Here is a 114,827-nt window from a genome sequence, read left to right as displayed (position 1 = left end):
GCGAAGAAACTCGGCGTCCCCGCGGAGCGGACCAATCTGCAGGTGTCCATGGAGTACGGCCACTTCGGGGCGGCCGACCACCTTTTCAACCTGGACCGGCTGCACCGCAGCGGCGGGATCCGCCCCGGGGAACTGGTCGCGTTGGCGGGCATGGGGCGTGGCATGCACTGGGCGTGCAGCATCATCGAGTGGTAGCGGCGCCATGGCCTCGTGAGCCCGGCCCGGCGCCCATGCGCCGGGCCGGGCTCACGCACGGCCTACCCGGCCCGCTTGGCGAAAACGCTGATGAACCGCGTCTGCGCCGGGAAGGTGGGATTCCGCTCCCAGTCCGCCCAGCGGTCCTGGAGCACCAGCCCGGCCTGTGCGGCCATCGCGTCGAGCTCCGACGCCGAGTAGTGGCGGTACCGCAGCGGGAACATCTGCACGCCTTCGGACGTCAGCAGCACGCTCTGCACGTTCACGATCTGACGTTCCGGCTCGTGCACCGCCGCGGAGAGCGCCACATACCCCACGTCCATCATGGTGACCTCGACGTACTGGTTCCGCACGAAGCGGCTCTGGTCGAGCGTCAGGCTCTCGACGACGAGCCGCCCGCCGTCCGCGAGCTGCGCGGACAGGTTCTTCAGGCACTGCACCTGCTGAGCGGCGGTCAGCAGACTGTGCAGCCCGCCCTGGGCGATGTAGACCAGGCTGAACGGAGTCCCGAACCGGTGCTCGGTCATGTCGCCGACCACCAGCCGCACCCGCTCGCCGCCCGGCTTCTCCCGCAGCCGTTCCGCCATCTTCTCGCTGATCTCGATGCCGTGGACGGTCAGTCCTTTCCCGGCCAGGGGGATGCCGATGCGCCCCGTTCCGATCCCCGCTTCGAGTACCGGGCCCTCGCCCGCGTAGTCCACCAGCAGGGCGACCGCGTTCTTGATCTCCTGTTCGTCACCGTTGACGGCGTCGAACAGATGGGCAAAGGCGTTCCCGTAACTGTCCATGGCGTAGTTGTCCATGAATCCCTTTCTCGGGCCTGCGGCGCCGCTCAGTGCTCTGCGGGCGTGCCGCTGCGCAGCCTGCGGTTCAGGCGCGGGATGGATGCCGGTGCCTCGCCGGTGGCGGCGGGCAGATGCTCGGCGAGCCCGGCGACGGTGGGGTACTGGAAGACGAGATGGAGCGGAACCTGGGCGCCGATCTTCTGAGTGAGCCGGGTGGTGAGCCGGGTGGCGAGCAGCGAGTGCCCGCCGTGGACGAAGAAGTCGTCGTCGATGCCGGGTCGGGGCGTGTCGAGCACCTCGCTCCAGACGGCGGCGACGAGTTGCTGGGCGGCGGTGACGGGCGGGCGGTAGGGGAGGGGCTCCGGGGCGCCGGCCCCGGTGGAGTCGTCGGCTGCGGCCGCGAGTTGTGCGGCGCGCCGCGCTTCTTCGTCGCTCAGCACCAGCAGTTCGCCGAGCGGCCGGTCCGGGTGGGCGACGGCGGTGGTCAGCAGGGTCAGGAAGTGGTCGGCGATCCGGGCCGCGGTGGCCTCGTCGAAGAGGTCGGTGTTGTAGATCAGATCGCCGGTCAGACCCTCGTCGGTACGGTCCAGGCTGAGGGTGAGGTCGAACTGGCTGGTGCGCCGTGGCGGCCGCAGCGGGGCGACGTCCAGGCCCGGCAGTGCGTAGGCGGCCGGCTCCGCGTTGAGGATCAGCATCGTCTGGAACAGCGGGCTGCGGCTGAGGTCGCGCTGGGGCTGGAGTTCCGAAACGAGCCTTTCGAACGGCACGTCCTGGTGGGCGTAGGCGTCCAGGCAGGTGCGCCAGACCCGTTCCAGCGCCGCACGGAACGTCGGCTCACCGCTCAGGTCCGTGCGCAGCACCAGCGTGTTGACGAAGAAGCCGATGAGGTTCTCCAGCTCCGGGTGCTGCCGCCCTGCGACCGGTGAACCGATGGCGATGTCGGTCCGGCCCGACAGCCGCAGAAGAAGCGCCTCGAAGGCGGTGAGCAGGGCCATGAAGGGGGTGGCGCCGTGCGCGGCGGCGAGTTGTTCGAGCGCGGCGGTGAGGTTGCGGTCGAGGTGGACGGGGTGGGTGGCGCCGTGGAAGGTCTGGCGCGGTGGGTGCGGCCGGTCGGTGGGGAGGGGCAGCGGCCGGAGGCCGGCGAGGTGGGTGCGCCAGTAGGCGAGGTCGTCGTCGAGGTCGCCGGTGGTGAGGCGGTGCTGCTGCCAGGCGGCGTGGTCGGCGTATTGGACGGACAGGGGCGGGAGGGCGGCATCCGCCCGGTCGCGGTGCGCGGTGTAGTGGGTGGTGAGTTCGTCGAGGAGGAGGGTGAGGGACCAGCCGTCGGAGACGGTGTGGTGCATGGCGAGGAGCAGGGCGTGGTCGTCGGTGCCGAGGGTGGCGAGGGTGGCCCGGAACAGCGGCCCCTCGGCCAGGTCGAAGGGCAACTCGGCCTGATGGGCGAGGAGTTGACGCAGTGCGGCGTCCGGGTCCGGCGCCCCGCTCAGATCGGTTCGCGTCAGGGACATGGGCTCCGGCGGGCCGATGAGCTGGTCGATGCCCGCACCGTTGTGGCGCAGCGCGGTGCGCAGCGTCTCGTGCCGTCGGGTGACGGCGGTGAGCGCGTGCCGCAGCGCGTCGATGTCGAGCGGGCCGCGTATGCGGGCGCCACCGGTCAGGTGGTAGGCGAGATGCGCCCGCGGGTCCAGCTCGGAGAGGAACCACAGGCGTTCCTGGCCGAAGGAGGCCGGCAGCGCGCACCGCCCGTCGGGCCCGGGGACGCGCTCCAGCGGCGGGATGGCGGCCGGTTCCGTGCTTTCGGAGGCACTGAGGTGCTCGGCGAGCGCGGCGATGGTGGGGCGCTCCATGAACAGCCGGAGCGGAATGGCGGTGCCGGTCTTTCCGCGCAGCCGGTTGACGATCCGGCCGGCCAGGATGGAGTGCCCGCCGTGCGCGAAGAAGTCGTCGTCGATGCCCGGGTGGGGGGTGTCGAGCACCTCGCTCCAGACGCCGGCCACGAGCTGCTGGGTGGCGGTGACGGGCGGGCGGTAGGGCAGCGGCTCTCGGGAGGCGGGCTCGGTGGTGCGTGCGGCTTCGGCCGCGAGGTGTGCGGCGCGGCGGGCTTCTTCGTCGCTCAGCACCAGCAGACCGCTGAGCCGTCGGTCCGGATCGGTCACGGCCGCGGTCAGCACATCGAGGAACTGCCGTGTCATCCGGGCCGCGGTGTCCTCGTCGAAGAGGTCGGTGTTGTAGACCAGTTCGCCGGTCAGACCGTCGTCGGTACGGTCGAGGCTGAGGGTCAGGTCGAACTGGCTGGTACGCCGGGGAACGGCCAGCCGGGCGCAGTCCAGGCCGGGGATGCCCAGGTCGGGCGGCGGCGCGTCGTGCAGCGCGAACATCGTCTGGAAGAGCGGGCTACGGCTGGGGTCGCGCCGGGGCTGGAGTTCCGCCACCAGCCTTTCGAACGGCACGTCCTGGTGGGCGTAGGCGTCCAGGCAGCTGCGCCGGACCCGCTCCAGCGCCTCGCGGAACGTCGGATCGCCGCCGAGATCCGTATGCAGGGCGAGGGAGTTGACGAAGAACCCGATCACGTTCTCGGTGTCCGGGTGCCCGCGGCCCGAGGTGGGCGTTCCCACGGTGATACGGCTCTGGCCGGATATCCGTGCCAGCAGCCCCTGGTAGACGGTGAGCAGGGCCATGAAGGGGGTGGCGTCGTGGGCGGCGGCGAGTTGTTCCAGGGCGGTGGTGAGCGTGCGGTCGATGTGCAGGGGGCGGGTGGCGCCGTGGAAGGTCTGCTGGGGCGGCCGGGGGTGGTCGGTGGGGAGGGGGAGGGGCGGGACGCCGGCGAGGTGGGTGCGCCAGTAGGCGAGGTCGCCGGTGGCGAGGCGGTGCTGCTGCCAGGCGGCGTGGTCGGCGTACTGGACGGGCAGCGGGGGGAGTTCGGGCGGGGTGTGGGTGTGCTGGGCGGTGTAGTGGGCGGTGAGTTCGTCGAGGAGGAGGGTGAGGGACCAGCCGTCGGAGACGGTGTGGTGCAGGGTGACGAGCAGGGCGTGGTCGTCGGTGCCGAGGGTGGCGAGGGTGGCCCGGAACAGCGGCCCCTCGGCCAGGTCGAACGGCGTCTCGCTCTCCGCTTCGGTCAGTGCCCGCAGTGCGTCCTCCGGCCGAGTGCTGCCGGTGAGGTCGACGTGTCGTAGCGCGGTCCGCGTCCGCCGGCCGACCACCTGGTGGACGCCCTCGTCGCTGCGGCGCAGTGCGGTCCTGAGGGCCTCGTGCCGCTGGACGACGGCGTCGAGCGCGGCGCCGAGGGCGGTGGCGTCGAGCGGCCCGCGGATCCGGACACCACCCGGCATGTGGTACGCCAGATGCGCCTGTGGGTCCAGTTCGCAGAGGAACAGCAGGCGTTCCTGGCCGAAGGACGCCGGCAGTTCCACGCTGCCGTCCGCCGTCGTACGGCCGGCCCGGTCCAGACGGGGGATCCCGGCCGCCTCCCCTTCCTCCAACGCGTCGATGGCTTCGGCGAGTTCGGCGATCGTCGGGTGCCGGAAGAGGAGGTGGAGGGGTACCGGGGTGCCCGTCTCCCGGGCGAGGCGGGCGATGAGCCGGGTGGCGAGGAGCGAATGCCCGCCGTGGGTGAAGAAGCTGTCGTGGAGGCCCGGGTCCGGGGTGTCGAGTACGTCCTTCCAGTGGGCGGCGATGAGCTTCTGGGTGGGGGTGGTCGGGGGCTGGTGGGAGGCGGTGGGGGCGAGTTCCCGCGGTGGCGGCAGCGCCTTGTAGTCGATCTTGTGGTTCGGGGTGGTGGGGAGCTGGGTGTGGAAGGTGAAGTGATGCGGGGTGAGGTGGTGCGGGAGCTTGGTCTGCAGGTACTTCTTGAGGAGGTGCGGGCTGCCGTCGAGCCCGGGGGCGACCACATGGGCGTGCAGCCGGTTGTCGTGGGTGGTGAGGGCCGCCTGCTGGACCGCGGGGTGGGTCAGCAGAGCGGTTTCTATTTCGGCGGGCTCGATGCGATAGCCGTGGATCTTGATCTGGGTGTCGCTGCGGCCGTGGTACAGCAGATGGCCGTCGGGATGCCGGCTGACCAGGTCCCCGGTGCGGTAGAGGCGGTCGCCGCCGTGGGTGGTGAGGGGGTTCGGCAGATAGCGTTCGGCGGTCTGCCGGGGGTGCCGGTGGTAGCCGCGGGTGGTGCCGTCGCCGGTGAGGTACAGCTCGCCGACGGTGCCGAGGGGAAGGGGCTGGAGCTGGTCGTCGAGGACATGGGCCCGGGTGTTGGGCAGGGGCCGGCCGATGGGGGTCTGCGGGGAGCCCGGGACGGTGTGGTGGTGGGTGGAGTAGGTGGTGTCCTCGGTCGGGCCGTAGAGGTTGTGGACCTCCTCGATATGGGGCTGCCGGTACAGGTCGTCGACCAGCGCGGGCGGCAGGGGCTCGCCCGCGAGGTTGATGGTGGTGGCGGAGGGCGGCAGGGCGTTCTGGAGGAGGAGTTCCTGCGCGATGGAGGGGACCGTGTTGAGGAGCGTGGGCCGGTGCGGGCCGGGCGCGGTGATCAGGTCCAGCGCGGTGCCGTGGGTCAGGGTGAGAGCGGCGCCGAGGGAGAGCGGAGCGAAGATCTCGTAGACCGAGAGGTCGAAGCAGACCGACGTGCTGGCCAGGGTGTTGCGCAGCTGGTCGGGGGTGTAGGCGGTGTGGGCCCAGGCCAGGAGGGCGGCGGTCTGGCGGTGCTCGATGACGACGCCCTTGGGATGGCCGGTGGAGCCCGAGGTGTAGATGGTGTAGGCGGCGTTGAGCGGTGTGGCACGGGCGTCCGGGCGGTGCGCGGGCCGTGCCGCGATCGCTTCCCGCTCCCGGTCGAGGACGGTCAGCGACCACGGGCCGTCGGGCAGGCCCGAGGCGTGGTCCCCGGTGGTGACCAGAAGGGTGGCGCTGGCGTCCCGAAGGATGTGGTGGATGCGGTCGGCGGGGTAGTTGGGGTCCAGCGGCACATAGGCGCCGCCGGCCTTGAGGACGGCCAGCAGGGCGGTGACGAGGTCCCCGGTGCGGTCCAGGCAGACGCCGACGAGCGTCTCGGGCCCGACGCCGTGCGCCCGCAGATGGTGGGCGAGCCGGTTGGCCCGGCGCTCCAGGTCGCGATAGCCGAGGGTGCCGTCGACGGCATGGACGGCGGGGGCGTCCGGGACACGGTCGGCCTGCTCCTCGAAGAGCTCGTGTACGCACCGCTCGGGCACCTCGACGGCCTCGCCGGCGGCCAGCCGGGTCACCAGCCGGTGCTCCTCCTCGCCGAGGACCGGCAGCCGGCCGAGGGGCCGGTCCGGGTCGGCGACGGCGGCGCCCAGCAGCGTCAGAAAACGGTCGACCAGCCGCTCCGCGCTGTCCGCGCGGAACACATCGGTGTCGTAGCCGAGGAATCCGTGGAACTCCTCGCCGCCCGACCAGAGGTACAGCTCCGCCTCGTGCTGCACGGCACTCGGCTCCAACAGCACGGGTGTGACGCGCAGTTCACCCAGCCACAGTTCGGCCGGCTCGTCCTGAAGGACCAGCATGGTCTGGAAGAGCGGCCCGCGGCCCAGGTCACGGTCGGAGCCCAGTTCCTCGACGAGCCGCTCGAACGGCACGTCCTGGTGCGCGAAGGCGTCCAGGCAGGTGCGCCGCACCCGCCGCAGCGCCGCACGGAAGGTCGGCTCGGCACCGAGATCCGTGCGCAGTACCAGCATGTTGACCAGCGGGCCGATCACATCGGGCGCCTGGGCCCGCTGCCGCATGGCCGTCGGCGAGCCTACGGAGATGTCGTACTGGCCCGACATCCGGCTCAGCACCGCCTGAAAGGCCGTCAGCAGAACCATGAACGGCGTCGTCCCGGTTTCCGCCGCCAGCTGCCGCACCGCACTGCCGAGCTCCCGCGGTAGGCGTACCGGCACGGTGGCCGAGCGGAAGCGACGGGCGGCCGGCCGTGGGCCGTCGGCCGGCAGCTGGAGCGCTTCCTGGCCGCGCAGGACCTCCCGCCAGTGCGCGAGGGCCCGGGGATCGGCAGGCTGCCGCCGGCCGGCGACCGAGGCGTACTGCGGGGGGTGGGGCGGCGTGTCCGCGCCGGTGTAGGCGGCGGCCAGTTCGTCGAAGAAGACCCCCAGCGACCAGCCGTCGGCGATCAGATGATGGGCCGTCACCAGCAGCAACGACCGGTTTCCGGACAGCAGGAAGACCGCCACCCTGAGCAGCGGGCCCTCCCGCAGGTCCCATGGGGCGGCGGCCAGCAGACGCGCCTGGCGCAGCGCTTCCGGCTCCCGGTCCGGCCCGGGGAGCCCGGTCAGGTCGACGACCCGCGGCTCGATCGCCGCCTCGGGACGTACGACCTGCCGGGGCGGCGCGCCGTGCGGTGCGCCCGCCGGGTCCCCGACGAAGCCCGTCCGCAGAATGTCGTGACGTTCCATCACCTTCCGCAGGGCCACGGTCAGGGCCGGGATGTCCAGCTCGCCGTCGACGGCCCCGCAGTAGGACAGATGGTTGACCGAGGTGCCGGGGAAGAGCTGCTCGAACAGCCACAGGCCCTCCTGGGCGGAGCTCAGCGGCACCGGCCCGTCGTCGGTCCGCCGACCCGGGGGATGCGCCGCGTGCTCGGTGTGCCGCTCGTGTCGTCGGTGCTCGGCCAGCCGGCGGCCGATTCCCGCGAAGTCGTACGAGGTGCCGCTCACTGCACGCTCCCTGCGTCGTTCGTTCCCGCCGTCACCGCTTCGCCGGCCGGCAGTGCCGTGAGCCGGCTCACCACCTCCGCCGCGCCGACGCCCTGCCCCGCCCAGGTGTCCAGCAGATGGGCGGCGAGCTGTCCGGGGGACTCCCGGTCTAGTACCTCGGCCACACCGACCGGCAGCCCGAGGGCGCCCTCGGTGATCGCGGCGATCTCGGCCGCGCGGATCGAATCCCCGCCGATCTCCGCGAGCCGCTGGTCCGCCCGGCACTCGGGCACGGCGCAGACCCCGGCGAAGACCCCCGCCAGGAAGGCGCCCAACGGCTCCTGGGCCAGGGACCGCGCGGCGCCGTCCGCCTCGGCGTCGCCCGCGGTCACGGGACCGCCCACGATCACCGCACCGTTCAGCTCACCCGCCAGGAAGCGGTCCCTGGTCAGCCGGCGCTGCACCTTGCCGCTGGTGGTCTTGGGGATCGCGCGGGGCGGGCAGAGCACGACCGTGTCGAGCCGGACACCGGTCCGCTCCAGCACCCTGGTGCGCAGCCCCTGCGCGGTCTGTTCGTCGTCGCCGGCCCTGGCCGGGGACCGCTCCACCGCCAGGGCGATGGCCGGATCCGCGTCGCCCACCATGAACGCGGCGGCGGTGGGGCGTACGTCGGGGTTGTCGGTGAGCGCCGCGGCCTCGATGTCATGGGCGTGATGGTTCACGCCGCGGTGCACCAGGACGTCCTTGCTCCGGCCGGTGACGAAGAGCTCGCCGTCGTGGAGACGGCCGAGGTCGCCGGTGCGCAGATACCGCACGCCGGCGAGGTGCCCGAAGAGTTCGTCGTCGCGGTCGGCGGGCCGCCCCCAGTAGCCACTCGTGAGGCCGGGGCCGCGCAGCCAGATCTCGCCCTCGGCCCCTTCGGGCAGCGCGGTGTGCTCAACTCCGCCGTCCTCGCCCTCGCGCTCGCCCACGACGGCGAGTTGGGTGCCGGAGACGACCGGACCACAGCTGACGCGGCCCTCCGCGGCGGTACCGGCCTCCGCCGAACGGGCCGAGGGATCCCAGTGCCGGCCCGACACGATCAGGGTGGCCTCCGCCAGCCCGTAGCAGGGCAGGAACGCCGAAGGGCGGAAGCCGTGCGGGGCGAAGCGGCGCGAGAACGCCTCCAGGGTGCCCTGCCGCACCGGCTCCGCACCGTTGAACGCGACCCGCCAGGAGCTCAGGTCCAGCCCCTCCAGCGCGTCGTTCCCGGCCCGCCGTACGCACAGGTCGTAGGCGAAGTTGGGGCCGCCGGTCGCGGTGACGCCGAGCTCGCTGATCTGGCGCAGCCACACGAGGGGGCTCTTGAGGAAGTCGAGCGGGGACATCAGCCGCATCGGAAAGCCCCGGTACAGAGGGGTGAGGATGCAGCCGATCAGCCCCATGTCGTGGTAGGGCGGCAGCCAGGACACCGAGCGGGTCCCGGTGTCGAGGCCGAAGACGTCCGAGATCGCCCGGACGTTGTGCATCAGGTTGGCGTGCCGCAGCACCACGCCCTTGGGGTCGTTGGTGCTTCCCGAGGTGTACTGGATCAGCGCCGGGCTGTCGGGGGACGGCAGGGCCGGTGTCCGGTGCGGCCCGGCCGTGGCGTCCGAGCCGTCGAGTGCCGGGGACAGCAGGGGCGGTAGCGGCCCGGTGCCCTCGATCCCGGGCAGGATGTCGCGGATCAGCGGATCGACGAGGACGCCGGCCGGCCGGACGTCTCCCAGGATGTGCCGGAAACGGTCGGTGGTGCGGTTGCCGGGCTGGGGGAGGGGCGGATAGGCGGGGACCGCGGGGGCGCCGGCCAGCATGCAGCCCCACAGCGCCGTGACGAAACCGAGTCCGGGCGGGTAGAGCAGCATGACCGGGCCGCTCCGGTCGTCGAGATCCGCCAGCCGTGCGGCCGTGGCCGCGGCACGCTCGTACAACGCGCCGTAGGTGACGGCGTCGAGCGAGCCGTCGCTGTGCAGGAACTCGTACGCGGTGTCCTCGGCCCGGGTCTGCGCCCGGTCGAGAAGGACCCGGACGAGGGACTGCGCCGCCCCCGCGCTTTGGCCCGGGGGCCGTCGGTCCGGTCCTGATTTCGCCAGTGCCACGGTGCCTCCCTTGCCCCCTGATCCGGAACCGGCGGGTAAGTCGCCCACCGGGTTCGGATATTGGCGGCTCGAATCCAGACGGTCTGAGTTCAAAGCTCTCGCATGGACGTATCGTCCGACATTAGAAAGCGGTTCTCTCGACCTGCTCTCAGCTGCTTTCCGCACCTCTCTCAAGGGTGCATCGAGTGATGTTTCCACCTTGACTGGTCATGGCTGCGGCGGGTTAGGGTTCTGGAAGTCGCAAGGCAGTACCCGCAATTGCCGTTCCATTCCGTCGGCGCTTCCGCCGTGCTGGCCGCCGATTTGCTCTCCTGTTTTGACGGCATCGAACCGGGAGGTTTCCGTGGCGATTTCCAGGGTCTCGTCGCGTTGGTTCGCATCGTTCGGTGAGCAGCCGCCGGCGGGTCCGAGCGTGGTGTGTCTGCCCTACGCCGGCGGCAGCGCCTCCGTCTTCAGGCCATGGGCCCGCTACACCGACTCGCTCCACGTCCTGGCCGTCCAACTGCCCGGCCGGGAGCAGCGGATGGCCGAGCCCGCCGCCTCCTCCCTCGACGAACTCCTGGCGGGGCTGCTGCCCCAGCTGCGGCGGCTGGCCGGCGGGGAATACGCGCTCTACGGGCACAGCATGGGGGCGCTGATCGCCTTCGAAGCCGCCCGCCGGGTGCGCGCCCTGGACCTGCCCGCGCCGAGCAGGCTCTACGTCGCCGGCTGCCCGGCGCCGCACATCCCGCAGACGGAGTCGGTCTACGACCTGCCCCGGGATGAATTACTCGCCTGGCTGGCCGACGGAAACGGTCTCGACCCGGCTGCCCTTGAATATCCGGAGCTGATCGACCTCATGCTGCACACCGTTCGCGCCGACCTCGCCGTGGTCGACACTTATCGCTATCGCGCCGGACCGCCCCTCGATATTCCCATCCGAGTCTTCCACGGCGCCGCCGACAAACAACTCCCGACGGCCGACGCATACCGCTGGCAGGAAATGACCACGGGTGAATTCGACGTGCAGATCTTCCACGGCGGCCACTTCTTCGTCCAGGACCACGGACCGGACATCGTCTCGGCCATCGAGCGCGACCTGCTGTGCCGTCAGGAGGCCGAGAACTCATGAGCAGTTCGTCTTACGTCGGTGCCCTCGGCGCCGGCCAGGGCCACGACTTCAGCGGTCACTACGTCTTCCCCGCCGCCTCGGCACAGCAGCGGCTGTGGTTCCTGTGCGAGCTGGAGCCGGCCGGCAACGCCGCCTACAACGTGGTCAGCGCGGTGCGGATGACGGGGGAACTGAACCGGCGGTGGCTGCAGCAGGCGATCGACGCCGTCGTCGAACGTCACGAGAGCCTGCGTACGGGAGTGGCGCTGGTGGACGGCGCACCCCAGCAGGTCGTGCTGCCCACCGCGCTCGTCACCGCACCGCTGATCGACTGCCGCGGCCTCGACGCCACCGCCCGGCAGACCAGGCTCACGGACACCGTGCGCGAGGAGACGGCCCGTCCGTTCCCGCTCCATCAGCCGCCCCTGATGCGCATGGTGCTGCTGCGGACGGCCGACGACGAACACGTCCTGGTCGTCACCGTCCACCACATCGTCTGCGACGGCTGGTCCATGGAGGTCTTCTTCCGTGACCTGGCCGCGGACTACGCCGCCCGCGCGGCCGGCGAGCCGCCCCGCCGGACCCAGCCGCCCATCCAGTACGCGGACTACGTCGCCTGGCAGAACGAGCAGCTGGACGGCGACCGGCTGGCCGAACTGCTGGCGCACTGGCGGGAGAAGCTGGCCGGCGTCCAGCCCCTGGACCTGCCCGCCGACCGGCCGCGACCCGCCGTACGGACCGTACGCGGAGCGCAGCTCACCACGCGGATACCCGCGGACCTGGTGGACCGGCTCGGCACGCTCGGCACAGCGCACGGCGCGACCCTGTTCATGGTGCTGCTCACCGCTTTCAAGGGGCTGCTCGCCGCGTACAGCGGTCAGCGCGACATCGCGGTGGGCACCCCGGTCGCCGGGCGCGGGCACCCCCAGGCCGAGGAGCTCATCGGCTTCTTCGCCAACACCTTGGTGCTGCGCAGCGAACTCGACACGGCCGCCGCCTTCACCGAGGCCCTGGAGACGGTCCGCGCCACCTGCGTGGACGCCTTCTCCCACCAGGACATGCCGTTCGACCGGCTCGTCGAGGAACTGCGCCCGCCCCGCGACCTCAGCCGTACCCCGCTGTTCCAGGTGATGTTCGCGCTGCAGAACACCCCCGGAGTGGCGCTGGAACTCCCGGGTCTGAGCCTCGCCCAGGTCGACACCGAGTCCGCGTCGGCCAAGTTCGACCTCTGGCTGAGCGGAGTGCCGGACAACGGCGAGGTGCGGCTGCGGCTGGAGTACAACCGCGACCTGTTCGACCCGGCGACCGCCGAGCGCCTGCTCGGCCACTACCTCACCCTGCTCGACGGCATCGCCGCGGACCCTCGGCGGGCGTTCGCCCGTCTCCTCGACACCGACGATCCGCGAGAGCGCGCACGGGTACGCGGCTGGGCCCGCGCCGCCGCCCCGACGCCTGCCGCGCCGGATGCCCCTGCCGAAGCCGTCGCCGAGGCCGCCGCACCCTTGGTGACCGAGTCGCTGGCACACCGGCTCGAACGGACACCCCATGAATCTTCCGCCGTCGCGATCAGCGCCCCGGACGGCACACTCACCCATCGCGAGCTGCACCAGCGCGCCGACCTGCTCGCCCACCGCTTACGGGAGGCCGGGGCCGGACCCGGGACCCTCGTGGGAATCCATCTGCCCCCGTCCCGGGAACTCGCGATCGCGGTGCTGGCAGCCCTGAAGACCGGAGCCGCACAGGTGCACCTCGCGCCGGGCGCCGGCCCACGGACCGCGTGGGTGCTGGCCGATGCCGCTCCCGACCTGCTGATCGGTGGCGACGCGGCGGCCGAGTCGCCGGCCGGGTGGACGGGGCCGACGGTGCCGGTGACACCGGGGGACCGGACCGACCGCCGGCGGCGGCCCGCGCGCCCCGCGGCGACCGGCGGCCCGGCGCCCGACGACCCGGCCTGCGTGGTGTACCCGTTCGGCTCCGCGGTCCGCCCGCCGGGCGTCACGGTGTCCCATCGGGTGCTGGCCGACGCAGTCGACGCGCTGGGACGGGCGGCCGGCATCACCGCCGAGGACGCGGTGGCCGTGCTCGGCGACGCGGCCGGTGAACTCACCGCACCGGGACTGCTGCTCCCCCTGGTCCTCGGCGGCCGGGCGGTGATCCTGCCCGCACCGGATGCCGAAGAAGCCGACGGCGGGCCCGATGCGGCGGGACCGTCCGCCGCGGCCGGGCTCGCCGGCTCCGGCGTCACCACCGGCCTGGCCACCCCGGACACCTGGCGGCGACTGCTCGACCAGGACTGGACGCCGCCCACCGGACTGCGCGTCGTGAGCGTGGGCGAGGCACCCACCGGCGGCCTCACCCGGCGGCTGGCGGCGGCCGGTGCGTGGGTGTGCGCCGTCCACAGCCCTGCCGGGGCACCGGTCTCGGGCATCGCGGAAGCCGCCGCCCCGGAAGCCGGAGCGGCAGCCGACCGCGCCCGCCCGTGGCTCGGCCGACCCGGCCCCGGACGCGTCCGGCAGCTGCTGGACGCACAGCTGCTGCCGGTGCCCCTCGGCACGGTCGGCGAACTGTACGTGGGCGGCGGCCTGGCGTACGGATACCGCAACCGTCCGGCGCTGACGGCCGAACGGTTCGTGCCGGACCCCTTCTCGGACGACCCGGGCGCCCGGCTGTACCGCACCGGTGATCTGTGCCGCTACACACCCGACGGCGAGCTGGAGTTCGTCGGCCGGGCCGGCGGCAGCGTCCGGCTGCGGGACCGCTGGGTCGACCCGGCCGAGGCCGAGTCGGTCCTCGCCGACCACCCGCTCATCGACCGGGCCGCCGTGGTCACCAGCGAGTTCGGCGACGACGTACGGCTCGTCGGCTGGCTGGTGCCGGACCGCTCGGGCACCGGCGACGACCGGCCCGCGACCGACGGCGAACTGGTGCGACTGCTGCGCCGGGACATCGCCGCCACCCTCCCCGACGACCTGCTGCCGCAGGTGTTCGGCGTACTCCCGGAGCTCCCGCTGCGGCCCGACGGCCGGGTGGACCGCAGAAAGCTCCAGGCCAAGAAGGCGGAGGCGGTCTTCGGCTCGACCGACGCGACACCGCCGCGCGACAGCACCGAACGCCGTCTGGTGCTGGTCTTCCAGGACATGCTCGGCATCCAGGCACCCGGGGTGCACGCCAACTTCTTCGCCCTGGGAGGCCACTCCCTGCTGGCCGCCAAACTCATCGACCGGGTGCGCAAGGACTTCGGCGTCCTGGTGCCGGTACGGGACTTCTTCAAGCGCCCCACGGCGGCCGGCCTGGCCGACGCGCTGCGGGCGGCGAAGGACGGCCGCCCGCAGCGGCCGGGCCGCGGCACCCGTCCCCAGGCCCCCGACCCCGGGGCGACCCCAACTGCCGCATCCGACAACCCGTCTGACGAGGAGTCGGACAGTCGGTCGGCGCGGCGGTCCGGCACACCCTCGCCGGATGCCCTCGCCGGCATCTCCGACGACGAGGTCACCCGACTGCTCAACCAGCACCTGAAGTAGGGCACATCCGCTCATCCGCAGAGGAGAACCCCATGGGAATCGACAGCCCGGACACGGTCTTCCAGGTGGTCGTCAACGACGAGGGCCAGTACTCGGTCTGGTTCGCCGACCGCGAGCTGCCCGCCGGCTGGAAGGCCGAGGGACCCAGCGGCACCAAGCGCGCCTGCCTGGACCACATCGAGAAGGTCTGGACGGACATGCGTCCCCGCTCCGTACGGGAACAGCAGGCCGGCGTCTGACCACCACCCCTTGCCGTCACCCGCCCCGGCACGCCCGCTCCAACAGCGCATCCGAACACCACGGACAACCGGTTGCACAGGAAGGTCTGGGAATGAGTCAGCAGCCACGTGATCTGAATTCCATGTCTCCGGAGGAGAAGCGCGAACTGCTCGCTCAGCTCCTGGAGGACTCCCCGAAGGACGGCGCGCCCACCATCCTCCTGGAGCAGCGGCGCCTGTGGATGCTGCTCCAGCTCGCCGAGACACAGCCCTGGCAGGTGCTCGCCGCGCTTCACATACGCGGCAGGCTCGACCTCGCCGCCCTTCAGCTGGCGCTCACCGAGCTGGTCCAGCGGCACGAGGTCCTGCGGATGTCCTTCCTGGACGTGGGCGGGCAGCCGGTCGGCAGCACCGCGCCCTCCCTCACGCTCAGCATGCCTGTCGTCGACGTCGGCGGCGCCGACCCGGACGCCGAGATCGCCCGGCTGGTCAAGCGGGAGGCGCGCACCCCCTTCGACATAGCCAAGGGCCCGCTGGTGCGCACCTCCGTCGCCCGGCGCGGCGAGGACGACCACGTCCTGCTCATCACGATGCACCAGCTGGTGGCCGACCGTCGCTCGCTGGGCCTGTTCGTGGACGACCTGAGCGCCGTCTACAGCGCCCTGGTGGAGGACCGGGAGGCCGAACTGCCGCCGGTGGCAGCCGAGTTCGCCGAGCTGGTGGCCGCCCAGCGGCAGTGGCTGGCCGGTGACGAGGCGGCCAAGGACGCCGCCTACTGGCGTGAGCGGATGGCCGACCTCGCCCCGCTCGAACTGCTCACCGACCGGCCCCGGCCCCCGTTGAAGACCATCGCCGGAGCGAGCGTCGGCATCGACCTCGGCCCCGCCGCCGTCGCCGGCCTGACCGGGTACGCCGACCGCACCGGCCAGGAGCTGTCCTCCGTGCTGCTCGCCGGCTACGCGGCCGTGCTCGGCCGGTACGCGCAGACCGCCGACCTGGCCGTGGGCGTGCCCGTGCCCGCACTGCCGTACCCGCAGGCGGAACGGCTGATCGGCCCCCTGCAGAACACGCTGCCGCTGCGTTTCGACCTGTCCGAGGACCCGACCCTGGACGAGCTCGTCACACAGACCGCCGCCGCCCGCGCCCAGGCGCTCGCCCACGGCCGGCTGCCCTTCGACCGTGTGGTGGAGGAGGTCCAGCCGCAGCGGGACCTCAGGCACTCGCCGCTCTTCCAGACCTTCTTCTCCTTCGAGGAGGAGCCCGAGTCCCGCGAACTGCCGGGCGCCCGGCTCGGCGCGCTGCGGCTGGACACCGGCTGGACCCCGCACGACATCGACCTGTTCGCCATCCGCAGCGGCGCCGGACTGCGCCTCCAGGCGCACTACAACACCGACCTGTTCGACGCGGACACCGTGCACGGGCTGCTGGGCCACCTCGCGCTGCTGCTCTCGCTCGCCACCGCCGAGCCGTCGCGCCCGCTGTCCGCGTTACCGGTGCTCACCGACGCCGAGCGGCACCAGGTGGTGACCGAGTGGAACGCCACCGCGCAGCCCTACCCGCGGGAGCGCTGCCTGCACGAGCTGGTGGAGGCGCGCGCGGCGGACGTGCCGGACGGCACCGCCGTCGTCGCCGGCGACCAGAAGTTGACGTACCGTCAGCTTAACGACCGCGCCAACGCCGTCGCCGCCGAGCTGATCGCCCGCGGCACGGCTCCCGAGACCCGGGTGGGCGTCGCCGTACCCCGCACCGCGGACTCTGTCGTCGGCCTGCTCGGGGTGCTGAAGTCCGGTGGCGCCTATGTCCCGATCGACCCGGCCTACCCCGCCGACCGGCTGAACCACATCCTGGCCGACGCCGGTATCGACGTCCTGGTGGGATCCCGTGCCGCCCTCGACTCGCTGCCCGCGCTGGACCGGACCGTCGCGACGGTGGCGACCCCGGACACCGATCCCGCCGTCCCGGCCGCCAACCCCGCCACCGGGGTCGGCCCGCGCCATCTCGCCTACCAGATCTACACGTCCGGCTCCACAGGGCGCCCCAAGGGCGTCGCCGTCGAGCACCGGCAGATCGTGGCCTCCACCAGCGCACGGACCGTCATGGAGGCGGCCGGACAGCCCGAGCGCTACCTCGTCCTGGCGCCGCTGACCTTCGACGCCTCGGCCGGCGGCCTGTACTGGACCCTGACCCGCGGCGGCACCGTCGTCTTCCCCGACGACAGCGAGCTCTACGACCCCCGCCTGCTGGGCAAGCTGATCCGCACCCACGAGATCACCCATGTCGACGGTGTGCCCTCGCAGTACAGCATCCTGCTGGAAACCGACCTGTCCCCGCACGACTCCGTACGGGCCTGTGTCCTGGCCGGTGAGGCGCTGCCACCGTCACTGGTCGCCGAGCACTACCGGCGCTCCCCGGACGCGGCGCTGTTCAACGAGTACGGGCCGACCGAGGCGACCGTCTGGGCCACCGCCCACACCTGCCGGCCCGAACACGCGGACCTGCCCCGGGTGCCCATCGGCCGGCCGGTGCCCAACGCCCGCGTCCACCTGCTCGACGAGCACCTCAACCCGGTGCCGCCCGGCCTGACCGGCGAGCTCTACATCGCGGGCGACGGCGTCACCCGCGGCTACCCGGCCCTTCCCGGCGACACCGCCGAACGCTTCCTGCCCGACCCGTTCTCCGCCCGGCCCGGCGACCGCATCTACCGCACCGGCGACCGCGCCCGCCACCTGCGCGACGGATCGATCGAGTTCCTCGGCCGCGCCGACGACCAGGTCAAGATCCGCGGCTTCCGGGTGGAGCTCGCCGAGATCGAGAACGTCCTGCTGCGCCACCCGCTGGTCACCGAGGCCGTGGTGCGGCTGCGGGAGGACCAGCCCGGCCTGCAGCGGCTGATCGCCTATGTCGTGCCGGTCGGCGGCCGGGTGCTGACCCAGGAGGCGCTCAGCGCCCACGCCGTCGCCGAACTGCCCGACTACATGGTCCCGTCCCAGTTCATCAGCCTGGACCGGATGCCGCTCACCCGGCACGGCAAGATCGACACGGCCGCGCTGCCGTCCCCGGAGGAGAACGTCGTCGGCGGCTACATCGAGCCCCGCACCCAGCTGGAGGCCGACATCGCCGAGACCCTCGGCGACGTACTCGGTCTCCAACGGGTCAGCGCCACCGCCAGCTTCTTCGCCCTCGGCGGCAACTCGCTGCTGGTGGCCCGCCTCACCGCCCGGCTCTCGCGGGAGCACGACGTCGATCTGCCCATCGACGAGATCTTCCGGGTGCCCACGGTCGAGGGCATCGCCCGCACCATCGAGACCCACCAGCGCAAGCAGGGCCAGGTCGACAGCGAGGTGCTCTACGCCCAGCAGGTCGCCGAACTGCTCGCGGACGTCAAACTCGACCCCGGCATCCGCCCGGACGGCCTGCCGCACGCCGACTACCTCGAACCCCGGAACGTGCTGGTCACCGGCGCCACCGGATACCTCGGCGCGTTCCTCGTCGTCGAGCTGATGCACCGGACCGACGCCACCGTCCACTGTCTGATCCGCGCGGAGAGCACCGAGGCCGCCCAGGAGCGCCTGGAGCAGGTGCTGCGCACCTACCGGGCATGGGACGACTCCTACCGGGACCGGCTGCGCGCGGTGGTGGGCGATCTGGGCAAACCGTCCCTCGACCTCTCCCGGGAGACCTTCGACGAACTGGCCGGCACCATCGACTCGATCTACCACAGCGCGGCCATCGTCAACTTCACCTTCCCCTACGAGGCGATGAAGCCGGCCAACGTGCACGGCACGGAGGAGCTGCTGAGGCTGGCGACCCGCACCCGGGTCAAGGCCTTCCACTTCGTCTCCAGCGTCGATGTGTTCATGGGCACCGGCGCCGAGCGGCCCTTCACCGAGGTGGACCTGCCGGAGAAGCCCCAGCGCATCCCCACCGGCTACCCCCGCACCAAGTGGGTCGCCGAGAAGCTCGTCGCCCTGGCCAGGGACCGCGGACTTCCGGTGACCATCCAGCGCCCGTGGATGATCACCGGCCACACCAGGACCGGCGCGTCCCACCACACCGACTACCTCTACGTCTACCTCAAGGGCTTCCTCGACCTGGGCGTGCTGCCGCTCTTCAACGACGTCATCAACGCCGTGCCGGTCGACTACACCGCCGAGGCGATCGTCTACACCTCACTGCGCAAGGAGAACTTCGGCAAGAACTTCAACATCACCAACCCCGAACCGACCACCATGTCGCAGTGCTACGAGTGGCTGCGCAGTTACGGCTACACCCTCAACGTCATCGACGAGGAAGAGGCACGACAGCGCGCCCTGGACGTCGAACAGGACCACATCCTCTACCCGATGACACCGATGCTGCGGGTCGCCTCCATGCGGCACGCCGCGCTCGACCCCGAACTCCAGAAGAGGGTCAATCCCGCGGACGAGTGCTGTGTGCTGACCGAAGCCCTGGAGGGCTCGGGCATCGAGTGCCCGCCGGTGGACGAGGCGTGGGCGCACTCCTGCTTCCGCTATCTGATCGAGACCGGGTTCCTCCCGGCCCCCGACGCCGAACCGGCCGCCGCCGACGGCTGATCGACAGCCGGCCGCCCCGGGCCCGCCACCTCTGTCACCGGCGGGCCCGGGGCTCCGGGCCCGGCCCCGACACGTACCCGACCCCTCCGTGAGAGACAGAGGTACCCGCCATGAGCACAGCACGCGAGGCGCCGACGGGCACGGACGGCACCGCCGTGCCGACCGTCGTGCACCTCGACATCGAGGAGACCGACGCCCGGTTCCTCACCGGGCTCCTCCGGGAACTGGCCGACACCTACCCCTCGGCCGAGGACGAGACCTTCCTGCGGGACGCGCCCCGACTCGCCTGGCGGCTGCCGCGGCGGATCGTGGACGCCCTCCAGGACTTCCGGCGCCACGAGAGCTCCGCCGCCCTCGTCCTGCACGGACTGCGCGTCGACGACGCCGCCATCGGTCCCACCCCGCTGAGCTGGGAGTGCCAGCCCGACCCCGCCTCCACCCTGCACGCCGAGCTCTACCAGATGCTCGTCGCCGGGATGCTGGGCGAGGTGTTCGGCTGGTCCACCCTGCAGGAGGGTCGGCTCATCCACAACGTCGTACCGATGCCGTCCGAGCAGAACGAGCAGAGCGGCCACGGCACCGTACGGCTGGAGTGGCACACCGAGGACGGCTTCCACCCCTACCGCTGCGACTATCTGCTGCTGACCGGTCTGCGCAACCATGACGCGGTACCCACCGGCATCGCCGGCATCGACTCCCTCACCCTCGGCGACGAGGTCATACGGGTGCTCCGCGAGCCTCGCTTCCTGATCCGGCCCGACACCGAACACCTCAGGCGGGCCGCCGGCCTGGTCCGGGGCAGCGGACGCCGCCACCCCATCCAGGTGATGCAGGACGAGCCGGAGCCCTGCGCCGTGCTCTTCGGCGGCACCGAACGCCCCTATCTGCGGGTCGACCCCGCGTTCATGACGGCCGTGCCCGGCGACACGGAAGCCACCGAGGCGCTGTCCGCGCTGGTCGAGCAGCTGGAGGCGCACCTGGTGGATGTCGCCCTGGGACCCGGGGACCTGCTCGTCGTGGACAACTACCGGGCGGTGCACGGACGGAGCGCGTTCCGGGCGCGGTTCGACGGCACGGACCGCTGGCTGAAGAAGACGGTCGTCACCCGGGACCTGCGCAAGTCCCGCGCCCAGCGTGCGGAGCCCGCCGCCCGCGTCCTCCTGTGACGGCCATCCGCACCGTCCCGTGACCGCTGCCCGGACCCCTCGCCCGGCGCGCCACCGAACCGCAGAGAGTGGAGGTACTTCACGTGTCGTCCGTGCAGCCCGCTGCCACCCCGCCGGCCCGCTGGGCGTGGCGCATCACCGGCGATCGCTCCGCGTCCGGGCTGCCGCCGACCCTCGGCCGGCTGGCAGCGGCCGCCGGTCAGGCCCCTCACGCCGGTCCTGGCGCATCCGGGCCCGTCCGGACCCCGGAGGTCGGCCGCATCGACCTGAGCCACACCGCCGACCGGTCCCGGGAGTTGGGCGCCGTCGCGCTGCGCGAGGCACAGACCCTGGACGAGCGGGGCGACGCCCTGCGGATCTGCCTTGTGCGGCTGGCGGAGGCCGAGCACGCCCTGCTGGTCACCGCCCACCGGCCGATGGGCCAGGGAGAGCTGCTCCCGTTCGTCGAGGGGCTGTTGGAGCTGACCGCCCGTCAGGCCGACGGGCCGGGCGCGGGCCCCGGTGACGACCGGCTGCACCGGCTGCTCGCCACGCTGCCGGACGGCTGGGCCACGGCGGGAAACGCAGCGCGGGAGCGGCGCGGCCCCGTACCGCCGCTGAACCTGCTGGCCGACACGCCGCGCCGGCCCGAGCGCAACCACCGCGCCGCGTCGGTGACCCGCCGCATATCCGTCGCCGCGGACTTCGCCGCCTGGTGCACGGCCCGCGGCTTCGAGCCGTACGAAGGGCTGCTGGCCGCCCTCACCGCCCTGCTCGCGCGCTACCGCGACACCCCCGAACTGACGGTGGCGGTCGACGCACCGGCCAGTGCCGGACCGCAGGCCCCGACGGCACCCCGGGGGGTACGGGTGCGCTGGACCGACAGCGGGACCACCGACGACCTGACCGCCGGCCTGGCGCGCGCACTGCGCGCCGAGGACACCGGCGACACCGATCGCCCGGACCCCGCCGAATGCCCCGTGCTGTTCACCTACGCGCACCACCACGGCCGCGAACTGGCGGCGCCGGGACTGCACGCCGTCGAGTTCGCCGTGGACAGCGGCTGGACCGACCGCGACCTCGGCCTCTCGCTCCAGGTGCACCCCGACGGCTGGCACCTGCGGCTCGACCACGACCCCGACGCCATCGACGCGCACGACGCCCGGCGGCTGCTCGACCGGCTCATCTCGCTGTGCGCCCGCTGGCCGCGCGAGCGGAGCCTCGCCGAGCTCACCGCCCTGACCGACAACGAACGACGCCAGGTCCTCGCCGACTGGCAGGGGCCCGAGCAGGACTGCCCCGACGCCTGCGTCCACGAACTCATCGCGGCCCACGCGCGGCGAACCCCCGAACGCCTCGCGGTCGTCTGCGGGGGCCGGCAACTCACCTACGGCGAACTCGACGCGCGCGCCAACCGCGCCGCCCGGCGCCTGCGCGAGCTGGGGGCAGGTCCTGAAGCGGTGGTGGCGGTGTACGCCGACCGCTCCGTCGAGGCGCTCACCGCCCTGCTGGCGGTGCTCAAGGCGGGAGCCGGCTATGTGCCCCTGGACCCCTCCTATCCCGAGGAGCGGATCCGCTATGTCGTACGGGACTCGGGTGCCCGACTTCTCCTGGGCGCCGGCCGTGCGCTCGCCGGACTGGCCGACCTGGCCGACGTGACCACGGTCGCCCTGGACGGCGAGGACGTCCTGCGGCACAGCGCGGCGGACCCGCGGCCGCTCGCGCGCCCGTCGAACCTCGCATATGTCATCTACACCTCGGGTTCCACCGGCGACCCCAAGGGCGTCGCCGTCTCCCACCGCTCACTGGTGCTGTCCAACGCCGCCCGCGCGGTCGGCGGACCGCCGCCCACGGTCGACCTCCTCACCATGCCGCTGTGCTTCGACGGCGCGGCCAGCGGCCTCTACTGGACCCTCGTCGGCGGCGGCACACTGCTCATGCCGACCGACGCCGAGGTGCGCGACCCGCGCGCGGTCGCCGCGCTCGCCGCCGCCTGGCCGGTCAGCCACATCCACTCGATCCCCTCGTACTACACCCTGCTGGAGGAGTCCTGCGGGGACGACGGGCTGCCGGAGCTGCGGTTCGTCTCGGTCGGCGGCGAACCCCTGCCGCCCCGGCTCGTCGCACAGCATCTGTTTCGCCACCCCGACGCGACCCTGCTCAACGACTACGGACCGACGGAGGCCACCGTCTGGGCCGCGGCGCATCCCTGCACCTCCGCCGATGCGACCGCGCCGCTCGTGCCGATCGGACGCCCGCTGCCCAACTACCGGCTGTACGTCCTGGACCAGGGCATGCGGCCGGTGCCCCCGGGGCTCCCCGGCGAGCTCTGCATCTCCGGTACCGGGGTCGCCCGCGGCTACCTCGGCCGGCCCGCGCTCACCGCGAACGCGTTCCTTCCCGACCCCTACGGGCCGCCCGGCAGCCGGGTCTACCGCACCGGCGACCGGGCCCGGCAGCGGCCGGACGGCCGGCTGGAGGTCCTGGGCCGGGCGGACGACCAGGTCAAGGTGCGCGGCTTCCGGGTCGAACTCGGCGAGATCGAGAGCGCCTTGCTGCACCACCCCGCGGTCGCCGAGACCGCCGTCCGGCTCCGCGGCGGCACTGGTGCCGAGCGCCTGGTCGCCTTCGTGGTGGCCGCCGACGGCAGGCCGCTCACCGCGGCGCGGCTGCGCTCCTGGCTCGACGCCCGGCTGCCGCCCTACATGCGGCCGGACAGCTATGAATTCCTGCCGTCACTGCCCAGGAACCACAACGGCAAGATCGACACCCGGGCGCTGCCCGGAGCCGACGCCGCCCCGGCGACCGGAGCCGCCGGAGAGCCGCCGGCCGAGCAGCGCGGCGGGCCCGCGGTGCACGACCTGACGGCAGAGCAGGTCGACGTTCTGCTGCGGGGACTCGTCGAGGACCCGGGACGTGCGGTCAGGGCGCCGCGGCACTGAACGCCCCGGCGGGCGCGGCCGGCCCTGGCAGTGCCGGCCGGCAGGGGCCCGGCAGGGCGAGGGACAGCGGCCGGTTCGGCTGGGGCCCGGCGACGCGGGTGAACAGCGCCGAACGCTGCGGCTCCGGGAGCTCGCTCTCGAAGAGCTCACGGGCGCACAGCGCGATGAGTTCGAGGAACCGGTAGCGCACCGCCCCCAGATGGTCCACCGCCACGATGTCCAGCAGACCGCGGTCGACCATCTCGTCCAGCAGCCGCTCCGCCAGCGGCCGCGGCACCCCCTGGACAGCGGCCGCCACCGAGGCGGGGAAGTCGGGTGTCGGCAGCAGACTCAGCACGAACCACAGGGTGCGGGCATCGCTCGGCAGCGCCCGGATGCTCGGCGTCAGCCGCTCGCGCAGGTCGAGACCGCCCTGGGTGAGCTGATCGAGCCGCAGCTCAGGGTCCTGCAACTGCTCCGCGAACCGGGCCAGGGAGAGATGCGGCCGGGCGGCGAGCCGCGCCCCGGCCGCCCGCAGCGCCAGCGGCAGCCGCCCGGTCAGGGCGACGATCCGGTGGACGGCGCCGGGCGCCTCCTGCGCGCGTGCGCTGCCCACGATGGTGGTGAACAGGGCCACCGCATCGTCCTCGGGCAGCACATCCGTCTCGATGGGGCTGCATCCGGGCAGGTCGGTGAGGCCGGCGCGACCGGTGAGGACGACCGCGGCGTGCGGCCCGCCGGGCAGCAGGTGATGGATCTGTTCGCTGCTCGCCGCGTCGTCGAGGAGGACCAGCACCCGGCGCCGGGCCAGCACACTGCGGTAGAGAGCGGCCCGCTGTGAGGTGCCGTCCGGGATCTGTGCGTCGGGGACGCCGAGGGCGTGCAGAAAGCCGCGCAGCACCTCGGCGGTGTCGGCGGGCTCCGCCCGGGAGCCGGCGAGGTCGGCGTAGAGCTGCCCGTCGGGATACCGGTCCCGCACCTGGTGGGCGACCCGTAAGGCGAGTGCGGTCTTGCCGGCCCCGCACTTGCCGGTGAACTGGCAGCTGCGGACGGCTCCCTGGGGCGCCCCCGGCGGGTGCTGCTCCGGGCCGTCGCCGTCCGCCGTGAGGACGCACACCGCGCGGGCGATCAGCGCCTCCCGGCCGACGAAGTCCGCGGGCTGCGCGGGGAGTTGGGCGGGAACGGTGGCCAGGTTCACCGGTGCCGTGGCGGCCGTGGGGATCAGGAGCGTCCCGGTCAGGATCTTGTGATGCAGTTGCTGGAGGCGGGGCCCCGGTTCGAGGCCCAGTTGGTGAACCAGGGCCTGACGGGTGGTCCGGTACGCCGCCAGCGCCTCGGCGCGCCGGTCGTCGCCGTACAGAGCGGTCATCAACTGCCCGCAGAACCTCTCCCGCAGTGGCTGTTCCTCGACCAGCGCGGTCAGCTCCGCGACCAGCTCGCCGTGCACACCGACCTTGAGTTCCCCTTCGATGCAGTCCTCCAGAACGGTGAGCCGGCGCTCCTCCCATTGGGCGGCGGCGGCCTGCACCGCCGGGCTGTTGATCTCGGGGAGGACCGGGCCGCGGAAGATCCGCAGGGCCTGCCGGTAGAGGGAGACGGCCAGTGCGGCGTCGTGACCGGCGGTGGCGCGTGCCTGCCGTACGAGCCGGTCGAAGACCATGGTGTCGATCTGCTCGCCGTCGAGATGCAGGGTGTAGCCGGAGGGCTTTGTCTCGATCAGGCCGCTGTGGGCGCCGGCGGCGACCAGCGTCTTGCGGAGTGACCAGACACAGGTCTGGATCTGGGCGGCCGCCGTCCTGGGAGGATGGCCGTGCCACACCGCCTCGACCAGCCGTTCTATGGAGGTGGCCTTGTTGGCGTTGACCAGGAGCAGGGCGAGGATGGTGAGTTGACGGTTCCGCCGTAACGGGAGCGGCTCGTCGTCGACACATGCTTCGAGTGATCCCAGGATACGAAAGAACAAGGCGTCTCCAGTGGGGTGAGCCGAAGGGACGGTTGGGGGGTGTGGACCATGTCCGGAACCCACCCATACCGGCGGCACCCGCCGGGGATCCGTATGGAGTGGGGCGGCGCATTCCCGTCGCGGGCCCCGGCCGAACGGCTCGACGGTCGAGGTGTGCTCGCCGGTCGCGGAACGCCGTCGACGACGCGTCGGTAGCTGGGGGGGATCAGGGCGTCCGGGGACGGGGTGCGTGGGTCGTTTGTTGTGCTCGGCTGTAGCAAAGTCCGCCTGGGGCCGAGGAGTTGCCGCACTGCCACCTGGGACCGTGCGGCGGCCTCAAGCCCTCGCCATACATGGGTAAGGGGTCATGGGGAGAATTCTCGCAATCCCACTCCAAAGTAGCGGGCGATCATCCATCCGAGGATACGCTGAGGCGGTCAAGCCATGTCAACCCTGGCGGATGGCGACCCCCGCTCCGGGGTACTATCCGGCCGTATCAGCTGACAGAGGAGCCGAGTTGACCTCTCCGAGTGAGCGAGGAGGGCACGGTGGAAAAGAACAGACCGTCTTCGTCCCCGGCGAATAAGCCCCCGGTCAGAAGGATCGACCAACGGCTGACCGAGCTCATCACCGCGCTCTATCCCGATGAGCGCAAGCGCCCTGGCTACGCCAAGCTGGCCAGGGAGATCGGCGAAACGACCGGCGGAGCGATCTCCGGCACCTATCTCTGGGAGCTGGCCACCGGACGAAAGCGCAATGTGACCCTGGAACAGCTCGATGTGCTGGCCCAGTTCTTCGACGTCCCCTCGGAGTACTTCCTCAACGACGATGTCGCGGAACGGGTGAACTCGCAGCTCAAGCTGCTGGGCGCGCTGCGCGACACCAGGGTGCGCAATCTCGCCCTGCGCGCCGAGGGGCTCTCGCCGCAGACTCTCGACGTCCTGCTGACCATGGTCGACGAAGCCCGGCGGCTCCACCACCTGCCCGCTCCAGCGGATGTCGACGACGGTGACACCAACAGGAGTGAAGAAAACCAGGGTTAGGGCTTCCCCGCCCTGACCGAGCGAACAGGGCGCCCCGTGCCCAGGGGCCGGAAATCTGTCGTGTTTCCGGCCCCGAAAGGTGTCCCGGATGCCGCGCCCACACGGTATTGCTGAGTCCATCGGCGCCGGTCACCATGATTGCGTGCGTCCGTGGCCGCCAACCGCCCACTTCACTCAGGGGATCGCGCATGCCGTTCAGGTACAGGCAGTTACGCCGTCGCTGTGAGGCGGTGCTGGAGGAGATCCGGATACCCCGGTCCTTATCGGCCGAAGGCTTCTGCGCGTATCTGGCCGAATTACGCGGACGGCCGCTGTACCTTCATCCCCTCCCGGACGGCCTGGCCGGCCCCCATGCGTACGGCCTGTGGCTGGGAACCGGCACCGACGACCATATCTTCGTCGCTTCCGGGACCAGCCGCCCGCACTGGGAACACATCCTGATGCACGAGATCGCGCACATGCTCTTCAACCACCATTCCCTGGACGGCACGGACGGCGACGCACTGCCCGCCGGACTGTTCGCCGACATCGGCCCGAGAACGGTCCAGCGATATCTGTCCCGGGCCGTCTACAACACCCGCCAGGAACAGGAGGCCGAACTCCTGGCCAGCCTGCTGCGCACGGCCGGTCATCGGGGCGCCGAGGAGCCGCCCGCCACCCCCCTCGGCGGGCTGGAGGTCGCCTTCGGATTCGAACCCTCCTGTGGGCGCTGACCCCGCTCTCTCATCCCGCTCTTATCCCGCTCTCAAGAGCCTCTTGACCACTTCGGCGGTCTGATACGCTTTTCGATCCATTGCTGGGGAATTCGATAAGCCTTGATCTGCCGGGAGTTCGGTGTGGCCGACGAAAGAATCGGAAACTTAGAAAAGAAATCCCCTGCCGGGGTGTGGAGAAACCACAACTTCCTGCTGCTGTGGACCGGGCAGTCCCTCTCCAGGATCGGGACGCAGATCACCCAGCTGGCACTCCCGCTGACCGCCGCGATCCTGCTGCACGGAAGCCCTCTGCAGGTCAGTGCGATGACGGCGATCGAATTCCTGCCGGCGATGCTGTTCGGCCCCATCGCCGGAGTGTGGGTGGACCGGCTGGACCGGCGGCAGATTCTGATCTGGACCGACATCGGCCGCTTCGTGTCGCTCGGATCCATTCCGGCGTGCTATCTGCTCGGCATACTGAACTTCCCTATTCTCTACACCGCGACATTCTTCACCGGGCTGCTGTCGATTATCTATGACTCGGCCTATCAGGTGCTGCTCCCGGATCTGGTGGACGGCAGGCAACTTCTCGACGCGAACAGCAAGTTGCAGATGTCGCAGTCGATCGCCCGCGGTTCGGGGCCGGCCATGGGCGGCACGATGGTGCAGTGGCTGTCGGCGCCGGTCGCGGTGGCCGTCGACGCGGTCTCCTACCTCGTCTCCGCCGTGTGCGCGGTGCTCATCAAGGTGCCGCGCAAGCGTCCCGAACCGGTACGCCGGGCCTTCCTGGGCGAGATCGTCGAGGGCGTCCGGGCCATCGTGAAACACCCCGTGCGCTGGCGGCTGTCGGCGGCCGAAGCCACCGACAACTTCTTCGGCTCCGGCGTCATCGCGCTGTACGCCGTCTACGCCACCCAGGACCTCGGCCTGTCGGCCTTCCTCACCGGTCTGGTGTTCGCCGTCGGGCCGCTCGGGGCGATCGCCGCGTCGATGGTGCTGGGCCGGGTGGGCGGGCAGGACCGCCCCAAGGAGACCGTGATCATCGGAGTGCTGATCCGCGCCGTCGGCTTCGTTCTGGCGCCGATCGCCACCGGCAGCACGGCACTTGTCGTCACGCTGCTGTGCGTCGGACAGATCCTGGCGCAGGCCGGTCTGACGACACTGGCGCCCGCGTCGGTGACCTGGCGCCAGGTGATCACACCGAACCACCTCCTCGGCCGGGTGCTCGCCTCCGGGATGACGATTCAGTACGGCACGATTCCCGTCGGCGCCCTCTTCGCCGGCTGGCTGGGCGAAGTCTTCGGTATCCGCACGGCCTTGGCCGTGTCGGCGCTCGGCGTGTTCTGCACCCTGCTGTGGCTGGTGGGCACCCACAACCCCGCCCCGGAGACCGACCCGGACACCGGGACCACCTCCGGCACACCCGCGACCCCCACGACGACAACCGATGAACACCGCATGCCGTAGGAGCCGCAGACTCACTGCAACCGCGCCCAAAAGAATCGCCAAGTCCCGGAAAACGTAGGGCAGTTGGGGAAGTGAATCAAGATCTGGACCTATCGCCCCGCGTCGCGTATCTCTTACCGGGCAGCGTTCCCCACTGCGGTGAAGCGGCCGACGTACGCCGCCACGGCAAACCTGTACCGACCGAGGATCTGATGATGCGCAGTCCGGACGCACGACATCCGTGCCCGTCCTTACGCCCCGCCCCCACAGCACCCGACCCCGGGGTGCGGTGATGGCACGTGGCAGACGGGGCGGTTCCGGAGGCGAGGAATTCCGGCCGGCCTTCCATCCGGCAGGCTTCGACCACGAACTCCGTGCCGTCGTGGAGGACTTACGGGTCGGCCGCTGGATGACCACCCGCGATCTGCTGGCCCGCACCGGCGCCCACTGGGCGCTGCGCACCTCCCGCTCCCAGGTGCTGTCCGCGGTGGCCGCCGGGTCCCACACCGTGGAGGCCTGGCTCACGGAGGAGCCGCACAGCGCCGACGCCCGGATGATGCGAGCCCGGGTCGCGGTGGCACGAGCGACCCAGGCGCACGGCCAACAACACCCCAGAACCGGCGAGTTGACCACCGAGGCCCGGCAGGCCGGCCGGCTCGCGGCCCACGCGGCGCCGGACGACCCGGTGCCATGGATCTGCCTCCTCGGCCTCGCCCGGCTCGACGTACGACGGGAACTCCCCGAGCACCGGGAGCGCCCCTGGGAACTGATGCTGCCGGCCGGACCCTGGGGCCTGCTGTACGAGGTGTATGTACGCGACCGCTTCAACCGCGAGGCGTACCACCGCATGCTCCAGTACTTCCACTCCCTCTCCGGCGTCTCGCCCGCCGCCGCCATCGACTTCGCCCGCTGGGTCGTCTCCTGGGCCCCGGAACAGTCGCCGCTGCGCGTCCTCCCGCTCTACGCCTGCGCCGAGCACTACCACCGCCGTCGCCGGCAGGGCTCCGACGATCCGCTGCTGTACCGCCAATGGGCCCGCGATCCGATCGTCCAGGACATCGACCGGGCGCTGAGCTGGTTCCACCACACCCCACCCGGCAGCCGCTCGGTACTGGACCTCAACCACCTCGCCCACGCCCTGTGGGCGGGCCGGCGGTACGCCCAGTCGGCCCCGGTGTTCGCCGCCCTCGGCCCGTACGCCACCCGGTTCCCCTGGGCGTACATGGCCGACGACCCCAGCGCCCCGGACGCGGCCGAGACCGTCTTCCTGAAGGCCAGAAGAACTGCCCAAGTCCCCTGAGAGCCAAAGGACTTGACCCCGCCTCGCCCTCCCTCCTCCCACCTCCTCCCATCCCCCACCTGCCTACGGAGGTTTCCCGGTGTCCCGAGCGACACGATCCGGCCGCGCGGCCCAACAGGCCAACGGCCCCACATCCGACGATGAGTTCCTGCGCGAACTCGGCTACAAACCGGTGCTCACCCGCCGCATGGGCCCGTTCGGCAACTTCGCCATCAGCTTCAGCGTCATCTCCGTGCTGTCCGGCTGTATGACCCTCTACGGTTTCGGCCTGACCACCGGCGGCCCCGCCGTCATGATGTGGGGCTGGGTCGCGGTCGGCTTCATGGTGATGTTCGTCGGCGCCGGACTCGCCGAGGTGACCAGCGCCTATCCGACCTCGGGCGCCCTCTACTACATGGCCGACCAGCTCGGCGGCCGCCGCTGGGGCTGGTACACCGGCTGGCTCAACCTGCTGGGCCTGCTCGGCGCCATCGCCGGAATCGACTACGGCGCGGCGCTGTGCACCGGGGCCTTCCTCTACCTCCAGTGGGACTCCTTCTACCCCACACCAGGCACGATCATGATCATCTATTTGTGCATCCTGTGCGTGCACGGGGCGCTGAACCTCTTCGGCGTCCGCCTGGTGAGCATCCTGAACTCCATCAGCGTGTGGTGGCACCTCGGCGGGGTGGTCGTCATCACCGGAGTGCTGTGGCTCGTCCCCGCCCGCCACCAGTCCGCGTCCTTCGTCTTCGGCGAGTTCGTCAACGACACCGGGTGGTCCAACTCCCTCTACGTGGTGCTGATCGGGCTGCTGCTCGCGCAGTACACGTTCTCCGGCTACGACGCCTCCGCGCACCTCTCCGAGGAGACCACCCGGGCCCAGACCAGCGCCGCGCGCGCCATCGTGCGCGCCATCGGCTGGTCCTGGGTAGCCGGCTTCGTCCTGCTCTGCGGCCTCACCTTCGCCATCCAGAACTACGCCGGCACCCAGGATTCCTGGACCGGGGTGGCACCCGCGCAGATCTTCCTCGACGCGCTGGGCGTCGGCGGTGCCAAGGCCCTGCTGCTGATCGTCATCGTCGCCCAGCTGTTCTGCGGCAACGCCGAGGTCGCCGCCGCCTCGCGGATGGTGTTCGCGTTCAGCCGGGACGGCGCGCTGCCCGGCTCGCGGCTGTGGCGCCGGGTCTCCGGCCGCACCGGCACACCCACCCGTGCCGTCCTCCTCTCGGTGGCGGTGGCCGCCCTGCTCGCCGTCCCCGCCCTCTACTCCTCGACCGCGTACGCCGCCGTCACCTCCATCAACGTCATCGGCATCACCCCCGCCTACGCCATCCCCATCTACCTGCGGCTGCGCCGCGGCCGCGGCTTCAAGCCGGGCCCCTGGAACCTCGGCCGCTGGGGCGTCCCGGTCGGCTGGATCGCGGTCGTCTGGGTCACCTTCGTCACCCTGCTGTTCTGCCTGCCGCAGACCTATCCGATCTCCCTGAAGACCTTCAACTACGCGCCCGTCGCGCTTCTCGTGGTCCTCGCACTGGCCGCCATCTGGTGGGTGGTCGCCGGGCGACGCGCCTACGAGATCCCCGCGCACGGCGGCAGCGACCGCGAGATGGCCAGGCTCGACCAGGAGATCGTCTGATGACGGCGGCACCCGGCCTGCTGAGCCTCGACGAACTGCGGGCCGAGATCGCGGCCGGCCGCATCGACACCGTGCGCGCCGCGGTCACCGACGCCCAGGGCCGCCTCAAGGGCAAGCTCTACGACGCCGGTCACTTCCTCGACCAGATCGCCGGCAGCGGCGCCGAGATGTGCGCCTACGTCCTGGCGACCGACGTCGAGATGCGCCCGCTGGACGGCTTCGCGCTCAGCTCCTGGTCGACCGGCTACCAGGATCTGCGCGTCCGCCCGGACCTGGGCACCCTGCGACGGCTGCCCTGGCTGCCGGGCACCGCACTCGTACACGCCGACGCGGTGGACCACGAGGACCGCCCGGTCACGGTCGCGCCCCGGCAGCTGCTGCGCCGCACCCTGGACCGGCTGGCCGGGCTCGGGCTGGCCGTCAAGGCGGGCCTGGAGACCGAGTTCGTGGTCTACCACGGCAGTTACGAGGAGGCCGCCGCGGCCGGACACCAGGGGCTGCGCCCGCTCACCCGGGACAACCTCGACTACGCGCTGGACCACCACCCGGCCCAGGACGCCTACCTGCGGGACCTGGCCAGGGCGCTGGCCGGTGCGGGCCTGCCGGTGGAGGCCGTCAAGACCGAATCCGCGCCCGGCCAGGTGGAGGTCACCTTCCCGTACGGGGACGCACTGGCGGCCTGCGACGCACACCTCCTCTTCAAGCACGCGGCGCGCACCGTCGGCGCCCGCGCCGGGCTGGCCCCGACGTTCATGGCCGCCCCCGAGACCGGTCTGGCCAACGGTCTGCATCTGCATATCTCGCTGTGGCGCGACGGCCGGCCGGTCCTCGCGCAGCCCCGGAGCGGGCTCCGAGGCAGTGAGCAACGCCCGTCCGAACTCGCCCGCCACGCGATCGCCGGACTGCTGTCGGGCCTGCCGTCGCTCGCTCCGCTCTACGCGCCGACCCCCAACTCCTACAAGCGGTTCCTGCCCGACTCCTTCGCACCGACCGGCCTCGCCTGGGGCATCGACAACCGCACCTGCGCGGTACGGGTCGTCGGCCACGGCGACGGGCTGCACCTGGAGGTCCGGGTGCCGGGCGCCGACGCCAACCCGTATCTGGCCCTGGCCGCCGCGCTGGCCGCCGTCACCGACGGCATCGAGGCAAAGCGGGAGCCACCCGCCCCGCACACCGGCAACGCCTACCAGGCCCGAGATGTGCCCCGGCTCCCCGCCACCCTCGGCGAGGCGCTCGCCGAGTTCGGCCGCAGCGCGCTGGCGCAGGAGGCCTTCGGGCCCGAGGTGGTGGAGCACTACACCCACCTCGGCCGGATCGAGCGGGACGTACAGCGGCGCACGGTCACCGACGCCGAGCGGCAGCGGTGGTTCTCGCGGGCCTGACGAGACCCGGGCGGTCCGCCCTGCCCGCGGGACGGACCGCCGCCGCCCAAACCCATACCCGTCCGAAGGGTCGCTTCCGCCGCCCCCGGAGGAGCATCATCGGCGCGTGACCGATCAGCGCCCGATCCTCTTCCTCGACGTCGACGGACCTCTCAACCCATGGCGGGCCGCACCGCATCGACGGCCCGACGGCTACACCACGCTGCGCGCCCGCCCGACCGGCTGGGAGCGTCCGCGCCGGGCCCTACGGGTGTGGCTGAACCCCGACCACGGCCCGCTGCTGCTGGACCTGGGCTTCCGGCTGGTCTGGGCGACGACGTGGAAGGCGGAGGCGAACACCTGGATAGCCCCGGTGCTCGGCCTGCCCGAACTTCCCGCCGTGGACTGGCCGCAGATGCACCACCTGGACCCGGAGGGCGTCCACTGGAAGACCCGCCATCTCGTCGCCACCGCGGCGGGCCGCCCCTTCGCCTGGGTGGACGACGAGATCGGCCCCACGGACCGCGACTGGACAGCCCGCCACCACAAGGGCCACGCGCTCCTGCACCGCGTCGACCCGGCCAAGGGACTCCTCCCCGACGACTTCACCCTCCTACGGAACTGGGCATCGACCCAGGCGGAAAGCTAGCGCCGGCCAGTGGCTCACGGCCGGGCCCCTCACCCCACCAATTCCAGCACCGGCCGCAGACCGTCCGGACGCCGGTCCACCGGCAGATGGTCCACCGGCAGATAGGCGCAGCCCAGTGCCGTCGCGCCGCCGTCCGCCGTACGGTCGTCGCCGACCATCAGGACGTGGGACGGGTGCAGCCCCAACTCCCGGCAGGCGAGGGCGAAAAGCTTCGGGTCCGGCTTCTGGATGCCGTGTTCGTAGGACAGCACGCAGCTGTCCACGTAGCGGTCCAGGCCGTGGGCGCGCAGCACCGGCCGCAGATCCCAGCCGATGTTGCTCAGGACGCCGATCCGGATACCGCGCCGGTGCAGCTCCGCCAGTACGCCGGCGGTGTCCGGGTACGGGTGCCAGGCATCCGGCGTCATATGGCGTTCGTAGAGCGCGTCGTACAACTCCGGCCGGGGGAGCGGGACTTGGCGCGCCAGGCCGGTGTACACCTCGCGGTGGCGGGCGGCTTCGCGGTCCCGGATCTCCCACAGGTCCGCCAGCTCGGCGGGGATCTCGGCGGGTGACGAGCCGCCGGGCAGCGCGCCGGCCCGTTCCAGTTCGCCCGCCAGCCGGACGATCTCGGCCTCGGCCATGGTCGTGCCGGACGCGGTGAGGACCGCGCGCAGCCAGGTCTCGGTCGGCTCGATGCGCAGCAGGGTCCCGGAGAAGTCGAAGAGCACACCCTTGATCGTGGTCATGCCCGCCATCCTGTCCCGTACGGGGCGTCGCTGTCTCGTGCGTGCCGGGCTCTGACCCAGTGGGCAGGCCTGCGGCCGATCCGGTCAGCGCCGCCCGGCCGGGTGCCGCCGCCCGAAGCCGCCGCCCCGCCGCCCGTACGCCGCGTACGCTCCCGCCGCCCCGGCCACCACCGCGCCGCCCAGCAGCCAGCCGCCGACGACATCCGACGGCCAGTGCACGCCCAGGTACACCCGCGTGAAGCCGACTCCGGCCGCCGAGACCGCGACCACCGCGCGGGCCGTCCACCGCCACACCCGGCCCGCCCCGTGCAGCCGCAGCAGCCACAGCAGCAGAGCGCCCGCGACCAGCACCGACATCGCGTGCCCCGACGGGAAGGCCGCGTACTGCGCGGTGGCCACCGGGTCCGGCCACACCGGGCGGTCCCTGCCGGCCGCCGCCTTCAACGCCTGTTGCAGCGCCGTACCCGCGAGCGCGGTGGCCGCCACCCATAAGCCGAGCAGCCGCTGCCCGCGCCGGATGAGCCGGCACACCACCGCCGCGAGCAGCACACGCATCGTCCACGGGTCCCATACCCAGTCGCTGAGCACCCGGTTGAGCCACGTCCAGCCGGGCGCCGCGACGGCGGTCCGGTGCAGCCCGTTGCTGATCGCCGTGTCCAGGGAGATCAGCGGGCCCCAGCGGGTGACGACGAGGGTGAGCAGGACCGAGGCGAGGGCCACGGCCAGGGCGGCGTTACGGCCATGACCGGGGCGCGCCGGGGCCATGGCCGTCGTCCTACGCGAGCGCGCTGAGGCCCGGCACGAACGTCACCAGGAGTGGCACCGCAGGGAGCAGCGTCGCGTAGGCCGTCATCCGCAGCCGGCGGCCCGTGGTGAAGCGGGGCGCGGGTGCCAGCAGGCGGTCCACCCGGTGGGGGACTTCGGCGAGTTGGGTGGGGCAGGGCCCGAACACCCCGCGGTCCTCGTTGAGTTCGACGAGGGCCAGAGCGATCGTCAGTCGCCCGAACCGGCGTGAGGCCACGTCATCGGCGGCCAGCTCGACCAGCCGGTGCACCTGGTCGCGGAACGCGGCGAAGACCGGGATCTGCGGGAAGCCGACGGCCAGCGCCGACGCGCAGTACAGCAGGAGGTCGTGCCGGGCGCGGGCATGGCCCTGCTCATGGGCGATCAGCGCATCGAGCTGACGGCCTTTCAGGCGCCGCAACGCCGCGGTGGTGATGACCAGTTGGGGCGAAGCGCTGTGCAGCCACCAGGTCTCGGGACGGTCGTCCTCCAGCAGCACCAGCCGCTCCGCGGAGGGCTCCTCGCCGGGCAGTTGCGGGGAACGCAGCAGGAGATCGGCGCGCCGCTGCCGCCGCCGGGCGCGGGCGGCCCGCACCTCACGGGTCAGTACGACGGCGGTCCACGCGCCGCCGCCGGCCAGCAGCAGCGCCAGCGCACCGGCCCACGGCCCATACGCCTGGAGCGCATACGCGTCGACGACGACCGGCGGAGCGAACCCGAACACCGGGCCGCGGATGGTCTCCCAGGCGGCGGCCGCACTCAACGACATCGCGAGCCCACAGCACAACAGCACACCGGCGACCACGCACTGCCACACCCACAGCGCGAGCACCGGCTCGCGATCGGGCCAGTCGGAACGGGCCATCAGCCGCGGCGCCGTCGCCGCGGCCAACACGCCGAGAATCATCAGCGCGACGGGGACCATCATGCCGTCAGCCTATGAGCGCCCGACTACCGGTGGGTACGGCCGGACGCGTGAAGTGACGTACGACACCCTCGTCACAGGTGTGAACCGCCGGCCGGGGTGCGGGCGTCGGGAGAGTCATTGCCGCAGCTCAGAGAGCCAGCAGCATCGCGAACATCCCGATGCCCATCGCCAGTCGGCACGCGCCCAGCACTTCCGGCCGCGGCACTGCGGCGATCCCGCCCGTCGCCACGGCCGTCGGCGTGCAGGCCGCGCCCGCCGGTCCGGCCGCTCCCGCCGGCGCCAGCCGGATGCCCGCGGTGATCACGAACAGGCTGTAGTAGCCGAGCAACAGACCGGTCAGCAGCGGCACGCCACCGGGCGCCGAATGCCCGGTGTGCGCGACGTGTCCGGCGAGTCCCGCGGGAGTCTCCGGAGCGGCCGTCATCGCCAGTGCCATATAGACCATCGCGCCCGAACTCACCACGTGGTGCGGATGACGGAGCGCCAGCGCCCGCAGGCCGGCAGCCCCGAAGACGCCGGCGAACAGCCACGGCGACCACGAGGGCGGCGCCACCGCGGACGCGGGCAGCGCCATCACCGCCATGCCCAGCCCCATCAGCGCCTCACCGCGCGCCTCCACCCGCTGTGCGGCGGTGCCGGTACCCGCCCGCGACAGGCAGTACCCGCCCGCCGCCGCCCCCAACAGCACCAGCAGCCAGCCGACCCACGGCGGTCCGTGCACGGAGCACCTCCCCACGCGCTCGCCGCACGGCCGCGGGCACGCCACAGCCGTACGGGACCCCGATCCCGTACGACGGCACGCTGCCCGGCTGCGGCCGGGCACACGGGAGCGCATCGGCGCAACGGGGGAGCGCACGCCGGGAACGGGTGTACGGGCCGGCCTCCTGCCGGGCCACGTCCCGACGAGCCACGTCCCGCCGGGCCGCCGTCAGGGCCGGAAGCGCAGCGGATGGTCGGCGGGAACCTCGGTCACCGCGATCCGGTGGCCGTCCGGGTCGGCGATCCACATCTCGATCAGCCCCCACGGCTCCCGCACCGGCGGCCGCAGCACCTCCACGCCCCGGGCCACCAGCTCCTCGTGCGCCGCCGCCGCGTCCGCCACCTGGAGCCACAGCTGGAGCGTGCGGCCCGACGGCTCCGTGGAGCGCCCGGAGACCTCCAGGAACCCGCCGCCGAGGAAGTAGACGGTGCCGCGCTCGGGCCCCGTACCGAACTCCCGGTAGATCTCCAGCCCCAGCGCCTCGCCGTAGAAGGTGCGCGACCGGTCGGGATCGGCCGGCCGCACCAGGACCCTGCTGCTCAGTACCTGCACCATGCTGCGGACCCTACGCCGACGTGCCGCCCGGACCCGGCGAGCCGCGCGCCGTGTCCTGCGCGCCGTGTCAGAGAGGAGAAGACCGGTGGCCGGACAGCCCGACATCGGGGGCAGGCGTCTTGTTAGCCTCCACTCCAGGCATATTCCCGCCATTACGCCCAGGGGTCGCAGGGCCCTGCCCGCGTCCGGCCGCCCCGAGAGGACCCCGCGCACCATGCCCACCAGCGAGCTGACCTTCCGCAATGCCACCGACGCCGACATCCCCGGGCTGGTGGAGCTCATCGAGTCGGCGTACCGCGGGGACAGCAGCCGGGCCGGCTGGACGACGGAGGCGGACCTGCTGGAGGGCCAGCGCACCGACCCGGACGGCGTTGCCGCCGTGCTGGGCAAGGAGACCGGCCTGCTGCTGATCGCCGAGCGCGACGGCGAGCTGATCGCCTGCTGCCAGCTCGAACACCGCGGTGACCACGCCTACTTCGGGATGTTCGCGGTCCGCCCGACGCTCCAGGGCGGCGGCCTGGGCAAGATGATCATCGCCGAGGCGGAGCGGACCGCGCTGGCCACCTGGGGAGTCCGCGAGATGCGGATGACCGTCATCCAGCAGCGCGAGGAACTGATCGCCTGGTACGAGCGCCGCGGCTACCGGCGCACCGGCGAGCTCAGCCCGTTCCCGTACGGGGACGAGCGGTTCGGCATCCCGCAGCGCGCCGACCTGGCCTTCGAGCTGCTGGTCAAACCGCTCGGCTGAGCCGCACCCCGCTGCGCCCGTGCCGCCCGCGTCACGCCGTGAAGCGCACCGCCCGCCGGATCTCGGGCAGGTCGGTCACCGCGCCGTCCAGGCCCAGCCCGCGTACCAGCCGCAGATGATCGTGGGTGTTGACTGTCCAGCCCAGCACCTTCAGATGCGCCGCGTGCGCGCGCTCTACCAGTTCGAGGGTGAGCCTGCGGATGTTCAGGGAGAGCATGGAGGCGCCCACGGCCTGCGCCCGGTCGACGACGTCGGAGCCGTAGCGGCTGCCGACCAGGGCGGTGCGCACTCCGGGCAGCAGGGTGCGGATCGCGGCCAGCGCCTCGTCGTGGAAGGAGATCACCTCGACCCGGCCGGTCAGATCGCGCGCCCGCATCACCTCCGCCAGCGCCTGCGCGGCCGCCACATCCTTGATCTCCGCCTGCAGCGGCGCCCGGACCGCCTCGACGACCTCTTCGAAGACGGGAATCCGCTCGCCCCGCCCGGCGTCCAGCTCACGCAGCTCGGCGAGGGTGCGCTCGGCGATCGGTCCGGTGCCGTCGGTCGTCCGGTCCACGTCCGCGTCATGCATCACCACGAGCGCGCCGTCCTTGCTCAGATGCAGATCCAGTTCGATCACATCGAGGCCCTCGCGTTCGGCGCGTACGAAGGAGCGCAGGGTGTTCTCCGGCTCCACGCCCATGACCCCGCGGTGTCCGATGGTGAGAAAGGACAAGGCTGCCTCGCTTCTGTCGGCTCGGGTGAAACTGTCGACTGGCGTCTTTACGTCACATGGCTGCACGAAACGGCGCACAGCCTAACGGCCCGGATCCCGGCGAACCGGTCATCGGACGCGACCGCGGTGTGTCCAGTACGGGTACCCGCCACCTTCCCCGATCAGGCCGGCTCACCCGTGCGTGGGCGCGTCCTCCCCGCGCTGACGGCGCCGGCGTGCGGCCGGCTGTAAACCACCATTTGGGTGATGGGGGAATATTTCCGGCCCGGTGGGGAGTGGCGGGTGTCGCGGGACGGCGTCGCGGGCTCGCGTCTGCCCCCGGATCCCGGCCGACTCGCCTCCCGCAAGTGCGATCCGCATATGCCAGGCAAATGCGATTTGCCGGCCCCGTGACCGAGGGTCACCGCCCCGGAAGTTTTCCGGCTTCCACACGCTGTCCCAAGTTCTGGAAGAAGCGCGGGAACCCTTGGCAGCACTGGCAGTTCCTGTCGCGTCTGCGCTCAGCGACAGGAAAAAGGGGCGTGATCAGGGGGTATACGCAGAATTATTTTCACCGGGCCCCCTTGAGCGGGCGATCCTCGGGTGGTTACCGTGTCCTGACAACACGATCTACCGCCGGAGGGCAGTCATGACGGAAATTCTTTCGCCTGTGGGTGTCCAGGGAGGCACCACGACCGCAGAGCGTGTCGTAGAACATCCGGCGTGGCCCGTGCTCAAGGACGCCGTCGAGGCCATCCGTCCCTGGCAGTCCAATGACGGATCGATCGACCTGGCGGCCGAGGGTGCGCCGACGGCCGACGCCGTCCGCCGCGTGGTCGAGCGCGTGATAGCGGCCGTCGAGGAGCTCTCCCCGCTCCTGCCGCACGACGCCGCCTACCACCAGGCCCTCGCCGCCGACCTCCGCCGCTGGGCCGACGACGGCTTCGGCGTACCGGACTTCCTGGACTCGCTGCTCGCCTTCCAGCCCGCCCGGCAGCGCGCCGACGGCCTCCAGCACCTCGTCCTCTTCCCGATGTACACCCAGAACGGCAACCCGGACCGCAACTTCGAGGCCGTCGTCCTGCGCATGGTCTGGCCCGACTGGCTCGCCGAACTGGAGCGCACCCGCTACGACAACCCGCTCTTCTGCGGCATCACCTTCGAGGACTTCACGGCCGGTTACGACACCAACTCGGCGGTGCTCTTCCCGGAGACCATCGCCGTCCGCGAGGCCCCCGAGCGGTTCAGCTGGGGCGGCATCTTCTGCGACCGCGAGGCCGCCCGCTTCCGCCGGGTCAGCGAGGCCGCCATCGAGACGCTCGGCGTCCAACTCCCCGACGACATCCGCGAGATGCTCGCCGACCAGGACCGCTGCCAGCAGGCGTTCGTGCTGTGGGACATGGTGCACGACCGCACCCACAGCCATGGCGACCTGCCGTTCGACCCGTTCATGATCAAGCAGCGCCAGCCGTTCTGGATGTACGGCCTGGAGGAGCTGCGCTGCGACCTCACCGCCTTCAAGGAGGCGGTCAAGCTGGAGGCCGAGGGCTACCCCCAGGGACGTGACGTGCAGTTCGCGGTGATCTTCGACCGGATGTTCCGGTTCCCCGTCACCGGCGACCGGGTGCGCAATTATGACGGCCTCGGCGGACAACTGCTCTTCGCGTACCTGCACAAGCACGACGTCGTACGCTGGACGGACAACACACTGCACATCGACTGGGAGCGGGCGCCCAAGGTCACCAACCAGCTGTGCGGCGAGATCGAAAAGCTCTACCGCGACGGCATCGACCGGCCCAAGCTGGTCCACTGGTTCGCCGCGTACGACCTCGTCTCGACCTACCTCGCTCCGCACCCGGGTTCGGTCTGGGCCAAGGGTCCCGACGCCCTCGACCTGGACCAGCCGCCGCGCAAGCTCGTCGACGACGTGCTTCCGGACGAGTTCCCCCTGAGCATGTTCTACGAGGCGCTCCGCAAGAAGCTGCGTACGGTGATCGCCTCCACCAAGGGCATCACGGCCGACAGCGACACCTTGGCGGCGGCGTGAAGACCCGCCGGAACAGCCGGCACATGGCCGTCCAGAAGCAGGATGAGGAGGCGACGAAGATGGTTACTTCGACGGGCGGCCAGGGGCCGCTGGAGGGCGCCGTCATCGCGGTGGCCGGAGCGGCGGGCCCGGCCGGCCGCGCCACGCTGCTGCGCCTCGCCGAGGCCGGCGCCGTCGTGGTCGGCTCCGACTCCAACCCCGAACGGCTCGCGGAGGCGGTGGACGCGGCCCGCTACGCCCATGGCGGTGCCACGGTGATAGGGGAGACGGTCGACCTCCTCGACCTGGACCAGGCCCGCGAGTGGGCGGCCCGTACGGAGAAGGAATTCGGCCGGGTCGACGGCCTGGTGCACCTCGTGGGCGGCTGGCGCGGCTCGGCGACCTTCGGGGAGACCGACCTCTCCGACTGGGACGTGCTGCACAAACTGCTGATCCGCACCGCCCAGCACACCTCCCTCGCCTTCCACGAACCCCTCCAGCGCAGCGGCAACGGCCGCTATCTGCTGATCAGCGCGGCCGGCGCGAGCAAGCCCACCGCGGGCAACGCCGCCTACGCCGCCTCCAAGGCCGCCGCCGAGGCATGGACGCTGGCGCTGGCGGACGCGTTCCGCAAGGAGGGGGGCGAGCAGGGCCCGAACGCCGCGGCTGCCATCCTGATCGTGAAGGCGCTCGTCAACGACCAGATGCGCGCCGAGCGACCGAACGCCAAGTTCGCGGGCTTCACGGACGTCACGGAGCTGGCCGAGGCCATCGCCGGCGTCTGGAGCAGGTCCGCCCAGGAAGTGAATGGAAAGCGTCTGTGGCTGACCCCCGAGCCGTGATCGGAGAGAAAACCGACGCCCGGCAGCACCACGACACCCAGGTACGCGGTTTCGCCAGCGACAACTACGCGGGCGCCCACCCGGAGATCCTCGCCGCGATGGCCCTCGCCAACGGCGGCCACCAGGTCGCCTACGGCGAGGACGACTACACCGCGCACCTCCAGCGTGTCATCCGCAGCCACTTCGGCCAGAGCGCCGAGGCGTTCCCGGTTTTCAACGGCACCGGCGCCAACGTCGTCGCGCTCCAAGCGGTCACCGACCGCTGGGGCGCGGTGATCGCCGCCGACACCGCGCACATCCATGTCGACGAGTGCGGCGCACCCGAGCGGGTCGGCGGGCTCAAGCTGCTCACCGTGCCCACGGAGGACGGCAAGCTCACCCCCGAGCTGATCGACCGCCAGGCGTACGGCTGGGACGACGAGCACCGCGCCATGCCGCAGGTCGTCTCGATCGCCCAGAGCACCGAGCTCGGCACCGTCTACACGCCCGACGAAGTCCGCGCCATCTGCGAACACGCCCATGAGCGCGGCATGCTGGTGCATCTCGACGGCGCCCGGATAGCCAACGCCGCGGCCTCGCTCGACGTCCCGATGCGCGCCTTCACCAACGCCGTCGGCGTCGACATCCTCTCCTACGGCGGCACCAAGAACGGTGCGGTCTTCGGCGAGGCCGTGGTCGTCATCAACCCCGACGCGGTCCGTGCGATGAAGCACCTGCGCAAGCTGTCCATGCAGCTCGCGTCCAAGATGCGCTTCGTCTCCGTCCAGCTGGAAGCCCTGCTGGCCAAGGACCTGTGGCTGCGCAACGCCCGGCACGCCAACACCATGGCCCAGCGCCTGGCAGCCGGCGTGGCCAACATCGACGGCGTCGAGATCCTCTACCCCGTCCAGTCGAACGCGGTCTTCGCCCGCCTCCCGCACGACGTCAGCGAACGCCTCCAGAAGCGCTACCGCTTCTACTTCTGGGACGAGCAGGCCGGCGACGTCCGCTGGATGTGCTCGTTCGACACGGCGGAGGAGGACGTGGACGGGTTCCTCGAGGCGCTGCGGGAGGAGATGGGCCGCTAGAGCCTGTCGGAGGTGGGAGCCTCCCCTCACGAACTGCATAGCTATGCGCTCGACCGAAAAGTCATTGACCTTCGGTCGGGCGCATGGCTACGCTCCATGGTCATGGACCTGATCCAGAACTCCCCGGAAATATCCGCCTACTTGGCGGCGAGCGAAGTCATCGACCACGGCCATCCGCTCGTCCAGGCCACCGCCGCGACACTGCGCGCCGACGCCCCCGATGCATACGCATACGCCAAGGCCGCCTTCGAGTTCGTCCGCGACACCATCCCGCACAGTGCCGACAGTGGCGACATGAGGGTGACCTGGCGCGCCTCCGACGTCCTGGAGAAGCGCACCGGCATCTGCTACGCCAAAGCGCATGCCCTGGTCGCCCTGCTGCGGACGGAGGGCATCCCCGCCGCGCTCTGCTACCAGAAGCTCGACACGGTCCACGGCCTGATCGCCGTCAAGCTCCCGGGCGAGGACCGCTGGGCCCGGCAGGATCCGCGGGGCAACAAGCCCGGTGTCGACGCGCAGTTCCGGTTGGATCGCGAGCAGCTCGCCTTCCTCGCCCAACCCGAGTCCAATGAACTGGACTACCCGGTACTATTTGCTGAACCGCACCCCGTCGTGCTCCAATCCCTCCAGCAGGCCGTCGACCGGCCTCACCTCTGGCAGACGCTCCCCACCGAACTCTGAGGAACGGCACCCATGACCCGCCCCCTGCATGTCTCCGACGAGGTACGCGCCCTCGCCCCCGGCTTCGGTCATCTCGCCGTCGAGGCGCACGGACTCACCAACGGGCCCAGCGACGACGCGAGTTCGGCGCTGCTGGACGAGGCCGCCCGACGCCTGGCCGAGCGGCTCGGCGGGCGGGCTCCGCAGGACGACCCGCACATCGCCGCCTGGCGGGCCGCGTACACCGCCTTCGGCAGCAAGCCCTCGCGCACCCGCAACTCCGCCGAGGCGCTGGCCAGGCGCGCCCTCGCGGACGGCGGACTGCCGCGGATCAACCGGCTCGTCGACGTCTACAACGCCATCAGCGTCGCCCACCTCATCCCCGTCGGCGGCGAGGACCTGGACCGTATCCAGGGCGGTATGCGGCTCGTACGGGCCACCGGCGCGGAGCCGTTCGTGACCGCGGCGGCCGGTGCGGAGACCATCGAGCACCCGGACGCCGGCGAGGTCGTGTGGTGCGACGACGAGGGCGTCACCTGCCGCCGCTGGAACTGGCGCCAGGGCGTCCGCACCCGCCTCACCGAGGACTCCGTGAGCGCGCTCTTCCTGCTGGAGCGGATGGCGCCGATGCCCCTCGACGAGCTGACGGCGGCGGGCGCCGAGCTCGCCGAGGCGCTGCACAAAGCCTGCCCTGAGGCCCGAATCGAGATCGGTGAGGTGTGGGGAGACCGGTAGGCCCTACGCCGGCGCTCCGGGAGCCGCGGGGGCCGTGCCGCCGAGGTGCGCCGGCATCCACCAGGTGTCGTCGGGACCCTTGGGGCGTACCGGGTACGCGCGCTGGGCCGCCTCCAGGAGGTCCTGCACCCGGGCCCGCAGCCGGTCGGTGATCTTCTCGGCCTGCTCGGCCGGGTCGGCCTCCAGCGGCTCGCCCACCCGGATCGTGATCGGGAAGTGGTTGCGGCCCAGATCCCGCTTGTGGCCCTTGGTCCACAGTCGCTGGGTGCCCCACAGCGCCACCGGCAGCAGCGGCACCCCGGCCTCCTGCGCCAGCCGCGCCGCACCCGACTTGAAGTTCTTCAGGGTGAAGGACTCGGAGATCGTCGCCTCGGGGAACACCCCGATGATCTCGCCCGAACGCAGCGCGGACAGTGCGTGCTTGTAGGCGTGCATCCCCTGCGCCCGGTCCACCGGAATGTGCTTCATCGCGCGCATCAGCGGCCCCGACACCTTGTGCCGGAACACCGATTCCTTCGCCATGAATCGCACCAGCCGCTTGGCCGGGCGTGCCGCCAGACCGGCGAAGACGAAGTCCAGATAGCCGATGTGATTGCTCACCAGAACCGCACCGCCACGGCGCGGAATGTGGTCCGTCCCTGCTATGTCGAACTTCAGGTCAAGCGCCTTGAAAACGGTGCGGGCGGCACCGATCACCGGCGGATAGACGAGCTCTGCCATGTTCGGGGGACCCCTTCTCTTTGCCTGGGGAGGGTTCTCCCGGCGGAAACCTACGCAGCCGTAAGTGTGCGGCTCCGGGAGATCGTGCCCGATCACGGCCCCGGCGGCTACCGCGTAGGCCGCCCGGACCGGGAGATTCTCGTCACGTGGGGCTCACCCGAGGCTTACCCGGTGCTCACCTCGTCCGGCGCCTCATCCGGTCGCCCTCCGCAGCAGAAGGTACACCTCGCACCCGAGGCAGTAGCCGAACGCGGCATTGAGGAAGGTCGCCGCGAGCGCGCAGCCGGTGGCCGCGAGCCCCAGCCATTCCGGCCCGGCGAAATAGCCGACCAGCCCGATCGCCACGAAGACCAGCCCGACACCCTGCGCGAAACGCGGCGGCGCGGCGTCCTCGAATTCGCGCGGCGCCGCCAGCCGCGGACGCACCGCCACCTTGAACAGCCAGGCGTACGGCGACCGCTGGACGCCGGCTGCCACCCCGATGGCGAAGACCAGCGCCTGGAACGCCAGCACCCACCCGCTGCCACTGATCAGCGCGGCGGCCAGCACCACGCTCGTCAGCGCCGCCGCGAACCTCGGACCCCGGACATCGACCCTGTTGTCACTCATGCCCCCACCCTCCCGTATAACGGACCCGATCCGGCCCGGGGAATGTTTGCGATCCCGTGAACGCTGTACCCGGAGATGACTGGACTCATGGTGTGTATCGGGGTGCTGTTGGCGGCGACTGCCTTCGGCCTGCTGTACAAACGCCGCAATGGGAGGGTGACGGTGCGAGGGCGGGACGGCGGACAGCGGCTGGGTGCCGCCGAGATCGGCGCGGAGCTGGGGGAGCGGGCCACCCTGCTGCAGTTCTCCAGCGCCTTCTGCCAGCCCTGCCGGGCCACCCGGCGCACCCTCGCCGACGTCGCGGAGATGGTGGAGGGGGTGGCGCATGTCGAGATTGACGCCGAGGCCCATCTGGAGCTCGTACGGAGCCTCAACATCCTCCGTACGCCCACCGTGCTGGTGCTCGACGCGGACGGCGCGATCGTCCGCCGCGCCTCCGGCCAGCCGCGCAAGGCGGACATCATCGCCGCCCTGGGCACCGCTGTCCCCGATTGATCCGCTGGCCGTGGACCTTCCAGCCGTGATTGATCTCCCAGATGACCGACGCCACTTGACGCTGTGGGTCACGCATCGTCACGCTGACGTGATGCGGCCTGGAACCCTTCTGTACGGACGCGCGCACGTCGACCTTCTGCGGACCGCCAGCGCACGCTGTCCAAGCGTGTGAGCAGCGACGACATTTGTGCCGCCGACAGTCGCACGGCCGTCGGCGGCCCCGCTCGGTCTCGTACACCACACCAGAAGGACAACTCCATGACGGCCTCGCCCGGCCTCGGCACGCCCCGCACCGCCAACCCCGACCTGCTGCGCTCCGTCTTCCGCCAGCACGCCGCCGGCGTCGCGGTGATCACCGCGCACGGCTCGCGGCCCGTCGGCTTCACCGCCACCTCGCTCACCTCCGTCGCCGCCGAGCCGCCGCTGCTCTCGTTCGGTATCGGCACCGGCTCCTCCAGCTGGCCGGCCGTCGCCGAGGCCGAGCACATAGGCGTCCACATACTCGGCGAGCACCAGCGGGAGCTGGCCGCCACCTTCGCGCGCAGCGGCGCGGACCGCTTCGGCCAGGGCACCTCCTGGCGTACCGGCCCCGAGGGCGTGCCCCTCCTGGACGGCGTACTGGCCTGGCTGGTGTGCAGGGTCGTGGCGCGGGTGCCGGCCGGCGACCATCGGATCGTGCTCGCCCAGCCCGTCGTCGGCGACCCCGCGGGACCGGGCCGGCCGCTGCTCTATCACCAAGGACGCTTCAACGCGCTGCGGGACTGACGGGTTCCCGTACGGCTGCGCCGTTGCGCCGTCGGGGCCGTTGGCAAGGTCACATTTCGACAGCCTTGCTTCGGGGCACCAGACTGGATGTACTGGTGGGTAACATGAGCGTCGGCGCGGGGACCCGCAACCGACCGGAAGCCGCCCCAACAGGCGCCTATGCTGCCAGCACAAGGCAGTTCTGAAGAGACGAAGCAGGTAGGAGAGCCGGCGTGAGCTTGAGGATCGTTGTCTGTGTGAAGTACGTGCCCGACGCCACCGGCGACCGGCACTTCGCCGAGGACCTGACCGTCGACCGCGATGACGTGGACGGCCTCCTCTCGGAGCTCGACGAGTACGCCGTCGAGCAGGCCCTGCAGATCAAGGAAGCGGCCGACGACGCGGAGATCACGGTCCTCACCGTTGGCCCCGAGGACGCCAGCGACGCGCTCCGCAAGGCGCTGTCGATGGGCGCCGACAAGGCTGTCCACGTCGACGACGACGACCTGCACGGCACCGACGCGCTGGGCACCTCGCTCGTGCTCGCCAAGGCCATCGAGCACACCGGCTACGACCTGGTCGTCTGCGGTATGGCCTCCACCGACGGCACCATGGGCGTGCTGCCCGCGCTGCTCGCCGAGCGCCTGGGCGTACCGCAGGTGACCCAGCTCTCCGAGGTCTCCGTCGAGGGCGGCACCGTCAAGGGCCGTCGTGACGGCGACACCGCGACCGAGCAGCTGGAGGCCTCGCTGCCGGCCGTCGTGTCCGTCACCGACCAGTCCGGCGAGGCGCGTTACCCCTCCTTCAAGGGCATCATGGCCGCGAAGAAGAAGCCGGTGGAGGAGCTGGACCTGGACGACCTGGAGATCGACGCGGACGAGGTCGGTCTCGAGGGTGCCTGGACCAAGGTCGACGAAGCGGCCGAGCGCCCGGCTCGCACCGCGGGCACGATCGTCAAGGACGAGGGCGAGGGCGGCAAGCAGCTCGCCGAGTTCCTCGCGGGCCAGAAGTTCATCTGATCCGGCGTCACGTCCGCTCAACCGCCCTCATTCTTCCCGCAGGAGAGTCACCCCATGGCTGAAATCCTTGTCTACGTCGACCACGTGGACGGCGCCGTACGCAAGCCCACCCTCGAACTGCTCACCCTCGCCCGCCGCATCGGCGAGCCGGTGGCCGTGCACCTCGGTGCCGGCGCCGACACCGCCGCCCCGGTGCTCGCCGAGCACGGCGCGGTCAAGGTCCTGACCGCCGACGCGCCCGAGTTCGCCGAGTACCTCGTCGCCCCCAAGGTCGACGCGCTCCAGGCGGCCTACGACGCGGTCTCCCCGGCCGCCGTCCTGGTGCCGTCCTCCGCGGAGGGCAAGGAGATCGCGGCCCGCCTCGCGGTCCGCATCGGCTCCGGCATCATCACCGACGCCGTCGACCTGGAGGCCGGCGACGAGGGCCCGGTGGCGACGCAGTCCGTCTTCGCGGCGTCCTTCACCACCAAGTCCCGTGTCTCCAAGGGCACCCCGGTCATCACCGTCAAGCCCAACTCCGCCGCTCCGGAGGCCGCGCCGGCCGCCGGCACGGTCGAGCAGCTCGCGGTGACCGTCGCCGACTCCTCCAAGGGCACCAAGATCGTCTCGCGCACCCCGCGCGAGTCGACGGGCCGCCCGGAGCTGACCGAGGCCGCGATCGTGGTCTCCGGTGGCCGCGGCGTCAACGGCGCCGAGAACTTCCCGGTCATCGAGGCGCTCGCCGACTCGCTCGGCGCGGCCGTCGGCGCCTCGCGTGCCGCGGTGGACGCCGGCTGGTACCCGCACACCAACCAGGTCGGCCAGACCGGTAAGTCGGTCTCGCCGCAGCTGTACATCGCGGCGGGCATCTCCGGCGCGATCCAGCACCGCGCCGGTATGCAGACCTCGAAGACCATCGTCGCCATCAACAAGGACTCCGAGGCGCCGATCTTCGACCTGGTCGACTACGGCGTGGTCGGCGACCTGTTCGACGTCGTCCCGGCGCTCACCGAAGAGGTCAAGGCCCGCAAGGGCTGAGGCGGACGGGTCGGCGGGCGCCTGAGCCCATAGGCCCGCAACGGCTTGAGGCCCCGTACGCATCCGGTGCGTACGGGGCCTCGTGCTGTGTGCTGACGGGCGCGCCGTCAGTCGCCCGTCGCGCCGTCGATCCGCTCGCGCAGCAGATCGGCGTGGCCGTTGTGGCGCGCGTACTCCTCGATCATGTGGACGTAGATCCAGCGCAGGTTGAGCGTCTTCCCGCTGCGCTCGTGGTGGAAGGTCTCGTCCAGCCCGCGGCCCTTGGCCGCCGCGTCGGCCGCCTCGACCTCGGAGCGGAACGTCGCGAAGTCGTCCGGTGCCCCGGCCGCCTCGGCGTCGTCGAAGTCGGCGTCGATGTTCCGCTCGAGGTCGTAGAGGTCCTCGAGCGTTTCCCCGGCGAAGCGCTCGCGGAACCAGCTGCGCTCGACCAGCGCGATATGGCGTACCAGCCCGAGCAGGGTGAGGGTGGAGGGCGGGGCGCTCGCCTCCAGGAGCTGCTCGGCGGTGAGCCCGGCGCACTTGGCGAGGAGGGTCTCGCGGTGCCAGTCGAGCCAGCCCTGGAGCATCTCGCGCTCACCGGCGGCGACCGGGAGTTCCCGGCGGGCTATCTGGGGTGCTGTCCATGTCATGTCGGAGAGTCTGGCGGGGGCGGCGGCGACGCGCCACGGAGTTATCGGCCCGCGGGCGGGGCGCCGTGATCTGCGCCGCCTCGGGGGAGAGGGTGTTGACCTCGGTACCCGCCACGGATAACTTCGCTATACGGATTGTTGATTCCGTTAGACGGAATTACGCCGGTCAATGCAGGGGAAAAGCGCCCGATCGCCGGGCGTCAGCACCGGGAGGGTGTCGAATGGGGCAGCAGGAGACCGTGGCGACGAGCCTGGCGCACACCGTACGCGAGGGCATCGGAGCCGCTCTCGCCGAGGTGGACGCCGATCTGGCACGGCGCTACCCCGGCGACCCCGGCACCCGCCAGCCGGTCCACACGGTCTACGTCCCCGGCGACGTCTTCGCCGCCGACACCATCCGCTCCTGGGGCGACCAGGCCCTCGCCGCCCTCGACGAACACGCCCCCGACGCCGGCGCGCTCGCCACCGTCCTCGGCATCCCCGACGAGCTCGCCGGACCGGTCCACGACCGGGTCCGCGCCAAGCTGGAGCGCGAGCCGATCGAAGACCTGCGCATCGACTTCGAGGACGGCTACGGCCCCCGCGCGGACGCCGAGGAGGACGAGGCCGCCGCCCGCGCCGCCGCACTGGTCGCCGCCGCCTACCGTGGGGGCACCTCCCGGCCGGAGGCTGGGGGAGGCACCGCGGCCCCCTATATGGGCATCCGTATGAAGTGCATGGAGGCCGCCGTCCGCGACCGCGGCATCCGCACCCTCGACATCTTCCTCACCGGCCTCATGGAAGCCGGCGGCCTGCCCGACGGGCTCGTCCTGACCCTCCCCAAGGTCACCTACGCCGAGCAGGTCACCGCGATGGTCCGGCTGCTGGAGGCGTTCGAGAAGGCCCGCGGCCTGGAGAGCGGCCGGATCGGCTTCGAGATCCAGATCGAGACCACCCAGTCGATCCTGGGCGCCGACGGCCGGGCCACCGTCGCCCGCATGATCGAGGCCGCCGAGGGCCGCGCCACGTCCCTGCACTACGGCACCTTCGACTACAGCGCCTCCTGCGGCGTCAGCGCCGCCCACCAGTCCCTCGACCACCCCGTGGCCGACCACGCCAAGGCCGTGATGCAGGTGGCCGCCGCGGGCACCGGAGTCCGCCTCTCCGACGGCTCGACCAACGTCCTCCCCGTAGGGGCCACGACCCAGGTCCACGACGCCTGGCGGCTGCACCACGGTCTCGTCCGCCGCTCGCTGGCCCGCGCCTACTACCAGGGCTGGGACATGCACCCCGGCCACCTCCCGACCCGCTACGCCGCCGTCTACGCCTTCTACCGCGAGGGCCTGGAGCAGGCCGCGGCCCGGCTCGCCGCCTACGTCGCCAAGGCCGGCGGCGCCGTCATGGACGAGCCCGCCACCGCCAAGGCCCTCAGCGGCTACCTGCTGCGCGGCCTGGACTGCGGCGCCGTCGACACCGCCGAGGTCGCCCGTCTCACCGGCCTGACCCGCGCCGACCTCGACGCACTGGCCGGCCGCCCGGCGAAGACGGCCTGACGCGGAACCGCCCGCCGGGGGCCTCGCGGACACCGGTTTCCGCCCCGTGTGCGGCGTGCCCTCGGCGCGCCGTGCGCGGGGCGCAGGCGACCTCCCCCGGCCCCCGATCACCCCTCGTACGGCGGGATTTCGCCCGAGCCGCGGGCGATCAGACGGGTGGGGAGCTCCACCCGGCGCGGCGGGTCGGCTATGCCGTCGAGGCGGCGGAAGAGAAGGCCCGCGGCGGTGCGCCCGAGGCGCGCCGCGTCCTGGGCGACGACGGTGATCGCGGGCCGGACGAGATCGGCCAGCTCGAAGTCGTCGAACCCCACCAGGGCGACCGGCTGCGGGCGTTCGCCCAGGACGCGGACGACCGTGACGGTGACGCGGTTGTTGCCGGCGAACAGCGCGGTGACCGGCTCGGGGCCGTCCAGCATGGCCGTGGCGGCGGAGCGTACGCGCTCGGGGTCGGTGGCGCCCAGCGACACCCAGGACTCGTCGACGGGCAGGCCGGCGGCGGCCATCGCGGCGCGGTAGCCGCGCAGTCGCTCCATCGCGGTGTGGATCCGGGGCTGGTCGCCGACGAAGCCGATCCGGCGGTGGCCGTGCGCGATGAGATGGGCCACCGCGTCCTGGGCGCCGCCGAAGTTGTCGGAGAGCACGACATCGGCGTCCACCTGGCCGGCCGGGCGGTCCACGAAAACGGTGGCGACGCCGGCCGCGATCTCCGGCTCCAGATAGCGGTGGTCGTCGCCGGCCGGGATGACGACCAGCCCGTCCACCCGCCGGGCGCACAGCGCCAGCACCAGCTCCTGCTCGCGGGCCGGGTCCTCGGCGCTGGAGCCGTTGATCAGCAGCGCGCCGTGGCTGCGCGCGACCTCCTCGACGGCGCGGCACAGCGGGCCGTAGAACGGGTCGGCGAGATCTTCCAGCACCAGTCCGATGCTCGCGGTACGGCCCTTGCGCAGGATCCGGGCGGAGTCGTTACGGCGGAAGCCCAGGGCCGTGATGGCCTCCTGGACGCGGCGTTCGGTGTCCGGTGTGACGCCCGGTTCGCCGTTGACCACCCGCGAGACCGTCTTGAGGCCGACCCCGGCGCGCGACGCCACATCCTTCATCGTGGGCCGGCTGCCGTAGCGACGGGCGGTGCCCCGGGCGGTGTCGGTCACGGTGTGCGGTCCTGTTTCTGTCGGGGGCGGGAGCCGGCCGCCGTGCCGGTGCCTGGCGGTTGCGGCCGGTGTGCGCGGATCTGGTGCGTCGTCTGTTGTCAGTTGCTGTCGGTGTACGGCGATTTGGGTCCGTGATCTGCTGTCGGTCGCGCGTGTGGCGTCGAGCATAGCCTCTAGACAACGTTGTCAATCGAGGGAAGACTGGCGTTCTCACGCCGGGCCGGCACCCCCGGCCCCCGGGCCCACCAGGAGATTCCACACCGATGCAGACGGACCTCAGCGCAGCTCTGGACATTGGCGGCACCAAGATCGCCGGCGCTCTGGTGGACCAGAACGGCAGACTGCTCGTACGGGCCGCCCGGCCCACACCCGCCGACCAGGACGGGGCGACGGTGATGCGCGCGGTGGCCGAGGTCGTCGGCGAGCTCGCCGCGGGCCCCGACTGGGCGCGGGTGGCGGCCGTCGGCATCGGCAGCGCGGGCCCGGTGGACGCCTCGGCCGGCACCGTCAGCCCGGTCAACATCCCCGGCTGGCGGGACTTCCCGCTGGTGGCGGGGGTGCGGGCGCTCGTCGGCGAGCGCCCGGTGGCGCTGGTCGGCGACGGTGTCGCGATGACCGCGGCAGAGCACTGGCAGGGCGCCGCGCGCGGCCATGCCAACGCGCTGTGCATGGTGGCCTCCACGGGGGTGGGCGGGGGGCTCGTCCTCAACGGGCGGCTGCACCCGGGTCCCACGGGTAACGCCGGGCACATCGGCCACATCAGCGTCGACCTCGACGGCGACCCGTGCCCGTGCGGCGCCCGCGGCTGCGTGGAGCGGATCGCCAGCGGCCCCAACATCGCCCGCCGGGCGCTGGCGAACGGCTGGCGGCCGGGGCCAGACGGGGACACCAGCGCCGCCGCCGTCGCCGCCTCCGCGCACGCCGGTGACCTGGTCGCGCTGCGTTCCTTCGAGCGGGCCGCCCAGGCGCTGGCCGCCGGGATCGCCGCCACCGCGGCACTGGTCGAAATCGATATCGCGGTCGTCGGCGGGGGAGTGGCGGGCGCCGGGGAGGTCCTCTTCGCCCCGCTGCGCTCGGCCCTGCGCGACTACGCGACGCTGTCGTTCCTCGCCGACCTGACGGTGGTACCCGCCCAAATGGGGACGGACGCCGGGGTGGTGGGCGCCGCCGCGGCCGCCGCACAACAGTCCCGTCTCGATGCCTTCGTGACCTCGCCCTGAAGCCACCCTTCGCCCCCGCGCGCCCCTTAGGCTGTGTGCCGACCACGCCATACGGGCAGCGGCACGGGCATCGAGGGGATCGGCGACGGTGACACCGGGGGAGCGCGAGCAGCGCGGTGCGGGTGAGGCGCGTGGGGCGAACGGAGCGAACGGTCCCGGGGAGGCGAGCGGTTCGCCTCAGGGCGGTCCGGCACAGAACGGCGCGGCAGTGAACGGCGCGGCACAGAACGGTGCCTCTCAGGGCAGTGGTGCGCAGGGTGCGCCTCAGAGCGGCGGTGCCAACGGTGCCGGTGGCGCAGGCGAGGCCGGAGGCGCGCCCGGTGCGCCCGCTGCGGCCGCCGCGAGCGGCCCCAAGCGCGGCACCGACGCCGATCTGACGGGGCGCCTGCTCGGCGGCCGTTACCGTGTGACCGGCCGGATCGGCCGCGGCGGAATGGGCGTGGTCTGCCGCGCCGTCGACGAGGTCCTCGGCCGCGAGGTCGCGTTGAAGGTCCTGCGCGCCTACACCGACGCCTCCGCCCCCGAGCTTGCCGACCTGCGCACCCGTATGCAGCGCGAGGCGCGGGCCGCGGCCCGTATCCGGCACTCCGGCGTGATCACCGTCCATGACGTCATCGACGAGGACGGCCGGCCCGTCATCGTCATGGAGCTGGTGGACGGTCCCTCGCTGGACGACGCCATCGGGCAGCGCGGCACCCTCGAACCCCGGGAGATCGCCCGGATCGGCGCCCACGTCATGGACGCGCTGGCCGCCGCCCACCAGGTCGGCGTGCTGCACCGCGATGTGAAGCCGGGCAATGTGCTGCTGGACAGCACAGGGCGGGTGGTGCTCACCGACTTCGGCATCGCCAGCATCGAGGCCCCGGGCGACGGCGCCACCACGAACATCACCCGCAGCGGCGAACTCGTCGGCTCGCTCGACTATCTGCCGCCCGAGCGCGCCCAGGGCCAGGACCCGACGCCCGCCTCGGACATCTGGTCGCTGGGGATGACGCTGTACGCGGCCGTCGAGGGCGGTGGCGCCCCGTTCCGCCGTACGTCGGTGTGGTCGACGCTCACCGCGATCGTCACCGAGCCGCTGCCCGAGCCACGGCGCGCCGGGCCGCTGACGCCGGTGCTGCACGCCCTGATGGCCAAGAACCCGGCCGACCGGCCGTCCGCCGCCGAGGCGCGGAGCCTGCTGGAGGCGGTGGCCGAGGGCCGGGAGCCGGCGGTGGCGCCGCCGTCCGGCACGCCGTATCTGCCCACCGCCACGGATATCCGGCCGCTCGATCCGCCGGCTCCGCCGCAGCCGGTGGGGCAGCGGACGGCAGGTTCTCCGGCGGCCGACGCGCCTGCCGCGGGACCGGCCGACGCGGGGGCGCCGCCGGCGAGTTGGCTGTCCGGACCGGGTTCCCAGGGCGGCGCACCGTCAGCCCAGCCCGCGCCCGCGCCCACGTCCGCCCAGCACAACGCCGCGCCGGTCACCGGCGCGGGCGCCCCGGCGGCCGCCCCCGGCTCCCCCGAAGCACCCACCGCCGCCTCCGCCATCGGACCCGGCTTCGACCCGCCCGGTGTGGTGAGCGGCCCGCCCGTGGGCAGCACGGGCACCCACCCGCAGCTGGGCGATCCGTCCGAGCGGGACACCGCACGGTTGCCCGCCCGCCGCCGGCGCCGGGTGGCGCTCGCCGTGGCGGCGGCGCTCGCCGTGCTCGCCACCGGTGGCGGTGTGACGTACGCGCTGGTCGGCGGGGGCCCCGACAAGACCGTCGCGGAGGGCGGGCGGCAGTCGGCGGCGCCGGCCGGGGAACCGACCGAGGCCGGCGAACCCAGCGCCTCAGCCGGCAAGGACGACGGCAAGGGCACGGCGAGTCCGTCGGCCGCCGCGTCCGGGAAGCCGTCCGGCGGTGCGACCTCGAAGGCCCCCAAGCCCGGGGCGGCGGGCGGGAGTTCGGGCGATCAGGACGGCGGCACGGACGCGGGCGGTACCACGGGCGGTTCGGACGGCGGCGGCTCCTCCGGAGGGTCGGACGGCGGCTCCGGTACGTCCGGAGGCGGCAGCGGGGGCACCACCACCGGTGGCAGCGGCGGCGGTGACCCCACCGAGGGGCCGTCGTGTGTGGACATCGGCGGCGGCAAGGCCAACTGCGACGTGTGGCGCACCTCCGACTCGTACACCGAGTCCTTCCAGAAGGTCGGCACGCTCAACATGGGCACCAACTACTTCTACTGCCAGGCGAAGCTGGGCCGCCGCGAGACGTACGGGGAGTGGACGAACGTCTGGTGGGCCAAGACCGATGACGACAGCGGCAATGCCGGTGTCTACATCAGCGTCGTCTACATCAAGGGCGGCGCGAACGACCAGCCGGTTCCGGGGCTGCGCACCTGCTGAACGCGGGCGGCCCGGTGCGGGTCGGCGGCGGCGCGGTAGACGGTGGTGCCGTGCGGCGGGACGGTCGCGGAGATGTCGCCCGTGGTGTGGTGGTCGCGGTGCTGCCACAGATCGCGCAGACGGTAGCGGTCGGCCCGGGGGAGGCCGATGTCCTCGGCGGTGGTGGTGATCCGCTGCGGCTGGTCGGTCTCGTTGAAGAGCGCGACCGCGCGGTCACCGTTCGCCAGTTCCTTGACGATCGTCCAGCGGCCGGAGTCGGCGGCGAGCACGGTGGCCTGTTTCCCCAGCGCGTCCTGGTCCAGGGCGATGACGTCGCTATTCGCCAGGATCTCGAATGTCGCGGGCGTGGCTTTGCGGAGGTCCGAGCCGATCAGCAGCGGCGCGGACATCATTGCCCACAGGGAGAAATGGCTGCGGTATTCGGTATCCGTCATACCGCCGTTGCCGACCTCCAGCATGTCCGGATCGTTCCAGTGCCCCGGACCCGCGTGCGGCGCCAGCGGCAGATTCTGCTTCAGCAGCGAGAGCATGCTCGACCATGTGTCGCTGATGTCGCCGGTCGTGCGCCACAGATGACCTACGTCCGACGCCCATTCCCAGGGCTTGTTCTCGCCCCATTCGCAGATGCTGTAGACGATGGGCCGCCCGGTGGCCTTGAGCGCGTCGCGCATGGTGCGGTACCGCTCCTTCGCGTCCACACCCTGGTTGTTGCAGTTGTCGTACTTGAGGTAGTCCACGCCCCAATCGGCGAACTGCTGGGCGTCGGACATCTCGTGGCCGAGCCCGCCGGGGAATCCGTTCTCGTTGCAGGTCTTGGTGCCGGCACTGGTGTAGATGCCGAACTTCAGGCCCTTGGAGTGGACATAGTCGGCGACGGACTTGATGCCGTGCGGGAAGCGCTTCGGATCGGGTACCAGCTTGCCGTTCTCGTCCCGTTCCGGCAGCGCCCAGCAGTCGTCGAGATTGACGAACTCATATCCCGCGTCTTTGAGGCCCTTGTCGAGGAAGAGATCGGCGATGCCCTTGACCATCTCCTCGTTGAACTCCGCCCGGCATTGCGTGGAGTTCCAGTTGTTGAATCCCATCGGGGGTGTCTTGGCGAGCTCATCGGGAAGCCGTGCCGCCTCGGCGGTGCTGGTGGTGCGGGTGGTGTCCGAGGGCGCCGGTGCCTCGGGCGTACGGGCCGCGGCGGGCAGGGCGGTCGCCCCTGCCGTACCGAGCAGCACGGCGGACAGTGCTCCGACGATTCTCCGGTGACCTCGCCGGTGGGTGGTGCGGAAGTGAACGCGCATGATTCGCGTCCTCCGTCCTCGTGAGAGGTATGGGGGGTCGTGTACCTGTCACTGGCGAGTGCTTACGGTAGGGCTTGTTGGAGTCTGTTGGAAGAGGCGCGACGTAGGCTCTGGTTCTGTTTGTTTCCGAGCGGCGCGTTCCCCGGGGGGCGTCCAGCGAGACGTCCGACGTGGCGGGGATGGTCGCCCTCCCGTCCGTGCTTGCCGCGCGCGGCCTTCACGGCACACGAGCCGACGTCGAAGAGCCCCGAAGAGTCGCGAAGAGCCCCATGTGTCCCCGAAGACCCCGAAAGGCCCCCGACGAGACCCGGAAGATGACGGTGAAGAGACCCGAAGAAGGAGACGGTGAGGGCAAGACCAATACCGTCAATCACGGGAACTCCCGGGAAAACGCCGACCACTGTTTTCCAGGCCCCCGGACGACGTCGCAATTCGGTCCACCGGAAATCCCCGCAAAGGGATATCAGCGACCGCCACTTCGACCGCCACGTCGGCAGAGCCGGAATCCGGGACCGGGACCGGACCCGCGCGGCCGCCACAATCCCGCCGTTCCACTCCACTCCACTCCGCCCCGCGCGGGCCGCCCGCCCACCCTCCAATTCACCTGGAAGGGCAACTCCCTCCTCCGAAGCCCTGACTTCCTCTCCGACAGCGGAAACTCCCGGTCACCGCGGCCCTGAACAATTCGCACGGCCGGTTCTTCATCGACCATCACAGCCGGTGGGGACTGGGCACGAGCAAGGGGTGGCCGCCCGTCCCTTGACCGCCCGACGCGCCGCCGTCATATGCGTTCTCCGCGCCCCGGCAGCCCGGCAGGGCCGTATCGGAAGGGTCCGTATGCGGGTGGGGGTTTCGGTACTGGAGGGGCTGGGGAGCGCTTGTTTGCCGGGGTTTCGCGGCGGGGGATGAGACGACCGGCATCCTCCCCGTGGTGTATTCCGCGATCGGCGCGTGCACGGGGGCAGTGAGGTCACCCCGGCCGGGCCGGTAGCCGAATGTGCGCCGTTCCCGGTCGCGCGCGAGGCCCGTGGTCCCGAGCGTTTCCGTGGCAGGGTGTAGCGGGCAACTCACCTGGGTCTAGGGAAGAGGGGAAACCGTGATCGTCTGGCTGAACGGCACGTTCGGTGCGGGCAAGACCACTGCGGCTCATGAACTGCTAGACCTGCTTCCCGGAAGCACGCTGTACGACCCCGAACTCCTCGGCCACGGGCTGCGGTTGATGCTGCCCGCCAAGCGCCTCGAGGAGATCGACGACTACCAGGATCTGCCGGCCTGGCGGCGTATGGTCGTCGACACCGCCGCGGCGCTGCTCACCGAGGTGCCGGGCCCCCTGATCACACCGATGACCCTGCTGCGCCAGGAGTACCGCGACGAGATCTTCGGCTCCCTCGCGGCCCGCCGCATTCCCGTACGGCATGTCCTGCTCCATGCGGAGGAAACGATCCTGCGTACGCGGATAGCGGGACGCGAGGAGATACCGGGAAACACCGAGGCCAATGAGTCGGTACGCCAGTGGTCCCTGGACCACCTCGGGTCGTACGCCGGTGCGCTCGACTGGATCAGGGCCGACGCGCATGTCGTGGACACCAGCGGCCTGACGCCCCGGCAGACCGCCGAACAGGTCGCCGAGGCCGTCCGGACCGGCGCCGGCTCCTGCGACATCGTGCAGACGCCCGAACCGACCGCCGAGACGCTCGCGGCCGGCGTCCTGCTCTTCGACGACCAGGACCGGGTACTGCTCGTCGACCCGACGTACAAGGCCGGCTGGGAATTCCCCGGCGGCATCGTCGAACCCGGCGAGGCACCCGCCCGCGCCGGCGTACGCGAGGTCGCCGAGGAACTGGGCATCCAGCTGCCGCGCGCCCCCCGGCTGCTGGTCCTCGACTGGGAAGCGCCCAAACCGCCCGGCTTCGGCGGCCTGCGGCTGCTCTTCGACGGCGGCAGGCTGACCGACGACCGGATCCGGGACCTGCTGCTGCCCGGCGCGGAACTCCGCGACTGGCGCTTCGTCACCGAGGCCGAGGCCGAGCAGATGCTGCCCCCGGTCCGCTGGAACCGGCTCCGCTGGGCGCTGCGGGCCCGCGAACGGGGGTGCCCGCTCCACTTGGAGGCGGGGGTTCCCGTGGGGTAGCCGGCCCCACCCGCCCCTACCACCCACGGGAGGTGACAGCCCGCAGGACGGAGTCCAGCGGGCTGTCACCTCACCCGACAAGCAACCGCCGCCGCAGGAGCAACGGCGAGCCACCACAACGGCGGTACAGCCGAAACGGCGAGCAACCAACTCGGCTAGGCCGAGCGCCGCGAATACCGCTGCAGGAACAACGCCTCCGCCAGCGACAGCCGCTCCAGTTCCTCCGGCGAGACGCTCTCGTTGACCGCGTGGATCTGCGCCTCGGGCTCGCTCAGCCCGATCAGCAGGATCTCCGTGTCCGGGTAGAGCGCGGCCAGCGTGTTGCACAGCGGGATCGAGCCGCCCATGCCCGCCGTCTGCATCTCGACGCCGTCGTACGCCTCACGCATCGCGGACGCCATCGACGCGTACGCCGGGCTGCTGGTGTCCGCACGGAACGGCTGCCCCTGGCCGACCTGCTCCACGGAGACCCGCGCGCCCCAGGGAGCGGCGCTCTCCAGATGGGCCGCCAGCAGCTTTGTCGCCTCGACCGCGTCGGTGCCCGGCGGCACCCGCAGGCTCACCAGCGCCCGCGCGCCCGCGTGCACGGACGGGGTGGCGCCGACCACCGGCGGGCAGTCGATACCGAGCACGGTGACCGCCGGGCGCGCCCAGATACGGTCCGCGACAGAACCGCTGCCGATCAGTTCCACGCCGTCCAGGACCTTGGCGTCCTTGCGGAAGTCCTCTTCCGAGTACTGCAGGCCGTCCCAGGTGGCGTCCGAGGCCAGCCCGTTGACGGTCGTCGAACCGTCCTCGGCGCGCAGCGAGTCCAGGATCCGGATCAGCGCCGCCAGCGCGTCGGGTGCCGCGCCGCCGAACTGGCCGGAGTGCAGATTGCCCGCCAGCGCGTCCACCTGCACCCGCACCAGCGTCATCCCGCGCAGCGTCGCGGTCACCGTCGGCAGACCGACCCGGAAGTTCCCGGCGTCGCCGATGACGATGCTGTCCGCGGCCAGCAATTCGGGGTGCGCCTCGGCGTACCGCTCCAGGCCGCCGGTGCCCTGCTCCTCCGAACCCTCCACGATCACCTTGACGTTGACCGGCACACCGCCGTGCTCCTTCAGCGCGCGCAGCGCCGTCAGATGCATGATCAGACCGCCCTTGCAGTCGGCGGCACCGCGCCCGTACCAACGGCCGTCGCGCTCGGTCAGCTCGAACGGCGGCGAGATCCAGGCGGCCTCGTCCAGCGGCGGCTGCACGTCGTAGTGCGCGTACAGCAGCACCGTCGGCGCGCCCTCGGGGCCGGGCAGGAACCCGTACACGGACTGGGTGCCGTCCGGGGTGTCCAGCAGCGCGACATCCTCGAAGCCCTCTGCACGCAGCGCGTCGGCGATCCAGTTCGCCGCCGCCTCGCACTCGCTCCTGGGGAACTGCGCCGGGTCCGCGACCGACTTGAAGGCCACCAGCTCGGCCAGCTCGGTCCTGGCACGGGGCTGCAGCGCGGCGACGGTCTGCGCGAGCGGGCTGTCAGACATGGAACGCTCCTTGTGGGCGCGGCGTTGAGTACGTGAGGCCGTCCGTCCTCGTGAGCCGGACGGGCCGGACGTACGGGATGAGTGCCCCCGATCTTCCCACAGGCGTTTCGCCCTTCAGCGGCGCCCGTAGGATGCGGGCGGTACGCGCAGCCAGCCATCGAACGGGAGCAGACGCACAGGTGAGCAGCGAGCGGGCAGCCGAGGACAACGAGCGGGCAGCCGAGGACCACCGGCAGGTGTGGGACGTCGTGGTGGTGGGCGCGGGGCCCGCCGGCGCCTCCGCCGCACACGCCGCGGCGTGCACGGGACGCCGGGTGCTGCTCCTGGAGAAAGCGGAACTGCCGCGGTACAAAACCTGCGGCGGCGGCATCATCGGCCCCTCGCGGGACGCCCTGCCGCCCGGCTTCGAACTGCCGCTCCGCGACCGCGTACACGCCGTGACGTTCTCGCTGAACGGACGGCTGTCCCGTACCCGCCGCTCCAAGAACATGCTCTTCGGGCTGATCAACCGGCCCGAGTTCGACGCCGGGCTGGTCGAGTCGGCGAAGGACGCCGGCGCCACGGTCCGTACCGGCGTCACGGTCGCCCGGGTCGAGCAGCACGGCGCCGAGGTCCCGGACCGGCGGACCGTGGCGGTGGTGCTGGGCGACGGCGAAGTGCTGCTGGCGCGCGCCGTGGTGGGCGCGGACGGCAGCGCGGGCCGGATAAGTGCGCATGTCGGGGTCAAGGTCGACCAGGTCGACCTCGGCCTGGAGGCGGAGATCCCGGTGCCCGCCACGGTCGCCGAGGACTGGGCGGGCCGGGTCCTCCTCGACTGGGGCCCGATGCCCGGCAGCTACGGCTGGGTGTTCCCCAAGGGCGACACCCTCACCGTCGGCGTCATCTCCGCGCGCGGCGAAGGCGCGGCGACCAAGCGCTATCTGGAGGACTTCATCGGGCGGCTCGGGCTCGCGGGCTTCGAACCGAGCATCTCGTCCGGGCATCTGACCCGCTGCCGCGCCGATGATTCGCCCCTGTCGCGCGGTCGGGTGCTGGTGTGCGGTGACGCGGCGGGGCTGCTGGAGCCGTGGACGCGGGAGGGCATCTCGTTCGCGTTGCGGTCGGGGCGGCTCGCGGGCGAGTGGGCGGTCCGCGTCTCCGAGGCGCACGACGCGGTGGACGCGCGCCGCCAGGCCCTCAACTACGCCTTCGCCATCAAGGCGGGCCTCGGCGTGGAGATGGGGGTGGGGCGGCGGATGCTCAATGTCTTCTCGCGGCGTCCCGGTCTGATGCACGCCGCGGTCACGGGCTTCCGGCCGGCCTGGCACGCCTTCGCGAAGATCACCCGGGGGACGACGACGCTGGCCGAGCTCGTGCGTACGCATGCGGTGGCGCGGCGGGCGCTGGAGACGTTCGACCGGGGGTGAGGCCTCCGGCCGGTAGCGCCTTCGGCGGGGTGGGGCGGCCGGGGCCGGTTGGGGGCTGCGGGAGGGCCCTCGTTGTCGTCGTCCGGCTCAGGTCTCGGTGATGCGGAAGACGGGGTGGCGGGGGGCCGCGGCGAGGAGTTCCTCGTCGCTGGAGTCGGCGGTGATCTCGCCGAAGTACGCCTTGACCTCCCAGCCCCAGCGTTTGAGATAGGCGCGCAGCAGGGCAGGGGCCTCGGCCGGTGGGACCTCCACGGCGGTGAACGGGCGGGTGCGGCGGCCGACGCGGAGTTCGCCGCCGCCCGCGGCACGCATATTGCGTACCCACTCCGAGTTGCCGCGCGCGGAGACGAGATAGCGGCCGTCCCCGTACGCCATCGGGTTCACCGGCACCCGCCGCCACTCGCCGCTCTTACGACCGCGGACTGCCAGGTCGGCCGAGCCGGCGAGGCTGATACCGCGGCGGGCGAGCCAGCCGATGGTGCGGTTGAGGCGGGTGGCCAGGGAGTTGGGCTTCAGATAGTGGGAGTGCGGCTGGGACTGGGGCTGATGCTGCGGTTGCTGTGACTGCGACATGGGTTCCTCGGTATCTGCTCGGGTGCCGCTCGGGTTCCGCTCGGGTTCCGCTTGGCTTCTGCTCGGGTCGTGGTGGAACGGCGCTCACCTCAGCGAGCGTTGATGTGCGATGTGATCGCCGTTCCACTTCGAGAGCAGTGCTCTCTCTTGCGAACAGTGTGCGCGAAACGGCCCCGCGAAAGCAAGAGCACTGCTCTCGTTTTTGTGCGGTGCTCCGAAAGCTGGCACACTGCTCTCCATGACGGCGATCCGAGGAGCCAGGGAACGAGCCCGCAGTGAAATCACCGCGGCCATCAAGGACGAGGCGCGCCGGCAGCTCGCCGCCGAGGGTGCCGCCAAGCTCTCGCTGCGCGCCGTCGCCCGCGAGCTCGGCATGGCTTCCTCCGCGCTCTACCGCTACTTCCCCAGCCGTGACGACCTGCTCACCGCGCTGATCGTCGACGCCTACAACGCGGTCGGCGAGGCGGCGGAAGCCGCCGGCGACACCGCCCGCGACACGGCCCGCGGCCCGTCCGCCGGCCGCCCCCTCGCCCGGTGGAGCGCCATCTGCGCGGCCGTCCGCGACTGGGCCCTTGCGCACCCGCACGAGTACGCGCTGATCTACGGCTCACCCGTGCCCGGCTACCACGCTCCCCGCAGCACCACGGAGCCCGCCGCCCGGGTCGGCCTCGCCCTGATCGGCGTGGTCCGCGACGCGCACGCCGCCGGCGCGCTGAAGGAGCCCGCCGAGCCGCTGCCCGACCCGGTGGTGGGCGATGCGCTGGCGCTCGCCGCCGAGCTGGGCGTGGAGCTGCCGGGCGCGGTGATGGCGCGGCTCATCGGGGCCTGGGCGCAGCTTTTCGGCCTGCTGAGCTTTGAACTCTTCGGCCAGTTCAACGGGGTGGTCGAGGCCCGTACCGAATTCTTCGAGCAGTCCGTCCGCCAGCTGGCCCGCGGCGTCGGCCTCACCACCCCGCGCTAGCGCGCCCTCGACCGTCCCCACGGCTGTCACCATCCCCACGGCTGTCACCGGCTTCCGGCGGCTACTCCCGTGGGAGTACCGCTGATCACTGCGCCGGGCTGACGCCGCCCGGCCCCGCCGCGGTCTAGCGTTACGGGCATGGAGAACGCACGGCCGTCGCGGGCGCGGCGCTGCCTCGGCCCGGTGGGGGCGCGGAGGTTGCCGCCGGCCGGTGAGGAACCGAAGAGCTGGGCGGGCACCCGGCTGCCCTGGCTCTCGACGCTCGCCGTGACGATCTTCGTCATGGCCGGCAGCCACTTCGCGGCGCGGGGCCAGCTGGACCGCGTCCCGCTCGACCTGTTCGCGCGCGCCCTGCTGTTCACCGGCGCGGCAATGCTGCTCTTCCGGCACCGTTACCCGCGAACCGTCGCCATCGGCACCGCCACCTCCGGCGCCGTCTACTTCGCGGCCGGTTATCCGTACGGGCCGATCTTCCTCACCATCGCGCTCGGCGCCTTCGCGGCGATCGTCGCCGGGCACCGGGCGGTCGCCTGGTGCGCGATCGGCGGGCTGTGGGCCAGTCATATCCTCGTCGCCCACTGGCTCTACCGGTGGCTGCCGCCGCACAAGAGTGCCCCCTGGGGGCAGGAGCTGTTCATCACCGCCCTGGTGGTGGCCGTGGTGGCGGTCTCGGAGCTGGCACGGGTGCGCCGCGAACAGTTCGCCAAGGTCCGCGCGGAACGGGCGGCCGCGGAACGTCGACGTGCCGACGAGGAACGGCTGCGGATCGCCCGCGAACTGCACGACGTCCTCGCGCACAGCATCTCCGTCATCAACGTCCAGGCGGGTGTGGGCCTGGCGCTACTGGACAACGATCCCGAGCAGGCGCGGTCCGCGCTCACCACCATCAAGGCCGCGAGCAAGGAAGCGCTGGGCGAGGTCCGACAGGTCCTCGACACGCTCCGCACCCGCGGCGACGCCCCGCGCTCCCCGGCCCCCGGCCTCGACCGGCTGCCCGAACTCACCGAACAGGCCAAGGGCGCCGGCCTCGCCGTGGACGTCATCGCCGAGGGCACCCGCACCGCGCTGCCGCCCGCCGCCGACCTCGCCGCCTTCCGGATCGTCCAGGAAGCGCTCACCAACATCGTCCGGCACTCGGGTTCCCGCACCGCGCGCGTCGTGCTCGGCCACACCCCCGGGGCGCTGGAGATCCGGGTCGACGACGACGGCCCCGCGACCTCCGGCGCGGGGGAACTCACCGGCGGCGGCAACGGCCTGGTCGGAATGCGGGAGCGAGCCGCGGCGCTCGGCGGCACCGTCGAGGCTGGCCCGCGCGAGGACGGCGGCTTCCGGGTCTCGGCACGCATCCCACTGGCCGGGGCGGACAGCCGTTCCGGGACGGGAGGCCGCGCCGGTGCCGACGACCCTGCCGAGGCCGGACGCCATGCCGGAGCGACGGGCCGGGGCGGGGTGGAAGACGATGCCGTGGCAGAGGGCGATGCCGTGGCAGAAGATGATGCCGCGGCGGAGGATCGGGCTCGGGCGGCAGACCACCCCCGGGCAGTAGACCACCCCCGAGCAGCAGATCAGCCCCGCCCGACAGACCAACCCCGTCCGACGGATCAGGCCCGACCGCCAGGCCCCGACCGGGCCCCGGGCGCCGCCGGTACGGTGACCCCGGCCCCCACCGAGGAGGAGTCGTGATCCGGGTACTGCTCGCCGACGACCAACTGCTGGTCAGGGCCGGCTTCAAGGCGCTGCTGGACGCGCAGCCCGACATCGAGGTGGTCGGCGAGGCCGACGATGGGGAGGCGGCGCTGGCGGCGGTCCGCGCGCACCGTCCGGACGTCGTGCTGATGGACATCCGGATGCCGGTGATGGACGGACTTGTCGCCACCCGTCGGATCACCGCGGACCCGCAGTTGTCCGGTGTCAAGGTCGTCATGCTGACCACCTTCGAGCTGGACGAGTACGTCTTCGAGGCGATCCGCTCCGGCGCCTCCGGCTTCCTCGTCAAGGACACCGAACCGGAGGAACTGCTAAGGGCCGTGCGCGCGGTTGTCGACGGCGACGCGCTGCTCTCGCCCGGCGTCACCCGCCGCCTGATCGCCGAGTTCGCCGCCCGCTCCAAGGAACCGGCCGCGGCCGGCGCCCTCTCCGAACTGACCGAGCGGGAACGCGAGGTGATGGCCCTGGTGGGCATCGGCCTCTCCAACGAGGAGATCGCCCGCCGCCTGGTCGTCAGCCCGCTGACCGCCAAGACGCATGTCAGCCGCACGATGGTGAAACTGGGCGCCCGCGACCGTGCCCAACTGGTCGTGCTGGCCTACGAGTCGGGGCTGGTGCGCCCCGGCTGGCTGGGCTGACCTCCCGGGAGCCCCGGCTGGTGTCCGAGGAGTGCCGGGTGGCGATGCCAGCGCAGCACCCACAGCAGCCGGACGATGAACGTCGCCAGCCCGAGAAGGGCGCTCACCGCGAGCCACGGACCTTCCCAGGACCACGGCATACCGGCCCACACGATCGGGCTGCCCAGCCCGAGAAACACAATGCCGCCCACGAACGCGGCGCTGACCAGCGCGAACACGATCTCGACCGTGATGGTGTCCCGCTCGTCCTGAGTACGGGTAGGTGACATGGTGAGAGTCTGCCATCCGCCGGCCGATTGCCCTAGAAGGTTGCGGGCGGGGATGTGGCACAGCTGGACCCCACGGCCGGGATACGAGCCCCCACGCACGCGCCTCCCCTCCCTGTACCCCCTCCGCACCACGGTGCACGAGCCGGCTCACCCGCAGTCCCTTCAAGGCGGCCGGTCCGAAGCCAGCCCCGCCGACCCGCCGCCTGCCCTTCAGATTCCCGACCGCTCCCTCCACAGCTCGAGCATGGCGTCATCACCGGTGATCTTCACCGCGTCCCACGGCAGCCGGTTCCACAGCGCGAGATACAGCTCCTCCGCCGGTCCTTCCATCGCGCAGTCCACCGGCGTCGCGTCCGCCGGTTCGCTCGTACGGACCGTGCGCGGCGGAGCGTCGGAGAGATGCACCGTCCAGACGGCGCCCGGTATGTCCGTCGCGTGCACCCGCAGCGTCCGAGGCGTATCCGTGCGGAGCCGGCTGCGTTCCAACGAGTGGATGCCCGCCAGGAGTTCGTCGATTCCGTCGGCGGCGAAGGCGGAGGGCAGCGGGGTGAGCGAGGCGCCGGCGGCCTGCTGCGCGTCCACGCGGTGCACCGACGTCTCATGGGCCTGGCGCCGCGCCCAGAAGGCCAGCGGAGACGGTGCGGGCAGGAACATCCAGGCGGTCAGGTCCGGCGGGGCGGTGTGCAGCGCCACCACGAGGCGGTGATGGCCGTCCCGGAACCAGGGCACCAGCTCTTCGTCGGTCAGCTCCGGAGCGGCCTCGGGACGGCTCGGCTGGTCGATTCCGTCGGTCACATATCCCGTCGCCCAGCGGTGAACTCGTCCTATGTGGATGATCAGGTCCCGCATCCGCCACTCCGGGCAGGCCGGAATCCGGGCCTCGGGCCCGGCTTGCTCCGCGGCGTCGGCGAACAACGCCCCGTCCAGTCGCAGTGCTTCGACGAACTCGGTGATCTCCATGCCCTCGAGTGTGCCAGCCGCCACTGACAACGGACCGGCGAGGGCGAGAGGGGGTGGAGGATGAGGGGGCGGGGTGCGCAGGTGGCCGAGGTGTGAGTGGGTGGAATCCTGGGCTCGGAGACCCGTCCGCCGGCCCGCCGCGCCCGAAAGGGCCGTCCGCATTTTGTTTACTCTCGGTACAAAGTGAGAATGGGGGCGTGACCCAGACTCGGACAACCAGGCTGGAGCGGGGCCGTGGCGCCCTCGGACCCGCACTGGAGCTCGTACACACCGGACGCGCGCCCACCCGCGCCGTCCTCACCTCGGAACTCGGCGTGACCCGCGCCACTGCCGGGGCGGTGGCCGCCGAGCTCGAAGCGCTCGGCCTGATCACCGTCGACTCCCGGCCGACCGCATCCGCCGGCTCCCAAGGACGGCCCTCCCACCGGCTGTTCGTCGACGAGAGCGGCCCCGTCGTGCTCGCCGCGCAGATCCACGCCGACGGGTTCCGCGTCGCCCTGGTAGGCCTCGGCGGCCGGATCGTGGCCACCACGACCGGCCGCGGCACCATCCCGGCGGACCCGGCGCACGTCCTGGCCGACGCCGTCGAGGCCGGGTCGGCGCTGCTGGCCGAGACCGGGCGGCGCTGCCTCGGCGCGGGCCTCGCGGTGCCCTCCGCCGTCGCCGAACCGGACGGCGAGGCCCTCAACCCGCTGCACCTCGCCTGGCCTTCGGGCGCCCCCGTACGCGCGCTCTTCCTCCAGGCGCTCGCCGATGCCGGCATTCCCGGAGTGACCGAGGCGATCGGCTTCACCGGCAACGATGTCAACCTCATGGCGCTCGCCGAACACCGGCACGGTGCCGGCCGGGGCGCCCGCGACCTGCTCTGTGTGGCCTCCGGCCACCGGGGCGTCGGCGGGGCGCTGGTGCTCGACGGCCGGCTGCACAGCGGCAGTTCGGGCCTGGCCCTGGAGGTCGGCCATCTGACGGTGAATCCCGAGGGCGCGCCCTGTCACTGCGGCAGCCGCGGCTGCCTGGACGTCGAGGCGGACCCGCTCGCCTTCCTCGGCGCGGCGGGCCGCGAACCCGGCCCCGAGGTCTCCCTGCTCCAGCAGGCCGCCGACCTGCTCCGGAACGAGCGCACCGACCCGGGTGTACGCCACGCCGCAGACCTCCTCATCGACCGGCTCGGGCTCGGCATCGCCGGCCTCGTCAACATCCTCAACCCCGACCGGATCATCCTCGGCGGACTGCACCGCGCCCTTCTGGAGGCCGACCCGGAGCGGCTGCGGGCGGTGGTCGCGGACCGCAGCCTGTGGGGGCGCAGCGGTGGCGTGCCGATCCTGCCGTGCAGCCTCGACCACAACAGCCTGGTCGGCGCCGCGGAGCTGGCCTGGCAGCCGGTACTGGACGACCCGCTGGTCATCGTCGACCGCTGACGGCGAGCGACAGCCGCCGTGATCCGGGGCACGGCCTAGGCTGCGGCCCATGATTCCCGAAGAGATCGCCCGCAGCCCGTACGTCAGCCTGGTCACGTACCGCAAGAACGGCACCCCGGTGGCCACCCCTGTATGGGCGGTGGCCGAAGGGGAGGAGCTGCTGGTGTGGACACGGGACGACAGCTGGAAGGTGAAGCGGCTCCGCAAGGACGCACGGGTGACGGTCACCCCGTGCGACGTACGCGGCCGGATCGCCGAGGGCGCGCAGACCGCCGAGGGCACGGCCCGGCTGCTGGAGGGCGCCGCCGCGCTCGGTCGCGTCCGTAAGGCGATGGCGGGCAAATACGGCCTGCGGTTCCGCCTGATGGACACCGGAGGCGCGCTGCTGCGGCGCGGCAGACGACCACATGTGGGGATCGCGGTCACGTTGTGAACGGCGGGTTGTGAGCGACGGTGGTGTCCCCTAGGGGGCGTTCGAACAGATCCCCTAGGGGATGCGAGGGCCCCCTGCGGGTCCACAACCTGGGGGATGGCGGGCGTATTCCCGTGCGTGGGGGTGGGGTGGGGCGACGGGCGTGCTCCCGTGCGTGGGGTGGGGCGACGGGCGGATTCCCCTGAGTGGCGTGGGGCGACGGGCGTATTCCGTGCGGGTGCGGGTGGGGGCCTGGGGCCGGGTCCGGCGGGTGTTCCCGCGCAGGGGACGCCGGCAGGGGGAGGCAGGGCGCAGGGGCGAGGCGTATCCCATACGGCGGCGAGCGTGTTCCCGGCGTCCGACTACAGGCGGCCCGCTACCGGCAGTCCTGCCACGTGCCGTCAGCCACCCGACGCTCCGACTACCCGCCGTCCGGCCGCTGCCGGCAGTCCGGCCACCCGCCGTCAGCCACCCGGCGTTCCGTCACCGGCCCCTCCCCATGCCGCGGCTCCCCATGTCGCGGCGAACGCGCGTGCCGGGTTGGCGGTCAGAATGCGCGTCACCAGGTCTTCGCCCAGGGCGAGTTCCAGCCGCGGCCGGTGGCGGCGCAGCAGATACGGCATCCCGGGGCCGCCGTTCACCGACCGGGCGTCGGCCGTGGTGGTGTCGCCGCCCAGCAGGATCCGGTCGCCGTGGCCCGCCTCGGTGAGCGCGGTCAGCGCGTCGGGCAGCCGCCAGTCGGTCGCATGATGGGCGCGCGAGGGCCCGTCGAAGGCCAGATACGCGCCCGCCTCAGCGGCCAGCCGGTGGACGGTCGGGTCCGGCGAACGGTTGAGGTGCCCCAGGACCACCCGGTCCGGCGGCACCGCCAACTCGTCGCAGAGCAGGTCGAGTACGTCCATCGCCCCGGTCCCCAGCTCCAGGTGGATGCCGATGGCCGCGCCGGTCACGTGGTGGGCCTCGGCGGCCGCCGTCATGGTGTGCCGGGCATGCCGGTCCAGACCGTGGAACCCCCCGGCGACCTTGATCATTCCGGCCCGGGGCCCGGTGCCGCCGATCCCCTCGGTCAGCTCCGCGACGAACAGCCCGGCAAGATCCGCACGGACCCGCGCCAGCACCTCCGCGGCATAGTGCGCCGCCTGGTGCAGCCCGGTGGCGGCGACGATCCGTACTCCCGACTCCCGTGCCAGCCGGGGCAGTTCGACGGCCCGCCTGCCCATGCCGTACGGCGTCCACTGGATCACCGCGGCGCCGCCCGCCGCGCGAAACGCGTCGAGCTCGGCGGCCGCGGCCTCGGTGTCGTCCAGCTCCTGGCCCGGCAATTGAGGGCTGCGGAGGAACAGATGATCGTGTGCGTCGCAGATGCCGAGGTCGACGGGGGAGATATCACCGAGGACCGTACGGATGGAGGTGACGGGGGTAACGGACGTGACGGAGGGGAGGGTGGTGAGCGACGGGCCGGCGTCCCGGCTCACCACTGCCGTCCCGCGCCCAGCCGGCCGACACCCGGCGCGGACAGATGCAGCACCTGGTAGCGGTCGCCCGCGGAGGCATGGGGGACGGCGTCCGACCACAGGGTGAAGTGGACCAGTTCCCAGTGCCGGGGGTCGAGGGCCAGCGCGGTGGAGTGCACGCCGTCCGTAGTGGCCAACTCCTCATGCGCGGCGAGCGCCCGCGCGATCGCGGTGGCCGGGTCGGTGCTCTCGGGGAGCGTCTCGGTCCGCCGGGAGAAGGTGCGGGGGAGGGCGCCGGAAGCCGGGCCGGGCAGGTGGAGGAGCCCCTGCCAGTGCTGCACGACCGGCCGCCCGAAATCGCGGATCACGCCCCGGAACCCGTCACCGTTCAGGAAGCGGTTCATGGCCTCCGGGTCGGCCCAGAGGTAGAACGGCGCGTACTGATTGACCGGCGAGCCGTCGACCCCGCGCTCGCGGATTCCGTACGCCTTGAGGCCGAGCCCTTCGAAGTCGTCCAGGAGATGGCCCTTGGACTTCACACGGTTCCGGATGATCTCCATGTCGTAGTCGGCGGGGAGTGTGATCGCGTATTGCATGGCCTGCATGGGGGCTCCATGTGGGGAGAGGAGGCGGGAGGGGGGAGAGGGGGGCTCAGCCGGCGGCGGGCGTGACCTGGGACGCGAGCAGTGCCAACGCGCCCCGTACCGCCGCGTCGAACGGTGCGGTGTCATCCGCTGCCCGTGCGAGGACATAGCCGCCCTGGACGACCGCGGCGACGGTCGCGGCGGTGGCCGCCGGATCCAGGGCCGCGGCCAGCTCGCCGCGTCGCTGCCCCTCGGCCAGCACCTCGGCGATCCGCCCCCGCAGCCAGCCGAACATCTCGTCCAGGGGCTGCCGCAGCTCCGGGCTCTGTACGACGTCCCGGTCCTGCGTCATCCGGCCGATGGGGCAGCCGCGCAGCACCCGCCGCTCGCGCAGGAGATAGGCCGCGACCCGCTCGTACGCCGTCCCCGGCCCTGACAGGCAGGCGTCGGCGGACTCCTTCATGGTCTCCGCGGTGCGCCGGATCGCGGCCAGCGCGAGGTCGGACTTGCCCGCGAAGTGGTGGTACATGCTGCCCTGGCCGACGCCTGCACGCTCCAGGATCGCCTTGGGGCTGGTGCCGACGTAGCCCCGCTCCCACAGGAGTTCCTGGGTGCTCCGGACGAGCCGTTCCTGAGTGCTCATGATCGCACTGTAGCGCACTGTACATACTAGTAGTTACAGAACTGCTCGGAGGGTGCGGCGCGGCGGTGGAGGCGGTGGAGCAGCGCCGGCCGATCCGACTACTCCCCAGGTCGTACGGCCGATGCCGCTGGCTGTACGACGACTCGCGGCCCCCGGAAGGCGAGGCTCGGAAGAGACAGCAGGACCCACTCCGAGAGCCATCCGTCACACCGAGGAGCTGATTTCGATGTTCGAGCTCGCCCACCCCTGGACCGGCGGCGGCCCCGGCCCCTGGATCCTCCTGGTTCCGCTGCTCTGGGCGCTGGTGATCTTCGCCGTGGTGACCGTGCTGCGCCGCACCGTCTGGCGGCACGGCGGCCCCGGCCGGCCGTTCCGCGGCCCGCGGTCCGCAGCCGGTGGCGACACCCCCACGCCGATCGCGGTACTCGGCCGTCGGTTCGCCGCCGGCGAGATCGACGAGGAGGAGTACTGGCGCCGGCTGTCCGTCCTGGAGGAGCACTTCGGGCCCGGCCCTGGCCCCGGCGCCAAGGGAAGCGCGGCGTGACCGTCGCGTCGTGCACGGCTCGTTGAACGACCTCGGCGGCGACCGACCGGCCGGCCGTCGCCAGGGGGAGGCCGACGAGACGATGACGATGAGGAAGACGAGAGGGGGGACGGTCGGCGGCACCGCCACCGCCACCGGCGGCGGCCGGCCCCGGGACCTCCGGACGTCAGCCGGCCGTCGCGCTCCGCAGGCGGGCGCGGGGGCCGTCCGTCATACGTGCCGCCTCCAGCGGCATGGTGTCCCAGCAGGCGGGCACCGGGCGGGCCTCTTCGAGGGCGGGGGCGAGGACCGGCAGGGTGAACCACACGACTTTGCCGGCGCCGTCCGGGCGTACCCCCCAGCTCTCGCTGAGCGCCGCGATCAGTGACAGGCCGCGCCCGCAGGTCTCCCAGGTGTCGGCGGCACGGATCCGCGGCAGCGTCGGATCCAGATCGTGCACCGAGACCGTCAACTGATCGAGGAGCGCGTGCAGTTCGAGCGTGCACTGTTTGCTGGGACGGGCATGTCGGTGGACATTGGCGAGCAGTTCCGTGACACCGAGCGTCGCCGGATCGACCAGGGCGTCGAGACGCCAGTACCGCAGTTGCGCGGAGACGATTCTGCGCACATGCCGGATGCGGGCCGGCAGGGCCTGGAGCTCCACCGTGCAGTGCCTGCTGGGCTGCCTGATCACGACCGCGACTCCCTGATGAGGCCGGGCGCCCCTCGCGATCTGGCAGGGGCGAAGATCGGATCCAGCGGTGTCGGCTGCGCCTCAGCGTCACCACTGGTGAACCCTCAGTGATACGAGTCCAGGGTCATCCAGTGGGTGCCGTCCCGCAACCGCACCGGCCGGGCCGCGGCAGGCCTTCAGGGGCGTGGTGGACGCGCCGCCTCAAGCGCTTTGAGGAAGAGTTCGGGCGCTCCGAGGGTCAGCGAATAGCGGTGGCCGTTGATCGTGGCGAGCGCCCGGTCACGCGCCGCGAACAGCGGTTTGTGCGCCTGCACCGCCTGCAGCGGCGCGCTGTCGATCTCCGTGCCGTAGCTGGTCAGCAGTGCCAGCCGGCCGTCCCGGATGACGACCTGCCCGGCGCGGGTAAGGGACCGCAGCCATCGCTCGATCCGTACGCCGGTCGCGTTGAATTCCGGCTCCGCCATGGCCACCACCTCCTCGGTACACGGGCAGGTGCCCTCCACCGCCCCTTGGTGGGAGTGTGCCCGTAGCGGGCCCCGCACACCAGTGCCCCCCGGCCCGCGAGACCGGCAACAGCCTTCTCCCAGGCCTTCCTTGGGGTGTCTCAAAGCGATGTTTATGCAGGTGAGAAGCGTGCGTTGGCTGGTTATAGTCGATAGCGGCCCGGCGTTCCGCGCGGGCCTCGAAACCCTTTGAGGAGCGCGCCGGTGAGCACCGCACAGCAGCCGCAGAGCCAGCCGGACCGTGAGATAGCGGCCGCGGCACCGATGTCGACCATCGATGTCGACCGCACCGATCCGGACTATCGGAGCTGGCTCAAAGAAGCCGTCCGCAAGGTCCAGGCGGACGCCAACCGCACCGCCGACACCCACCTCCTGCGCTTCCCGCTCCCCGAGCACTGGGGCATCGACCTCTATCTGAAGGACGAGTCGACGCACCCCACCGGCAGCCTCAAGCACCGGCTGGCCCGCTCGCTGTTCCTCTACGGGCTCTGCAACGGCTGGATCCGCCCCGGCAAGCCCGTCATCGAGTCCTCCAGCGGCTCCACGGCCGTCTCCGAGGCGTACTTCGCGTCGCTGATCGGGGTGCCCTTCATCGCTGTGATGCCGGCCACCACCAGCCGTGAGAAGACCCGGCTGATTGAGTTCCACGGCGGCAGCTGCCATCTCGTGCAGGACCCGCGGACCGTCTACGAGGTGTCCGCCCGGCTCGCCGCGGAGTCCGGCGGCCACTACATGGACCAGTTCACCTATGCCGAACGGGCGACGGACTGGCGCGGCAACAACAACATCGCCGAGTCGATCTACCAGCAGCTGCGGCTGGAGCGCTATCCCGAGCCCGCCTGGATCGTGGCCACCGCGGGCACCGGCGGCACGTCCGCGACCATCGCCCGCTACGTCCACTACATGCAGCACGACACCCGCGTCTGCGTCCCCGACCCGGAGAACTCCTGCTTCTTCGACGGCTGGCTCACCGGCGACGCCGAGACCGACTGCGCCACCGCCTCGCGCATCGAGGGCATAGGGCGGCCGCGGATGGAGCCGAGCTTCGTGCCCGGCGCCATAGACCGGATGATGAAGGTCCCGGACGCGGCGAGCGTGGCCGCGGTGCGCGCGCTGGAGACGGCGATCGGCCGCAAGGCGGGCGGCTCGACCGGCACCGGGCTGTGGAGCGCGCTGAAGATCGTCTCGGAGATGGTCGCCGAGGGCCGTACGGGCTCCGTCGTCACCCTGCTCTGCGACCCGGGCGACCGCTATCTCGACAAGTACTACTCCGACGACTGGCTGGCCTCCCAGGGCCTGGACATCGCGCCCTACGCGCGGACCATCGAGACGTTCCTGGCGACCGGGACCTGGGGCGGCTAGGGGCGGTCCGACGGGGCAGGGCCCGGCCACGAACCATCGGCCCGGCCCTGAGCCGCTTCCCGGGCGGTGCGCCCCGTGCGTCAGCCGTCGGCGAGCCGGCGGTCCAGGGCCCGCACCGACTCCCGGAAGGCGCGGCCCAGGCCCGGCCGGGCCAGCGTCAGCGCGAAGCGGAGCGGCGCCGGGCCGTCCGCCGCGAACGTCCACCGCACCCGGGTCCCGCCACCGGACGGCGTCAGCCGCCAGTCCTCCAACAGGGCGCGCAGCCCAGGGGCGTTGGTGGTGTCGACCCGGTACGCGTAATGCCTGTCCGGTTCGGTGGCGAGCACCGTCTCGGTGAAGCGGGTGCCGCCCGTCAGCCGCACCTCGCGGCCCCTGCCGCCGTCCGTCGGAGCCGACCGCGACACCCCCGTGAACCAGCGGGACCAGCCCTCGACGTCCTCCGCCAGCGCGGCGAAGACCGCCTTGGGCGGCGCGGCGGCCTCCGCCGCGAACACCAGCCGCAGCGGGGCGGACTCGACGAAGTCGAGCTCGACGGGGCGGAGACGGCGTGCCATGGGACGAGCACCCCCTACGGGGAACGGCGACGGGGCCAGGGTCTGTCCGGTGGAGCATCGCGGGGCCCGATCCACCGGACAGGCCCCGCGCCGCACACCATAGCTGGCGACCCGTCAGATGTCTGCGTCGTCCCGCCGCTCGCCCGCCACCAACAGCTCCGGCGGCAGCTCGGCGAACTCCGCGCGCGCCTCCGCGGACAGCCCGGCATCCGTCACCAGCACATCCACCTCCGCCAGCGACGCGAACGAACTCAGCCCGACCGTGCCCCACTTGGTGTGGTCGGCGACCACCACCACCCGGCGTGCGGACCGCACGAAATGCCGGTTGGTCTCCGCCTCCGCCAGATTCGGCGTCGACAGGCCCGCCTCCACCGATATGCCGTGCACCCCGAGGAAGAGCACATCGAAATGGAGCGACCGGATCGCGGCATCCGCCACCGGGCCCACCAGGGTGTCCGACGGCGTACGCACCCCGCCCGTCAGCACGACCGTCGCGGCCCCCGCGCGCGGGCCCGTACTGCCGCTCGCCGCCGCGCGCTGGGCGGTGTAGAACACATCGGCCACCCGGACGGAATTCGTCACGACCGTCAGATCCGGGACATCCAGCAGCTGCTGCGCCAGCGCGAACGCGGTCGTGCCGCCCGCCAGCGCGATGGCGCTGCCCGGTGCCGCCATCTCGGCCGCGGCCCTGGCGATGTCCTCCTTGGCGGTCAGCTCCAGCGCCGACTTCGCCTCGAAACCCGGCTCATGCGCGCTCGGCTCGCTGACCGGCACCGCGCCGCCGTGCACCTTCTCCACCATGCCCTGGCGGGCCAGCGCGTCCAGATCACGGCGGACCGTCATGTCCGACACGCTGAGCCTGCGGGTGAGCTCATTGACCCGCACCCCGCCGCGCCGCCTGACCTCGTCGAGAATCAGGGCACGCCGCTGCTCCGCGAGGAGGTTCTGGTTGTCGCTCACCCGGCCCGTCCCTTCCGCCCGGCTGCTGTCTCGGGTAGTCCGCGCCGGCTGCCGCCAGCGATCACTGGTTCCCTCATCCTCGCACGAGGCACCGACACCGACGCGGCTGCCCGCGTCGCCACGGCTGACAGGGCGACATGCGACACGTCGGCCGCACGACCCGGGCGCGGGCGCGGGCGCTCTAACGAAAGGTGGATGCGCTCGCGCGGGGAACGGAGGATCCTTGAGGCGCCGCACCGTACGGCGCCACACGGACAACGGGGGAGACCAGTGGAGACCGCGGAACCGACACCGCATGCCCGCTCAACGAGCCTGGGGGAAGCGGAAGTTGAGCCACCGACAGACGACGCGCGGCCAACCGGCCGGCAGATGGGCGATCAGCACGCCGGCGTTCAGCAGACGGTCGATCAGCAGGCGGGTGACCGTACCGACCGGCCGCAGCTGGCTCTGGAGCTGCTGGTGCACGGCGTCGGCGGCACCACACCCCAGGAGATGCTCGGGGACCCACGCGTCACGCTGATCACCGGCGACGACACCGCCGCCTGCTACCGCCGCACCGACGACTCGGACGCCGAGGCGCGCCCCGCCGACTACCACGGACGGGCGGTCCGCGAGGCCTACTGCTGGTCCAACCTCACCTCGGGCAACGGCGCCCGCGCCCTCTGGCTGCTCCTGGTGCCCTTCATGGTCGCCAACCTCGCCCACTGGATGCGCCCGGCCGCACCGCCCGCCCACAAGGCGCACCGGATCTACGACCTTCTCGTACGCGTCCTCGCGCTCACCCTCACCATCCTGCTGGCCGCCGCGGCCTGCGAGGTCGCCCTCGACCTCACGGCCTGGCAGTGCGCCGGCACCCCGGCCTGCGTCGCCGACCGGTCCTGGCTGGGCTTCGTCAGCCCCGCCGACCACGGCTGGTGGAGCGCCCCGGGCCGCCGCCTCGTGCTCGCCTCCGTGGTGCCCCTGCTGGTCATCGGCTTCCTGTGGTGGCTCTCGCACCGCACCTGGAGCGCGTACGAATCCGCCTCGCCGCCGCCGCGCACCCCGGGCACCTCCCGCGACACCCCGGCCGACGAACGCACCGCGCTGAGCATGCACGGCTTCTGGTACGGCCGCCGCCTCGTCGCCCGGCTGCGCGCCGCGCACACCACGGCCGGTGTGCTGACCGTCGCCGCCACCCTGCGCGTCGCCACCGCGAAGGCCGACCGGCACAGCGGCGCGGACGCCCTCCTCACCGTCACCGGCCAGGCCCTGACCGCCCTGGTCGTGCTGCTCGCCGCCGCCACCCTGGTCATCGTCTGGCGCACCGCCCGCAGCGAGGCCGCCCCCGACGACCAGTCCGACCGCCTGGTGGTGCGGGCGCTGCCGTACGCCTCGCTCGGCGTGCTGGCGCTGATCGCGGTACACAGCGCCTGGGCCCGCCCCGGAGCGCACAGTTCCGGGGCGCTGCCCGGCGCCGCGGCCTTCGGCGGGATCGCCGTCTTCCAGGGCGTCGTGGTCCTCGCGCTCGCCGTGACCGCCTGGGTCCTGCAACGCGCCGTCCGCAGCGAGCAGCGCACCGCCCTGCGCGGCATGGGCGGCCCCGCCGTCGCCCTGTTGTCCTGCGCGGTCGGCGGGGTGCTGTCCGGGGGAGTGGCCCAGCGGTTCGCGGACTGGCTGGACGGCGCCGCGACCCCCGGCCAGGAGCACGCCCCGATGCCAGGACCGCCGGTCCTGCTGTCCTGGCAGGCGTCCGTCCTGCCCCTGCTGCTCGTCGTGGTGGCCATCGTCGCGGTGCTCGCCGCCGTCCGCGTGGTGATCACCCGCAGCCGGATCGCCGAGGACATTCCCGGCTTCTACGACCCCCGCGAGCGCCCCGACGCACGTCGTACGAAGCGCATCGCCGGCACCATCGCCCGCGCCCTGCTGACCGACGCGGCGCCCGTGCTGGTCGCGGCCACCGCTGCCGTCACCCTCGTCCTGGGAGCCGGCGCGGTGGCCGGTGCCTGGATCACCGGCCGCGCGCCCGGCCGCGCCACCGAGGGCGCAGCACCCTTCGTGCACGCCGCCGCCCAGACCGCCGAGTCCCTCGGCTCATGGCTGATGGGCGCCGGCGTCATACTGCTCGTCACCATGGGCCGGCGCGCCTACCGCGACCACTCGGCCCGCCGCACCATCGGCATCCTCTGGGACGTCGGCACGTTCTGGCCGCGGGCCGCCCACCCCTTCGCGCCGCCCTGCTACGCCGAGCGCGCCATCCCCGACCTCACCTGGCGGATCGCGACCTGGACCGAGCGGTTCGACGGGCGCGTGGTGGTCTCCGGGCACTCCCAGGGCAGCGTGCTGGCGGCCGCCGCCGTTTGGCAGCTGGACCTGGTCACCCGCAGCCGGGTCGCGCTGCTCACCTACGGCAGCCCCCTGGAGCGCCTCTACGGACGCTGGTTCCCCGCCTTCTTCGGCCCGCCCGCGCTCTCCGGCCTGCACCGCCAGATGGACGACTGGCGCAACCTGTGGCGCCGCACCGACCCGATCGGCGGCCCCATCCGGCTCGGCCACGAGGACCGCCGCAGGGTCGACGAGGAACCGCTGCGCGACCCGCTCGCCTACGGCCGCACCCTCCAGAACCCGCTGCCCGCCCAGATCCTGGGCCACGGCGACTACCAGGCCGACCCGGCCTTCGACCGGGTGCGCGCCGAACTGCTGGCCCGGCTGGACCCGGCCCCGGGGCTGCCCGGCCAGCGGACACAGCGGGTTCAGGACGGTTCGGGCAGATCCTCGGCGTAGAGCAGGGTGAGGTCGTCGGTGCTCGGGTCGGCCAGCTGCGCGACCCGGCCCGCGTGCCGCTCGACCATCGCCTCGAACGTCTGGCGGGCGGTGCGCCCGTTGCCGAACGACGGCCCCTTGGGCAGCTCCGTGAAGTACGTGAGCAGCGCCTCGCCGGCCCCCTCGGCGAGGCGGTACTCATGCTCCTCGCCCTGCTGCTCGACGATCCGCAGCAGCTCCTCAGGGGTGTAGTCGCCGAAGGTGATGGTCCGTGAGAAGCGGGACGCCACACCGGGGTTGACGGACAGAAAGCGTTCCATCTCCGCGGTGTAGCCCGCCACGATCACCACCACCGCTTCCCGGTGGTCCTCCATCAGCTTCACCAGCGTGTCGATGGCCTCCTTGCCGAAGTCCCGGCCGGAGTCCTCGGGGGAGAGGGCGTAGGCCTCGTCGATGAACAGCACCCCGCCGCGCGCCCGGTCGAACGCCTCCTGGGTACGGATCGCGGTGGACCCGATGTGCTCGCCCACCAGGTCCACCCGCGCCACCTCGACCAGATGCCCGCGCTGCAGCACCCCGAGGGAGGCCAGGATCTCGCCGTACAACCGGGCCACCGTCGTCTTGCCCGTGCCGGGGGAGCCGGTGAACACCAGATGGCGGCGCACCGACGCGGCCTTCAGGCCCGCCTCCTGCCGCCGGCGCCCCACCTCGATCATGTTGATCAGGCTGCGCACCTCGCGCTTGACGCTGTCCAGCCCCACGAGGGTGTCCAGTTCGCCCAGCACCTCGTCGGAGGGACGGCTGACGACGGCCGGTTCGGCGACGGCCGGGACGGCCTGCGGCGCGCGCTGCGCGGGGACCCCCGGAACACTGCCCAGCAGCCCGGCGGTCTGCGTCGCCGTCTGCACGGCGGGCAGCGCCCCGACGGACGGTGCCGGCGCGGCCCGGCTCTCGTCGCTGGTGCAGTCGGTGACGGTCGGCCCGTCGCCCTGCCCGCCGGCGCCCTCGGCGAACTCGTAGCCGCCGCGCGCGCACCGCTCCGTGCGGCACCGCGTCAGCGTCGTACGGCAGCCGTCGATCACATGGAAGCCGAAGCCCGAACTCCCCGTGACCCGGCACCCGTTGAACGTACCGCGGCCCTCGGCGGAGACATAGAAGCCGGCCTCGGCCGGTGCGCTGACCGTGCAGCCCTCGATGGTGGGGTCGGCGCCCTTGGTGACGATCACGCCGGTCTGCGCGCCGTCGATCGTGCAGTTGGCGAGCGTGCCGCCGCTGCCGTGGTCGCGGAACCACGCGCCGGTCGCGGTCTCCCGGATCCGGCAGTCGTCGAGCTGCACCGTCGCCCCGTCGCTCACCGACACCGCGGTGTTCCGCACCTGGGAGATGTCGCTGTCCACCACATCGGCGCGCGAACCCCGGTCCAGCACGAACAGCGCGTCCGGCACATCGTGCACCCGCGTCGAGTCCAGTACGGCCGTCGCGCCGTCGCTCACCCACACCGCCGGGTAGTCACCCGTACTGTCGTGGATCTCGCACTGGTTGGCGTCCACCCGGGTGCCCGGGTCCCATACGGACAGTCCGTTGCGCCCGAAGTGCCGCACCTTGCTGCGGGTCAGGGTCAGCACGGAACGGGACCGCAGATCGACGGCGTTCTCCGGGATGTCGTGGATATCGCAGTCGGCGAGCGTGAGGACCGCGTCGGTGTCCAGGGTGACGCCGTCCGCCGAGGTGCGGTGCACCGTGCAGTCGGTGAGATGGCCGGTGGCCCGCGCGGCGACCTGGATCCCCGCGCCCTTGATCTCGTACAGCTCGCAGCCCACCGCCTCCACCGCGCTGCCCTCGCCGTTGATGGACAGCCCGGCGCCGGAGGCGTGGTGGATCCGGCAGTTCTCCAGCCGTGGATGGCCCCCGCCGCGGACCGCCACACCGGCCTGCCCCGCGGCCACCACCTCACAGTCCTCGAAGACCCCGCCGGCCCCGTCCAGGACGCTGATGCCCACGCCGCCCGCGTTGTCGACGGTGCAGCGCCGCACCGTCGGACGGGCGCCGCCGCGCACCTCGATGCCGGACGCGGACCGGGTCACCACCCGCAGATCGGCCAGCTCCGGGGAACCGTCCTCCACCAGCAGCGCGGGCGAGGCCGAATCCGTCGCCTCCAGATGCAGATCGTGGACCGTCGCCGAGGCCCGTATGGTCAGCGCCACGCCGTCGGCCGGGGCGATCCGCACCGAACCGCGCGCCCCCTCGGGACCGCGCAGCGTCACCGCGCGCACCAGCACCAGATTCTCCCGGTACGTACCGGCCGGCACGGTCAGCACGTCACCGTCCCCCGCGGCTTCCAGGGCGGCGGCGAGCGAGCTGTACTCCCCTGTGCGGCGCCGCCACCGAGACGTTCCGGAGTGCGTCACCTGGACCGAGCCCTGTGCCATGGCGCTGTCGTGCCCCCACCTCGTGCGGCTGTTGTCGGCCCGGCAGGCACATCCGTCCGCGGATGTCCGCATTCGGGTCTGCGAGGCCCCAGCCGAGAGGCTGGCTGCACCACCGTAGCGCGCCCGGCGGGCGGCAGTTGACATGGTCAGCCGCCCGGCCGGACGCGCGCTCAGCTCCCCGCGCCGGCCCGTCCCCAGTCCTGGCCCGCGCGCTCCCACGCCGCGTCCCAGGCATGGAAGCGACGGACCATCAGCCGCCAGACGATCAGCCGTCGGCCGCCCTCGATCAGCGCTCCGGTGGACGCCGCGGTGCCCAGACCGGCCAGCACCGCGTGTGTACCGGCCGTACTGGCGTCCATCGGCCGGGGCTGCACCCTGCCGCGGTCGTCGGTCCAGATCCGGAAGCGCTCACCCGGCTCCACGGGACGCGGCGCGGCGATCTGCCCGGTGTGCTCGCTGCCGTCCCACGCCGTCCACCGGGCGATGACCCGGCGATGCGCGTCGCGCTGCGAGGAGGTCTCCGGATCGGGGTCGAGCGGGGCCCGGGACAGCAGCCGGTCGACGGTGACCCACACCAGATGCCGCTGCGCACTCTGGAGCCGTACGGTGTCCAGGAGCGCGCCGTGCGCGGCCTGACCGGTGAACCAGCCGACGAAGGGCGCCCCGAGAACGATCAGGACGGCGGCTGCCAGCGCCACCCATGCCTCGACCCGGTCGGTCCCGCGCCGCAGCGGATTGCGCCGCCAGCGCCACACACCTCGCATCGCTCGCATCGCCGCTCCCCCTCTCCGTGTCCGTTAAATACCTCATCGCGAGGGGCCTACGGACGAGTTCGGTGAAGAGTGAGCTACCTCACGCCAGAAGACGTCGGCCGGAGGGAACGCCGGGGTCATTCACCTGCCCGGTTTGGGTGCTCGTGGGGCCGCAACGGAGGTATGTGGAGGGGGTGTTATGTGACGGACGTGTGCCGTGGGTGTCCGGTGATCGCACCGGGGGCGCGCCGTCGACAGGCCGGGCCGGGGCCGTGTCCGGGGGCTGTTCCCGGGGCGCTCAGCGCAGCCGTACGGCCACCGTCACCACGGTGCCCGGGGCAGCCGGGGCACCGGCCGTCCCCGCGGCGCCCTCGGTGCCGCTGCCCGCCGCCCCCACCGCGCCCGGCCCGGCGGCGACCGCGAACCGGTCCGCCACCAGCCGCGCCAGCCACAGCCCGCGCCCCTTCGTCGCCCCGTCGAGCCCCGGCAGCAGCTCGGGGATCACCGCCTCGCTGAACCCCGGCCCCGCGTCGCTGATCCGGCACTCCAGCTCATCGCCCACCCGCCGCAGCACCAGCCGCCCGGAGCCGCCCGCATGCTCCACGGCGTTCCCCGCGATCTCGTCCACGGCCAGCACGAACTCGCCGCGCCGCGGTTCGTGCAGCCCCTCGCGGGCCGCGCACTCCTCCACCAGCAGTCGCAGTTGCGGCAGCAGCCGGGCGGTGAAGCGACGCTGCAGCAGCCGGCGTTCCGACTCCTCCGCCGGCGCCCCGGCCGCCCCGGCCGCACCGATGGGATCGGGATTCACCACGGACGTACCACCTCCGTCGCCGCCAGCCGCGGCACCGCCCCGGCGCCCAGCCGCCGCAGCATCCGGGCCTGCCCGCGGTCGCAGCGCACCTCGACCAGTTCGTGTCCCACCGCGCCGCTGACCCCGGCGAGCAGGGCGGTGGCGCAGCCGACCGACAGAAAGTGCAGCCGGGTCAGATCGACGGTCAGCCGCCGCGACGGTGCCGTACGGGCCAGCGCGATCTCCAGCGATCTGGTGAAAGCGGCCCGGTTCGCGGCATCCGCCTCGCCGATGAACCGCAGCGCGTCCTCCGCGTCGCGCACCGCGCGCAGACTGCCCAGCCGCTCCAGGAGGGCACGTGGATGCGCCCGCTCCATCGCGGCGACCGTCTCCCGGTCGAAGCGGCGCCGGTCGTAGGCGCAGATCTCGGTGTACGGCCGGCCGGCGAAGAGCGCGTCCGCATGGGTCTCGCGATGCGCCATGGTGCCGACGTCCGCGCCGAGCGCGGCCACCCAGCCCATGTCGATGAACGCGCGCAGCCCGGTGTACCCCTCGGCCGTCGCCCGCTCCGTCTCCGCGCGCAGCCGGGCCATCTGCCGGGCGGCGGTGAACTCCGCGTCCGGCGCGATCACCTCCCGCATGCTGCTCAGCACCAGCTGGCCGCGCTCGCGCGCCAGAGCCGTGCTGTGGCTGGGGAAGTCGATCCTGGCCAGCACCTCTTCCCCGGGCACGCCGGGGCAGGGGAGGACCAGGACCTTCTCACCACGGGCGAGCCCGAGCCGCACGAAGGCGGTGACGACCTCCCAGCGCACCTCGTCATCGCCATAGCTCACAAAGGCGTGGTCCCCGGGCCGCAGATGCTGGACAGGGATGAGATGGTCGCCGCTGGTGTCACTCGCCGGTGTCGACACGCAGTTCTCTGTCCCCCCGTCGGTCTCTCCCGTCGGCGGCGCCGTGCGCTCACCGCAGGCGGCCGGTGACCGGCCCGCGGTGACTTGGGGCGGCCGCCGCGAGCACCCGTGACGCGCTCGCGGGCGGCGCCGCGCCGCCCGTCAGTCGAGTATCTCGAAAGGGTCGCCGACGCGGATCGTGCCGACGCCGCGGGGGATCAGATTCTGGCCGAAGACCAGCCGGTCACCGAAGCGCCGATGCCGGGCGAGAGTGCGCAGCGGCTCCTTGCCGCGCTCGGCGCTGCGCTGGTCCGTGGTCGTCACCACGCAACGGCTGCAGGGCTTGGCGACGTCGAAGACCACCTCGCCGACGCGGACGCTGCGCCACTCGTCCTCCGCCCAGGGAGCGGTGCCGTCCACCACCACATTGGGCCGGAAACGGTTCATCGGAAGGGGCCCCTCATCGGCGTGATCGCCCTGCGCGATGAGGGAATTGAGGGCGTCCAGCGACGAGGTGGTGGTCAGCAGCAGCGGAAAGCCGTCGGCGAAGCTGACCGTGTCACCGGGCCGGGAGTACACCGGGTCGACGGGGCGGCGCATCTCCGGGGCGTCGAGATACACCAGCTCGGCCTCGACGCCCAGATACCCGCGGAACCAGTCGTGCGCCGCCCGGCCCGCGGGCACCGCCTCGACCTTGTCCTTCCAGACCTCCACCGGGACCGTCTCCCCGGGCGCGGGCACCTCGACCGTCAGCGGCGGCATCCCGGGCGCGGTCAGCCGCAGCCCGCCGCCCGCGAGCTGCTCGGCGGCCGCCAACGCCAACTTCGGCTGCGGCCGTTGGGTCAGCATCCTGCGGTCGCCGTCGACCACCAGCCAGCGTCGGTCCCCGGCGAGCCCCCACGGCTCCACGACCGCCTCGCCGGGACCGGACCCCGCAATGGATTTGACCGGGTAGAGATGGATCGATTGCAGCGCAGGCTTGAGCATGGATCCATCCTGCCAGCCGCCTCGGACAATCGACCGGCAGGCCGGTTTCCGTCCGGACGTGACCGTCGCGCCAGGTCAGTACCCCCGCGGGTATTGGCGGCCGTACGGGTCCTCGTAGGGCGCGGCGGGCCGGGGAGCGGCAGGCCGCGGCGCCATCGGAGCGGCCGGACGCATCGCCTCGTACCCGGTGCCGGTGGGCGGGGCCGGGCGCTGCGGCTGCTGCGGCTGCTGGGCCGGATAGCCGCGGGCACCCGCCTGCTGCGGGATGTACGGCGCCGGAGCGTGCTGCAGCGGGGCGACCGGCTGCGCGGCGGCACCCGGGTAGCCCTGACCCGCGGAGGGATAGGAGGGAGCTGCGGGGAGTGCGGGCAGTGCCGCGGGGAGCGCCGGCAGATACGACGAGCCGGTCTCATAGGAAGGAGGAGACACCCGGATCGGCGCGATCTGCGGTGTGCCGCGCTCTGCGACGAGGCTGTCGTAGATCGGGGTGTCCGGGAAGGAGGGCGAAGCGTAGTAGCCGCCGCCGTAGGTAGAGCGGGGGGAGGTCATGCGTCATAAGTTAAGCCCACCATGTGCCGATTGGGGAGCCTGAAAAGAGGGTTGTTTTACGAGTTGGGAGAGGCTGGGGAACCCCAATGCGAGCGAACATGCGGAAATCGGTCGCGATCGCCCGTAGGGATCGTGTAAAGACCTCGCTTCTCGCAGGTGAACAGGGGGCGTTCGGGACAGTCCCGGCCAAGTAGGTTGGGAGGTGCCACGGCTGACGGGCCACGGAGGACGAGAGGAAGGCGCACGATGTCGATGCTCAAGGGCAGCAACGTTCCGGTTCCGGCCCCGGCGGTCAGGGTGGAGCTGGGCTGGCAGGCGGCCCCGGGGACTCCGGATGTGGATGCCTCCGCCCTGCTCCTGGCGTCCGGAAAGGTCCGTGACGACGCCGACTTCGTCTTCTACAACCAGGCGGTGCACGCTTCGGGGGCGGTACGCCACGAGGGCAAGCGGCCGGCCGGCGGCGCACTGACCGACACCCTCGCCGTCGACCTCGCCGCCGTCGAGCCCGCCGTCGACAAGGTGGTGCTCGCCGCCTCCGCCGACGGCGGCACGTTCGGGAGCGTCCCCGGGCTGCACATCCGGGTGCTGGACGCGGCGAGCGGCGCCGAACTGGCCCGCTTCGACAGCCAGGACGCCACCGCCGAGACCGCCTTCGTGCTCGGCGAGCTCTACCGCCGCCAGGGCGCCTGGAAATTCCGCGCCGTGGGGCAGGGCTACGACACCGGGCTCGCCGGCCTGGCCACCGACTTCGGTATCAGCGTCGACGAGGAGCCGGCCGCGGCCCAGCCGCCCGCCGCCACCCCCGCCCAGCCGCCCGCCGCGCCCCCGGCCGCGCCGCCCATGGCCCCCGCGCCCCCGTTGCCAACGGGTCAACCGGCGGCGTCAATCCCGCCCCCGCCGGGCCCGCCCGCGCAGGCCCCCGCGCCCGCTCCCGTTCGTCTGACAAAAGTCACCCTCACGAAGGAGGCTCCAGCCGTCTCGTTGACGAAGCAGGGCGGCACCTCCGGCGCGATGCGCGTGAACCTCAACTGGAACAGCGGCGGCGCCGGCAAGCGGCTCACGAAGAAACTCGGCCGCAAGGCGCTGGAGGCCATGGGCGCCCGAGGCGCGCTGCTGCCCCCGTCCGGCGATCTCGACCTCGACCTGTGCGCGCTCTACGAGCTGACCGACGGCAGCGCCGGGGTCGTGCACCCCATCGGAGGCAACTTCGGGGCGCTGCACGCACCGCCGTACATCCAGCTCGACGGCGACGACCGCACCGGGTCCGTCGCCGCCGGCGAGAACATGACCATCAACCTCGACCACCAGGCGCGCATCCAACGCATCCTGATCTTCGTCACGGTCTATGCCGGCGCCCGCAGCTTCGAGGGCCTCAAGGCCACGGTCACCCTCCAGCCGCAGCACGGCGCCCCCGTCGACTTCACCCTCGACGAGTGCACCGTGCCCTCCAACGTCTGCGCGCTGGCCCTGATCACCAACACCGGCAGCGAGCTCGTCGTCCAGCGCGAGGCCCGCTACCTCGTCCCCGAGCCCGGCATCAGCCCGCAGCGCACCGTCGACTACGCCTACAAATGGGGCCTGGACTGGTCGCCGGCCAGCAAGTGACGCCGGGGGGCGTCCGGGGCCGGCCTCACCGGGGCCCGTAGGTCCGGCCCTTCCACGCCGCCCCGCGCCCCCGGTAGTGCTGTACGGCCGAGTCCACCGTCATCAGCAGATACAGCAGCGCGGTGAACGGCAGCAGCGGCGCCGTCCACGGCGGCTGCCGGTAGTAGCGCAGCATCGGCAGATACGTTCCGCTCATCACCAGCCAGGCGGCCCCGCCCAGCGCCGCCACCGTCGAATCGCCGCCGGCCAGCCCGGCGAGCAGCGCGGCCGGCGGGGCGAGATACACCAGCAGGAGACCGGCGGCCGTCGCCAGCAGCAATTGCGGCCGGTGCCGCAGCTGGGCGTACGCGCTGCGCGCGACCATCCGCCACAGCTCGGCCAGCCGCGGATACGGGCGCACACTGTCCACCCGGTCGGCGAGCCCCAGCCAGATGGTGCCGCCGTGCCGCTGCACGGCCCGCGCCAGCTTCACATCGTCGATCACCGCATGCCGGATCGACTCCGGGATACCCGCCCGCTCCGCGGCGTCCAGCCGCAGCAGCACACAGCCGCCGGCCGCCGCGGCGGTCCGCGCCCCGGGACGGTTGACCCAGCGGAACGGGTAGAGCTGCCCGAAGAAGTACACGAACGCCGGCACGATCAGCCGCTCCCAGAACGTCACGACCCGCAGCCGCGCCATCTGCGACACCAGATCCAGATCCGCCGACCGGGCCGCCGCGACCAACTCCCGCAGACTGTCCGGCTCGTGCGCGATATCCGCGTCCGTCAGCAGCAGATACTCCGGCCCGACCCGCAGCCGCGCCAGCGCGATCCCCTGCCGTACGGCCCACAGCTTGCCCGTCCACCCCGGCTCCGGCTCACCGGGCGACGAGACCGTCAGCGGCAGCCCGCCCCGCTCGGCCGCCAGCTCCCGGGCCAGCGCCCCGGTGCCGTCCGTGCTGCCGTCGTCGACGAGAAACACCTCGGCCCGGCCCGGGTACTTCTGCGCCAGCAGCGACGGCAGGCTGTGCGGCAGCACCTCGGCCTCGTCGCGCGCCGGGACCACCACCGCGACCGAGGGCCAGCGCTCCGGGTCGCGGCGCGCCGGAAGCCGTACGTCCGTCCGCCAGAAGAAGCCCTGTCCCAGCAGCAGCCACACCCAGGCCAGCAGCGACCCGGCGCCGATCCACTCCATCGCTCCCACGGCCGCAGTCTGCCGCACCCCGGCCGCCGCACACCTGCGTTCGGCAGGGTGTACCGGGATGGCGCAATCGGGGTGGTGTCCGGGCCCGGGGGCGCCCCGGTCGCACGCCGGTAGGAAAAGACGCTCGCCCGGCCGAGTAAAGTGTCCGGGTGAAGATCGCGCTCATGGACTCCGGAAACGGGCTGCTCGCTGCGGCCGCGGCCGTGCGGCGAATGCGGCCGGACGCCGATCTCGTCCTCTCCTCGGACCCCGACGGTATGCCCTGGGGCCCGCGTACCCCCGACGACGTCGCCGCGCACGCGCTGGCCGTGGCACGCGCCGCCGCCGCGCACCGCCCCGACGCCCTGATCGTCGCCTGCAACACCGCGTCCGTGCACGCCCTGCCGGTGCTCCGCGCCGAACTGGAACCCGCCGTGCCGGTCATCGGCACCGTCCCGGCCATCAAGCCCGCGGCGGCCGGCGGCGGCCCGGTCGCCATCTGGGCCACCCCCGCCACCACCGGCAGCCCCTACCAGCGGGATCTGATCGAGCGGTTCGCCAGCGGCGTGGCCGTCACCGGCGTGCCCTGCCCCGGCCTGGCCGACGCCGTCGAGACGGCGGACGAGAGAGCCATCGACGCCGCCATCGCCGCGGCCGCGCAGCGCACCCCGCAGGACGTGCGGTCCGTCGTCCTGGGCTGCACCCACTACGAACTCGTCGCCGAACGCATCCGGGCCGCGCTCCAGCAGCCCGGCGCCCCCGCCCTCGTCCTGCACGGCTCCGCCGACGCCGTCGCCGCCCAGGCGCTCCGCCGCATCGGCGCCGAGCCGGCCACCGCGGCCGCGCCGACCGGCGGCCTGACCGTGCTCCTCAGCGGCCGCACGGCCGGACTCCCGGCCCCCGTGTTCGCCTACGCCGAGGGCCGGCTGCTCGCCGGAAGCGGCCGCGCAACGGAGGCCGAGCGCGGCGCTCCGGCCGCCGACGAGGCCGCCACCGCTGCGCTGCGGCACTGACGTCGGGCCCGGCGCGTCCCGTGCCGTGAACCACCCGCCCGCAGCACTGCCATAGCGTGTGAAGGCGCGTACGCTGCGTTCCATGAGGGACCACCCCCAGGAGGGGGCAGCAGCCCCCGAGAACCACGGCGGTACCGACGGCGCGGGCGCCGGCGCGCGCCCCGTCGGCGGCTCCCATGCGGACATTCCCGAGGTCTGGCACGGCAGCGCCACCAACCGCATCCAGTGGCTACTGGCCGCCGTGGGCGCGGCCTGCCTGGCGCTCGGCATCGAGCTGGCCGTCGACAGCGCCTACACCGCCAGCCCCGCTCCCCTGGTGATGTCGGTGGTCGGCTGTGTCGCGGCCGGCCTGCTGGTGCTCTTCGGCACGCTCGCCTTCGTCCATGTGTCGGTCCGCGTGGACCGGGAGTGCCTGGAAGTGCGGTGCGGCCACATCGGGGTGCCACGCCGCCGGATCCCCCTCGACAGCGTCGTCGGCGCCGACTTCGCGCCCAGCGTCACCCCCCGCCACTGGGGCGGCTGGGGCTACCGCTGGCGCCCCGAGCAGGGCACGGCCGTCGTCGTACGCCGCGGCGAGGGCGTGGTCCTCCAGCTCGGCGACGGGCGCACCTTCACCGTCACCGTCGACAACGCCGAGGCCGCGGTGCGGTGCATCCGCAGCCGGCTGGGCCTGCGCGGCGGGACGCCGACGGGCGCCTGAGCGGCGCCCCAGGAGCGTGCCGATCCGTGCCGTGGGCGGTCCGGTGTGCGGGGCGCGCGGACGGTTCCGTGTTCCGGGGTTCCGGGCGCGTGCGCGCCGGGGGTGGGCTCGTGCTTTCCCTTAAGGTGCACAGCATGGCAACCCCCGACTTCATCCGTGACCTCCGGATCGCCATCGGCAGCGAGCTCCTGTGGCTGCCCGGCGTGACCGCGGTCGTCTTCGACGACGAGGGCCGTGTCCTGCTGGGCAAGCGGGCGGACAACGGCTGCTGGGCGGTGATCGGCGGCATCCCCGAGCCCGGCGAGCAGCCCGCCGAGACCGCGGTGCGCGAGGTGTACGAGGAGACCGCGGTACGGGTCGTCGCCGAGCGGATCGTCCTCGTGGAGAGCGTGCCGCCGGTCCGGTACCCCAACGGCGACGTCTGCCAGTTCATGGACGTGACGCTGCGCTGCCGGGCGGTCGGCGGCGATGCCCGGGTCAACGACGACGAGTCGCTGGAGGTGGGCTGGTTCACCCTGGACGCCCTGCCGGAGCTCGACGACTACGCCCTGACCCGCATCAAGCGGGCGGTCGAGGCGGGGCCGTCGTGGTTCCAGGGGCAGGGGGAAGCGCCCCAGGGATAGCCGGGCGGCCAGCGCCTGCCCGACGGATCGGGCTCTGACGGGCCCTACAGCTCCTCACAGCTCCTCCGTGGAGGGCTCCTCCATCGGATCGCCGGTCTCGTCGGGAAGCGAGGGGAGCTGGGACTCCTCCGGGCTGTCCGGCTCCTCCGGGCCGCCGGGCTGGTCGGACGGGGCGGGCTGCTCCCCGGACGCCTCGGTGTGCATCTCCAGCTTGTCCTTGCGGCAGGTGCTCAGCCAGGTGCCGGTGGGGCCGCTCTCGTACTGGCAGAACCAGCCCCGTATGGCCAGCGACCCCAGGTCCCCGCCGGCCTCCTGCGGCGCCCGCAGAAAGAACTCGGACATCACGTCGTGGGCCTCCTCGCAGCCCACCGTGCCACCGGCTCCCGGGTCGGCGAAGAGCGCCACGTCCCTGGCGTCGCCCAGCGCGTCGGAGATCTCGCCGCAGCTCACGGGCTGTCCCGGGACGGCGGGCGACGACTCCGGGTCCGGCGTGCTGCCCGGGCCGGCGGACCGTGACGGGGCTGTGGACTCCCCGCCGTCGTCGTCGCTCCCGCATCCCGCGGCGGCGAGCGCGAACAGCACGGTCGGCACGGCGATGAGCCTACGCATGGTCGGACTCCCTTGCGGCGGAGGTGCGCTGCGTCGTTTGACGCTAGGAGCCCCGCGGGGGGAGCGGCGATCCGGGAACGACTGTTCGGGTGATGCCGGACGGTGTCCGCAGGGGCCGGGGAGGCGTCGGGGGAGCGGCCGGGGAGGGGGTGGCGCCCTCGGTACGTCCGGCATCGCCCCCCCCGGAATCCGCCGGCGATGTCACCGGTGAAGCCGCCCAGGTCGGTACCGATCGGTCAGGTCGGTACCGAACGGCGGAGCCCCGGCCTGTGGGCGTCGAGGACTTCGGAGAGGCCGGGGCCATGCGGCGACCCCGCCGTCCGGGCGTGTCGGGCCGGTCCGGAGGGGAACGGCCCGGGGCGGGCGGCGCCGTACGGGGCCCTTCGCCTTCCGGTTGAGCGCCCACCCGGGCCGTCGTATCGTGTGAGAATATCGCTACGCTGAGTGACGGCGAAGGGTGCGGCGCATGACGGCTGAAATCCCGCTCGACGGCACGGGCGCCACCGAGGTCCTGATCGTCGGTGCCGGTCCGACCGGCCTCACCCTCGCCTGCGATCTGGCCAGGCGCGGCGTGCGCGCCCACCTGATCGAGAAGTCCGACCACCTGTTCCCCGGGTCACGCGGCAAAGGGCTGCAGCCCCGCACCCAGGAGGTCTTCGACGATCTCGGCGTGATCGACGAGATCCGGGCGGGCGGCGCGCCCTTCCCCCCGATGCAGACCTGGGAGGGCGGCGAGCGCCGCGGCGAGTGGGACCTGATCGACAAGGCGCCCGGCCGCACCCTCTCCGCCTATCCGCGGGTATGGATGATCCCGCAGTGGCGCACTCAACGGATCCTCTACGAACGGCTGCTGGAGCTCGGCGGCAGCGTCGAGTTCGAGACCACGCTGCTCAACCTGGAGCAGACCGACGACCATGTCACCGTCGAGCTCGCACACCCCGACGGGACGAGCCGCACGGTCACCGCCCGGTACCTCGTCGGCGCCGACGGCGGCCACAGCACGGTGCGGCACGCCCTGGGCCTGCGCATGACGGCCGCGGACACCCGGCTGCGCCCCTCGCTGGTCGCCGACGTCCGAATACACGGCCTCGACCGCGACAACTGGCATGTCTGGCCCAAGGCGCCCGGCGGCCCGATGCTCCTGTGCCCGCTGCCCGGCACCGAGGACTTCCAGTTCTCCGCGCAGTTCGACATCGACCGGCCGCACGCCACCCACGACGTCCGCACCATCATCGGCTCCCGGAGCCATCTGCCCGCCAGCGCGGTCACCCACGTCCGCTGCGCCTCGTACTACCAGCCGCACGCGGCCCTCGCCCCCCGGTTCAAACAGGGCAGGGTGTTCCTCGCCGGGGACGCCGCGCACGTCCACCCGCCCGGCGGCGGACAGGGGCTCAACACCAGCGTCCAGGACGCCTACAACCTGGGCTGGAAGCTGGGCCAGGTGCTTCGGCACGGCGCGGACCGGCGGCTGCTGGAGAGTTACGCGGCGGAGCGGCTGCCGGTCGCCGCCGCGGTGCTGAAACTGAGCACCCGGCTGTACCGCGTCGGCCGCACCCCGGAGGTGGGCAGCGCCCACCAGGCGGCGCACCGCGGACGGATGACCAACCAGCTGGATGTCGGCTACCGGGAGAGCCCGCTGTCGAGGGAGGCCCGGCGGGGCACGAACCTGTCCGCGCTCTGCGCCGGCGACCGCGCTCCCGACCTGCCGTGGCCGGCCGGCCAGGAGTGCCGGGCCAACGACGGCACGCCGGCCCGGCGCCTCTTCGACCTGCTGCGCGGCCCGCAGTTCACACTGCTCGCCGTCGCGATGGACCTGCCCGACGCGCCCCGAGGCGTGCACGCCCACCAGGTGGACGACAGCACCGTCGCATCGGTCTACGGGGAAGGCCTGTTCCTGGTCCGTCCGGACGGATACGTCGGCCTGGCGACCCACGATCCGGCGGATGTGCCCGCCTATCTGGCGACGGTCGGACTCTCCTGAGCGGGGCGGCGGTCGAGGCCCGCCCCAGGCGCCCTGACGATGCCCGGCGTAGCGGCGGCGCGTACGGGGCATGCGCACGGGCGGCGGCGGGCAGGCCGCAGGAACACGCCGGGCATTCGTGTGAGTTGGGTGATTTTCGTGTGGCGCGGCCCGGCGTTGCGGAATGACAGTTCTGGAGATCTTCGCGGACGGATGGACGGACAGCCGGACGGCGGCGGACGGAGGCAAGGTGGCTGGCAAGTCGGGCAGGGCCGGCGAGGCGCACAAGGCGGGGGACCCGGGCCGGGCCGACCTCGCCGGGTGGGCCGACGGTGCCGAAGGGAACAGCGCGATATCCGGCTCGGGGGTGTGCCGCCCCCGCGAATCGCCGCCGGCGCGCGGCGCACCACTGACGGAGCATCGCGCATCGCTGACGGAGCATCGCGCACCGCCGCTCCCCGGGGCGACCCGCCGGGACATACTCGCGGCCACGGCGGCGGTCGGCCTCGGTCTGATCACCGGGTGCGGCAAACCGTCCGATCGCACCGACTCCGCCCCCGGGGCGTCACCGCCCGACAACCCGCAGCGGTCCGCGGACACCACCTCGGACCCGTCCGCCCCATCCGGCCCGGACGGCACATCGAGACCCCCCGGTACGCCGGGCTCGGCCGCCCCTTCCGACCCGCCCGCCGCCTCGAACCCGGCGCCCGGACCGGCGAAACAGCGGCGGGAACTGCCCCGGGGCGGGTGGGAACTGTTCCCCCGTCACCGCCTGGTCGGCTTCTGCGGCCTGCCCGGCGCGGTGGCACTCGGCAGGCTCGGCATCGGCGCCCCCGGCAGGCGGGCCGCCGAGCTCGCGAAGGTGGCGAAGACCTACGCCGCGGGGCGCGAACCGCTGCCGGTGCTCGAGCTCCTGGCGGTGGTCGCCAACGCCGATGCCGGCCGGGACGGCAGTTACCGCTCGCGCACGCCCTCGGCGACCATCCGCCGCTTCCACGCACTCGCCCGCAAGCACCGGGCGCTGCTGCTGCTCAACATCCAGCCGGGCCGCGCCGCGGTGCTCGACGAGGTCGAAGCGCTGCACGACTGGCTGGTCCACCCCGATGTGGGCCTCGCCCTCGACCCGGAGTGGGAGATGGGCCCCCACGAGGTGCCCGGCCGCACCTTCGGCCGCACCAGCGGCCATGAGCTGACCCGCGTCGCCCGCTATCTGTCCGCCCTGGTCGACGCACACGCACTGCCCCAGAAGGCGCTCGTCTTCCATCAGGTCGCCACGTCCGTGGTGCGCGACGAGTCCGCGCTGCGCCCGCAGCCCGGCGTGGCCCTGATCAAGAGCGTCGACGGCATCGGCTCACCCGCCCTGAAACGGCGCACCTGGCGCCATCTCGTCTCCGGCATGCCCGACGGCGTCCACGCCGGCTTCAAGCTGTTCTACGAGGAGGACGCGAAGGGCAGCCGCCTGATGAGCCCGGACGAGGTCCTGCGCCTCAGTCCGGAGCCGGACTACGTGATGTACGAGTGAGGACGCGGCGGCGTACCTGGTGCACGCAACAGCCCCCGAGGCCGGGCGGCGGGCGCACGGCACTCGGGGGCTGAAGCGGGCTCCGGACGACGCTACGAAGAGGCGGCGTTCCGGCGCGGTGCCGACGAACGGTCCCCGTTCCGCGGGGCCGAAGAACGGTCCCCGTTCCCGGCGCGGCGGGCCTGGGCCGGGCGGCTTCGGCGGCCGCGAGACGAGGACGAGGACGAGCTGCGCTTGGGGCGGTCGGCGACCGGCGCGGCGATGGTGACCGGGATGCCCGACGGGGCCTGGGCGCCCGTGATACGGGTGAGTTCGGCGTCGCCGGAGCGGACCTGGGTGATCTGCGGGGTTATGCCCGCGGTCGCCATGAGCCGGGTGATCTCGCGGCGCTGGTTGGGCAGCACCAGCGTCACCACGCTGCCGGACTCGCCGGCCCGCGCGGTTCGGCCGCCACGGTGCAGATAGTCCTTGTGGTCGGTCGGCGGGTCGACGTTGACGACCAGATCCAGGTTGTCGACATGGATGCCGCGGGCCGCGACATTGGTCGCCACCAGCGCGGTGACCTGCCCGGACTTGAACTGCGCGAGGGTGCGGTTGCGCTGCGGCTGCGACTTGCCGCCGTGCAGCGCGGACGCCCGTACACCACTGGCCAGCAGGTCCTTGGTGAGCCGGTCGACGGCGTGCTTGGTGTCCAGGAACATGATCACCCGGCCGTCGCGCGCCGCGATCTCGACCGTGGTGGCGTGCTTGTCCGTGCCCTGCACATGCAGGATGTGGTGCTCCATCGTGGTGACCGCGCCGGCCGACGGGTCGACGGAGTGCACGACCGGGTCGTTGAGGAAGCGCCGCACCAGCTTGTCCACATTGCGGTCCAGGGTGGCCGAGAAGAGCAGCCGCTGACCGTCCGCACGCACCTGGTTGAGCAGTTCGGTGACCTGCGGCATGAAGCCCATGTCGGCCATCTGGTCGGCCTCGTCCAGGACGGTGATCCGCACCTCGTCCAGACGGCAGTCGCGGCGCTCGATGAGGTCCTTGAGGCGTCCCGGAGTGGCGACGACGACCTCGGCACCGTTGCGCAGCGCGCCGGCCTGGCGGCCGATGGACATGCCGCCGACGACCGTGGCCAGCCGCAGATGCAGGGCCTGGGCATACGGGGTGAGCGCGTCGGTGACCTGCTGGGCCAGCTCACGGGTGGGCACCAGGACCAGCGCGAGCGGCTGGCGCGGCTCGGCGCGCTGCCCGGCGGTACGGGCCAGCAGGGCGAGGCCGAAGGCGAGGGTCTTGCCCGATCCGGTGCGGCCGCGGCCGAGGACGTCACGCCCGGCCAGGGAGTTGGGCAGCGTCGCGGCCTGGATGGGGAACGGCTCGGTCACCCCGAGCCGGGTGAGCGTCGTGAGCAGCGGCGCGGGCATGTCCAGCTCGCCGAAGGTCTCGGCGGCGGGCAGCGCGGGCGTGATGGTGACCGGGAGTGCGAACTCGCCCTGCGGGGCGGCGGCCTTGGGCCGGCGCGGTCCCTGCGAGCGGAAGCGGCCGCCGGAGCCGCCGTTGCGGCCGCCGGAGCGGGAGCCGCCGCCGGAGCCCGCGGAGCGGGAGCCACCGGAACGGCCGTAGCGGTCATTGGAGCGGGTGCTGCGGTTCAAACGGAACCTTCCTCGATGCGGCGCGTATCGAGGGAGACCCGGCGGGGCGCAGTGCCGCGCGAGGAATCGCAAGAACGAGCCGGAAAGTGAGCTGGAGACCGGGGCGGACGGAAATCCGTCGCCCCGGAGACTCGAAACGGCCGGCGCCCGCCGGAAAGCGTTGGAACGGGCGGAGCGGGTGGAGCTGGCGGACGCCGGGCCGTGGGAGTGGCCGGCTGCTGCCGGCCGGTGATGCTGGGGGGTCGTGCCGGCCGGGTCAGGCCGGGACGATGTTCTCCGCCTGCGGGCCCTTCTGGCCCTGGGTGACGTCGAAGCTGACCTTCTGGCCTTCCTGAAGCTCGCGGAAGCCCTGGGCGTTGATGTTCGAGTAGTGGGCGAAGACGTCAGCGCCGCCGCCGTCCTGCTCGATGAAGCCGAAGCCCTTTTCCGCGTTGAACCACTTCACGGTGCCAGTCGCCATGTGCGTCTCTTTTCGTTAATTGACAATAAAAATGCGCCTGCGGGTCACTGCCCGTCAGGCGCACACAATGTCATGGGTACCAAAACTGCAACTGACCAAGAACCTAGCACGAATGTCGCCGCCGTGGAGGATCACCGCCGGGTGCACGGCCCCCGGAGCGGTCCCGTGGGGGAGCGGGGACCGTGCCGCAGGGGCAGGATGACCGTATGTTGCTGGCCGATCTGGCACGGGTGTCGGCGGACGTCGCCGCGACCTCGGCGCGGTCGCGGAAGACCGCGCTGCTGGCCGGACTGTTCCGGGCCGCAGCCCCCGAGGACGTGCCGGTGGTCATCCCCTACCTGGCCGGACGGCTGCCGCAGGGCCGGATCGGGGTCGGCTGGAGCGTCCTGCGCGAGCCCGTACCGCCCGCCGAACGCGCCACGCTGACCGTGCGCGACGCCGACGCGGCACTGACCGCCCTGGCCCGGGTCGCCGGACCCGGCGCGCAGGGCGAGCGGCGCCGGCTGGTCGGCGCGCTGATGGCCGCGGCGACCGCCGAGGAGCAGCGTTTTCTGGTCGGTCTGCTGACCGGGGAGGTACGGCAGGGCGCGCTGGACGCCCTCGCCGTCGAGGGGCTCGCCGCGGCGACGGGTGCGCCGGCGGCGGACGTCCGGCGGGCCGTCATGCTGGCCGGCTCGCTCCAGGACGTCGCGCGGGCCCTGCTGGCCGAGGGAGGCGCCGCGCTGGCCGCATTCCGGCTCACCGTCGGGCGGCCGGTCGGACCGATGCTGGCGCACAGCGCCACGTCGCTGGACGAGGCCATCGACAAGCTCGGCGCCTGCGCCGTGGAGCAGAAACTCGACGGCATCCGGGTGCAGGTGCACCGGGACGGCCCCGACGTACGGATCTACACCCGCACCCTGGACGAGGTCACCGGCCGGCTGCCCGAGGTCACCGCGCTGGCCCGCGGTCTCCCGGCGGCGCGCTTCATCCTGGACGGCGAGGTCATCGCCCTGGACAGCGGCGGCCGGCCGGTGCCGTTCCAGCGGGTCGCGGGCCGGTTCGGTTCGCGGGTGGACGTCACGGGCGCGGCGGCCGCGCTGCCGCTGTCCGCGGTCTTCTTCGACGCGCTGTCGGTCGACGACCGCGACCTGCTGGAGCTGTCCTGCGAGCGGCGGCACGCGGAGCTGGCCCGGCTGGTTCCGGAGGACGCGCGGGTGGGCCGCTGCGTGGTACGCGACCCGGCGGACGAGGCGGCCCGCGCCGCCGCCCGGGACTTCTGGTCGCGGACCCTGCGCCAGGGACACGAGGGCGTGGTGCTCAAGGCCCTGGACGCGCCGTACAGCGCGGGCCGCCGGGGCGCGTCGTGGCTGAAGGTGAAGCCGGTGCACACCCTCGACCTGGTGGTGCTGGCGGCGGAGTGGGGGCACGGCCGGCGGACCGGCAAGCTGTCCAACCTCCACCTCGGCGCGCGCGGCCCCGACGGCGGGTTCGTCATGCTCGGCAAGACCTTCAAGGGACTCACCGACGCCATGCTCACCTGGCAGACCGAGCGGCTGCGGGAACTCGCCGTCGACGAAGTCGGGGACGAAAACGGCGACGAAAACGGTGACGAACGAGGTGACGCGAGCGGTTATGTCGTGCGGGTGCGCCCGGAACTCGTCGTGGAGATCGCCTACGACGGGATCCAGACGTCCTCGCGCTATCCGGCGGGCGTCACCCTGCGCTTCGCCAGGGTGGTGCGCTACCGGGAGGACAAGACGGCGGCCGAGGCGGACACGATCGAGACCGTCCTCGCCGCCCATACCGGTGACGCGGGTTAGCCGCGGTCCGAAGGGTGGCTGATGGCGGGAAAGCGGAGTGCCGGTCTGCTGTTGTTCCGGCGCGGCGGTGGCACCGGAGCCGATGTCGGCGACGGCGACGGCTTCGAGGTGCTCCTGGCCCACATGGGCGGGCCGTTGTGGGCCCGGCGTGACGCGGGTGCCTGGTCGGTGCCGAAGGGCGAGTACGTCCCGCCGGAGGAAGCGCGGGACGCGGCCCGCCGGGAGTTCGCGGAGGAACTGGGGCTGCCGCCCCCGGACGGCCGGTACGTTCCGCTGGGCGAGGCCCGCCAGTCCGGCGGCAAGACCGTGACGGTCTGGGCCGTCGAGAGCGACCTCGATCCGGACCGGATCGTGCCCGGAACCTTCGAGATGGAATGGCCGAGAGGGTCCGGAGTGACCCGTGCTTTTCCGGAGATCGACCGGGTGGCCTGGTTCCCGCCGGAAGCGGCGGCGGAACGCGTCGTCGCGGGCCAGCGGGTGTTTCTGGAGCGGCTGGCCGCGCATCTCAGAGGAAAGACGCCGGACTGAACCATTCGGTTCCCCCGTTCCCCCTGAATTTCCGTTTCCTTTCCATTCCCGGTCACAAAAGAACAGCCCGGTAACGAAAGAACGGTGAACGGCGAACAATGAACAGCGCGCCGTGAATAGTGTGGGAACTCGCCCTGGACACCTTTTTATCCAACGGGCAATCTGAGTACGGGGAATTTCACGGGGCCTTGGGGACGGGGTCATGAGCATGCCGCGGGGGCCGCATGTTGCGCATCCATTTCGACGACCGGGACATCGCACGCGTACAGATCGCCGCCGAACCGGATCCGCTCTGGGAGACGATGCTCGCCATGCACCAGCTGGCCGCGGCGGGCCGCGGGGTGCCCGTGTACGCGGCCTGGCGGGCCCGTGCCCGCGTCGAACTGGCCGAACGCGGCCTGCACCGGCACGCCCGGCTGATCCTCGCGCTCGCCCCGCCCGGCGCCCGCTACTGTCCCGACTTCCTGACCCCCGACGAGGCCCGCGACGGCCTGACGGCCGGGCTGGCGGCGCTGTGCGACACCCCCGCGGCGCGGCTCACCGCCGAATCGTCCCGGGCCGCGCTGTCCTCGCGGCTGCCGCGCTGGACCGCCGCGCTGGCCGCGGGTAACCGGCGGCCTCTTGACGAACTGGCCACCTCGATCCGCGAGGTGTACGGGGCGGTGATCGCCCCCGACTGGACGGAGGTGACCGCGGCGGTCGACGTCGACCGGGCCGCGCGGACCCGCGACCTGTGCCGGGCCGGAGTCGACGTGCTGCTCAACTCCCTTCGTCCCATGGCCCGTTGGGAGCCACCGGTACTGCATGTGGACTATCCCGCCGACCGCGATGTGTGGCTGCGCGGCCGCGGACTCCGGCTGATCCCCTCCCACTTCTGCTGGCGCCGGCCCATCGCCCTGGCCGACCCCTGCCTCCCGCCGGTCCTGGTCTATCCCGTCGAACACGCCCCGTCCTGGGTGCCGGCCGCCTCCCGCACCGGCCGCCCGCAGGCGCTCTCCGCCCTGCTCGGCCGTACCAGGGCCCGGGTCCTCGCGGCCCTGGACGCCCCGGCCACCACCGGCGAACTGGCCCGCCGGCTGAGCGTCTCCGCCCCGTCGGCCAGCGAGCATGTGAGCGCCCTGCGCGAGGCGGACCTGGCCCGCAGCCGCCGCGACGGCGGCTGTGTCGTGCACGCCCTCACCCCCCTGGGCGCGGCACTGCTGCACGGCGATCTGGCGCCGGTACGGGTGCCCCGCTGACGTGCGGGCGCCCCGGCCCCCCGGGGAGGAGTGGGGACCGGGGCGCCCGCGGCCTCACGCCCGTACCTGGATCTTCCTCCCCTGCCCTGCCTTGAAGCGGTCCAGCGCCGTCACGTACTGGTCCAGCGGCAGCCGGTCGCTGATGAAGACTTCCGGGTCCAGCACGCCGGCCGCGAAGAGCTCGGCGGCGCGTTCGTAGCTGTGCAGCACCGCCATCGAACCGGTGATGGTGATCTCCTGGTTGTAGATCCGGTACGGCTCGATGACGGCGCGGGCGGCGTAGTCGGCGACGCCGAACTGCAAGAAGGTGCCGCCCTTGCCGACCCGCCCCAGGGCGTCCTGGATGGCGTGCTGATTGCCGGTGGCGTCGATGACCACGTCCCAGCCGCGCGGCCGGTCGAGCTCGTCGGCGGATCCGGCGGCGTTGCTGCAGCCGAGGGTCCGGGCGGTCGCCAGCCGATCCGGGTTGATGTCGACGACGTCGACGCCCGCGGCCCCGGTGCGCTTGGCCAGTTCGAGCATCATCAGGCCCATCGTGCCGGAGCCGTAGATCAGGACCTGGGTGCCCAGCTGCTGGGAGCGCAGGATGTCATAGCCGCGTACCGCGCAGGAGAGCGGTTCGATCAGGGCCGCGTCCTCGGTGCGGACATGATCGGGCAGCTTGACGCAGTTCGCGACGGGGGCGACGGCGAATTCGGCGGCACCGCCGGCCGTGGACACCCCGATCGCGGCCCACCGCTCACAGAGATTGTTGCGGCCGATACGGCAGTAATGGCATTCGTGGCAATAAAGGGACGGGTCGACGGCGACCCGATCGCCCTCGGCCAGTTCGGTGACGGCACTGCCGGTCGCGACGACCGTACCGGCGAACTCGTGCCCGGGGATGACGGGCAGGCTGGGCGCGAACTCGCCCTGGAGGATGTGCAGATCGGTGCCGCACAGCCCGCAGGCGGCGACGGACACGACGACCTCGCGGGGCCCCGGGGTGGGGTCGTCGACGGTGGTGACCTCCACCTTGCCGGGGGCGCTGATCACTGCGGCTTTCATTTCACGGCTCCGAGCGAGAGGCCCTGGACGAGCTTGTCCTGGGCGGCGAACCCGGCGATGAGCACCGGGAGGGAGATCACGGTGGCGGCGGCGCACACCTTGGCCAGGAACAGTCCCTGGCTGGTGACGAAGCCGGTCAGGAACACCGGCGAGGTGCCGGCCACGATGCCGGTCAGGACCCGGGCGAACAGCAGCTCGTTCCAGCTGAAGATGAACGAGATCAGCGCCGTCGCGGCGATGCCCGGCATGGCGACCGGCGCGACGATCCGGATCAGGGTGGTGTGCAGCCCCGCGCCGTCGATCGACGCGGCCTCCAGCATCTCCACCGGGACCTCGGAGAGGAACGAGCGCATCATCCACACCGCGATCGGCAGGTTCATCGACGTGTAGAGGATGACCAGCAGCCAGATGCTGTCCAGCATCCCGGTGTTCTGCGCGACGAGGTAGATCGGCAGCAGCCCGGCCACCAGCGGCAGCATCTTCGTGGAGAGGAAGAAGAACATCACATCGCTCCACTTGCGCACCGGCTTGATCGACAGTGCGTACGCCGCCGGCACGGCCAGCGCCAGGATCAGCAGGGTGGAGACGACCGAGGCGGTGAGCGAGTTGATCAGCGGCGGCCAGGGGCTGACGCCGGTGTCCGCACCGAAGAACTCCTGGTAGCCGTGCAGGCTGAGCCCGGCGGCGACGCTCGGCGGGTTGGTCGCCGCGTCCGTCTCGGTGTGGAAGGACGTCAGCACCATCCACGCGACGGGAAGGAAGAAGGCGATTCCGCAGAGCCAGGCCACCAGGCCCAGCAGGCTGCCGGTGCGTCGCCGGCGAAGGATCGAGCTGTTCATCGGGTGACCTCCTCGCGCAGCAGGGACGAGACGGAACGCAGCGCGAAGGTCGCCACCAGCAGGGAACACAGCACGACGACGACGCCCTGCGCGGACGCCCGTCCGTAGTCATGGGCCTGATAGAAGGTCTGGTAGATGGTGTAGGGGAGGTTGGCCGTGCCGAGTCCGCCCGAGGTGATGGTGAACACCGCGTCGAAGTTCTGCACGACGTAGATGGTCCCCAGCAGCGCGGCCAGTTCGAGATAGCGGCGCAGATGCGGCAGCGTCAGATAGCGGAAGATGTCGAACGCGGACGCGCCGTCCATCCGGGCCGCCTCGACCGCGTCCGCCGGCCGGCTCTGCAGCCCCGCCAGCAGGATCAGCATCATGAACGGGGTCCACTGCCAGATCAGCGACATCTCCACCGCGGCGAGCGGGGAGTCGGTCATCCAGTCCGGCTGCGGCGGGTGGTCGCTGCCGAACAGCCCCCATATCCAGGTCAGCACGCCGTTGATCAGCCCGTACGAGGTGTTGTAGAGGGCGTGCTTCCACAGCAGCGCGGACGCCACCGGCACCACCAGGAACGGGGTGATGAGCAGGGTGCGGACGATGCCGCGGCCGCGGAAGCTGCGGTCCAGCAGCAGCGCCAGACCCAGCCCCAGCAGCAGGCTGACCAGCACCACGGTGACCGTCAGCAGCACCGTCGTCAGCACCGACGACCGCATCGCGGAGTCCGTGAAGACCGCCACGTAGTTGTCGAAGGCGGCGAAGCCGCGGTTGTCGGGGGCCATCGCGTTCCACCGGGTGAAGGAGATCACCACGGTGGCCACGAACGGCAGTTGGGTCACGATGATCAGGAAGACCAGCGCGGGCAGCAGGGGGGCCCGCCGGGCCCAGTCCTTCGCCCGCTGGGTGCGCCGGGCGCGGGCCACCTGTCTGCCGGCCGCCGCGTCGGGATCCCGGCCGTGTGGGGCGCGGCGGGTCGGCTCAGCGGTTGTGATGGGCATCCGACACCTCCTGCGCCAGCCGCTGGCTCTTCTCCAGGGCCTCGGAGACCGTCTGCTTGCCGGCGATCGCCGAACTCACCTCTTGGGAGACCTTGGTGCCCAGATCGGCGAACTCGGGGACGCCCACGAACTGGATGCCGGGCGCGGGACGCGGCTGCACACCCGGGTCATCGGGCCGGGCCGAGCTGATCGCGTCCTTGGTCGGCTGGGCGAACGCGCCGGACTCCCGTACGTACTTCGGGTTCTCGTAGAGCGACGCCCGCTTGCCCCCGGGCACCTTGGCCCAGCCCAGCTTGTTGCCCACCAGCTCCTCGTACTCCTTGCTGGAGGCCCAGCTGATGAACTTCCACGCCGCGTCCTGGTTCTTGCTGGCCTTCTGCACGCCCCAGGCCCAGGTGTACAGCCAGCCGGAGCTGTCCGTCTTCTCGACCGGCGCCGGCGCGTAGCCGACCTTCCCTGCGACCTTGGAGTCGGAGCTCTCCAGCGAGCCGGCGCCGGCGGTCGCGTCGTACCACATGGCGACCTTGCCCTGCTGCATGTCGTTGAGGCACTCGGTGTAGCCGGCCTGCGGGGCGCCCGCCTCGCCGTGCTTGCGGACCAGATCGACGTAGAACTGGGTGGCCTTGGCGAACTCCGGGCTGTCCAGCTTCGCCTTCCAGTCCTCGGTGAACCAGGTGCCGCCGAAGGTGTTGACGACCGTGGACAGCGGGGCGATCACCTGGCCCCAGCCGGGCTGGCCGCGCAGGCAGATGCCCTTCAGGTCCTTGCGGGAGCCGTCCAGCTTGGCGGCCATGTCGGCGACCTGCTGCCAGGTCGGCTTCTTGGGCATGCTCAGTCCGGCGGCCTTGAGGAGGTCCTTGCGGTACATCAGGAACGACGACTCGCCGTAGAAGGGCTCCGCGTACATCTTGCCGTCGACGGCGGTGAGGGACTTGCGCAGCGGCGCGAGAATGTCCTTCTGGTCGAACTTCGCGTCCTTGGCGGCCTGGTCGCTGAGCGGGGCGAGCCATCCGTTGAGGGCGTAGATCGGCGTCTCGTAGTTGCTGAGACTGGCCACGTCGTACTGCCCGGCCTGGGTGGAGAAGTCCTGGCTCATCTTGTCGCGCAGGTCGTCCTCGGGCAGCACGGTGTAATTCACCTTGATGCCCGTCTTCTTGGTGAAGTGCTCGGCGGTGAGCCGCTGCAGATCCACCATCTGCGGGTTGTTGACCATCAGCACATTGATGGTGTGGGACCCGCCCTTGCTCGCGTCGCCGAAGCCGCCGGAGCAGCCGGCGACGGACAGTGTCAGGGCCAGGGCGACCGAGGTGACGCCTATGGCGCGGCAGGTACGGCTTCGCATGGAGGATCGTGCTCTCACGGCTCTTACCTTTCTGGGGACGTGCGGGGGACGTCTGGGTGCCCGCAGGCACGCTGGGGAGACCGTCCGGCGGCCAGGGCGGCCGTCGGCGGTGAGCTATGGGATGGGTTTGCGTGGGGGGCCGTTCGTCCGGGCGGCCCCGCCCGGGTCAGACCCGGAGCACCTGCGGCCCCAGGAGCGAATAGCGATGGGCCTCCGGAGCGGAGAGCCCGGCATCGGTGACGATCGTGTCGAGATCGCTCACCTCGGCGAACTTGCAGAAGCTGCTGGCGCCGAACTTGTTGTGCACACCGACCAGCACCTTCCGCCGCGAGGAGCGGACGGCCTGCGCCTTCACATCGGCGACGGCCGGATCGGGGGTGGTCAGACCGTGCTCCCGGGAGACGCCGTTGGCACCCAGGAACGCCAGGTCGATCACGAACCGGGCGACCATGTCCCGGGCCCACGAGCCCACCGTCGCCTGCGTCCGGGCACGGACCCGGCCGCCGGCCAGCAGCACGGTCGTGGACTCGGACGCGGAGACCAGGGACGCGGTCCGCAACGAGGCGGTGATCACGGTCAGTGGACGGTCGGTGGGCAGCTGCATGGCGACCAGCTCGGGGGTGTAGCCCTCGTCCACGAAGACCGTCTCCGCCTCGCCGACCAGTTGTGCCGCGGCCGCGGCGATCCTCCGTTTCTCCGCCACCTGCTGGGTTTCACGCCGGGCCAGCGTGGTCTCGAAACCGGCGCTCTCGACCGGGTACGCCGCGCCGTGCGTACGCCGGACCAGACCGCGGCGCTCCAGCTCGCTCAGATCGCGCCGCAGGGTCTCGCGGGAGACACCGAACTCCACCGCGGCGTCGGCGACCTCGACCCGGCCGGACTGCCGGACGAGCGCAAGGATGCGGTGCTGGCGTTCCTCTGCCCTCATCGCTGCCTCCTGCCGATACCGCTGATCGTTCGGTCACGGGCCTGCCCGTTTCTGCCCGCCTGAGGTTTATAGCAACCGTACGAGGGCGGAACCCTGCCCGTAACGGGAGAAAACTCGACCGTTTCTGCCCGCCTCGGTGCCTGCTCGGGCGGGCCGACGGCCCCCCGAGCTGCCCGTACCAGCCATCGGGACGGCCCGTCCCGCTGACCGCACCGGTCGAAAATGGCCCTTAGTCTGGACACCATGAGCTCGGAGATGCGGTCGTTGGCGGTCACTGCGATCGTGCAGGAGGAAGAGTGCGCGGTCCTGCGGGTCAGCGGAGAGCTGGATCTCCGTACCGAGCAGGCGTTTCTCGCCGAGGCCCGATCGGTCGTCTCGGCCGGCCACCGCTTCCTCGTGCTCGACCTGACCGCGCTGCGCTTCTGCGATTCGCGGGGCCTGAGCTGCCTGCTCGCCCTGGAATGGCTGTGCCGGCGCCTGGAGGGCCGGCTGCTGCTGGCCTCGCTCGGCGTACGGATGCTGCGGCTGCTGGTCGGCACCCAGTCCCTCGGCGTCTTCTCCTGCTTCCCCACGGTCGGCCATGCGCTGGCCGCCGTCCCCGACGCCGCGCGCCCGGCATGGCCGCCCACAGGGAGCCCGTCCGTGTGACAGGAGGCTCATCCGGGTGAGGTTCGCCCGATCGGGCGCCCGACCGGACACCGCACCCCCAGCCAGGCGTCATCGAAGCGGGCGAAGGTGAGCCTCTTGTACGGCCCGGCCTCGTAGAGCAGCCCGAACGTGCCGTCCTTCAGCCGGGTCAGCGTCGAGTACGCCGACGCGCCCGGCATGACGACCCGGGAGACCGGCCAGCTCCGCCCGTCGTCGCACGACAGCCGCACGGTGAGGTTCTCCCGCGCCTTGGTGCTCGCCGTATTGCTGAACAGCAGCCAGTGCGACCGCGCACGACTCCGCGGCGCCCGCGGGTCGTAGCGCAGGATCGCCGCGTTGTTGACCGGGTCGATCAGCTCGTCGTCCGCGACCGGCGCCCCGTAGCTCAGCCCCCCGTCCCGCGAATACGCCACCAGCCGCCTGCCGCCGCTCCGCGTCCGGCTGTTGAGCATGACCCGGCCGTCCGCCAGCTCGACGGTCTTGTTCTCGTCCATCAGCGGCCCGACCGGCTTGCCCATGTGCCAGCTCGCACCATGGTCATCGCTGTACGCACTGGCCGCCCACATGCCGCCGTCGGCCTTGCGGAACGCGTACTGCTGGAGCAGCCGCCCGGTGGACAGCTGGATGCCGGTGCCCGACGACGCGAAGATGCCGTGCCAGGACGGGTCCTTGAGGGCCCGGGTGGCCCGACGTTTCCGCCAGCTGCGGCCGCCGTCGTCCGAATAGCCGTAGTCGGTGTGCAGGACCGTCCTGCTGTCATGGGCGTTGCCGGCGCCCGCGTTGGCGAAGCCGATGCCCTTGGGCCCGTACGCGTGAAACAGGAAGACCCGGCCGGTGTCCCGGTCGACCACCAGACTCGGGTCCCCCGCGCCCGCACCGCCGCCGTAGTCGACGACCGCCCGCGGGGCGCTCCAGGTCCGGCCGTTGTCGGTGCTGCGCCGCACCATCACATCCACATCGCCCGGCAGATCGGCCGCGCTGTCGTTGCGCCGGTCGTAGGCCGCGAGGAGGGTGCCGTCCGGCAGCGTGGCCAGCGCCGGGATGCGGTACGTGTGCGCCCCCTGCCCCGACACCGCCACATCGGTGGACTCGTAGAGCGGCGCCGGGGCGTGCCGACGGGGCGCCGCGTCACGCCGTTCGGCGGCGGGCGCCGCGGGGGCGGTCGGCAGCCCGGCGCCGGAGGTGAGCAGCACGGCGGCCAGGACCACCGGACGGGCGGGTTTCACCGATACCTCCAGGCCCCCACGCGCTCGTACTCAGATGTCTGTTGTCCCTGTATACCCGCACGCCTTCCTGACGGCGCGTTCGGCGAAGCGGCACCTGCGGCCGCCTCACCGGGCGCGGCCCAGGTCCGCCACGAGCGTGGGCGACGGGCGGGGGATCTCGCCGAAGTCCTCGTCGTCGCAGTCCACGACGAGACGGTTGATCACGTTCTCCAGGGCGGCGGGCAGCGTCGGCGCGAGACCGCTGTGCCACTGGACGAGGAGGTTGTGCCGGGCCGCGTCCGGCAGCAGCTGCTTGTCGTCGAACTCGCACGCGGACACCGCCGGGCACTCCTCGTCGGGCCCGTGCGCGGCCTGCTCCCGCCAGTACGCGGCGTCCCGGTGCTCGCTGTTGCGGCGGTGCGAGAGATACAGGCAGTAGGCGGCGGTCCGGCTCCCGGCGCCCGCGCCGAAGTGCCACCAGAACTGCGCTGCGTCGTACCGGCCGGTGATATGCAGCAGACACCCGAAGACCAGCGCGCCCTCGGGGTCGATGTGATGGTCGTCGACCAGCCGCTCGAGGCTGGCGGCCGCCGCCGCGGCATTGACGACCAGCGCACAGGCCAGCTCCAGTTCGTGGGTGGCCTCGTCGCGGGCGCTGGGGTAGCAGCTGGGCGCTCCGCGGTCGGCGCGCACCGGCGCCGCGTCCACCGCGCCCCACCCCGCCCCCGGCGGATCGTCGAAGCATCCGAGACCGTCCAGCGTGCCCGCGTCATCGAGGTCGCCGAACGCGGCGAGACCGTCGATGCCGGCCACATCGGCGGCGGCGCTGAGCAGCGTCTCGACCGTGTCCCGGCGGTCGGTGTGCCCGGTGTACGTCATGGTTGGTTCCCCCTTGTGGTTCCCTGGTCGATGCCGAGCGCGGCGGCCAGCTTGCGCTTGCCCCGGCTGGCATGGGAGCGGACCGTGGCCTCGTCCACGCCCAGCAGCGCGGCTATCTGCCCGTCGCCGTACCCGATGACATGCCGCAGCACGATCACGTCGCACTGCCGCTCCGGAAGCCGCGAAATGGCCGCGTACAGCCCTAACTGGCTTTCCAATAACGCGAACTGCTGCTGGCACTCCCGCAGCAGCGCCTGTGTGACGACGGCGAAGGCGGCGGTTTCGGTGAGCGCGGTGGGCTGCTGATGGTCGTACAGCCACTCCACGACACGTTCCTTGAGCACCGACCAGGCGAACGCCTCGACCGACGCCTGGCGCAGGGCATGCGGCCAGAGGCGGTACAGCTGCTGGAAGGCGGCGCGGGTGACCTCGCGGGCCGCCGCCTCGCCGCCGGTGTGCAGATAGGCGTAGGTCAGCCACTTCCGGGAGTGCGTCGCGTGAAAGGCCTCGAAGGTTATCGACAAGTGATGACTCGACGGGTCGTGGTCGGGCTGTAACGGTGGCGCTTCGGCCGCGCGGGAGGTGCCGTACCGCGTCATGTCCGGCTCTCACCGCCGCGGAGGTCTCGGGGCCGTGGCCCGGGGCGGGTGGCCTGCCGTGGAGAGGGGAGCTCCCGTGGACCGGGGGAGTGGATCCGCCGGACCGGACTCAGGTCCGTGCGGATGACGCGCGCCTCCACGCACGCCGGCAGGACGCGGTCCCGGTTTGTGCTCACGAGCCGTCCTCGTTCCGTTCGCCGTGCACCGCCGCCGCGGCATCGAGGGCACCAGCAGCGGGAGGACGGTTTGCCCTCCCTACCAATGAACCGGAAAGCGGCCCCGTTTGTGGCATCCGGCCACAAGAAATCTTCCTCTGCGTATTCATATGACTACTCATGACCCGGGCATAGTCGCGATTTCCGGCCCCGCGCCCCGGCACCGCCGGCGTATGCGCCCGTCCCACGCGCCAGGCGGCACGCGCCGGGGCGCCGTGCGCGCTCCCCGCATGTTCCGCACCGGACGGGGAACTCACCAACCGTCCGGCGGGCGGCCGCCCACCACGCGCGGGGCGCGCGCGGCGGAGCGCCCGCGATCGCTGCACGCCCACTGGGGAGGCACCGCACCATGAGCGACCAAGAGCCCGTGGTGGACCTGCGCCTGGACCGGGCCCACTCGTCCCGCATCTACGACTACCTGCTCGGCGGGAAGACCAACTTCCTGGCCGACCGGATGGCCGCCGGAAACGTACTGGGCGTCTTCCCCTCCGCCCTGGTCGCCGCCCGCATCAACCGCGAGTTCATGCACCGCACCACCCGCTTCCTCGCGACGGCCGGAATGCGCCAGTACCTCGACATCGGCACCGGCATCCCCACCCCGCCGAACCTCCACGAACTCGCCCAGGGCATCGCCCCCGACGCCCGCGTGGTCTACACCGACAACGACCCGATCGTCCTCGCCCACGCCGCCGCCCTCCTGCGCGGCACCCCCGAGGGACGCACCGCATACCTCCAGGCCGATGTCCGCGACCCCGCGAGCATCCTCGGCTCGCCACAGCTCCGCGACACCCTCGACCTCGGCCGCCCGGTCGCCCTCAGCCTCAACGCCCTGATGCACTTCGTCACCGACGACGGCCAGGACCGCGCCCACACCATCGTCGAGACCCTCAAGGACGCCCTGCCCAGCGGCAGCTACCTGGCCATGACACACGCAACCGCGGACTTCGACCCCGAGACGATGCTCAAGATCCTCACGATCTACCGCGACGCCGGCACCACCATCCAGTACCGCTCGCACGCCGAGTTCCACCGCTTCTTCGACGGCTGGGAACTCCTGGAGCCGGGCATCGCCCTCGCCCACCAGTGGCGCCCCGACCGCCCGGAGGACGCCACCCACGTCACCGACGCCGAGGCCGGCTGCTACGCGGCCCTGGCCCGCAAGCCCTGACACCAGCCCTGCCGAACGCCTCACTCCTTGCGATAGCCGTACGCCTCCCCGGCCGCCGTCGCCACCGCGGCCAGCTCCGCACCGGCCGACGCGCTGACCACGGCGGCCACCGCACCCTCCACGAACGGCGCGTCCACCAGCCGCGCCCCCTCGGGGAGTTCGTCCCCCTCCGCGATCAGGGCCTTCACGGTCAGTACGGCGCTGCCGAGGTCGACCAGCAGCGCCACGCCCGCGCCGCGGTCCACCGTCCGCGCCGCCTCGGCGATCAGCTCCGAACTGGTCCCCAGCCCGCCGTCCGGCGTACCACCCGCCGCGGCGACCGGCGCCGTGAAGCCGCCCCCGGCCAGCCCGACCGCCAGCTCCGCCACGGACTCGGCGACCGGCCCGCTGTGCGACACCAGCACGATCCCGACGAGCCCGGCCCCCTCGCTCACTTCGCGGCCTCCGCCAGGGCCGCGAACAGCAGCGCCGACGACGTCGCCCCCGGATCCTGGTGCCCGACGCTGCGCTCCCCGAGATAGCTCGCCCGGCCCTTCCTCGCCTGCAGCGGCACCGTCGCCAGCGCACCCTTCTGCGCGGCGTCGGCCGCGGCGTCGAAAGACCCCGAGGCGCCGGCCAGCGCCTCGACGGCCGGGTACAGCGCATCGAGCATCGTCTTGTCACCGGGCGCCGAGCCGCCGAGCTGGGCCACCGCGTCCACCCCCGCACGCAGCCCCTCCCGCAGCTGATCGGCCGTCACCTCCGATGCCTCGCCCAGGGCCTTTCCGCTGCGCCGCAGCAGGGTCCCGTACAACGGCCCGGACGCACCGCCCACCGTGGAGATCAACTGCCGCCCGGCGGCGATCAGCACGGCGCCGGGCGTCGCCGGCGGCTCCGTCTCCAGCACCTTGGCGACGGCCGCGAAGCCACGCTGCATATTGCTGCCGTGATCGGCGTCGCCGATCGCCGAGTCCAGCTCGGTGAGGTGATCGGCCTCCCGGTCGACGGCGGCCGACGACACCGTCATCCAGCGGACGAAGAACGCGGCATCCAGGGCCGTTCCGGACATGGGGTGCTCCTCTGGTTCGTTCACAACAGACAGGAAGGGCGAAGCCGGCCCCCGTGGAGGTCCGTCGCACGCCCCGAAAGCTCTCGATCCGGCTCAGGGCCTGGCCCAAGGGTCAGGGCCGGACAAGCTCTATCGCCCCCACCGCAGGCTCGCCGTCTCCACCGGCGCGTCCCACAGCCGCAGCAGCTCCCCATCCACCTGACACAGCGTCACCGAGCAGCCCGCCATGTCCAGGGACGTCACATAGTTGCCGACGAGCGTACGAGCCACCGGCACCTGGCGCTCGTCGAGCACCCGCCTGACCTCCCCGGCGAAGCCGTACAGCTCCAGCAGCGGAGTCGCCCCCATCCCATTGACCAGCGCCAGCACCGGCAGCCTCGGCTGGAGGTCCTCCAGGATCGCGTGCACCGCGAAGTCCGCGATCTCGTGCGAGGTCATCATCGCCCGGCGCTCCCGCCCCGGCTCGCCATGGATACCGACCCCCAACTCCAGCTCGCCGGGCGGGAGTTCAAAGGTCGGGCTGCCCTTCGCCGGGGTCGAGCAGGCGCTGAGCGCCACCCCGAAACTGCGCGAGCAGTCCACGACCTGCCGGGCCACCGCCTCCACCCGCTCCAGCGGCGCGCCCTCCTCGGCCGCGGCTCCGGCGATCTTCTCGACGAAGAGCGTCGCCCCCGTGCCGCGCCGCCCCGCCGTGAACGTCGAGTCGGTCACCGCCACATCGTCGTTGACGAGCACGCTGGCGACCTGCACCCCCTCGTCCTCCGCCAGCTCGGCAGCCATCTGGAAGTTCAGCACGTCGCCGGTGTAGTTCTTCACGACGAACAGCACACCGTTGCCGCTGTCCACGGCCGCCGCGGCCCGCACCATCTGATCGGGCACCGGAGAGGTGAACACCTCACCGGGACAGGCGGCATCCAGCATCCCGGGCCCGACGAACCCGCCGTGCAGCGGCTCGTGTCCGCTGCCGCCGCCGGACACCAGCGCCACCTTCTCCGCGACCGGCGCGTCCCGCCGTACGATCACGCGGTTCTCCGCGTCCACCACCAATTCGGGGTGTGCCGCCGCCATTCCGCGCAGCGCATCCGTCACGACCGTCTCGGCGACGTTGATCAGCATCTTCATGGGTACCTCCTGGTGACTGTCGAGCCTACGGCCCGGACCGGGATCTGAGCAGGTCGGATGGTGTGCGGCTGAATCTCGACGGTGGCGGCGAGCGGCGGTTCCGAGCGGGCTCCGAAGGGTCTGGTGCCGACGTGCTGCCGGCTCTGCTGATGGCGTGTCAGGTGAATCATGGCGAGGATCCGTCGGTGGGACTCAAGTATCGAGCCAAGGCCGCCCCGGGTCACGGACTGCGGGCCGAAGTGCGCCGAAGCGCATGGCCGAAAATCCCGGCGCCGCGTCCTGCATTCCGATGGAGCGTTTCATCTGGATATTGGCGGATATGAGAGCCGGGTCGGGGCATGCTCTGCCGGGCGCCGACTGGGTGGCTTCTGCCTTCGAGGCATCAACGCGCACAGCGCATTCTCATGCCGATAGGTTCGATTCTTGACGATGAGGGTGGTGGTGGCGTTCACTTTCAGCCGTTCCGGGCCGGTCAGGGCGGCCCCACGCGGAGGTACCTCGAAAAGATGAATGCAACGCTGCGTCGTATACTCACCGGCGCAATGGCACTTTCCCTTGCCGCGACAATGGCGGCCTGCGGAAACGAAGACGACGACTCGGGTGCCGAGCAGGAGGCCATCGGCCTGCTCCTGCCGGAGAACAAAGCGGTCCGCTATGAAGAGTTCGATCGCCGCATCATCTCCAGTCGACTCTCGACTCTCTGCCTCGAATGCACATTGGAGTACCGCAACGCCGGTGCGCAAACCGACATCCAGAAAAGGCAGTTCGAAGCCCTGGTGAAGAAGGGCGTCAAGGTCATCATCCTGGACCCGGTCGACGCCCAGGCCGCCAGGAGCTGGGTGGACGCGGCCGCCAGGAAGGGCGTCAAGGTCATCGCGTATGATCGCCTCGCGGAGGGCGACGTCGCGGCCTATGTCTCCTACGACAACGAGAAGATCGGCCAGCTGCAGGGCAAGGCGATCCTCGCCGCCCTCGGCTCCCAGGCGGCCGCCGCCGATGTCGTCATGCTGAACGGCTCGCCGACCGATCCGAATGCCCCGTCCTTCAAGAAGGGCGCCCACGACGTCCTCGACGGCAAGGTCCACAAGATCGTCTACGAGGCGGACATTCCCGGCTGGGCCGCGGCGGAAGCCAAAAAGAAGATGACCGAGGTCATCAAGAGCCAGGGGCCGGCGGGTTTCGACGCCGTCTACTCGGCAAACGACGGCATGGCGGGCGGAGCCGCCGAAGCGCTCAAGTCGGCCGGCCTGAAGAATGTCACGCTCGGTGGCCAGGACGCGGAACTGCCCGCTCTGCAACGCCTGGTGACCGGCGCCCAGACATTCACCATCTACAAGCAGGTCAGGCCGGAGGCCGAAACCGCCGCCGAGATCGCCTTCCGTCTGATCCGGGGCAAGAGCATCAAGTCCCTGGCGCCGGCGACCGCCGACAGCAAGAGCAAGACCGGGATTCCCGCCAGGCTCTTCGACGCGCAGATCGTCACCAAGGAGAACATGGAGGACACCGTCATCCGTGACGGCGTCGCCCCCGCCAACTGGATCTGCACCAAGGAACTGGCCGCCGCCTGCAAGTCCCTCGGGCTGAACTGACGCCGGCCAGGCCCGATGCCGACCGGGGCCGGCAACGGCACGGGAAGGCGGGTGGTGCCCCCGCGGAAAGCGGGGGCACCGGCCGGTTCAGCGCTCGGCGGGCGCGTTGGCCGCCGTGACGTTCACCGCGGCCCAGGACTTGTCCACCGTCTTGTACTCGGTGCTCCCGGCCCCGTAGAGGTCCTTGGCGGCCTTCAGGGTCGCGGCCCTGGCGTCGTGGAAGTCGGTCGTGGAGACCATGTACCGGGTCAGCGCACGGTAGTAGATCGCCGTCGCCTTGGCCCGGCCGATGCCGGTCACCTTGGAGCCGTCGTACGTGGGGGAGTCGTACGTGACGCCGCCGATCTTCTTCCGCCCGCTGCCCTCGGCGAGCAGGTAATAGGCGTGCGAGGAGACACCGGAGCCCGCATGCACCTCGGTGTCGTACGACTTGTCCGACCAGTAGTCGACGGTGCCCTCGAGCTTGTCGAGAGAGGGCTTGTCCAGACGGCGCAGGAACTTCTGCTCCAGGCCAAGCTTCTCGCCCATCAGGTAGTTCGGCGGGTTCTTCGGGTTGTCGGCCGCGAACTCGACCGAGCTTCCGAAGATGTCCGCCAGCGACTCGTTGAGGGAACCAGGCTCGCCGAACTGGTTGCCGTCGTCGTCGACGCGGGTGGGCTGGAGGCCGGCGGTCGCGTCGACGACGCCATGGGTGAGCTCATGCCCTGTGACGTCCAGCACGACCAGCGGCTTGGTGAAGGTCTTGCCGTCACCGTCCCCGTAGAGCATGCAGCCGCAGTCGGAGGACCAGAAGGCGTTGCCGACGTTCTTGCCGAAGTGCACCAGGGCGCGCGCCCCGGTGCCGTCGTTCTTGATGCCCTTGCGCCCGAACGTCTTCTTGTAGAAGTCCAGGGTGCTGGTGATGCCGTACTGCGCGTCCACCGCGGCCGTACCGCGATCGCTCGTCCTGCCGTTGCCCCAGCGGTTGTCGGTGCTGGTGAACGCCTTGCCGTCGGCGAACTTCTCCAGCTCCCTGCCGCCCGCGTCCCGGGTCTCGGTCTTCCCGCGGGTGGAGTCCTTGAGGACGAAGCGGTTCTTCGCGGTCTGCGTGGTGGAGAGCGGAACCTTGCCGACGAAGAGCGACGAGCCGGTGCCGTTGGCCGCGCCCGGGAAGCCGGCCGCGCCGGCGGCCTTGCCCGTGCCGGTCGGGGCGGTGGGGGCGCTGCCGGTCAGGCCGGTCGCGGGCCGGAGCTTCTCGCCCCGCTCCCGCAGCTTCTTCCGTAGCGAGGGCGACAGGAACGAGTCGTTGGCCGGGATGTTGCTGAGGACGGTTCCGGTGGCGGCGTCGACGACGACCGTACGGACGCCGCCGGCCTCGTCGGTCCGGCT

At 72.1% G+C, this 114,827-nt stretch carries 95 protein-coding genes and 2 pseudogenes (2 of these 97 cut by a window edge); 49 read left to right on the top strand and 48 right to left on the bottom strand.

Annotation, left to right across the window (positions count from 1 at the left end; all coding sequences use genetic code 11):
* A protein-coding gene (locus FCH28_RS31515; RefSeq protein WP_136743591.1) for a 3-oxoacyl-ACP synthase III family protein crosses the window boundary here: on the top strand, positions 1-195 show its 3' portion. It extends 831 nt beyond the left edge of the window; only the last 195 of its 1,026 coding nucleotides appear in the window; the start codon falls outside the window, past its left edge; it ends in the stop codon at positions 193-195.
* 62 nt (positions 196-257) lie between these two features.
* Here the strand turns inward: FCH28_RS31515 and FCH28_RS31510 are convergent, their stop codons facing one another.
* From FCH28_RS31510 to FCH28_RS31500, 3 genes are read right to left on the bottom strand one after another with little or no spacing between them, the layout of a single operon-like run.
* Positions 258-998, bottom strand: a complete 741-nt coding sequence (locus FCH28_RS31510) for a class I SAM-dependent DNA methyltransferase (protein ID WP_136743590.1) — start codon at positions 996-998, stop codon at positions 258-260.
* A 29-nt stretch (positions 999-1,027) separates the two neighbouring features.
* Entirely contained in the window at positions 1,028-7,636 is a 6,609-nt protein-coding gene (locus FCH28_RS31505) for a non-ribosomal peptide synthetase (RefSeq protein ID WP_169314303.1), read from the bottom strand.
* Positions 7,633-9,732, bottom strand: a complete 2,100-nt coding sequence (locus FCH28_RS31500; RefSeq protein ID WP_246103411.1) for an AMP-binding protein — start codon at positions 9,730-9,732, stop codon at positions 7,633-7,635. The genes FCH28_RS31505 and FCH28_RS31500 overlap by 4 nt, the downstream gene beginning before the upstream one ends.
* Positions 9,733-10,075: 343 nt before the next feature.
* Here FCH28_RS31500 and FCH28_RS38370 point away from each other — a divergent pair, with 343 nt between their 5' ends.
* From FCH28_RS38370 to FCH28_RS31470, 6 genes are all read left to right on the top strand, one after another.
* The gene (locus tag FCH28_RS38370) at positions 10,076-10,843 is read left to right on the top strand and encodes a thioesterase II family protein (protein WP_169314302.1); all 768 of its coding nucleotides are present in this window, start codon (positions 10,076-10,078) and stop codon (positions 10,841-10,843) included.
* Positions 10,840-14,343 (top strand): condensation domain-containing protein, encoded by a 3,504-nt coding sequence (locus FCH28_RS31490; protein WP_136743587.1) that lies wholly within the window; start codon positions 10,840-10,842, stop codon positions 14,341-14,343. The genes FCH28_RS38370 and FCH28_RS31490 overlap by 4 nt, the downstream gene beginning before the upstream one ends.
* Positions 14,344-14,375: 32 nt before the next feature.
* Complete coding sequence (locus FCH28_RS31485; protein ID WP_136743586.1) at positions 14,376-14,582, top strand: MbtH family protein; 207 nt, start codon at positions 14,376-14,378, stop codon at positions 14,580-14,582.
* A gap of 92 nt (positions 14,583-14,674) precedes the next feature.
* Positions 14,675-19,135, top strand: coding sequence for a non-ribosomal peptide synthetase (locus FCH28_RS31480; protein WP_136743585.1), 4,461 nt, complete (start codon positions 14,675-14,677; stop codon positions 19,133-19,135).
* 110 nt (positions 19,136-19,245) lie between these two features.
* The gene (gntD, locus tag FCH28_RS31475) at positions 19,246-20,301 is read left to right on the top strand and encodes a guanitoxin biosynthesis L-enduracididine beta-hydroxylase GntD (protein WP_136743584.1); all 1,056 of its coding nucleotides are present in this window, start codon (positions 19,246-19,248) and stop codon (positions 20,299-20,301) included.
* An 83-nt stretch (positions 20,302-20,384) separates the two neighbouring features.
* Positions 20,385-23,222, top strand: coding sequence for a non-ribosomal peptide synthetase (locus FCH28_RS31470; RefSeq protein ID WP_136743583.1), 2,838 nt, complete (start codon positions 20,385-20,387; stop codon positions 23,220-23,222).
* On the opposite strand, the gene FCH28_RS31465 is transcribed toward FCH28_RS31470, so the two are convergent.
* Complete coding sequence (locus FCH28_RS31465) at positions 23,203-25,164, bottom strand: AfsR/SARP family transcriptional regulator (RefSeq protein ID WP_169314301.1); 1,962 nt, start codon at positions 25,162-25,164, stop codon at positions 23,203-23,205. The genes FCH28_RS31470 and FCH28_RS31465 overlap by 20 nt on opposite strands.
* 527 nt (positions 25,165-25,691) lie before the next feature.
* Here FCH28_RS31465 and FCH28_RS31460 point away from each other — a divergent pair.
* The 7 genes from FCH28_RS31460 (at position 25,692) to FCH28_RS31430 (ending at position 33,255) form a co-directional block, all read left to right on the top strand.
* Positions 25,692-26,186, top strand: coding sequence for a hypothetical protein (locus FCH28_RS31460; protein WP_222852469.1), 495 nt, complete (start codon positions 25,692-25,694; stop codon positions 26,184-26,186).
* Between the two features lie 188 nt (positions 26,187-26,374).
* On the top strand, positions 26,375-26,899 hold the full coding sequence (locus FCH28_RS31455) for a hypothetical protein (RefSeq protein ID WP_136743581.1): 525 nt from the start codon (positions 26,375-26,377) through the stop codon (positions 26,897-26,899).
* 171 nt (positions 26,900-27,070) lie between these two features.
* Positions 27,071-28,348, top strand: a complete 1,278-nt coding sequence (locus FCH28_RS31450) for an MFS transporter (RefSeq protein WP_169314300.1) — start codon at positions 27,071-27,073, stop codon at positions 28,346-28,348.
* 271 nt (positions 28,349-28,619) lie between these two features.
* On the top strand, positions 28,620-29,627 hold the full coding sequence (locus tag FCH28_RS31445) for a hypothetical protein (RefSeq protein WP_136743579.1): 1,008 nt from the start codon (positions 28,620-28,622) through the stop codon (positions 29,625-29,627).
* 79 nt (positions 29,628-29,706) lie between these two features.
* Positions 29,707-31,245 carry an amino acid permease gene (locus FCH28_RS31440; RefSeq protein WP_246103410.1) on the top strand — a complete coding sequence of 513 codons (1,539 nt, stop codon included), beginning with the start codon at positions 29,707-29,709 and terminating at the stop codon, positions 31,243-31,245.
* A complete protein-coding gene (locus tag FCH28_RS31435; protein WP_136743578.1) occupies positions 31,245-32,627 on the top strand; it encodes a glutamine synthetase family protein in 1,383 nt (460 codons plus the stop codon). Before FCH28_RS31440 ends, FCH28_RS31435 begins: the two co-directional genes overlap by 1 nt.
* Before the next feature lie 106 nt (positions 32,628-32,733).
* Positions 32,734-33,255 (top strand): HAD domain-containing protein, encoded by a 522-nt coding sequence (locus FCH28_RS31430; RefSeq protein WP_136743577.1) that lies wholly within the window; start codon positions 32,734-32,736, stop codon positions 33,253-33,255.
* A gap of 29 nt (positions 33,256-33,284) precedes the next feature.
* Here the strand turns inward: FCH28_RS31430 and FCH28_RS31425 are convergent, their stop codons facing one another.
* The 5 genes from FCH28_RS31425 to FCH28_RS31405 form a co-directional block, all read right to left on the bottom strand.
* A complete protein-coding gene (locus tag FCH28_RS31425; protein ID WP_136743576.1) occupies positions 33,285-33,983 on the bottom strand; it encodes an HAD family hydrolase in 699 nt (232 codons plus the stop codon).
* A gap of 84 nt (positions 33,984-34,067) precedes the next feature.
* Positions 34,068-34,748, bottom strand: a complete 681-nt coding sequence (locus FCH28_RS31420) for a phosphatase PAP2 family protein (protein WP_136743575.1) — start codon at positions 34,746-34,748, stop codon at positions 34,068-34,070.
* A gap of 10 nt (positions 34,749-34,758) precedes the next feature.
* On the bottom strand, positions 34,759-35,694 hold the full coding sequence (locus FCH28_RS31415; protein WP_136743574.1) for a M56 family metallopeptidase: 936 nt from the start codon (positions 35,692-35,694) through the stop codon (positions 34,759-34,761).
* Between the two features lie 127 nt (positions 35,695-35,821).
* Complete coding sequence (locus FCH28_RS31410) at positions 35,822-36,415, bottom strand: DUF5134 domain-containing protein (RefSeq protein ID WP_136743573.1); 594 nt, start codon at positions 36,413-36,415, stop codon at positions 35,822-35,824.
* A gap of 207 nt (positions 36,416-36,622) precedes the next feature.
* Positions 36,623-37,009, bottom strand: coding sequence for a VOC family protein (locus FCH28_RS31405; RefSeq protein ID WP_136743572.1), 387 nt, complete (start codon positions 37,007-37,009; stop codon positions 36,623-36,625).
* Between the two features lie 214 nt (positions 37,010-37,223).
* Between FCH28_RS31405 and FCH28_RS31400 the strand changes: the two genes are divergently transcribed.
* Complete coding sequence (locus FCH28_RS31400; protein ID WP_136743571.1) at positions 37,224-37,757, top strand: GNAT family N-acetyltransferase; 534 nt, start codon at positions 37,224-37,226, stop codon at positions 37,755-37,757.
* A 31-nt stretch (positions 37,758-37,788) separates the two neighbouring features.
* Here the strand turns inward: FCH28_RS31400 and FCH28_RS31395 are convergent, their stop codons facing one another.
* The gene (locus FCH28_RS31395) at positions 37,789-38,472 is read right to left on the bottom strand and encodes a glycerophosphodiester phosphodiesterase (RefSeq protein WP_136743570.1); all 684 of its coding nucleotides are present in this window, start codon (positions 38,470-38,472) and stop codon (positions 37,789-37,791) included.
* Between the two features lie 628 nt (positions 38,473-39,100).
* Here FCH28_RS31395 and FCH28_RS31390 point away from each other — a divergent pair.
* The 5 genes from FCH28_RS31390 to FCH28_RS31370 all read left to right on the top strand — a co-directional run bounded on the left by FCH28_RS31390 (position 39,101) and on the right by FCH28_RS31370 (position 43,781).
* Positions 39,101-40,498, top strand: a complete 1,398-nt coding sequence (locus FCH28_RS31390) for a DUF6421 family protein (RefSeq protein WP_136743569.1) — start codon at positions 39,101-39,103, stop codon at positions 40,496-40,498.
* Between the two features lie 23 nt (positions 40,499-40,521).
* A complete protein-coding gene (locus FCH28_RS31385) occupies positions 40,522-41,319 on the top strand; it encodes an SDR family NAD(P)-dependent oxidoreductase (RefSeq protein WP_425472042.1) in 798 nt (265 codons plus the stop codon).
* Positions 41,298-42,386, top strand: a complete 1,089-nt coding sequence (locus FCH28_RS31380) for a threonine aldolase family protein (RefSeq protein ID WP_136743567.1) — start codon at positions 41,298-41,300, stop codon at positions 42,384-42,386. The genes FCH28_RS31385 and FCH28_RS31380 overlap by 22 nt, the downstream gene beginning before the upstream one ends.
* 102 nt (positions 42,387-42,488) lie before the next feature.
* A complete protein-coding gene (locus tag FCH28_RS31375) occupies positions 42,489-43,067 on the top strand; it encodes a transglutaminase-like domain-containing protein (protein ID WP_136743566.1) in 579 nt (192 codons plus the stop codon).
* Positions 43,068-43,079: 12 nt separating this feature from the next.
* Complete coding sequence (locus tag FCH28_RS31370; protein WP_136743565.1) at positions 43,080-43,781, top strand: B3/B4 domain-containing protein; 702 nt, start codon at positions 43,080-43,082, stop codon at positions 43,779-43,781.
* Between the two features lie 3 nt (positions 43,782-43,784).
* On the opposite strand, the gene FCH28_RS31365 is transcribed toward FCH28_RS31370, so the two are convergent.
* Both FCH28_RS31365 and FCH28_RS31360 read right to left on the bottom strand, forming a co-directional pair.
* Positions 43,785-44,501: a lysophospholipid acyltransferase family protein gene (locus FCH28_RS31365; protein ID WP_136743564.1), complete on the bottom strand. Its 717-nt coding sequence runs from the start codon at positions 44,499-44,501 to the stop codon at positions 43,785-43,787.
* Between the two features lie 192 nt (positions 44,502-44,693).
* On the bottom strand, positions 44,694-45,110 hold the full coding sequence (locus FCH28_RS31360; RefSeq protein WP_136743563.1) for a DUF4395 domain-containing protein: 417 nt from the start codon (positions 45,108-45,110) through the stop codon (positions 44,694-44,696).
* A 75-nt stretch (positions 45,111-45,185) separates the two neighbouring features.
* On the opposite strand from FCH28_RS31360, the gene FCH28_RS31355 reads away from it, so the two are divergent.
* The 4 genes from FCH28_RS31355 to FCH28_RS31340 all read left to right on the top strand — a co-directional run bounded on the left by FCH28_RS31355 (position 45,186) and on the right by FCH28_RS31340 (position 48,385).
* A complete protein-coding gene (locus tag FCH28_RS31355) occupies positions 45,186-45,605 on the top strand; it encodes a thioredoxin family protein (protein ID WP_136743562.1) in 420 nt (139 codons plus the stop codon).
* 258 nt (positions 45,606-45,863) lie between these two features.
* Entirely contained in the window at positions 45,864-46,370 is a 507-nt protein-coding gene (locus FCH28_RS31350; RefSeq protein ID WP_136743561.1) for a flavin reductase family protein, read from the top strand.
* A gap of 212 nt (positions 46,371-46,582) precedes the next feature.
* Positions 46,583-47,368 (top strand): electron transfer flavoprotein subunit beta/FixA family protein, encoded by a 786-nt coding sequence (locus tag FCH28_RS31345; protein WP_136743560.1) that lies wholly within the window; start codon positions 46,583-46,585, stop codon positions 47,366-47,368.
* A gap of 54 nt (positions 47,369-47,422) precedes the next feature.
* Positions 47,423-48,385 carry an electron transfer flavoprotein subunit alpha/FixB family protein gene (locus tag FCH28_RS31340; protein WP_136743559.1) on the top strand — a complete coding sequence of 321 codons (963 nt, stop codon included), beginning with the start codon at positions 47,423-47,425 and terminating at the stop codon, positions 48,383-48,385.
* 107 nt (positions 48,386-48,492) lie between these two features.
* Here the strand turns inward: FCH28_RS31340 and FCH28_RS31335 are convergent, their stop codons facing one another.
* Entirely contained in the window at positions 48,493-49,014 is a 522-nt protein-coding gene (locus tag FCH28_RS31335; protein ID WP_136743558.1) for a DinB family protein, read from the bottom strand.
* 221 nt (positions 49,015-49,235) lie between these two features.
* On the opposite strand from FCH28_RS31335, the gene FCH28_RS31330 reads away from it, so the two are divergent.
* Positions 49,236-50,546 carry a DUF6986 family protein gene (locus FCH28_RS31330; protein WP_136743557.1) on the top strand — a complete coding sequence of 437 codons (1,311 nt, stop codon included), beginning with the start codon at positions 49,236-49,238 and terminating at the stop codon, positions 50,544-50,546.
* Between the two features lie 107 nt (positions 50,547-50,653).
* Here the strand turns inward: FCH28_RS31330 and FCH28_RS31325 are convergent, their stop codons facing one another.
* Positions 50,654-51,694 (bottom strand): LacI family DNA-binding transcriptional regulator, encoded by a 1,041-nt coding sequence (locus tag FCH28_RS31325; protein WP_136743556.1) that lies wholly within the window; start codon positions 51,692-51,694, stop codon positions 50,654-50,656.
* A gap of 263 nt (positions 51,695-51,957) precedes the next feature.
* Between FCH28_RS31325 and FCH28_RS31320 the strand changes: the two genes are divergently transcribed.
* Both FCH28_RS31320 and FCH28_RS31315 read left to right on the top strand, forming a co-directional pair.
* Positions 51,958-52,914 carry an ROK family protein gene (locus FCH28_RS31320; RefSeq protein ID WP_136743555.1) on the top strand — a complete coding sequence of 319 codons (957 nt, stop codon included), beginning with the start codon at positions 51,958-51,960 and terminating at the stop codon, positions 52,912-52,914.
* 208 nt (positions 52,915-53,122) lie between these two features.
* A complete protein-coding gene (locus FCH28_RS31315; protein WP_425472041.1) occupies positions 53,123-55,285 on the top strand; it encodes a serine/threonine-protein kinase in 2,163 nt (720 codons plus the stop codon).
* A gap of 8 nt (positions 55,286-55,293) precedes the next feature.
* On the opposite strand, the pseudogene FCH28_RS31310 reads toward FCH28_RS31315, so the two are convergent.
* Positions 55,294-56,577 (bottom strand): annotated as a pseudogene (locus FCH28_RS31310) (glycoside hydrolase family 27 protein); the annotation flags it as partial.
* A 1,096-nt stretch (positions 56,578-57,673) separates the two neighbouring features.
* Here FCH28_RS31310 and FCH28_RS31305 point away from each other — a divergent pair.
* A complete protein-coding gene (locus FCH28_RS31305; protein ID WP_136743554.1) occupies positions 57,674-58,708 on the top strand; it encodes an NUDIX hydrolase in 1,035 nt (344 codons plus the stop codon).
* A 155-nt stretch (positions 58,709-58,863) separates the two neighbouring features.
* On the opposite strand, the gene FCH28_RS31300 is transcribed toward FCH28_RS31305, so the two are convergent.
* On the bottom strand, positions 58,864-60,225 hold the full coding sequence (locus FCH28_RS31300; RefSeq protein ID WP_136743553.1) for a dipeptidase: 1,362 nt from the start codon (positions 60,223-60,225) through the stop codon (positions 58,864-58,866).
* Between the two features lie 179 nt (positions 60,226-60,404).
* On the opposite strand from FCH28_RS31300, the gene FCH28_RS31295 reads away from it, so the two are divergent.
* Positions 60,405-61,631 (top strand): geranylgeranyl reductase family protein, encoded by a 1,227-nt coding sequence (locus FCH28_RS31295; protein ID WP_187363972.1) that lies wholly within the window; start codon positions 60,405-60,407, stop codon positions 61,629-61,631.
* A gap of 87 nt (positions 61,632-61,718) precedes the next feature.
* Here the strand turns inward: FCH28_RS31295 and FCH28_RS31290 are convergent, their stop codons facing one another.
* Positions 61,719-62,204, bottom strand: a complete 486-nt coding sequence (locus FCH28_RS31290) for a nitroreductase family deazaflavin-dependent oxidoreductase (protein ID WP_136743552.1) — start codon at positions 62,202-62,204, stop codon at positions 61,719-61,721.
* A 238-nt stretch (positions 62,205-62,442) separates the two neighbouring features.
* Here FCH28_RS31290 and FCH28_RS31285 point away from each other — a divergent pair, with 238 nt between their 5' ends.
* The 3 genes and pseudogenes from FCH28_RS31285 to FCH28_RS31275 all read left to right on the top strand — a co-directional run bounded on the left by FCH28_RS31285 (position 62,443) and on the right by FCH28_RS31275 (position 65,510).
* A complete protein-coding gene (locus tag FCH28_RS31285) occupies positions 62,443-63,165 on the top strand; it encodes a TetR/AcrR family transcriptional regulator (RefSeq protein ID WP_136743551.1) in 723 nt (240 codons plus the stop codon).
* 138 nt (positions 63,166-63,303) lie between these two features.
* Positions 63,304-64,524 (top strand): annotated as a pseudogene (locus FCH28_RS31280) (sensor histidine kinase); the annotation flags it as partial.
* Positions 64,525-64,844: 320 nt separating this feature from the next.
* Positions 64,845-65,510 (top strand): response regulator transcription factor, encoded by a 666-nt coding sequence (locus tag FCH28_RS31275; protein WP_136743549.1) that lies wholly within the window; start codon positions 64,845-64,847, stop codon positions 65,508-65,510.
* Here the strand turns inward: FCH28_RS31275 and FCH28_RS31270 are convergent.
* Both FCH28_RS31270 and FCH28_RS31265 read right to left on the bottom strand, forming a co-directional pair.
* Positions 65,471-65,779 (bottom strand): DUF6332 family protein, encoded by a 309-nt coding sequence (locus FCH28_RS31270; protein WP_136743548.1) that lies wholly within the window; start codon positions 65,777-65,779, stop codon positions 65,471-65,473. The genes FCH28_RS31275 and FCH28_RS31270 overlap by 40 nt on opposite strands.
* Positions 65,780-65,989: 210 nt before the next feature.
* Positions 65,990-66,739 carry a maleylpyruvate isomerase family mycothiol-dependent enzyme gene (locus FCH28_RS31265; RefSeq protein ID WP_136743547.1) on the bottom strand — a complete coding sequence of 250 codons (750 nt, stop codon included), beginning with the start codon at positions 66,737-66,739 and terminating at the stop codon, positions 65,990-65,992.
* Positions 66,740-66,936: 197 nt separating this feature from the next.
* Between FCH28_RS31265 and FCH28_RS31260 the strand changes: the two genes are divergently transcribed.
* Positions 66,937-68,157 carry an ROK family protein gene (locus FCH28_RS31260; RefSeq protein WP_136743546.1) on the top strand — a complete coding sequence of 407 codons (1,221 nt, stop codon included), beginning with the start codon at positions 66,937-66,939 and terminating at the stop codon, positions 68,155-68,157.
* A 49-nt stretch (positions 68,158-68,206) separates the two neighbouring features.
* On the top strand, positions 68,207-68,590 hold the full coding sequence (locus FCH28_RS31255) for a PPOX class F420-dependent oxidoreductase (protein WP_136743545.1): 384 nt from the start codon (positions 68,207-68,209) through the stop codon (positions 68,588-68,590).
* A gap of 443 nt (positions 68,591-69,033) precedes the next feature.
* Here FCH28_RS31255 and FCH28_RS31250 read toward each other — a convergent pair whose 3' ends face one another.
* The 3 genes from FCH28_RS31250 to FCH28_RS31240 all read right to left on the bottom strand — a co-directional run bounded on the left by FCH28_RS31250 (position 69,034) and on the right by FCH28_RS31240 (position 71,250).
* Positions 69,034-69,975: a phosphotriesterase family protein gene (locus FCH28_RS31250; protein ID WP_246103416.1), complete on the bottom strand. Its 942-nt coding sequence runs from the start codon at positions 69,973-69,975 to the stop codon at positions 69,034-69,036.
* A gap of 65 nt (positions 69,976-70,040) precedes the next feature.
* Positions 70,041-70,628: a DUF4865 family protein gene (locus FCH28_RS31245; RefSeq protein ID WP_136743543.1), complete on the bottom strand. Its 588-nt coding sequence runs from the start codon at positions 70,626-70,628 to the stop codon at positions 70,041-70,043.
* Positions 70,629-70,674: 46 nt separating this feature from the next.
* A complete protein-coding gene (locus FCH28_RS31240) occupies positions 70,675-71,250 on the bottom strand; it encodes a TetR/AcrR family transcriptional regulator (RefSeq protein ID WP_136743542.1) in 576 nt (191 codons plus the stop codon).
* Between the two features lie 226 nt (positions 71,251-71,476).
* Here FCH28_RS31240 and FCH28_RS31235 point away from each other — a divergent pair, with 226 nt between their 5' ends.
* Complete coding sequence (locus FCH28_RS31235) at positions 71,477-71,794, top strand: SHOCT domain-containing protein (RefSeq protein ID WP_136743541.1); 318 nt, start codon at positions 71,477-71,479, stop codon at positions 71,792-71,794.
* 166 nt (positions 71,795-71,960) lie between these two features.
* Here the strand turns inward: FCH28_RS31235 and FCH28_RS31230 are convergent, their stop codons facing one another.
* Both FCH28_RS31230 and FCH28_RS31225 read right to left on the bottom strand, forming a co-directional pair.
* The gene (locus FCH28_RS31230; RefSeq protein ID WP_136743540.1) at positions 71,961-72,467 is read right to left on the bottom strand and encodes an ATP-binding protein; all 507 of its coding nucleotides are present in this window, start codon (positions 72,465-72,467) and stop codon (positions 71,961-71,963) included.
* A 176-nt stretch (positions 72,468-72,643) separates the two neighbouring features.
* Positions 72,644-72,931, bottom strand: coding sequence for a hypothetical protein (locus FCH28_RS31225; protein ID WP_136743539.1), 288 nt, complete (start codon positions 72,929-72,931; stop codon positions 72,644-72,646).
* Between the two features lie 303 nt (positions 72,932-73,234).
* Between FCH28_RS31225 and FCH28_RS31220 the strand changes: the two genes are divergently transcribed.
* Positions 73,235-74,332 (top strand): PLP-dependent cysteine synthase family protein, encoded by a 1,098-nt coding sequence (locus FCH28_RS31220; protein ID WP_136743674.1) that lies wholly within the window; start codon positions 73,235-73,237, stop codon positions 74,330-74,332.
* Positions 74,333-74,412: 80 nt separating this feature from the next.
* Here FCH28_RS31220 and FCH28_RS31215 read toward each other — a convergent pair whose 3' ends face one another.
* Both FCH28_RS31215 and FCH28_RS31210 read right to left on the bottom strand, forming a co-directional pair.
* Positions 74,413-74,886 (bottom strand): SRPBCC family protein, encoded by a 474-nt coding sequence (locus FCH28_RS31215; protein ID WP_136743538.1) that lies wholly within the window; start codon positions 74,884-74,886, stop codon positions 74,413-74,415.
* A gap of 114 nt (positions 74,887-75,000) precedes the next feature.
* On the bottom strand, positions 75,001-75,846 hold the full coding sequence (locus tag FCH28_RS31210; protein ID WP_136743537.1) for a DeoR/GlpR family DNA-binding transcription regulator: 846 nt from the start codon (positions 75,844-75,846) through the stop codon (positions 75,001-75,003).
* A 492-nt stretch (positions 75,847-76,338) separates the two neighbouring features.
* Here FCH28_RS31210 and FCH28_RS31205 point away from each other — a divergent pair, with 492 nt between their 5' ends.
* Positions 76,339-78,606 (top strand): lipase family protein, encoded by a 2,268-nt coding sequence (locus FCH28_RS31205; protein ID WP_246103415.1) that lies wholly within the window; start codon positions 76,339-76,341, stop codon positions 78,604-78,606.
* Here the strand turns inward: FCH28_RS31205 and FCH28_RS31200 are convergent.
* The 6 genes from FCH28_RS31200 to FCH28_RS31175 form a co-directional block, all read right to left on the bottom strand.
* The gene (locus tag FCH28_RS31200) at positions 78,576-81,014 is read right to left on the bottom strand and encodes a right-handed parallel beta-helix repeat-containing protein (protein WP_136743536.1); all 2,439 of its coding nucleotides are present in this window, start codon (positions 81,012-81,014) and stop codon (positions 78,576-78,578) included. The two genes, FCH28_RS31205 and FCH28_RS31200, sit on opposite strands and share 31 nt — an antisense overlap.
* A 170-nt stretch (positions 81,015-81,184) precedes the next feature.
* A complete protein-coding gene (locus FCH28_RS31195) occupies positions 81,185-81,787 on the bottom strand; it encodes an Rv1733c family protein (RefSeq protein ID WP_169314299.1) in 603 nt (200 codons plus the stop codon).
* Between the two features lie 277 nt (positions 81,788-82,064).
* Positions 82,065-82,577, bottom strand: a complete 513-nt coding sequence (locus tag FCH28_RS31190; RefSeq protein ID WP_425472038.1) for an ATP-binding protein — start codon at positions 82,575-82,577, stop codon at positions 82,065-82,067.
* On the bottom strand, positions 82,571-83,467 hold the full coding sequence (locus tag FCH28_RS31185; protein WP_136743535.1) for an MEDS domain-containing protein: 897 nt from the start codon (positions 83,465-83,467) through the stop codon (positions 82,571-82,573). Before FCH28_RS31185 ends, FCH28_RS31190 begins: the two co-directional genes overlap by 7 nt.
* A gap of 141 nt (positions 83,468-83,608) precedes the next feature.
* Positions 83,609-84,433, bottom strand: a complete 825-nt coding sequence (locus FCH28_RS31180) for an MOSC domain-containing protein (RefSeq protein WP_136743534.1) — start codon at positions 84,431-84,433, stop codon at positions 83,609-83,611.
* A 75-nt stretch (positions 84,434-84,508) separates the two neighbouring features.
* Positions 84,509-84,982: a DUF6643 family protein gene (locus tag FCH28_RS31175; protein ID WP_136743533.1), complete on the bottom strand. Its 474-nt coding sequence runs from the start codon at positions 84,980-84,982 to the stop codon at positions 84,509-84,511.
* A 246-nt stretch (positions 84,983-85,228) separates the two neighbouring features.
* On the opposite strand from FCH28_RS31175, the gene FCH28_RS31170 reads away from it, so the two are divergent.
* Entirely contained in the window at positions 85,229-86,587 is a 1,359-nt protein-coding gene (locus FCH28_RS31170) for a TerD family protein (protein WP_136743532.1), read from the top strand.
* A gap of 25 nt (positions 86,588-86,612) precedes the next feature.
* On the opposite strand, the gene FCH28_RS31165 is transcribed toward FCH28_RS31170, so the two are convergent.
* Positions 86,613-87,761 (bottom strand): glycosyltransferase, encoded by a 1,149-nt coding sequence (locus FCH28_RS31165; RefSeq protein WP_136743670.1) that lies wholly within the window; start codon positions 87,759-87,761, stop codon positions 86,613-86,615.
* Positions 87,762-87,919: 158 nt separating this feature from the next.
* Here FCH28_RS31165 and FCH28_RS31160 point away from each other — a divergent pair, with 158 nt between their 5' ends.
* From FCH28_RS31160 to FCH28_RS31150, 3 genes are all read left to right on the top strand, one after another.
* Complete coding sequence (locus tag FCH28_RS31160) at positions 87,920-88,762, top strand: glutamate racemase (RefSeq protein WP_187363971.1); 843 nt, start codon at positions 87,920-87,922, stop codon at positions 88,760-88,762.
* An 82-nt stretch (positions 88,763-88,844) separates the two neighbouring features.
* On the top strand, positions 88,845-89,462 hold the full coding sequence (locus tag FCH28_RS31155; RefSeq protein WP_187363970.1) for a hypothetical protein: 618 nt from the start codon (positions 88,845-88,847) through the stop codon (positions 89,460-89,462).
* A gap of 134 nt (positions 89,463-89,596) precedes the next feature.
* Positions 89,597-90,085: an NUDIX hydrolase gene (locus FCH28_RS31150; RefSeq protein ID WP_136743531.1), complete on the top strand. Its 489-nt coding sequence runs from the start codon at positions 89,597-89,599 to the stop codon at positions 90,083-90,085.
* 54 nt (positions 90,086-90,139) lie between these two features.
* Here FCH28_RS31150 and FCH28_RS31145 read toward each other — a convergent pair whose 3' ends face one another.
* Positions 90,140-90,694: a hypothetical protein gene (locus FCH28_RS31145; protein WP_136743530.1), complete on the bottom strand. Its 555-nt coding sequence runs from the start codon at positions 90,692-90,694 to the stop codon at positions 90,140-90,142.
* Positions 90,695-91,160: 466 nt separating this feature from the next.
* On the opposite strand from FCH28_RS31145, the gene FCH28_RS31140 reads away from it, so the two are divergent.
* Positions 91,161-92,675 (top strand): FAD-dependent monooxygenase, encoded by a 1,515-nt coding sequence (locus FCH28_RS31140; protein ID WP_136743529.1) that lies wholly within the window; start codon positions 91,161-91,163, stop codon positions 92,673-92,675.
* Positions 92,676-92,904: 229 nt separating this feature from the next.
* A complete protein-coding gene (locus FCH28_RS39520) occupies positions 92,905-94,176 on the top strand; it encodes a hypothetical protein (RefSeq protein WP_246103409.1) in 1,272 nt (423 codons plus the stop codon).
* A 92-nt stretch (positions 94,177-94,268) separates the two neighbouring features.
* On the opposite strand, the gene FCH28_RS31130 is transcribed toward FCH28_RS39520, so the two are convergent.
* Entirely contained in the window at positions 94,269-95,816 is a 1,548-nt protein-coding gene (locus FCH28_RS31130; RefSeq protein ID WP_136743528.1) for a DEAD/DEAH box helicase, read from the bottom strand.
* Between the two features lie 256 nt (positions 95,817-96,072).
* On the bottom strand, positions 96,073-96,276 hold the full coding sequence (locus FCH28_RS31125) for a cold-shock protein (protein ID WP_030991131.1): 204 nt from the start codon (positions 96,274-96,276) through the stop codon (positions 96,073-96,075).
* A gap of 206 nt (positions 96,277-96,482) precedes the next feature.
* On the opposite strand from FCH28_RS31125, the gene FCH28_RS31120 reads away from it, so the two are divergent.
* The 3 genes from FCH28_RS31120 to FCH28_RS31110 all read left to right on the top strand — a co-directional run bounded on the left by FCH28_RS31120 (position 96,483) and on the right by FCH28_RS31110 (position 99,844).
* Positions 96,483-98,078: an ATP-dependent DNA ligase gene (locus tag FCH28_RS31120; RefSeq protein ID WP_136743527.1), complete on the top strand. Its 1,596-nt coding sequence runs from the start codon at positions 96,483-96,485 to the stop codon at positions 98,076-98,078.
* Positions 98,079-98,099: 21 nt separating this feature from the next.
* Positions 98,100-98,606 (top strand): NUDIX hydrolase, encoded by a 507-nt coding sequence (locus FCH28_RS31115; protein ID WP_136743526.1) that lies wholly within the window; start codon positions 98,100-98,102, stop codon positions 98,604-98,606.
* Positions 98,607-98,830: 224 nt separating this feature from the next.
* Positions 98,831-99,844, top strand: a complete 1,014-nt coding sequence (locus FCH28_RS31110) for an ArsR/SmtB family transcription factor (RefSeq protein ID WP_136743525.1) — start codon at positions 98,831-98,833, stop codon at positions 99,842-99,844.
* Positions 99,845-99,898: 54 nt separating this feature from the next.
* Here the strand turns inward: FCH28_RS31110 and FCH28_RS31105 are convergent, their stop codons facing one another.
* The 5 genes from FCH28_RS31105 to FCH28_RS31085 form a co-directional block, all read right to left on the bottom strand.
* On the bottom strand, positions 99,899-100,891 hold the full coding sequence (locus FCH28_RS31105) for a zinc-dependent alcohol dehydrogenase family protein (protein ID WP_136743524.1): 993 nt from the start codon (positions 100,889-100,891) through the stop codon (positions 99,899-99,901).
* Positions 100,888-101,730, bottom strand: a complete 843-nt coding sequence (locus FCH28_RS31100) for a carbohydrate ABC transporter permease (protein WP_136743523.1) — start codon at positions 101,728-101,730, stop codon at positions 100,888-100,890. Before FCH28_RS31100 ends, FCH28_RS31105 begins: the two co-directional genes overlap by 4 nt.
* Entirely contained in the window at positions 101,727-102,716 is a 990-nt protein-coding gene (locus FCH28_RS31095; protein WP_246103408.1) for a carbohydrate ABC transporter permease, read from the bottom strand. The genes FCH28_RS31100 and FCH28_RS31095 overlap by 4 nt, the downstream gene beginning before the upstream one ends.
* Complete coding sequence (locus FCH28_RS31090; protein WP_136743522.1) at positions 102,697-104,058, bottom strand: ABC transporter substrate-binding protein; 1,362 nt, start codon at positions 104,056-104,058, stop codon at positions 102,697-102,699. Before FCH28_RS31090 ends, FCH28_RS31095 begins: the two co-directional genes overlap by 20 nt.
* A gap of 166 nt (positions 104,059-104,224) precedes the next feature.
* On the bottom strand, positions 104,225-104,986 hold the full coding sequence (locus FCH28_RS31085; RefSeq protein ID WP_136743521.1) for a DeoR/GlpR family DNA-binding transcription regulator: 762 nt from the start codon (positions 104,984-104,986) through the stop codon (positions 104,225-104,227).
* Positions 104,987-105,229: 243 nt separating this feature from the next.
* On the opposite strand from FCH28_RS31085, the gene FCH28_RS31080 reads away from it, so the two are divergent.
* Positions 105,230-105,634, top strand: coding sequence for an STAS domain-containing protein (locus FCH28_RS31080; protein ID WP_246103407.1), 405 nt, complete (start codon positions 105,230-105,232; stop codon positions 105,632-105,634).
* Between the two features lie 8 nt (positions 105,635-105,642).
* Here FCH28_RS31080 and FCH28_RS31075 read toward each other — a convergent pair whose 3' ends face one another.
* From FCH28_RS31075 to FCH28_RS31065, 3 genes are all read right to left on the bottom strand, one after another.
* On the bottom strand, positions 105,643-106,860 hold the full coding sequence (locus FCH28_RS31075) for a sialidase family protein (RefSeq protein ID WP_136743520.1): 1,218 nt from the start codon (positions 106,858-106,860) through the stop codon (positions 105,643-105,645).
* Between the two features lie 105 nt (positions 106,861-106,965).
* On the bottom strand, positions 106,966-107,718 hold the full coding sequence (locus FCH28_RS31070; protein WP_136743519.1) for a hypothetical protein: 753 nt from the start codon (positions 107,716-107,718) through the stop codon (positions 106,966-106,968).
* Positions 107,715-108,242 carry an RNA polymerase sigma factor gene (locus FCH28_RS31065; RefSeq protein ID WP_246103406.1) on the bottom strand — a complete coding sequence of 176 codons (528 nt, stop codon included), beginning with the start codon at positions 108,240-108,242 and terminating at the stop codon, positions 107,715-107,717. Before FCH28_RS31065 ends, FCH28_RS31070 begins: the two co-directional genes overlap by 4 nt.
* Before the next feature lie 639 nt (positions 108,243-108,881).
* Here FCH28_RS31065 and FCH28_RS31060 point away from each other — a divergent pair.
* Positions 108,882-109,700 (top strand): SAM-dependent methyltransferase, encoded by an 819-nt coding sequence (locus tag FCH28_RS31060; RefSeq protein WP_136743517.1) that lies wholly within the window; start codon positions 108,882-108,884, stop codon positions 109,698-109,700.
* Positions 109,701-109,720: 20 nt separating this feature from the next.
* Here the strand turns inward: FCH28_RS31060 and FCH28_RS31055 are convergent, their stop codons facing one another.
* The 3 genes from FCH28_RS31055 to dhaK form a co-directional block, all read right to left on the bottom strand.
* The gene (locus FCH28_RS31055; protein WP_136743516.1) at positions 109,721-110,134 is read right to left on the bottom strand and encodes a PTS-dependent dihydroxyacetone kinase phosphotransferase subunit DhaM; all 414 of its coding nucleotides are present in this window, start codon (positions 110,132-110,134) and stop codon (positions 109,721-109,723) included.
* A complete protein-coding gene (gene dhaL, locus FCH28_RS31050) occupies positions 110,131-110,748 on the bottom strand; it encodes a dihydroxyacetone kinase subunit DhaL (RefSeq protein ID WP_136743515.1) in 618 nt (205 codons plus the stop codon). The genes FCH28_RS31055 and dhaL overlap by 4 nt, the downstream gene beginning before the upstream one ends.
* 129 nt (positions 110,749-110,877) lie before the next feature.
* Positions 110,878-111,870 carry a dihydroxyacetone kinase subunit DhaK gene (dhaK, locus tag FCH28_RS31045; protein WP_136743514.1) on the bottom strand — a complete coding sequence of 331 codons (993 nt, stop codon included), beginning with the start codon at positions 111,868-111,870 and terminating at the stop codon, positions 110,878-110,880.
* A gap of 506 nt (positions 111,871-112,376) precedes the next feature.
* Between dhaK and FCH28_RS31040 the strand changes: the two genes are divergently transcribed.
* Positions 112,377-113,459: a sugar ABC transporter substrate-binding protein gene (locus FCH28_RS31040; RefSeq protein ID WP_136743513.1), complete on the top strand. Its 1,083-nt coding sequence runs from the start codon at positions 112,377-112,379 to the stop codon at positions 113,457-113,459.
* Positions 113,460-113,546: 87 nt separating this feature from the next.
* Here the strand turns inward: FCH28_RS31040 and FCH28_RS31035 are convergent, their stop codons facing one another.
* Positions 113,547-114,827: the 3' portion of a M4 family metallopeptidase gene (locus FCH28_RS31035; RefSeq protein WP_136743512.1), read on the bottom strand. Its footprint extends 525 nt past the window's final position; 1,281 of the gene's 1,806 nt are visible here — the last part of the coding sequence; the start codon falls outside the window, past its right edge; the stop codon is at positions 113,547-113,549.

The organism is Streptomyces piniterrae (assembly GCF_005048155.1).
GTDB lineage: Bacteria > Actinomycetota > Actinomycetes > Streptomycetales > Streptomycetaceae > Streptomyces > Streptomyces piniterrae.
The sequence above is the reverse complement of the archived record's forward strand: the minus strand, read 5'-3'. Positions and strand labels throughout refer to the sequence as shown.

What these genes read in the sequence shown, in the direction of transcription:
- FCH28_RS31510 (WP_136743590.1), bottom strand. Translation starts at nt 998, where the DNA reads ATGGACAACTACGCCATGGACAGTTACGGGAACGCCTTTGCCCATCTG.
- FCH28_RS31490 (WP_136743587.1), top strand. Translation starts at nt 10,840, where the DNA reads ATGAGCAGTTCGTCTTACGTCGGTGCCCTCGGCGCCGGCCAGGGCCAC.
- FCH28_RS31485 (WP_136743586.1), top strand. Translation starts at nt 14,376, where the DNA reads ATGGGAATCGACAGCCCGGACACGGTCTTCCAGGTGGTCGTCAACGAC.
- FCH28_RS31480 (WP_136743585.1), top strand. Translation starts at nt 14,675, where the DNA reads ATGAGTCAGCAGCCACGTGATCTGAATTCCATGTCTCCGGAGGAGAAG.
- gntD (WP_136743584.1), top strand. Translation starts at nt 19,246, where the DNA reads ATGAGCACAGCACGCGAGGCGCCGACGGGCACGGACGGCACCGCCGTG.
- FCH28_RS31455 (WP_136743581.1), top strand. Translation starts at nt 26,375, where the DNA reads ATGCCGTTCAGGTACAGGCAGTTACGCCGTCGCTGTGAGGCGGTGCTG.
- FCH28_RS31445 (WP_136743579.1), top strand. Translation starts at nt 28,620, where the DNA reads ATGGCACGTGGCAGACGGGGCGGTTCCGGAGGCGAGGAATTCCGGCCG.
- FCH28_RS31435 (WP_136743578.1), top strand. Translation starts at nt 31,245, where the DNA reads ATGACGGCGGCACCCGGCCTGCTGAGCCTCGACGAACTGCGGGCCGAG.
- FCH28_RS31425 (WP_136743576.1), bottom strand. Translation starts at nt 33,983, where the DNA reads ATGACCACGATCAAGGGTGTGCTCTTCGACTTCTCCGGGACCCTGCTG.
- FCH28_RS31420 (WP_136743575.1), bottom strand. Translation starts at nt 34,748, where the DNA reads ATGGCCCCGGCGCGCCCCGGTCATGGCCGTAACGCCGCCCTGGCCGTG.
- FCH28_RS31415 (WP_136743574.1), bottom strand. Translation starts at nt 35,694, where the DNA reads ATGATGGTCCCCGTCGCGCTGATGATTCTCGGCGTGTTGGCCGCGGCG.
- FCH28_RS31405 (WP_136743572.1), bottom strand. Translation starts at nt 37,009, where the DNA reads ATGGTGCAGGTACTGAGCAGCAGGGTCCTGGTGCGGCCGGCCGATCCC.
- FCH28_RS31400 (WP_136743571.1), top strand. Translation starts at nt 37,224, where the DNA reads ATGCCCACCAGCGAGCTGACCTTCCGCAATGCCACCGACGCCGACATC.
- FCH28_RS31390 (WP_136743569.1), top strand. Translation starts at nt 39,101, where the DNA reads ATGACGGAAATTCTTTCGCCTGTGGGTGTCCAGGGAGGCACCACGACC.
- FCH28_RS31385 (WP_425472042.1), top strand. Translation starts at nt 40,522, where the DNA reads ATGGCCGTCCAGAAGCAGGATGAGGAGGCGACGAAGATGGTTACTTCG.
- FCH28_RS31375 (WP_136743566.1), top strand. Translation starts at nt 42,489, where the DNA reads ATGGACCTGATCCAGAACTCCCCGGAAATATCCGCCTACTTGGCGGCG.
- FCH28_RS31370 (WP_136743565.1), top strand. Translation starts at nt 43,080, where the DNA reads ATGACCCGCCCCCTGCATGTCTCCGACGAGGTACGCGCCCTCGCCCCC.
- FCH28_RS31365 (WP_136743564.1), bottom strand. Translation starts at nt 44,501, where the DNA reads ATGGCAGAGCTCGTCTATCCGCCGGTGATCGGTGCCGCCCGCACCGTT.
- FCH28_RS31360 (WP_136743563.1), bottom strand. Translation starts at nt 45,110, where the DNA reads ATGAGTGACAACAGGGTCGATGTCCGGGGTCCGAGGTTCGCGGCGGCG.
- FCH28_RS31355 (WP_136743562.1), top strand. Translation starts at nt 45,186, where the DNA reads ATGACTGGACTCATGGTGTGTATCGGGGTGCTGTTGGCGGCGACTGCC.
- FCH28_RS31350 (WP_136743561.1), top strand. Translation starts at nt 45,864, where the DNA reads ATGACGGCCTCGCCCGGCCTCGGCACGCCCCGCACCGCCAACCCCGAC.
- FCH28_RS31340 (WP_136743559.1), top strand. Translation starts at nt 47,423, where the DNA reads ATGGCTGAAATCCTTGTCTACGTCGACCACGTGGACGGCGCCGTACGC.
- FCH28_RS31335 (WP_136743558.1), bottom strand. Translation starts at nt 49,014, where the DNA reads ATGACATGGACAGCACCCCAGATAGCCCGCCGGGAACTCCCGGTCGCC.
- FCH28_RS31330 (WP_136743557.1), top strand. Translation starts at nt 49,236, where the DNA reads ATGGGGCAGCAGGAGACCGTGGCGACGAGCCTGGCGCACACCGTACGC.
- FCH28_RS31320 (WP_136743555.1), top strand. Translation starts at nt 51,958, where the DNA reads ATGCAGACGGACCTCAGCGCAGCTCTGGACATTGGCGGCACCAAGATC.
- FCH28_RS31300 (WP_136743553.1), bottom strand. Translation starts at nt 60,225, where the DNA reads ATGTCTGACAGCCCGCTCGCGCAGACCGTCGCCGCGCTGCAGCCCCGT.
- FCH28_RS31290 (WP_136743552.1), bottom strand. Translation starts at nt 62,204, where the DNA reads ATGTCGCAGTCACAGCAACCGCAGCATCAGCCCCAGTCCCAGCCGCAC.
- FCH28_RS31285 (WP_136743551.1), top strand. Translation starts at nt 62,443, where the DNA reads ATGACGGCGATCCGAGGAGCCAGGGAACGAGCCCGCAGTGAAATCACC.
- FCH28_RS31270 (WP_136743548.1), bottom strand. Translation starts at nt 65,779, where the DNA reads ATGTCACCTACCCGTACTCAGGACGAGCGGGACACCATCACGGTCGAG.
- FCH28_RS31265 (WP_136743547.1), bottom strand. Translation starts at nt 66,739, where the DNA reads ATGGAGATCACCGAGTTCGTCGAAGCACTGCGACTGGACGGGGCGTTG.
- FCH28_RS31255 (WP_136743545.1), top strand. Translation starts at nt 68,207, where the DNA reads ATGATTCCCGAAGAGATCGCCCGCAGCCCGTACGTCAGCCTGGTCACG.
- FCH28_RS31245 (WP_136743543.1), bottom strand. Translation starts at nt 70,628, where the DNA reads ATGCAGGCCATGCAATACGCGATCACACTCCCCGCCGACTACGACATG.
- FCH28_RS31240 (WP_136743542.1), bottom strand. Translation starts at nt 71,250, where the DNA reads ATGAGCACTCAGGAACGGCTCGTCCGGAGCACCCAGGAACTCCTGTGG.
- FCH28_RS31235 (WP_136743541.1), top strand. Translation starts at nt 71,477, where the DNA reads ATGTTCGAGCTCGCCCACCCCTGGACCGGCGGCGGCCCCGGCCCCTGG.
- FCH28_RS31225 (WP_136743539.1), bottom strand. Translation starts at nt 72,931, where the DNA reads ATGGCGGAGCCGGAATTCAACGCGACCGGCGTACGGATCGAGCGATGG.
- FCH28_RS31220 (WP_136743674.1), top strand. Translation starts at nt 73,235, where the DNA reads ATGTCGACCATCGATGTCGACCGCACCGATCCGGACTATCGGAGCTGG.
- FCH28_RS31215 (WP_136743538.1), bottom strand. Translation starts at nt 74,886, where the DNA reads ATGGCACGCCGTCTCCGCCCCGTCGAGCTCGACTTCGTCGAGTCCGCC.
- FCH28_RS31205 (WP_246103415.1), top strand. Translation starts at nt 76,339, where the DNA reads ATGCTCGGGGACCCACGCGTCACGCTGATCACCGGCGACGACACCGCC.
- FCH28_RS31200 (WP_136743536.1), bottom strand. Translation starts at nt 81,014, where the DNA reads ATGGCACAGGGCTCGGTCCAGGTGACGCACTCCGGAACGTCTCGGTGG.
- FCH28_RS31195 (WP_169314299.1), bottom strand. Translation starts at nt 81,787, where the DNA reads ATGCGAGCGATGCGAGGTGTGTGGCGCTGGCGGCGCAATCCGCTGCGG.
- FCH28_RS31180 (WP_136743534.1), bottom strand. Translation starts at nt 84,433, where the DNA reads ATGCTCAAGCCTGCGCTGCAATCGATCCATCTCTACCCGGTCAAATCC.
- FCH28_RS31175 (WP_136743533.1), bottom strand. Translation starts at nt 84,982, where the DNA reads ATGACCTCCCCCCGCTCTACCTACGGCGGCGGCTACTACGCTTCGCCC.
- FCH28_RS31170 (WP_136743532.1), top strand. Translation starts at nt 85,229, where the DNA reads ATGTCGATGCTCAAGGGCAGCAACGTTCCGGTTCCGGCCCCGGCGGTC.
- FCH28_RS31165 (WP_136743670.1), bottom strand. Translation starts at nt 87,761, where the DNA reads ATGGAGTGGATCGGCGCCGGGTCGCTGCTGGCCTGGGTGTGGCTGCTG.
- FCH28_RS31155 (WP_187363970.1), top strand. Translation starts at nt 88,845, where the DNA reads ATGAGGGACCACCCCCAGGAGGGGGCAGCAGCCCCCGAGAACCACGGC.
- FCH28_RS31150 (WP_136743531.1), top strand. Translation starts at nt 89,597, where the DNA reads ATGGCAACCCCCGACTTCATCCGTGACCTCCGGATCGCCATCGGCAGC.
- FCH28_RS31145 (WP_136743530.1), bottom strand. Translation starts at nt 90,694, where the DNA reads ATGCGTAGGCTCATCGCCGTGCCGACCGTGCTGTTCGCGCTCGCCGCC.
- FCH28_RS31140 (WP_136743529.1), top strand. Translation starts at nt 91,161, where the DNA reads ATGACGGCTGAAATCCCGCTCGACGGCACGGGCGCCACCGAGGTCCTG.
- FCH28_RS31125 (WP_030991131.1), bottom strand. Translation starts at nt 96,276, where the DNA reads ATGGCGACTGGCACCGTGAAGTGGTTCAACGCGGAAAAGGGCTTCGGC.
- FCH28_RS31120 (WP_136743527.1), top strand. Translation starts at nt 96,483, where the DNA reads ATGTTGCTGGCCGATCTGGCACGGGTGTCGGCGGACGTCGCCGCGACC.
- FCH28_RS31115 (WP_136743526.1), top strand. Translation starts at nt 98,100, where the DNA reads ATGGCGGGAAAGCGGAGTGCCGGTCTGCTGTTGTTCCGGCGCGGCGGT.
- FCH28_RS31110 (WP_136743525.1), top strand. Translation starts at nt 98,831, where the DNA reads ATGTTGCGCATCCATTTCGACGACCGGGACATCGCACGCGTACAGATC.
- FCH28_RS31105 (WP_136743524.1), bottom strand. Translation starts at nt 100,891, where the DNA reads ATGAAAGCCGCAGTGATCAGCGCCCCCGGCAAGGTGGAGGTCACCACC.
- FCH28_RS31100 (WP_136743523.1), bottom strand. Translation starts at nt 101,730, where the DNA reads ATGAACAGCTCGATCCTTCGCCGGCGACGCACCGGCAGCCTGCTGGGC.
- FCH28_RS31095 (WP_246103408.1), bottom strand. Translation starts at nt 102,716, where the DNA reads ATGCCCATCACAACCGCTGAGCCGACCCGCCGCGCCCCACACGGCCGG.
- FCH28_RS31090 (WP_136743522.1), bottom strand. Translation starts at nt 104,058, where the DNA reads ATGCGAAGCCGTACCTGCCGCGCCATAGGCGTCACCTCGGTCGCCCTG.
- FCH28_RS31085 (WP_136743521.1), bottom strand. Translation starts at nt 104,986, where the DNA reads ATGAGGGCAGAGGAACGCCAGCACCGCATCCTTGCGCTCGTCCGGCAG.
- FCH28_RS31080 (WP_246103407.1), top strand. Translation starts at nt 105,230, where the DNA reads ATGAGCTCGGAGATGCGGTCGTTGGCGGTCACTGCGATCGTGCAGGAG.
- FCH28_RS31070 (WP_136743519.1), bottom strand. Translation starts at nt 107,718, where the DNA reads ATGACGTACACCGGGCACACCGACCGCCGGGACACGGTCGAGACGCTG.
- FCH28_RS31060 (WP_136743517.1), top strand. Translation starts at nt 108,882, where the DNA reads ATGAGCGACCAAGAGCCCGTGGTGGACCTGCGCCTGGACCGGGCCCAC.
- dhaL (WP_136743515.1), bottom strand. Translation starts at nt 110,748, where the DNA reads ATGTCCGGAACGGCCCTGGATGCCGCGTTCTTCGTCCGCTGGATGACG.
- dhaK (WP_136743514.1), bottom strand. Translation starts at nt 111,870, where the DNA reads ATGAAGATGCTGATCAACGTCGCCGAGACGGTCGTGACGGATGCGCTG.
- FCH28_RS31040 (WP_136743513.1), top strand. Translation starts at nt 112,377, where the DNA reads ATGAATGCAACGCTGCGTCGTATACTCACCGGCGCAATGGCACTTTCC.